This window comes from Ghiorsea bivora (genome assembly GCF_000744415.1).
Classification (GTDB): Bacteria; Pseudomonadota; Zetaproteobacteria; order Mariprofundales; family Mariprofundaceae; genus Ghiorsea; species Ghiorsea bivora.
This window is the reverse complement of record NZ_JQLW01000007.1, coordinates 172,047-270,777: the sequence shown is the minus strand read 5'-3', so window position 1 is coordinate 270,777 and position 98,731 is coordinate 172,047. Positions and strand designations below refer to the sequence as shown.

General features: G+C 42.9%; 91 protein-coding genes, 4 tRNA genes, 1 other RNA gene and 2 pseudogenes (1 of these 98 running past the window's edge). 46 read left to right on the top strand and 52 right to left on the bottom strand.

The genetic code is table 11. The features are described from left to right. Positions 1-213 (bottom strand): DUF4372 domain-containing protein (locus tag DM09_RS11365; protein WP_157753618.1); only part of this gene is annotated, 213 nt, incomplete at its 3' end. A 152-nt stretch (positions 214-365) separates the two neighbouring features. Here DM09_RS11365 and DM09_RS05785 point away from each other — a divergent pair. From DM09_RS05785 to DM09_RS05770, 4 genes are all read left to right on the top strand, one after another. Then, positions 366-851, top strand: a complete 486-nt coding sequence (locus DM09_RS05785; protein ID WP_038248421.1) for an asparaginase domain-containing protein — start codon at positions 366-368, stop codon at positions 849-851. A gap of 119 nt (positions 852-970) precedes the next feature. Continuing rightward, positions 971-3,592 carry an ATP-dependent helicase HrpB gene (hrpB, locus tag DM09_RS05780; RefSeq protein WP_038248420.1) on the top strand — a complete coding sequence of 874 codons (2,622 nt, stop codon included), beginning with the start codon at positions 971-973 and terminating at the stop codon, positions 3,590-3,592. A gap of 1,306 nt (positions 3,593-4,898) precedes the next feature. Then, positions 4,899-5,186, top strand: a complete 288-nt coding sequence (locus DM09_RS05775) for a hypothetical protein (RefSeq protein WP_157753616.1) — start codon at positions 4,899-4,901, stop codon at positions 5,184-5,186. 68 nt (positions 5,187-5,254) lie between these two features. Beyond that, positions 5,255-5,797, top strand: a complete 543-nt coding sequence (locus tag DM09_RS05770; RefSeq protein WP_157753614.1) for a transposase — start codon at positions 5,255-5,257, stop codon at positions 5,795-5,797. A 123-nt stretch (positions 5,798-5,920) separates the two neighbouring features. Here DM09_RS05770 and fic read toward each other — a convergent pair whose 3' ends face one another. From fic to DM09_RS05735, 9 genes are all read right to left on the bottom strand, one after another. Next, positions 5,921-6,526 (bottom strand): protein adenylyltransferase Fic, encoded by a 606-nt coding sequence (fic, locus tag DM09_RS05765; protein ID WP_038248414.1) that lies wholly within the window; start codon positions 6,524-6,526, stop codon positions 5,921-5,923. A gap of 7 nt (positions 6,527-6,533) precedes the next feature. Beyond that, complete coding sequence (locus tag DM09_RS11575; RefSeq protein WP_157753612.1) at positions 6,534-6,671, bottom strand: hypothetical protein; 138 nt, start codon at positions 6,669-6,671, stop codon at positions 6,534-6,536. Continuing rightward, on the bottom strand, positions 6,661-6,813 hold the full coding sequence (locus DM09_RS11570) for a hypothetical protein (protein ID WP_157753610.1): 153 nt from the start codon (positions 6,811-6,813) through the stop codon (positions 6,661-6,663). The genes DM09_RS11575 and DM09_RS11570 overlap by 11 nt, the downstream gene beginning before the upstream one ends. A gap of 19 nt (positions 6,814-6,832) precedes the next feature. Continuing rightward, on the bottom strand, positions 6,833-9,478 hold the full coding sequence (locus DM09_RS05760; protein ID WP_038248411.1) for a valine--tRNA ligase: 2,646 nt from the start codon (positions 9,476-9,478) through the stop codon (positions 6,833-6,835). A 35-nt stretch (positions 9,479-9,513) separates the two neighbouring features. Further along, positions 9,514-11,142, bottom strand: coding sequence for a hypothetical protein (locus DM09_RS05755; protein WP_038248409.1), 1,629 nt, complete (start codon positions 11,140-11,142; stop codon positions 9,514-9,516). 45 nt (positions 11,143-11,187) lie between these two features. Next, complete coding sequence (gene kdsB / locus DM09_RS05750; protein WP_038248407.1) at positions 11,188-11,940, bottom strand: 3-deoxy-manno-octulosonate cytidylyltransferase; 753 nt, start codon at positions 11,938-11,940, stop codon at positions 11,188-11,190. Continuing rightward, on the bottom strand, positions 11,933-12,868 hold the full coding sequence (gene rfaE1, locus DM09_RS05745) for a D-glycero-beta-D-manno-heptose-7-phosphate kinase (protein ID WP_038248401.1): 936 nt from the start codon (positions 12,866-12,868) through the stop codon (positions 11,933-11,935). The genes kdsB and rfaE1 overlap by 8 nt, the downstream gene beginning before the upstream one ends. Next, complete coding sequence (gene rlmN / locus DM09_RS05740) at positions 12,865-13,938, bottom strand: 23S rRNA (adenine(2503)-C(2))-methyltransferase RlmN (RefSeq protein WP_038248399.1); 1,074 nt, start codon at positions 13,936-13,938, stop codon at positions 12,865-12,867. The genes rfaE1 and rlmN overlap by 4 nt, the downstream gene beginning before the upstream one ends. 62 nt (positions 13,939-14,000) lie before the next feature. Further along, entirely contained in the window at positions 14,001-14,345 is a 345-nt protein-coding gene (locus tag DM09_RS05735; protein WP_038248396.1) for a 4Fe-4S dicluster domain-containing protein, read from the bottom strand. Positions 14,346-14,482: 137 nt separating this feature from the next. On the opposite strand from DM09_RS05735, the gene DM09_RS05730 reads away from it, so the two are divergent. Then, positions 14,483-15,082 (top strand): hypothetical protein, encoded by a 600-nt coding sequence (locus DM09_RS05730; protein WP_038248394.1) that lies wholly within the window; start codon positions 14,483-14,485, stop codon positions 15,080-15,082. Positions 15,083-15,171: 89 nt separating this feature from the next. Here DM09_RS05730 and DM09_RS05725 read toward each other — a convergent pair whose 3' ends face one another. The 11 genes from DM09_RS05725 to DM09_RS05700 form a co-directional block, all read right to left on the bottom strand. After that, on the bottom strand, positions 15,172-15,570 hold the full coding sequence (locus tag DM09_RS05725) for a hypothetical protein (protein WP_232507770.1): 399 nt from the start codon (positions 15,568-15,570) through the stop codon (positions 15,172-15,174). After that, entirely contained in the window at positions 15,515-15,814 is a 300-nt protein-coding gene (locus tag DM09_RS11725; RefSeq protein WP_232507769.1) for a hypothetical protein, read from the bottom strand. Before DM09_RS11725 ends, DM09_RS05725 begins: the two co-directional genes overlap by 56 nt. Before the next feature lie 136 nt (positions 15,815-15,950). Then, positions 15,951-16,124, bottom strand: coding sequence for a hypothetical protein (locus tag DM09_RS11565; RefSeq protein ID WP_157753609.1), 174 nt, complete (start codon positions 16,122-16,124; stop codon positions 15,951-15,953). Continuing rightward, positions 16,115-16,279 (bottom strand): hypothetical protein, encoded by a 165-nt coding sequence (locus DM09_RS11560; RefSeq protein WP_157753608.1) that lies wholly within the window; start codon positions 16,277-16,279, stop codon positions 16,115-16,117. Before DM09_RS11560 ends, DM09_RS11565 begins: the two co-directional genes overlap by 10 nt. Beyond that, the gene (locus DM09_RS11075) at positions 16,248-16,523 is read right to left on the bottom strand and encodes a hypothetical protein (RefSeq protein ID WP_051938210.1); all 276 of its coding nucleotides are present in this window, start codon (positions 16,521-16,523) and stop codon (positions 16,248-16,250) included. The genes DM09_RS11560 and DM09_RS11075 overlap by 32 nt, the downstream gene beginning before the upstream one ends. Beyond that, positions 16,516-16,974 (bottom strand): hypothetical protein, encoded by a 459-nt coding sequence (locus tag DM09_RS11070; RefSeq protein WP_157753607.1) that lies wholly within the window; start codon positions 16,972-16,974, stop codon positions 16,516-16,518. Before DM09_RS11070 ends, DM09_RS11075 begins: the two co-directional genes overlap by 8 nt. Before the next feature lie 26 nt (positions 16,975-17,000). After that, positions 17,001-17,171: a hypothetical protein gene (locus DM09_RS11555; protein ID WP_157753606.1), complete on the bottom strand. Its 171-nt coding sequence runs from the start codon at positions 17,169-17,171 to the stop codon at positions 17,001-17,003. A 640-nt stretch (positions 17,172-17,811) separates the two neighbouring features. Beyond that, positions 17,812-18,051 carry an Arm DNA-binding domain-containing protein gene (locus DM09_RS05715; RefSeq protein ID WP_051938206.1) on the bottom strand — a complete coding sequence of 80 codons (240 nt, stop codon included), beginning with the start codon at positions 18,049-18,051 and terminating at the stop codon, positions 17,812-17,814. A 186-nt stretch (positions 18,052-18,237) separates the two neighbouring features. Then, a tRNA-Leu gene (locus tag DM09_RS05710) sits at positions 18,238-18,324 on the bottom strand. Between the two features lie 38 nt (positions 18,325-18,362). Next, positions 18,363-18,437 (bottom strand) — tRNA-Cys (locus DM09_RS05705). Positions 18,438-18,542: 105 nt separating this feature from the next. After that, a tRNA-Gly gene (locus DM09_RS05700) sits at positions 18,543-18,618 on the bottom strand. 170 nt (positions 18,619-18,788) lie between these two features. Between DM09_RS05700 and DM09_RS05695 the strand changes: the two genes are divergently transcribed. The 8 genes from DM09_RS05695 (at position 18,789) to DM09_RS05660 (ending at position 28,520) form a co-directional block, all read left to right on the top strand. Next, positions 18,789-20,435, top strand: a complete 1,647-nt coding sequence (locus DM09_RS05695) for a CTP synthase (protein ID WP_038248390.1) — start codon at positions 18,789-18,791, stop codon at positions 20,433-20,435. Between the two features lie 11 nt (positions 20,436-20,446). Then, entirely contained in the window at positions 20,447-21,262 is an 816-nt protein-coding gene (gene kdsA / locus DM09_RS05690; protein WP_396230703.1) for a 3-deoxy-8-phosphooctulonate synthase, read from the top strand. A gap of 47 nt (positions 21,263-21,309) precedes the next feature. After that, positions 21,310-22,590, top strand: a complete 1,281-nt coding sequence (eno, locus tag DM09_RS05685) for a phosphopyruvate hydratase (RefSeq protein WP_038248388.1) — start codon at positions 21,310-21,312, stop codon at positions 22,588-22,590. A gap of 75 nt (positions 22,591-22,665) precedes the next feature. Continuing rightward, the gene (locus tag DM09_RS05680; protein WP_051938204.1) at positions 22,666-22,938 is read left to right on the top strand and encodes an FtsB family cell division protein; all 273 of its coding nucleotides are present in this window, start codon (positions 22,666-22,668) and stop codon (positions 22,936-22,938) included. Between the two features lie 2 nt (positions 22,939-22,940). Continuing rightward, positions 22,941-24,338 carry a glutamate--tRNA ligase gene (gene gltX / locus DM09_RS05675; RefSeq protein ID WP_038248386.1) on the top strand — a complete coding sequence of 466 codons (1,398 nt, stop codon included), beginning with the start codon at positions 22,941-22,943 and terminating at the stop codon, positions 24,336-24,338. Further along, on the top strand, positions 24,338-25,687 hold the full coding sequence (gene cysS, locus DM09_RS05670; RefSeq protein WP_038248385.1) for a cysteine--tRNA ligase: 1,350 nt from the start codon (positions 24,338-24,340) through the stop codon (positions 25,685-25,687). The genes gltX and cysS overlap by 1 nt, the downstream gene beginning before the upstream one ends. A 28-nt stretch (positions 25,688-25,715) precedes the next feature. Beyond that, positions 25,716-26,831 (top strand): LptF/LptG family permease, encoded by a 1,116-nt coding sequence (locus tag DM09_RS05665; RefSeq protein ID WP_038248383.1) that lies wholly within the window; start codon positions 25,716-25,718, stop codon positions 26,829-26,831. Positions 26,832-26,933: 102 nt separating this feature from the next. Next, positions 26,934-28,520 (top strand): peptide chain release factor 3, encoded by a 1,587-nt coding sequence (locus DM09_RS05660; RefSeq protein WP_038248379.1) that lies wholly within the window; start codon positions 26,934-26,936, stop codon positions 28,518-28,520. A 26-nt stretch (positions 28,521-28,546) separates the two neighbouring features. Here the strand turns inward: DM09_RS05660 and DM09_RS05655 are convergent. After that, a pseudogene (locus tag DM09_RS05655) lies at positions 28,547-29,497 on the bottom strand (ISNCY family transposase); the annotation flags it as partial. Between the two features lie 255 nt (positions 29,498-29,752). Between DM09_RS05655 and DM09_RS05645 the strand changes: the two are divergent. Further along, positions 29,753-30,923 (top strand): annotated as a pseudogene (locus DM09_RS05645) (IS3 family transposase). A gap of 21 nt (positions 30,924-30,944) precedes the next feature. On the opposite strand, the gene DM09_RS05640 reads toward DM09_RS05645, so the two are convergent. Further along, positions 30,945-31,133, bottom strand: coding sequence for a helix-turn-helix domain-containing protein (locus DM09_RS05640; protein WP_232507766.1), 189 nt, complete (start codon positions 31,131-31,133; stop codon positions 30,945-30,947). 235 nt (positions 31,134-31,368) lie between these two features. On the opposite strand from DM09_RS05640, the gene DM09_RS05635 reads away from it, so the two are divergent. Further along, on the top strand, positions 31,369-31,953 hold the full coding sequence (locus DM09_RS05635) for a 2-hydroxychromene-2-carboxylate isomerase (RefSeq protein WP_038248370.1): 585 nt from the start codon (positions 31,369-31,371) through the stop codon (positions 31,951-31,953). Between the two features lie 4 nt (positions 31,954-31,957). On the opposite strand, the gene DM09_RS05630 is transcribed toward DM09_RS05635, so the two are convergent. Continuing rightward, on the bottom strand, positions 31,958-32,431 hold the full coding sequence (locus DM09_RS05630; protein WP_038248368.1) for a DTW domain-containing protein: 474 nt from the start codon (positions 32,429-32,431) through the stop codon (positions 31,958-31,960). 27 nt (positions 32,432-32,458) lie between these two features. Next, a complete protein-coding gene (locus DM09_RS11360) occupies positions 32,459-32,944 on the bottom strand; it encodes a DUF4389 domain-containing protein (RefSeq protein ID WP_081881108.1) in 486 nt (161 codons plus the stop codon). 79 nt (positions 32,945-33,023) lie between these two features. Here DM09_RS11360 and mutL point away from each other — a divergent pair, with 79 nt between their 5' ends. Both mutL and DM09_RS05615 read left to right on the top strand, forming a co-directional pair. Next, the gene (gene mutL, locus DM09_RS05620) at positions 33,024-34,844 is read left to right on the top strand and encodes a DNA mismatch repair endonuclease MutL (protein WP_038248366.1); all 1,821 of its coding nucleotides are present in this window, start codon (positions 33,024-33,026) and stop codon (positions 34,842-34,844) included. 72 nt (positions 34,845-34,916) lie between these two features. Next, positions 34,917-35,816, top strand: coding sequence for a cupin domain-containing protein (locus tag DM09_RS05615; RefSeq protein WP_038248365.1), 900 nt, complete (start codon positions 34,917-34,919; stop codon positions 35,814-35,816). Here the strand turns inward: DM09_RS05615 and DM09_RS05610 are convergent. The 3 genes from DM09_RS05610 to DM09_RS05600 are packed head-to-tail and all read right to left on the bottom strand — an operon-like array spanning position 35,813 to position 39,501. Then, positions 35,813-36,433, bottom strand: coding sequence for a lysophospholipid acyltransferase family protein (locus DM09_RS05610; RefSeq protein ID WP_038248363.1), 621 nt, complete (start codon positions 36,431-36,433; stop codon positions 35,813-35,815). The genes DM09_RS05615 and DM09_RS05610 overlap by 4 nt on opposite strands. Before the next feature lie 2 nt (positions 36,434-36,435). Next, positions 36,436-38,157, bottom strand: coding sequence for a lipid A export permease/ATP-binding protein MsbA (gene msbA / locus DM09_RS05605; protein WP_038248361.1), 1,722 nt, complete (start codon positions 38,155-38,157; stop codon positions 36,436-36,438). Between the two features lie 6 nt (positions 38,158-38,163). Then, positions 38,164-39,501 (bottom strand): N-acetylmuramoyl-L-alanine amidase, encoded by a 1,338-nt coding sequence (locus DM09_RS05600; RefSeq protein ID WP_081881107.1) that lies wholly within the window; start codon positions 39,499-39,501, stop codon positions 38,164-38,166. Positions 39,502-39,622: 121 nt separating this feature from the next. On the opposite strand from DM09_RS05600, the gene DM09_RS05595 reads away from it, so the two are divergent. From DM09_RS05595 to csrA, 3 genes are read left to right on the top strand one after another with little or no spacing between them, the layout of a single operon-like run. Continuing rightward, positions 39,623-39,928: an ArsR/SmtB family transcription factor gene (locus tag DM09_RS05595; RefSeq protein WP_038248359.1), complete on the top strand. Its 306-nt coding sequence runs from the start codon at positions 39,623-39,625 to the stop codon at positions 39,926-39,928. A gap of 31 nt (positions 39,929-39,959) precedes the next feature. Further along, complete coding sequence (locus DM09_RS05590) at positions 39,960-40,820, top strand: arsenite methyltransferase (RefSeq protein ID WP_051938203.1); 861 nt, start codon at positions 39,960-39,962, stop codon at positions 40,818-40,820. Positions 40,821-40,862: 42 nt separating this feature from the next. Next, positions 40,863-41,042 (top strand): carbon storage regulator CsrA, encoded by a 180-nt coding sequence (gene csrA, locus DM09_RS05585; protein ID WP_038248356.1) that lies wholly within the window; start codon positions 40,863-40,865, stop codon positions 41,040-41,042. 13 nt (positions 41,043-41,055) lie between these two features. Here csrA and DM09_RS05580 read toward each other — a convergent pair whose 3' ends face one another. The 8 genes from DM09_RS05580 to DM09_RS05545 form a co-directional block, all read right to left on the bottom strand. Next, positions 41,056-42,006: a PLP-dependent cysteine synthase family protein gene (locus tag DM09_RS05580; protein WP_038248353.1), complete on the bottom strand. Its 951-nt coding sequence runs from the start codon at positions 42,004-42,006 to the stop codon at positions 41,056-41,058. A 78-nt stretch (positions 42,007-42,084) separates the two neighbouring features. Next, positions 42,085-42,161, bottom strand: a tRNA-Arg gene (locus tag DM09_RS05575). Positions 42,162-42,170: 9 nt separating this feature from the next. Next, positions 42,171-42,563, bottom strand: coding sequence for a hypothetical protein (locus DM09_RS05570; RefSeq protein WP_038248351.1), 393 nt, complete (start codon positions 42,561-42,563; stop codon positions 42,171-42,173). Then, complete coding sequence (locus DM09_RS05565; protein ID WP_038248349.1) at positions 42,563-43,285, bottom strand: outer membrane protein assembly factor BamD; 723 nt, start codon at positions 43,283-43,285, stop codon at positions 42,563-42,565. Before DM09_RS05565 ends, DM09_RS05570 begins: the two co-directional genes overlap by 1 nt. 14 nt (positions 43,286-43,299) lie before the next feature. Continuing rightward, positions 43,300-44,592, bottom strand: coding sequence for a serine--tRNA ligase (gene serS / locus DM09_RS05560; RefSeq protein WP_038248347.1), 1,293 nt, complete (start codon positions 44,590-44,592; stop codon positions 43,300-43,302). Beyond that, positions 44,589-47,126, bottom strand: coding sequence for a DNA gyrase subunit A (gene gyrA, locus DM09_RS05555; protein WP_038248345.1), 2,538 nt, complete (start codon positions 47,124-47,126; stop codon positions 44,589-44,591). The genes serS and gyrA overlap by 4 nt, the downstream gene beginning before the upstream one ends. A gap of 115 nt (positions 47,127-47,241) precedes the next feature. Further along, complete coding sequence (locus DM09_RS05550; RefSeq protein WP_038248343.1) at positions 47,242-47,928, bottom strand: Crp/Fnr family transcriptional regulator; 687 nt, start codon at positions 47,926-47,928, stop codon at positions 47,242-47,244. Between the two features lie 46 nt (positions 47,929-47,974). Further along, positions 47,975-50,254 (bottom strand): NADP-dependent malic enzyme, encoded by a 2,280-nt coding sequence (locus tag DM09_RS05545; RefSeq protein ID WP_038248341.1) that lies wholly within the window; start codon positions 50,252-50,254, stop codon positions 47,975-47,977. 168 nt (positions 50,255-50,422) lie between these two features. Here DM09_RS05545 and DM09_RS05540 point away from each other — a divergent pair, with 168 nt between their 5' ends. The 3 genes from DM09_RS05540 to DM09_RS05530 all read left to right on the top strand — a co-directional run bounded on the left by DM09_RS05540 (position 50,423) and on the right by DM09_RS05530 (position 59,446). Beyond that, a complete protein-coding gene (locus DM09_RS05540; RefSeq protein WP_038248339.1) occupies positions 50,423-54,229 on the top strand; it encodes a DUF3683 domain-containing protein in 3,807 nt (1,268 codons plus the stop codon). Positions 54,230-54,549: 320 nt separating this feature from the next. Beyond that, positions 54,550-58,227 carry a methionine synthase gene (metH, locus tag DM09_RS05535; RefSeq protein ID WP_038248336.1) on the top strand — a complete coding sequence of 1,226 codons (3,678 nt, stop codon included), beginning with the start codon at positions 54,550-54,552 and terminating at the stop codon, positions 58,225-58,227. A 13-nt stretch (positions 58,228-58,240) separates the two neighbouring features. Beyond that, the gene (locus DM09_RS05530) at positions 58,241-59,446 is read left to right on the top strand and encodes an ATP-binding protein (RefSeq protein ID WP_157753605.1); all 1,206 of its coding nucleotides are present in this window, start codon (positions 58,241-58,243) and stop codon (positions 59,444-59,446) included. A 56-nt stretch (positions 59,447-59,502) separates the two neighbouring features. On the opposite strand, the gene DM09_RS05525 is transcribed toward DM09_RS05530, so the two are convergent. The 7 genes from DM09_RS05525 to msrA form a co-directional block, all read right to left on the bottom strand. After that, positions 59,503-59,805 (bottom strand): type II toxin-antitoxin system RelE/ParE family toxin, encoded by a 303-nt coding sequence (locus DM09_RS05525; protein ID WP_038248330.1) that lies wholly within the window; start codon positions 59,803-59,805, stop codon positions 59,503-59,505. After that, positions 59,802-60,056, bottom strand: coding sequence for a type II toxin-antitoxin system ParD family antitoxin (locus tag DM09_RS05520; protein WP_038248328.1), 255 nt, complete (start codon positions 60,054-60,056; stop codon positions 59,802-59,804). Before DM09_RS05520 ends, DM09_RS05525 begins: the two co-directional genes overlap by 4 nt. Positions 60,057-60,206: 150 nt before the next feature. Then, the gene (locus DM09_RS05515) at positions 60,207-61,202 is read right to left on the bottom strand and encodes a hypothetical protein (RefSeq protein ID WP_157753604.1); all 996 of its coding nucleotides are present in this window, start codon (positions 61,200-61,202) and stop codon (positions 60,207-60,209) included. Further along, positions 61,192-61,749, bottom strand: a complete 558-nt coding sequence (locus DM09_RS05510; protein ID WP_038248325.1) for a chalcone isomerase family protein — start codon at positions 61,747-61,749, stop codon at positions 61,192-61,194. Before DM09_RS05510 ends, DM09_RS05515 begins: the two co-directional genes overlap by 11 nt. 97 nt (positions 61,750-61,846) lie before the next feature. Then, positions 61,847-65,200, bottom strand: a complete 3,354-nt coding sequence (mfd, locus tag DM09_RS05505) for a transcription-repair coupling factor (RefSeq protein ID WP_038248324.1) — start codon at positions 65,198-65,200, stop codon at positions 61,847-61,849. Positions 65,201-65,209: 9 nt separating this feature from the next. Then, entirely contained in the window at positions 65,210-65,554 is a 345-nt protein-coding gene (locus DM09_RS05500) for a DUF1456 family protein (protein ID WP_038248322.1), read from the bottom strand. Between the two features lie 150 nt (positions 65,555-65,704). Next, on the bottom strand, positions 65,705-66,250 hold the full coding sequence (msrA, locus tag DM09_RS05495) for a peptide-methionine (S)-S-oxide reductase MsrA (RefSeq protein ID WP_038248321.1): 546 nt from the start codon (positions 66,248-66,250) through the stop codon (positions 65,705-65,707). Between the two features lie 203 nt (positions 66,251-66,453). On the opposite strand from msrA, the gene clpA reads away from it, so the two are divergent. The 10 genes from clpA (at position 66,454) to DM09_RS05445 (ending at position 75,791) form a co-directional block, all read left to right on the top strand. Beyond that, the gene (clpA, locus tag DM09_RS05490; RefSeq protein WP_051938237.1) at positions 66,454-68,706 is read left to right on the top strand and encodes an ATP-dependent Clp protease ATP-binding subunit ClpA; all 2,253 of its coding nucleotides are present in this window, start codon (positions 66,454-66,456) and stop codon (positions 68,704-68,706) included. A gap of 33 nt (positions 68,707-68,739) precedes the next feature. Then, positions 68,740-69,273, top strand: a complete 534-nt coding sequence (tsaA, locus tag DM09_RS05485) for a tRNA (N6-threonylcarbamoyladenosine(37)-N6)-methyltransferase TrmO (RefSeq protein WP_038248320.1) — start codon at positions 68,740-68,742, stop codon at positions 69,271-69,273. 42 nt (positions 69,274-69,315) lie between these two features. Then, positions 69,316-71,415, top strand: coding sequence for a serine/threonine protein kinase (locus DM09_RS05480; protein ID WP_051938197.1), 2,100 nt, complete (start codon positions 69,316-69,318; stop codon positions 71,413-71,415). A gap of 72 nt (positions 71,416-71,487) precedes the next feature. Beyond that, positions 71,488-72,051, top strand: coding sequence for a Holliday junction branch migration protein RuvA (gene ruvA, locus DM09_RS05475; protein ID WP_038248316.1), 564 nt, complete (start codon positions 71,488-71,490; stop codon positions 72,049-72,051). Positions 72,052-72,077: 26 nt separating this feature from the next. Next, on the top strand, positions 72,078-73,097 hold the full coding sequence (gene ruvB / locus DM09_RS05470; RefSeq protein ID WP_051938236.1) for a Holliday junction branch migration DNA helicase RuvB: 1,020 nt from the start codon (positions 72,078-72,080) through the stop codon (positions 73,095-73,097). Then, positions 73,094-73,516 carry a hypothetical protein gene (locus DM09_RS05465; RefSeq protein WP_038248314.1) on the top strand — a complete coding sequence of 141 codons (423 nt, stop codon included), beginning with the start codon at positions 73,094-73,096 and terminating at the stop codon, positions 73,514-73,516. The genes ruvB and DM09_RS05465 overlap by 4 nt, the downstream gene beginning before the upstream one ends. Further along, positions 73,516-73,917 carry a tol-pal system-associated acyl-CoA thioesterase gene (gene ybgC / locus DM09_RS05460; protein ID WP_038248311.1) on the top strand — a complete coding sequence of 134 codons (402 nt, stop codon included), beginning with the start codon at positions 73,516-73,518 and terminating at the stop codon, positions 73,915-73,917. Before DM09_RS05465 ends, ybgC begins: the two co-directional genes overlap by 1 nt. Then, a complete protein-coding gene (gene tolQ / locus DM09_RS05455) occupies positions 73,914-74,612 on the top strand; it encodes a protein TolQ (protein ID WP_232507765.1) in 699 nt (232 codons plus the stop codon). The genes ybgC and tolQ overlap by 4 nt, the downstream gene beginning before the upstream one ends. A 49-nt stretch (positions 74,613-74,661) precedes the next feature. Continuing rightward, entirely contained in the window at positions 74,662-75,036 is a 375-nt protein-coding gene (tolR, locus tag DM09_RS05450; RefSeq protein WP_232507764.1) for a protein TolR, read from the top strand. Positions 75,037-75,047: 11 nt separating this feature from the next. Next, entirely contained in the window at positions 75,048-75,791 is a 744-nt protein-coding gene (locus DM09_RS05445; protein WP_051938195.1) for a TonB family protein, read from the top strand. A 14-nt stretch (positions 75,792-75,805) separates the two neighbouring features. Here the strand turns inward: DM09_RS05445 and DM09_RS05440 are convergent, their stop codons facing one another. Genes DM09_RS05440 through metG form a run of 5 tightly spaced genes read right to left on the bottom strand, consistent with a single transcriptional unit; the run spans position 75,806 to position 82,716 of the window. Then, positions 75,806-76,282 (bottom strand): CBS domain-containing protein, encoded by a 477-nt coding sequence (locus DM09_RS05440; protein WP_038248301.1) that lies wholly within the window; start codon positions 76,280-76,282, stop codon positions 75,806-75,808. Positions 76,283-76,324: 42 nt separating this feature from the next. Continuing rightward, complete coding sequence (locus DM09_RS05435) at positions 76,325-79,729, bottom strand: UvrD-helicase domain-containing protein (RefSeq protein ID WP_051938193.1); 3,405 nt, start codon at positions 79,727-79,729, stop codon at positions 76,325-76,327. Beyond that, on the bottom strand, positions 79,726-80,634 hold the full coding sequence (locus DM09_RS05430) for a fructosamine kinase family protein (RefSeq protein WP_038248299.1): 909 nt from the start codon (positions 80,632-80,634) through the stop codon (positions 79,726-79,728). Before DM09_RS05430 ends, DM09_RS05435 begins: the two co-directional genes overlap by 4 nt. Beyond that, on the bottom strand, positions 80,609-81,136 hold the full coding sequence (locus DM09_RS05425) for a DUF2062 domain-containing protein (protein WP_038248298.1): 528 nt from the start codon (positions 81,134-81,136) through the stop codon (positions 80,609-80,611). The genes DM09_RS05430 and DM09_RS05425 overlap by 26 nt, the downstream gene beginning before the upstream one ends. A 5-nt stretch (positions 81,137-81,141) precedes the next feature. Continuing rightward, entirely contained in the window at positions 81,142-82,716 is a 1,575-nt protein-coding gene (metG, locus tag DM09_RS05420; RefSeq protein ID WP_038248297.1) for a methionine--tRNA ligase, read from the bottom strand. 137 nt (positions 82,717-82,853) lie between these two features. Between metG and DM09_RS05415 the strand changes: the two genes are divergently transcribed. The 3 genes from DM09_RS05415 (at position 82,854) to DM09_RS05405 (ending at position 86,992) form a co-directional block, all read left to right on the top strand. Then, positions 82,854-83,363 (top strand): GNAT family N-acetyltransferase, encoded by a 510-nt coding sequence (locus DM09_RS05415; protein ID WP_051938191.1) that lies wholly within the window; start codon positions 82,854-82,856, stop codon positions 83,361-83,363. A 250-nt stretch (positions 83,364-83,613) separates the two neighbouring features. Beyond that, positions 83,614-84,705 carry a bifunctional diaminohydroxyphosphoribosylaminopyrimidine deaminase/5-amino-6-(5-phosphoribosylamino)uracil reductase RibD gene (gene ribD / locus DM09_RS05410; RefSeq protein ID WP_232507763.1) on the top strand — a complete coding sequence of 364 codons (1,092 nt, stop codon included), beginning with the start codon at positions 83,614-83,616 and terminating at the stop codon, positions 84,703-84,705. Continuing rightward, positions 84,680-86,992 carry a DNA internalization-related competence protein ComEC/Rec2 gene (locus DM09_RS05405; RefSeq protein WP_081881106.1) on the top strand — a complete coding sequence of 771 codons (2,313 nt, stop codon included), beginning with the start codon at positions 84,680-84,682 and terminating at the stop codon, positions 86,990-86,992. The genes ribD and DM09_RS05405 overlap by 26 nt, the downstream gene beginning before the upstream one ends. Before the next feature lie 58 nt (positions 86,993-87,050). On the opposite strand, the gene ssrS is transcribed toward DM09_RS05405, so the two are convergent. After that, positions 87,051-87,219: non-coding RNA, 6S RNA (gene ssrS / locus DM09_RS11355), on the bottom strand. 266 nt (positions 87,220-87,485) lie between these two features. On the opposite strand from ssrS, the gene DM09_RS05400 reads away from it, so the two are divergent. The 5 genes from DM09_RS05400 (at position 87,486) to rsgA (ending at position 90,645) form a co-directional block, all read left to right on the top strand. After that, positions 87,486-87,734 carry a type II toxin-antitoxin system Phd/YefM family antitoxin gene (locus DM09_RS05400; protein WP_038248295.1) on the top strand — a complete coding sequence of 83 codons (249 nt, stop codon included), beginning with the start codon at positions 87,486-87,488 and terminating at the stop codon, positions 87,732-87,734. Then, positions 87,731-88,144, top strand: a complete 414-nt coding sequence (locus tag DM09_RS05395; RefSeq protein ID WP_038248293.1) for a type II toxin-antitoxin system VapC family toxin — start codon at positions 87,731-87,733, stop codon at positions 88,142-88,144. Before DM09_RS05400 ends, DM09_RS05395 begins: the two co-directional genes overlap by 4 nt. Positions 88,145-88,146: 2 nt before the next feature. Next, a complete protein-coding gene (locus tag DM09_RS05390) occupies positions 88,147-88,353 on the top strand; it encodes a helix-turn-helix transcriptional regulator (protein ID WP_318024144.1) in 207 nt (68 codons plus the stop codon). Positions 88,354-88,652: 299 nt separating this feature from the next. Further along, a complete protein-coding gene (locus DM09_RS05385) occupies positions 88,653-89,330 on the top strand; it encodes a spermidine synthase (RefSeq protein ID WP_038248291.1) in 678 nt (225 codons plus the stop codon). A 199-nt stretch (positions 89,331-89,529) separates the two neighbouring features. Further along, on the top strand, positions 89,530-90,645 hold the full coding sequence (gene rsgA / locus DM09_RS05380; RefSeq protein ID WP_038248289.1) for a ribosome small subunit-dependent GTPase A: 1,116 nt from the start codon (positions 89,530-89,532) through the stop codon (positions 90,643-90,645). A 160-nt stretch (positions 90,646-90,805) separates the two neighbouring features. Here the strand turns inward: rsgA and DM09_RS05375 are convergent, their stop codons facing one another. Further along, positions 90,806-91,969: a glycosyltransferase gene (locus DM09_RS05375; protein ID WP_081881116.1), complete on the bottom strand. Its 1,164-nt coding sequence runs from the start codon at positions 91,967-91,969 to the stop codon at positions 90,806-90,808. Positions 91,970-92,153: 184 nt separating this feature from the next. On the opposite strand from DM09_RS05375, the gene rpoZ reads away from it, so the two are divergent. Genes rpoZ through gluQRS form a run of 5 tightly spaced genes read left to right on the top strand, consistent with a single transcriptional unit; the run spans position 92,154 to position 97,698 of the window. Further along, positions 92,154-92,402 (top strand): DNA-directed RNA polymerase subunit omega, encoded by a 249-nt coding sequence (gene rpoZ / locus DM09_RS05370; RefSeq protein ID WP_038248287.1) that lies wholly within the window; start codon positions 92,154-92,156, stop codon positions 92,400-92,402. Between the two features lie 48 nt (positions 92,403-92,450). Next, complete coding sequence (locus DM09_RS05365; protein WP_038248284.1) at positions 92,451-94,622, top strand: RelA/SpoT family protein; 2,172 nt, start codon at positions 92,451-92,453, stop codon at positions 94,620-94,622. After that, on the top strand, positions 94,619-95,005 hold the full coding sequence (locus DM09_RS05360) for a Rid family detoxifying hydrolase (protein WP_038248281.1): 387 nt from the start codon (positions 94,619-94,621) through the stop codon (positions 95,003-95,005). Before DM09_RS05365 ends, DM09_RS05360 begins: the two co-directional genes overlap by 4 nt. Positions 95,006-95,011: 6 nt before the next feature. Then, positions 95,012-96,850, top strand: coding sequence for a sodium:proton antiporter (locus DM09_RS05355; protein WP_038248278.1), 1,839 nt, complete (start codon positions 95,012-95,014; stop codon positions 96,848-96,850). A gap of 8 nt (positions 96,851-96,858) precedes the next feature. Continuing rightward, positions 96,859-97,698, top strand: coding sequence for a tRNA glutamyl-Q(34) synthetase GluQRS (gene gluQRS, locus DM09_RS05350; protein WP_051938186.1), 840 nt, complete (start codon positions 96,859-96,861; stop codon positions 97,696-97,698). 4 nt (positions 97,699-97,702) lie between these two features. On the opposite strand, the gene phoU (DM09_RS05345) is transcribed toward gluQRS, so the two are convergent. Then, entirely contained in the window at positions 97,703-98,401 is a 699-nt protein-coding gene (gene phoU, locus DM09_RS05345; RefSeq protein WP_038248274.1) for a phosphate signaling complex protein PhoU, read from the bottom strand. Positions 98,402-98,529: 128 nt separating this feature from the next. After that, positions 98,530-98,731, bottom strand: partial view of a phosphate signaling complex protein PhoU gene (gene phoU, locus DM09_RS05340; RefSeq protein WP_051938184.1) — the 3' end only. 497 nt of this gene lie beyond the right edge of the window; only the last 202 of its 699 coding nucleotides appear in the window; the start codon falls outside the window, past its right edge; the stop codon is at positions 98,530-98,532.

The following is a 98,731-nucleotide window of genomic DNA, read 5'->3' as shown; positions in this document are numbered from 1 at the left end:
ATAGTGTCTTGAAGATTGACTCTCCAATGCCATCGTAATATCACGCAGGCTTTTACGCTCTCCAAGATGACCTGTGAGCAATGCAACAAACTGCGACCATCTCGGCAAGGCATCCCTTCTGCGCTTGCCATCATGAGCTTTGCTCAATGAATCAAATTTATGTCTAGGTAGTAATTTTAGAACTTGAGACAAAACTGTGTTATGATGTGCCATGGTCTGATTTTCCTTTTATTACAATGGTTTGTGTGGTGCAACCATGATAACATATAAGAAAAGTCAGACCTACTTCTTTTTTATAAGTGGGACAGCAGTGGGATCTACCCCTTTTCTAGAAGAGTTACACACGGTGGGAGTAGGGAGTAAACATGAAGGTGAAATTTCTGATAGCAGGTGGCACAATCTGCAAGCAATACAATGAACTTACGGGCAAGCTTGAGTTTCAGAAATCGTTTGTGCCTGAGATGTTATTGCGAGGTAGGTGTCAGCTGGAGTATAACACTGAGGTGTTGATGCTTAAAGATAGCTTGGATATGACAGCAAGTGACCGCGAGGTGATTCTTGCAGCATGTCAGTTATCTGAAACCTCGCGTATGATTATTTCCCACGGCACTGATAGCATGGTGGAAACGGCATCTTTATTGGGGCGAAAGTTGACCGATAAAACAGTGGTTTTGGTCGGGGCAATGATCCCTTATTCCGTCAATCATTCGGATGCCTTCTTTAATCTCGGTTGTGCAGTTACGGCGGTTCAACTACTGGACAATGGTGTTTATGTGGCGATGAATGGTGAGGTCTTCGGCTGGGATAATGTACAGAAAGATTGTACGCAAGGCATATTTCAGAAAAACTAAACTCTTGCCTTCTACGTTTTAGCGTCACAAGTTCTACGCCTTTAATGCTAGCCTTTGTCCTAGATACAACCTGGGTCTTTATGATTTGCTAGCCTCTTAGCTTCAGTTATGCTCAGCTCATGCCAACTCGGATCAAGCCAAGCCTTCCCATTCATGATGTTTTGCCAGCCATCAAAGACAAATTAACCACGTGTAATCGTCTTGTGTTGCAAGCGCCACCGGGCGCAGGGAAAACCACCGTCGTACCCATCACCTTGCTTGACCAGAGCTGGTTGGGTGACAAACAGATGATTATGCTCGAACCTCGCCGACTTGCTGCGCGCAATGCAGCGGCGCGCATGGCATTTTTACTCGGTGAACAAGTCGGAGAAACCGTGGGTTACCAGATTCGTCAGGATCATTGTTTTGGTAAACACACAAAAATACTGGTGGTCACCGAAGGTATTTTAACGCGCAAATTACAGGCTGACCCAGAGCTTAAAAAAACGGCACTGGTTATTTTTGATGAATTTCATGAACGCAGTCTGCATGCAGATTTATCACTGGCACTGTGTTTGCAAAGTCAGCAGATTTTACGCGAAGATTTAAAAATTCTGGTGATGTCGGCAACGCTGAATACCCATGCTGTGGCGACACTGCTGGATCATGCACCTATCATTCAAAGCCAAGGTCGCAGCTTTCCTGTTGAGAATAGATATTTGGCTCAAGTGATGCGTCAGCACCACGTTAAACCACAGCAGCAATTGATGATTCATTTGAGCAATGCAGTCCATACATTTATCCATGAACATCAGGGCAACTGTTTGGTTTTTCTACCGGGTATCAAAGAAATTAACCAGCTGTCCAGACAGATTAAATCAGTCCTTGATAAGGCATCAATAAACAACATTTTAATCGCACCGTTACATGGTAGTTTAAACAAACAGCAGCAGGATTTGGCTATCATTTCTCCCAGTGATGGGCGGCGAAAAATTGTTTTAGCTACCAATATCGCAGAAACCAGCCTCACCATTGAAGGTATTAGCTGTGTGATTGATTCAGGGCTAGAGCGTATGCTGGATTATAGCCCTGCCTCGGGCATGAATCGGCTTAACACCCAGTCAATTTCACAAGACTCAGCCGTGCAACGCAGTGGGCGCGCGGGACGATTATCCGCAGGTGTTTGTTACCGTATGTGGACGGCAGAGCAGCAATCCCATCTCGCCAAACATGCACCGGCTGAAATTTTACACAGCGATTTGTCACCTTTGCTACTCGAACTTGCCAACTGGGGCGTGACTGACGTTCATGAATTGCAGTGGATGGACTTACCGCCAACTGCAGCTATAGAACAGGCAAAAACATTGCTGCAACAACTTGGCGCGATTGATGAGCAGGGTAACATGACAAGGCATGGCGGTGACATGCTGAAACTGGGCACACATCCACGCTTAGCGCATATGATGCTGTCTGCACTTCAACTTGATCAGGCTTATCATGCCTGCTTGATTGCCAGCCTGCTCACCGAGAAAGATATATTTAAAGCTGGCGTTGATAAAAGTGTCGATATTCATGATAGAATTCATATTTTGGTACAGGGCAGATCAAATCAAAGTGATGTTGGTAAGCAGAAGGGCATAGATAACCAGCAATGCAAACGTATTTTACAAACTGCCGATGATTTTTTTAGGCGTGTTAAACAATGCACGACAAGCCCTTTAAATAAAGACAGACCAGATGCGAATTATAGCGGCGTGCTTCTGGCTTATGCTTACCCCGACAGAATTGCCAAACAACGCAATGCCAATCAAGCACGTTATTTGCTCAGTAACGGCAAAGGTGCGGTTATTCCACCCTTTTTGCAGCAACATTTGCATGAATATTTGGTGGTCGCCAACCTTGATGCGAAACAGGGCGAAGCCTGTATTTATCTGGCGGCAGATATTAGCGCAGAACAATTGCAGGCATATTTTAGTGAGCATATTCAGCGCGAAGAACATGTTGAATGGAATGAAAGCGCACAACGCGCCGAAGTGAAACAGACCAGCCGCATGGATAAAATTATTCTTCAGGAATCCATCCAACATGATGTGAAAAACACGGCAACACAAGCTGCGGTACAACAGTGCCTGATGTTGGCGATCAAAAGTAGGGGGCTAGACTGCCTCAACTGGAGTGCGAAGGCAGTTAGCCTAAAACAACGTGTGTTATTTATGAATCACCATCTTCAAAATAACGCAGCATTAAAAAAACAGTTCACTGAGCCTCTTCCAGATTTTTCAGAGCAGGCGCTTATCGACACCCTAGATGAATGGTTGCAACCCCACTTAAACCATGAAAACAGCCTCAAGCAATGTTTCAAACTGGATATGTATAACTTGCTTCTCAATCAGCTCAGTTGGGAGCAACAGCAACAAATCAAGCAGCTAGCGCCAGAGCGAATCGACGTACCCAGCGGTTCCTCAGTGAATATTGATTACAGCGACCCTGTGCAACCCATCCTTGCCGTCAGGCTGCAGGAAGTGTTTGGTTTATACGATACGCCCACCTTGTTCAATGGTCAGTGCAAACTGATGATGCATTTATTATCACCCGCGCGTAAACCCATGCAGATTACACAAGATTTAAACAGCTTTTGGAGAACCACTTATCACGATGTGAAAAAAGAACTGCGTGGGAAATACAAACGCCACTACTGGCCGGATGACCCATTCACCGCACAGGCAACCAGCAAAACCAAAAAACAGATGAATCGTGGATAGGAAAACCGTAACACGCGGAGAAGGGGTAGATATTCCTTTTCAGAATGAAATATTCTGTCCCCAGAACTGTCTATAAGCTCTGACTGAAGGCTCAGTAATTTTAAGATAAAAAAAGGGAGCCAGTGGCTCCCTGCTGTGTGATAACCAGCCTATTATTGAGCTGCTTTTTTGGCTTTCTTAGCAGCCTTCTTCTCTTTTGGAGTCTTGGCCGCCTCTTTCTTGCCTTCGCGATTACTTTTCTGTTCTTTACCCATGTTGTTTGCTCCTGGTGGCCTTAAGCTATAGTCAACAGATCACGGCATAGCCACTAATCTGTTGATCATTGATGTGAGATTCTCTGCCAGCCAAACATATTGAATGACCATATCTTCCCATCCCCAATATAGTACGCCTTTTGTCCGGTATAGCTATTCATTGCCCGAAGTCGACGCAATGCTTAAAAGATTTCCCCTCCTTCCCCAGCAATAAATTCAAGCTTCTGGACCTTCCCCTGGGGACGGCAGCTCCTTAAACGCGCGATTCTGCTACTGAAATAGTACTTCTAAGCCTGAAATTAGACCTTTTTTAGAACCTAACACTTTGCTGTGTAATCACTTAGCTTGCTACGACCCCGAAGATTCAATGAATACAATGATAGACCTGCCCCCCTGTACCTCAACTTAAAATGTTGGTTTGCTAGAGAGGTATAGAATAAAACTGTGGTGATTAACAGTCAGCTTGGATGATGGATTTTAGGATGCGTTTTATAATATTGGGTAAAGCTTGGTCCATTGTCTGAGAGGCTGCTTCGGAGGTTCTATAATTTGAGTTTTGACCTTGCATGCAAGGGCAGTAGTGAGTCATCAAGGTAGGGCTGCACCAATGATTCTACATCATGCCAGCTATAGTCCTGACAGGTCATGTTCAAAGAGGTGGTGTTTTCAGATGCTAAGCACAGAGTTGAAAACAGCACCAGAACTACAATAGCGACAACCTTTTTCATAAGGCAACTCTGAACAACCAGCCTTTTCAGAATCTAAAGGCGGGAAAGTTTAGAAACGATGGGGTTTAGCCTACAAATTCCTGCGAACCCCCTTGTTTGATACAGAATACGGTGGTTTTCCCGTATTCTGCATAGTTTTATCCTGTAGAAAGCAGCTTTTGACTGCGCAAAAGATTGGTGAACCCTAAAAGCATATAAAGCCTGTTTTTGTTTTTATCCAACCCATGGTACCGCACCTTGCTGTATCCAAAGAAACATTTCACCCAAAACCATGACATGAAGCTTCTAACACGCCGTCGTAGGCAGTTGGTAAATGAGCGAGCGATGGTCACAGATCTCATGTATGGTAACATTCAAAGCATTGCGCCTGGCTTGATTGAGTTGACTGGAAGCATCAGCAATCAATGGTTTCTTAACTTTCTCACCAGCAAACCAAGCTTTGATCAATTGATGCGGATGCACAGTCGTAGTATCCAAAAAATTAAAGGTGTGGGCAAGGTCTATTTCGAGTTGATTCGGCGTTGGCAAAAGTCTGCAATACTTTCTACCGATGTGATGATGATGGGTGATATGGTCATTGAGGATGCGCAGCGCATATTAGGGAAGTTCTGAACAAGTCATGAACGTATATATTGTATCCAGTACACCCAAACTCTGCGTTGTGAGTTTGAGCAATAGCCTTGCTATTCCATGCAACTCACGCCTTGATTTTGTATGCCCTGAAATACAATCTACTGCATCCAGACTTATTCAGAACTTCCTTAGCATTAGGAGCCAATATCAAACGCCTTGAAAAACAATTGGATGATTTGTTGCCACAATCACAACTCGCAACCACCATCGCTTCGATTACAGGATTTGGCTTGGTCTGCTCCACAGAGTTAGCGGCTGAAATAGGCACCATGCAACGCTTCGCTACAGAAGCATCGTTGGCACGTTATATTGGCATTGCGCCGCTGGATAATAGCTCTGGTGTGTTCACGGGAACCAAAGGCTATAAACAGGTAAATAGGCGAGCCAAAGCAGCCATGATGGTTGCCGCCGCCCGCCACTATTATCACACACCTCAATCCAAAGCATATTACGACAAAAAACGTGCGGAAGGCAAAAAACACAACCAGGCCGTACGCTCACTGGCAAGGCATTTATCACGTGTGGTTTGGTCATTGGTGAAAAATAATAAATTGTATCAAAAGGATCTTAATTGGGTTAAAAGTGCTTGATAAAACTAGCGGGATGTTCGGGTCTTGTTTCGTGCATTTTTTGGTAACCTTTAACCAGCACGAATAAGCTTTATCTTGGTTTTGGGAGCTTTGGGAACATCATACATACCACTTTAGCTCTCCTTACAGCTCTTCGGTTTTGAATTCGCTATAACCTTCATAGTAATAGCTGACATCAATGCCTTTCATAAACAGGGCGCGGTCATCCACTTGATTGGTTAGCGCTTGTTTGAGCAGGACTTTGATTTCAACGTCTTTCACCACACTGCGCTGCATGGCAGAGAGATAATCATCTTTATCGACAAGAGTCCAATCCACCACTTGTTTCAGCTCTTGTTTCAAGATTAAATCCAGCCAAATTCGGGTTGCGCGACCATTACCTTCTCGAAAAGGATGGGCGATATTCATTTCAACGTATTTTTCAATAATTTCATCAAAGCTACCTTGTGGCATGGCATCAATATGCGCTAAGGGTTGCGTGAGATACATCAGTGGCGCAAAGCGAAAATTACCTTTGGCAATGTTGACCTCACGAATCTTGGCTGCAAAATCATAAATATCCGCAAATAGGTAAGCATGAATAGAGGCAAGCCCAGCAAAGGTGCCGATTTCAGTGTTGTTGATGTCATCAGAATCGAACAGTTGTTTTGCTTTTTGTTTGCTTATTTTTTCTTCAGCTATCGCCAGCTCAACCTGATTGCTGATGTTCAGTTTATTCTCTAGAATCATGATTGGGTTATAAACCTATCAAACCAGTGTCACCCGTAGCGCGCGTGTAGCCAAATACACTCATGGCATAAGCGCCAATAATCACGAACTCAACTTGATGCTGTTGAAGCTCGAAAATCATATCTTGGTAGTCGTCAGCTAACACGAATTAGCTTTACCTTGGTTCTATCCATTTTCTTAGGAATAGGCTCAGGCCAAGTCATTTGAGTGACTTCCCAGACCTTGTTAAACACCATATCAGGCTTTTCTTCACCCAATTTGACCATTTTCACTGCCTTTTTATTCATAAAGCTAAGTCTATACCCATCACACCAATGCTTCCAGCTTGGTTTTAGACGCTTCAAGCTCGCTTAATTTTGCTTCAAGCTCTGCCAAGTCGGCGCGGGCTTTGCTGACCACGGCTTCTGGGGCGCTAGCTACAAACTTATCATTGTTTAATCTACCTTTGAGACCACCCATTTCTTTTTGGATTTTTTCCATGTTTTTAGATACACGGGTTAGCTCCTCATCAATGTTGACCAAACCTGCAAGCGGCAAGAAGATTTTAAGCTCAGAGAGTGGGGCAATGGCTGCGTTTTCCACTTCTGCATTGGCTGCAACCCATGTGATAGATTCTAACTTCGCAAGGCTGCTTAATACTTTAGTCTGTGGCTCAAGCTCTGCTTTTAGTGCGTCAGACACTGCAAAGTGTGCATCTACTTTTTTGCCTGGAGATACATTCATTTCACCGCGCACAGAGCGAATCGCATTCACGATTTCCATGATGCGGTTCATGCGCGTTGTGGCTGCTTCATCATGGGCAAAGTCGGTGTTCCAAGCGTCGGTTACTAGGCGAGCATCTTCGCCGTGCAGTTCTTGGAATAAAGTTTCGGTGATAAATGGGCAAATGGGGTGCAACAAACGCAACCAACCATCCAATGCGGTGAGCATCACCACTTGGGTTTCGCGTTTGTCATCGGCATCACCTTTATACAGTGATGTTTTCGCTGCTTCCACATACCAGTCGCAGTATGTGCCCCAAATAAAGCTGTAAAGTGTGCCTGCGGCTTCATTAAAGCGGTATTCTTCCAAGGCTTTGTGTACCTCTTTGGCGCACGTGTCTAATTCAGATAAAATCCAACGGTTTACATCATTCTTGGGCTGAATGCTGCTTTCTGGCTTGGCATCTTCACGGTTCATAAACACAAAACGCGATGCATTCCAGATTTTATTCATGAAGTTGCGGTTGGATTCAATACGTTTGATGTCCAACTTCACATCACGACCAGGGGTTGCCATGTGAGTAAGCGTAAAGCGCAAAGCATCTGCACCATAAGCTTCAATCATTTCCAATGGATCAACCACATTACCCTTGGATTTGGACATTTTTTGCCCATCTTTATCACGAATCAAAGCGTGAATATAAATATCTTTAAATGGTTCTTTGCCTGTAAACTTCTTGCCCATCATAATCATGCGGGCAACCCAGAAGAAGATAATATCAAAACCTGTCACCAACACATTGGTGGGGTAGAATTTTGCCATATCGGGGCTATCGGATTTGCCATCCCAACCTAGGGTAGAGAAGGGCCATAAACCTGATGAGAACCATGTGTCTAAGACATCTTCATCTTGTTTGATATTTTTCGAGCCGCAACCACCACAACAATCGGGCGTGCCACGGTCAACGGTGATATGGTCGCAATCTTCGCAATACCACGCAGGGATTTGATGACCCCACCAAAGTTGACGCGAAATGCACCAATCTTGGATGTTACGCATCCATTCAAAATAAGTTTTCTGCCAATGTTCTGGCACAAATTGAATTTCGCCACTTTCCACCGCTTCAATCGCAGGGTCTGCCAAATCTTGAATGGCAACATACCATTGGTCGGTTAAGTAGGGTTCAATAATCGAGTGTGAACGGTCACCGCGCCCAACTTTATGCGTATGCGCCTCAACCTTGTACAACAAACCTTCTGCTTCCAAATCCGCAATAATGCGTTCTCTTGCTTCATATCTATCCAAGCCTACATATTGCTCAGGGATAAAATCTTCATCATTAATATGCGCCGTGTTGGTGAAGATGTTGCGCATAGGTAAATCATGGCGTTTGCCCACTTCGTAATCGTTAAAATCGTGGGCAGGGGTGATTTTCACGCAACCTGTACCAAATTCAGGGTCAACATATTCATCGGCCACCACAGGAATGGTACGACCACACAAGGGCAAGGTGAGCTCCTTACCAATTAAATCTTTATACCGCTCATCCGATGGATGAACAGCCACTGCGCCATCGCCCAATAATGTTTCAGGGCGAGTGGTGGCAACAATCACATGCTTGCTTGGGTTATCGGCATAGGGATATTGAATATGCCAGAAATGACCTTCTTCTTCCTCATGTACCACTTCCAAATCGGATACAGCCGTTTCCAACACAGGATCCCAGTTGACGAGGCGTTTGCCACGGTAAATCAAACCTTCTTCAAACAAACGCACAAACACTTCTTGCACCGCAGCCGATGAACCTTCATCCATAGTAAAACGCTCACGCGACCAATCAATGGAGAAACCCAAATGTTTCATTTGCCCAAGAATCGTGCCGCCTGATTCGGCTTTCCATTCCCAAACTTTTTCGATGAACTTCTCACGCCCCAAATCACGGCGATGTACACCTTGAGCATCAAGCTGACGTTCCACCACCATTTGCGTGGCAATGCCTGCATGGTCAAGCCCTAATTGCCAAAGTACTTCTTTACCCATCATGCGCTGCCAGCGAATCAAAATATCTTGAATCGTGCCTGAAAATGCATGACCCATATGTAAGCTGCCTGTCACATTTGGTGGGGGCAGGGTGATGCTGTATGTGCCCACACCTTTGGGGTTGGGTTTAAATGCATCCGAGTTCAACCACTGTTCGGTGATTGTTGGCTCCATACTTTGCGGGTTGTATGCTGTTGGTTTGTCACTCATGAGTTGTGTGTTCCTAATTATTTTTATGTTTGTATTTAATCTTTGTTGTTGAGGTCTTTGATGTGATTTTTAATGGCAATGCTAATCAAACCAGGCAACCAAGTTTGTAAGTGGTCGTTGATTTGTTGGGCAACATCGGCGCTGACGGCTTGCATCATATGTTGTAGTTCATCATCGTTTAAGAATACTTTTTTTTCTGTTACTTTTTCAGGCTTATTTTCACTGTTTTCAGCTTGTTCTTCATCATCTTGCAATACTTCTTCCATCATTACTTCAACCAATTCGGTATGGTTATCCAAGTCGTCTTCTGTATCAGATGTTAGGGTTTCAAGTTTATATACAGTATCCAAACCAATGCCTTCTTCGAGGTCGGAAATCAAGGCATCATCTTTGTGTAGATGGGTTGTTTCATCGGCTGATACTGGCGTAGCGCTTAGGCTTAAACTTTTGTCAGCGGGAACATCAGCATTGGCTGTGTTTGGTTGCATATCAACATCGTTTGCAGGTTGTTGCGGCGTTTGTTTTGTCTCGGTTCCTTGGGTTTTAGTATCAACTTCTGCTTCTTTTTCGTTGAAGTCTTCTGTTTCTAAGCTATTCGATTCTAAGGCATCCGTTTTTATGGAAACTGTTTGTGATGCGTTGCTGTGCAGCTCTTTTGTTGGTGTGGGTTCGGCAGCAGTAAAGGCTGATTCTGGTGTTTCTGATGCCGCAGTTTCATATTTATCTGCTGTATCATCGCTTTGTTCCAAGGTTTCTTCTTCATTTGAAGTTTGCTCTATCCACAAGGGTAAGGCTTCTTGGGCGCTGGGTTCTAAGAGTTCTTCGGTCAGTAAAATACGATGGCGTGGCATGTTATCTTCTGTTGTGAGTTCATCATCTTGATGTTCATCGTGAAGCAGTTCGGTTTCATCTAAAATGTTTTCATCCAGATTGATTTCATCCAAGCTGTTTTTACCCAAGTCGTTTTCACTTAGGTTTGGTTCATCCAATGCCTCTTCATCTAGATTATCTTCAATCATACCATCATGAAGCACATCATCAGTATTTGCACTGGCAACTTGTTGAGATTCTTCTGGCGATAATGCCATAGCATCCTTGTCGCTTATTTCAGGTGTTTGTGTGTTTTGTTCGTCTGTGTTTGCCCCTTGATTTATAGCTAGGGTTTCATCGAACTCAGGCAAGTCAATTTCATCCAGTGTGAAGTCGATGTTTTCATCAATGTTTTGCTCCATATCAGGTACTGCATCTTGGTCGATGTCATGGGCAATATCGGTATCGGCTTGAATATTTGTTTCGGGTGGTGTTTCTGTTTTAGCTTGTGCCTCTGTGTTGAAGCCTTTTGCTTGGCGCTCGTCTTCGTTATGTTCTTTTTTAACGGGCTCTTTTTCGTTGTTTTTGTCTGCTTTGCTTTGGGTTTCATGCTGATGTTCTGGCATACCCAGTGATAAAAACGCATCAATATCAACCTGATCAAACTCGGATAGCTCGGGCAAATCCACAGAGGAGGAAAGCCCTAAAGTGTCTTCAGAGGCTTTGACACCTTCTTTGACCGAATCCTTGCGACCATTATCTTGCAAAGTGTAAGGCTGTTTTTGGCTAAGCATTTCATCAATGCTTGCTAAAATTTCATCAATGTCGCGTTCATCGGGGCGCTTATCACTCATGGGGCGATGATAAGTTGCTTTATGAGTATGGGCAACAAGTCTTGCTTAAGCTGATAGCAACAAGGCTTCGGCGCGTTGCATATCTTGTGGTGTATCCACACCCAAACAATGGTAATCACCAATGGTCACAGCGATAGGGTAACCATGATGCAACACCCTAAGTTGTTCTAATTGTTCAGCTTGTTCGGCTTTGCATGGTGTTAAAGAACTGTATTGGAGTAAAAAATCGCGGCGATAGGCATACAAACCCACATGTTGTAGTTTATCTGCGTCTTGCAATGCTTTGCTGTTGCGTGGGTAAGGCAGTGGCGAGCGGCTAAAATACATGGCGTGTCCTGCGGCATTGCAGACCACTTTGACCACATTGGGGTCATTAAAATCATTGGCGTGGCGAATAGGGTGAGCAAGGGTTGCCATTTGTAGTTCAGCTTGATGTGCAAAGGGTACAACAACATCGCGAATGGCTTGTGGGTCTATCAACGGCTCATCACCTTGCACATTAATCACAATATCCACATCAATATCGACAAAAGCTTGGGCAAGGCGGGCTGTACCGCTTTCGTGGTCAGGGCTGGTCATTGCCACTTCTGCGCCCGCTTGTGTGGCGACACCTGCAATGCCTTGATGGTCAGTTGCGACAATCACACGTCCAAGTCCTGTTTGTAAGGCGCGTTTGATGACATGGGTTATCATGGGTTGGCCAGCAAGATTTGCCAAAGGTTTACCAGGAAAACGCGTGGAATCAAAACGAGCGGGAATACCAATGGCGTAAGTTAATTCAGCGGTTAGCTTAGACATGGCTGGTATTCGCCATGGTTTCGATTTCTTGCCAATCTGCAGTGGCAGTGCCCACTTTTCCTACCACCACACCTGCGGCAAAATTGGCTGTTTTGGCAGCTTCTAAAGGTGTTTTGCCTCGGGCTAGGCTGGCAGTGAACACAGCAATGACCGTATCACCTGCACCTGTCACATCAAAAACATCACGCGCAGCTGTGGGAATATGATGGCATTGTTTGCCATCAAATAAAGTCATGCCCTGTTCGGAGCGGGTGATTAGAATATAGGATAACCCTAGTTTTTGATGCAGGTGTTTTGCCATGGTTTCAACATGGGTATCGGTATTGATATTATCCATGTTTGCCATTTGTGATGCTTCAAGAAGATTGGGCGTGATAAAGGTAGCATCCTGATAATATTCAGTGTTTAGAGGTTTAGGGTCAACGCCAATAATCTTGCCTTGTAGTTCAGGGATAAGTTTACGTAATAACTCAGGTGTGAGCACACCTTTGGCATAATCAGAGATAATAATTGCCGATGCATTTTTTGCTTTGTCACGAATGGCATCAAGTAGCCATTGTTGTGTAGCGGGGTCGATATTTGAGTTCCACTCATGGTCATAACGCACGATTTGTTGATGTTGGGCAATCACCCGTGTTTTGATGGCAGTGGGGCGGTTATTGGTTTTGGTGAGTACACCAGAGTCATCCGAGCTGAGTTCACCCAATCTGTGGTGTACCCAAGCACCCGGTTCATCATCGCCAACCACGCCAAACATGGCAGATGGGGTATCAAGTGCGTGTAAATTGCGAATCACATTGGCAGAGCCACCCAAACGACGGTCAACTTTGCCAACATTTACCACAGGCACAGGCGCTTCGGGAGAAATACGCGTAACATCCCCCCAGATAAATTCATCTACAATAATGTCACCAATGACTAAAATCATGATGTTTGTCTCCTTTGCAGACGAATATCGGCTGCGCGTTGGTTGACTTCGGTTTTGAGTTGTCCACATGCTGCAGATATGTCTCTGCCCTTGGATATGCGAACCACTGCTACCACACCTGCATCATTGAGGTAATTGCGAAACATATCAACCACTTCGTCGCTGGGTCGGGTAAAACGACTGCCCATAAAAGGGTTGAATGGCAGGATGTTGACCGTGCTACCCAAGGATAAAGCAATATCACGCAAGCGTTTGGCATCATCGGGGCTATCATTGATGCCTGCAAGCAATACATATTCAATGAGAATACGTTTTTTATTGCGTGCGTTTACATATTTATCCATCACCGCAAGCAGGTCTTCAAGCGGATACTTTTGATTGATGGGCATGATTTGGTTGCGTGTTTCATTGGTGGTAGCATTGAGTGAAACAGCTAAGGAACATGGTAAATCATCGTCTAACAAACGATAAATCGCAGGCACCAAACCTGCTGTAGAAATGGTGACACGGCGCGGGCTTAATGCCATCCCAAGCTCGTGGGTCAGCATGCGCACAAACTGGGCAACATGTTCATAGTTGTGCAGGGGTTCACCCATGCCCATCATCACGATATTGCGTGGAAAATAACCCAGTGTTTGTTTGGCAACCAACACCTGTTGCATCATTTCGGCAGTGGTTAAATTGCGCGTTAAACCTGCAGTTGCGGTTAAACAAAACTCACAACCAATGGCGCAACCGACTTGCGAAGATATGCATTGGGTCATGCGCCCTTCAGCAGGGATAAGCACGGATTCGACATCTTTATGGTCAGCCATACGCATGAGTAGCTTTTGTGTGGTATCTTCGGCTTGTTGGTTGGCAATGATTTCAGGTAAAGCTAAAGATGTGTTCTCTTGCAACCAAAACAACAGCTTTTTAGGAAAGTCAGGGATGTTTTCCAAGTCAAATTCGCCATAGCGGAAGACCTTGCCCATGATTTTTTTTACATGTACAGGCGACACATCAAGCTGTTCACAAAGATGAATTAGTGCAGTGTAATCTAAACTAAGTAGGTGTGTTTTGGTTGTCATGATTTACCCATACAAACAAAAAAGGGAGCATAAAGCTCCCTTGATGATGATAAGCTTGAAACTTAAAGGCCGTATTTGGCTTTGTTTGCAGCAATTTCTTCGGCAGATGGTGGTGTATGGTCGGTCACTTCTGCAAGTTCGAAGGCATCGCGGTCTGTATCGCAAAGGTCATTAAGCGCGATGTCTGATTCAAATACATCTGGCACATCTTCTTCAGGATAAATAGCTTCCCAAGGGCATTCTGGCTCGCAAACTGCGCAGTCAATGCACTCTTCAGGTGAAATATAAAGCATATTCGGCGTTTCATCGGACGTATCTTTGGGTTGATAAAAACAATCCACAGGACATACCGCAACGCAAGCAGTATCAACACAATCTTTACAAAGCTGGGTAACAACAAAAGCCATGATTTTCACCTCTTTAGGAAATAGGAATAACGAGTAGGTGCGAACTATACGAGGAAACATCATTTAGCCAAGCAGAGAATGAAATATGTGTGATGGATGTTATGTGCAGTGATAAAAAAATGGTATAGCTTTGGTGTATGGATTTATCGTATTTTTATTTTTTAATGCCTATGCAGTGGTTTGGCTTGGCGATAGCTACGCTGCTTTTTATCGCGTTTTACCTTGTTTATAGGCATAGAAAATCGGATGCTTGGTTGTTAAAAACGGCATTGAAAGCGCATACATGTGAAAGCATGAAAGATGCGGTTCTGTTTGATGGCGTGGATAGTTATCTTTTTGCTGATGATGTGTTGCTGTTGCAGGGTAAAATATTGATTGTGAAACGTGATGAAAGCCAAGGTTATATTTTTGGTGCAAGCAATATTCATGAGTGGACATGTGTCAAAAATCATGTGACAGGCAAATTTAACAATCCTTTAGAGAAAGTAGGGCACTTTGTTACCCAAGTGAAACAAGAGTGTGGGTTTGGTGCTGTGGTGGGCAGTGTATTGTTTGGCAGCCAAGCAACTTTTCCCAAAGGTGTGCCCGATGGGGTATTGCAAATGCAAATGTTGGCAGATGACCTTGAAAAGCTTCAAGGCGACAAGCAACAGCATAATGCAGCCAAAGCAGCATGGGATAAACTAAGGCAAATGGTTGCACGGGATAAAAGTGAAGTGAGTGTCAAATCAACTTGATTTAATGAGTGTTTGGTGCAAAAAAAAGAGCCTGAATATTTTTCCATATCAGGCTCTTTTAGGGTCAGCGAATTGCTTAAGCTCTGGGTTTAATCAAGAATGATGGATTCCAAGCGTTCCATATCATTGACCACACGCCATGTGCCTTCACCAGCAGTCACTTGTTCTTCCCACATTTGCAATCTACCCATGTATTCACGCGGGTCGGTATTATCGCTGCGTAGCTTGGTCACATTTAATGCAACCATATTAAAACCATTCAATTGCAAAGGAATATCACGATTGTAACCTTTTTTAAGCTCTTCTTTTAAGTCGGAAAAAATCAAAATCGTTTTTTTGCCCACATTGGCTTCATTCAGATATTCAACGGCTTGTAAGATACCACCCGTAATATCGGTATAACCACTGGACTTCACGCCTTTGACAAAAGCATCAATTTTTTTCTCTAAACTGACGTTTTTGGCGATTGACAATGCTTGGTCTGTCATCAAAAGACTTTGGCGACAATGTCTTTTCACTAAAACTTGCGGTGTCTACGCGGGCTACGGTAAAGGTGTCGCCAGGGTTAAGTTTGGCGAGTGTGAAATTAATCACATGCTGTGCTTTCACCAATTCTTGGGTGTAGGTGCCTGAGGTGTCGAGCAGCATATACACCTTTGGTGGTGGGTAGTTGTTTGCCGCACAACCCATGAGCATGATAGTGACAATGCTTATAATGAATATATGTTTCATGATGATGCTCCTTTGATGGTTTGTGTGTCCAATGGGTTAAACCCATGTTTATCTTTTTATGTATTTTGGGTTCGATACCTTTGATTTTGGACTCCAACCAAAGTGGAATGAAGATAACAAGGTCATACACACTGGTTCACATCAGCCCAAAGTAATGGCTGCTATTGGCATGCAAGGTGAAGGTGAACACCAAAGTGCGAAGCACAGCAACGGCTGTAATGCCCAACACAGTACGCGCTGAATGGATGAAGGATTCCAAGGGGATGGCAACAAATATCAAAGCAAAGGGAAGAATGGAACCTATGCCCATTGATCAAGTCCCAATTGTGCCGTTGTGGTAATCCAACGGTCAGACATGCCCGTTGCGCCAGCCACCGCCTCAGCATTGTTTAACAAAGAAGCACGAAGGGCAGCATCATCTTGGGCGAGAATTTCACGGCATATAAGCCAAACCCGCTTCAACACTGGTAAACATGAACAAAATGGAGAAGGTAATCAGCACCATTTTAAAACGCATGCTATCTTTCATCGCACCAATCACAGGGAATAAACGTGTGATACGCAGACTCTCCATAAGGAATAAACCCATGGCAATTTCCACCAAGATAATCACCAAAGCCGCAATGTTTGTCACTTTATATCCCATCATCATGCTGCTACCACCCACCATTTCCTGCATGGGTCGTGAAATAAGATTGAAGTTAATCATTGCACCACCAGTAGCGACAGCCAATACTAAACCCGCAATAAAAAACTGGGTTAATGATGAAAAAGGCAATGCTTTTTTTCACTGTATCAGTTTCACGAATGATTTGCTCGTAGCTTTTCATGTGGCGGTCAAGCACTTTGTCGCGGTCAAGCAAAGCATTCACATCTTGGTCAACCTGTTTAAGGTCATGATTCATAGCCCGCCAAGAAGGACGCATTTTTTTAAGAAGCATATGACGCTCTCTGCTTTCTTTCCTATATTCTTCCAGCATTTTTTCATGATTTTTTTCCATAGAGCCATGAATACTATCTAAGATTTCACCGACCATGGGGTCGTTTTTGCTGGTAGCGATATTGGCGACTGCATCCACCGCTTTTGCCCAACCCGGTGCTTCAGGCGGCACATCTGCACTGCCTTTATAATCTTCGCCCAAGTTTGGTGACCACATCATTGATTTTATGATGAAGGGTAGGGTATTCAGCTCAAATCTTGCTCTACAATGTGGTGGATACGCTCAAATTCACGCTCAATCTCATGTTCAGCAGCCTCTCGCCCTTCAGTGCTAAGCACTTCCATATTACGTTGCGCAAGCCTTTGCTCAACGCTCGATAATGATTCGGATGCTTGTTGAAAAGCACTTTGAATCAACGAAGTGACCGACTTAATATACCTCGCATCGACTCTCTGGCTAAATAAGTGAGTGTAATGAGTATAACAAACCAAGTGGCCCCCCCGAAATTGCAGCCTTTTCAGACCATAATAAAATATTTCTGTTAGTGACATATAAGCCTCCTCTGCGTGAACAAGTCCACGCTATTTTGCTGATGTTTATGTTTATCAGGTTGAGTGCTTACCCTGTTATGAATATGTTATGCTATCACAAGTTTATTTTCACGCTGAGTGAGTCCTTATTTAAGTATTTGTTTAAGCGATGTTTTTTGTACAGTTCATGTGTTTTTAAAAGGGTGTGTCAAACTGACAACAAGGCGCTCTTATTTTAATAGGAAGAATATGTAAAAAAAGCTTACGAACCCAAGGGCAAGGCGGTAACTAAAGGTGTTGAAACCAAGTTAATATAAGTCACTATATCTAATGTTTTCAATATGTTACACTAAAAAGCCACCCAACAAAATATTTTGTTGGGTGGCTTTCCTTTTAAGCAGTTGATTTTATTGAATAAAATATAGGTCTATCGCAAAACATCAACACCTTTAGTGAACGGCTAGACCCAAGGGCTGACAAGCTTTTAAAGTCCTGCGGGGGCACAACCTGTAGTGTTATATAGGGTCTATGCCTTGTTCCAAAAATTTTTAGCTAACCCGGTTTTTGTGCGTGCACCTTTGAGTCCTACAGAAGGGTATACACCAAGTGCTAAGGTTTTCTGTTTGTCTGCATACCTATAACTTAACCGCCCATATTTACCAGTGTCATTGATATAGAGGTGTAATCCACCACCATCGCTCAATTTTAGTTGTTTCTTCCCTTGTGGTAGTTTGGCGGACTTAACTTTCGCATCATTTAACTTCATAAACGCTCCTCATTTGTTGGTATTTTTTTCGCAGTGAAGTTAACTGAAGAAAAGTACCAACAAAAGTACCAACAATTTGTTGGTCCTTTATGCTAATTTATGTGATTACATGCGACGATTAAAAACAAAAAAAGCTTGCCAACCCAAGGGCTGACAAGCTTTAAAGTCCTGCTGGACCACAATCTGTGGTACCGAGAGCCGGAGTCGAACCGGCACAGTGTTGCCACCGGGGGATTTTAAGTCCCCTGCGTCTACCAGTTCCGCCATCCCGGCATGCACGATCAACATTTAGCCTAAGCCAGTGTTGAAATTGGAGGCAGGGGCGAGAATCGAACTCGCGAATAAGGGATTTGCAATCCCCCGCCGTACCACTGAGCCACCCTGCCAAACAAACTTTGCAACCTGGTAGAATTACAAAGCATTATACAAACAAAAAAAGGAGCTTGAGCCCGAAGACAATCAAACTCCTTTTTACAATGTTCAAAACAAATTGGAGCGGGTAACCGGGCTCGAACCGGTCACCTCGACCTTGGCAAGGTCGCGCTCTACCAAATGAGCTATACCCGCGTTGAACGAGGCGAACTTTATCGCCGCGATGTGGTGCGTCAAGCATTTATTTTTATGCTAAAGATTCACTATTTAATAGATGGATGTATGGGTTCAAAAAGGGTGTGGTTAGGCTTAAATATTTCAGTGCTGGAAAGCGGGTAGGGCTTCTGTTAGTTTTCGCTCCCGACATGAATCAATCAAACCAACAAACACGTTTTATTTTTGTAACTGGCGGCGTTGTATCTTCTTTGGGAAAAGGGATTGCAGCAGCTAGTCTTGCAGCATTATTTGAAGCACGGGGCTTATCGGTCACCATGCAAAAGCTAGATCCGTATATCAATGTGGATCCAGGCACGATGAGTCCATACCAACATGGCGAAGTGTTTGTAACCGATGATGGGGCAGAAACTGACCTTGATTTGGGATATTACGAACGTTTTACCCATGCCGATATGACCAAGCGCTCCAACCTCACTACAGGTCGTGTTTATGAATCTGTGATTCGTAAAGAACGTCGCGGTGATTATTTGGGCGCAACGGTGCAAGTGATTCCCCATATTACCGATGAAATTAAAGCAGGCATTCTTTCTTTGCGTGCAGATAATGTGGATATTGCACTGGTTGAAATCGGTGGCACGGTGGGGGATATTGAATCCTTGCCTTTCTTGGAAGCGATTCGTCAGCTTCGGTTTGAGTTGGGGCGTGAAAACACCGCTTTTATTCACCTGACATTGTTGCCGTATATTGCAGCTTCAGGCGAGCTTAAAACCAAACCAACCCAACATTCTGTGCAAAAGTTGCGTGAGATTGGTATTCAACCTGATGCATTATTGTGTCGTAGTGAGCAGGATATTCCTAATGGCGAACGCGATAAAATTGCCCTGTTTTGTAATGTGGCAAAAGATGCGGTGATTGGCTTGCCCGATGTGGATACCATTTATGCAGTGCCTTTGGTTTTACGTGATGGCGGGTTAGGCACAGTTTTGTTGAATCAGTTTAACATGGAAAACAAAAAACCCGATTTAAGTGTGTGGATGGATGTATGCCAAAAAATCCGCACACCACAGCGTATGGTTCGCGTGGCGATTGTGGGTAAATATGTCAAACTTGCAGATGCATATAAATCCATCAATGAGTCTTTGATTCATGGTGGTATGGCGCATGATGTGCGTGTATTGATTGAATATGTGAATTCTGAGTCTTTGGAAGATGGTGATATGTCAGCTTTGGCTGATGTGGATGGTATTTTGGTGCCGGGTGGTTTTGGTGACAGAGGTACTTTGGGTAAAATCCTTGCCATTCAATACGCACGAGAAAACAATAAACCTTTCTTGGGTATTTGTTTGGGCATGCAAATGGCAGTGGTGGAATTTGCGCGTAATGTTGCAGGTCTTACAGGTGCCAACAGCAGTGAATTTGATGCCAATACAGAACATCCTGTGATTGCTTTGATGACAGAGTGGGAAGAAAACGGTGAAAAAATCACCCGTGATGAAAGCTCAGATATGGGTGGTACCATGCGTTTGGGTGGTTACCCATGTAAGGTGATTGAAGGTACGACCGCAGCACTAGCTTATGGGCAATCGGAAATTCGCGAGCGCCATAGGCATAGGTATGAGTTTAACAATACGTATCGTGAACAATTGGAAAAAGCAGGTTTGGTGGTTTCTGGGACATTGCCAGATGATTCATTGGTAGAAATGGTTGAGATTAAAAATCACCCGTGGTTTGTTGCCAGCCAATTTCACCCTGAATTTAAGTCGCGACCTTATGCGCCGCACCCCTTGTTTTCAGGTTTTGTGGATGCAGCCAAAAAACAGGCATCCGCATCATGAAACAACACCATATTCAAATTGCAGACTTTAACATTGGCAATGATTTGCCATTTGTATTGTTTGCAGGGCCTTGTGTGATTGAAGGTGAAGAATTTAGCATTGAAGTGGCAACGCAAATCCGTGATATATGTCAACGGGTTGGTGTGTCTTTGGTGTTTAAATCCAGCTTTGATAAAGCCAATCGAACCAGTGTGGATGGTTTTCGTGGACCTGGTTTAGAAGAAGGGTTACGTATTTTACAGCGAGTTAAAGATGAGGTGGGTGTACCCATCATTACCGATGTGCATACACCTGAACAAGCTGAGCCTGTGGCAAAAGTTGCGGATATTTTGCAAACCCCTGCTTTTTTGTGTCGACAAACGGATTTCATCACAGCTGTAGCCAAAGCTGGCAAACCTGTGAATGTAAAAAAAGGTCAGTTTTTAGCACCATGGGACATGCCGCATGTATTGGAAAAAGCCAAGTCTACGGGTAATGCAGATATCATGTTATGTGACAGGGGCACAAGTTTTGGCTACAATAACTTGGTTTCTGACTTTCGTTCCTTGATGGTAATGGGACAAACTGGTGCGCCAGTAGTTTTTGATGCAACGCATTCGGTGCAACAACCAGGTGGTTTAGGTGGTGCAACGGGTGGCAATCGGGAATATGTCCCAGGTTTGTCACGGGCTGCAGTTAGTATTGGTGTGGCTGCCGTATTTATGGAAGTTCACCCTGACCCAGACAATGCGAAGTCGGATGGTCCCAATTCTGTACCTTTGGCTGAATTGGAAGGTTTGTTAACAACTTTGAAACGTTTGGACGAAGTTGTAAAAGAAAGTTTGTAGGGAAAATATAGAAAAGTATCAGCAATGGGGCTGATTAGGAGTAAGAAGTGAGTAAGATAGTAAGTGTACATGGCCGTGAAATTTTTGATTCGCGTGGTAATCCAACAGTAGAAGTTGATGTGAGATTGGATTCAGGTGCGTTTGGTCGTGCGGCAGTGCCGAGTGGTGCATCAACAGGACAACGTGAAGCTGTAGAGATGCGTGATGGCGACAAACGTTTGGGTGGTAAAGGTGTACGTAAAGCCGTAGCACATGTGAACGGTGAGATTGCAAAATCAGTGATTGATTTGGATGCAGCAGACCAACGTGGTTTGGACCATGTATTGATTGAACTTGATGGCACAGCCAATAAAGGACGTTTGGGTGCCAACGCCATTTTGGGCGTATCTATGGCAGTTGCCAAGGCGCAAGCAGCTGAAGACAATGTATCATTGTTTCAACATATTGGTGGTGAAGATGCAGTATTGATGCCCGTACCGTGTATGAATGTGATTAACGGCGGCTCTCATGCTGATAACAGCATTGATTTTCAAGAGTATATGATTGCCCCAGCAGGTGCTTCTAGTTTTAGTGAAGCGATGGACATGGGTACTGAAGTATTTCATGCGTTGAAATCAGTATTACAAAAAGGTGGTCATATCACTGCAGTGGGTGATGAAGGTGGTTTTGCACCCAATCTTGGTTCCAATGAAGAAGGCATCACAGTTATCTTGGAAGCCATTGAAAAAGTTGGCTTAAAAGCAGGTTCAGACATCGTACTTTGTACAGATATGGCTGCATCAGAGTTTTATAAAGATGGTATGTATGTCTTAGATGGTGAAGGCGGACGTAAGCTAGACTCTGAAGGTATGGTAGACTTTATTGAGAAGCTTTGTGACCAATACCCAATTGTATCTGTTGAAGATGGTTTGGATGAAAATGATTGGGACGGTTGGAAAATTTTGACAGACCGTCTTGCCAATAAGGTGCAATTGGTTGGTGATGATTTGTTTGTGACCAATCCTGAAATTTTGAAAGAAGGTATTGATAAAGGTATTGCCAATGCATTGTTGGTGAAAGTGAACCAAATCGGTACGCTGACAGAAACCATTGCTGCAGTGAGCATGGCACATGATGCGGGTTATCGCTCAATGATGTCACATCGTTCGGGTGAAACAGAAGATACAACTATTGCGGATTTGGCAGTGGCATTATCTTGTGGACAAATTAAAACAGGTTCTGCATCTCGCTCTGATCGTATGGCAAAATACAATCAGCTTTTACGCATTGAAGAAGAGTTGGGAAGCCGCGCAAAATATGCTGGTTTGTCTACATTTTTACGAGCGTAACATCTGAAAAAGTATAACTTAAAGTGGCTTTCCACTTGGTTTTTGTATGCCTTTGGGCTGATCATTATAGTACTCATGATTTGGGATTTAATATTCTCAGACCATGGGTACTTTGTGTTTCAGCATGAGCGTGAACAGCAGCAAACCTTACAGCAAGAGATTAAACGTTTGCGTGCAGAAGAGGCGCGTTTAAAAGAAGAAATTATTCGTTTGCGCGAAGACCCTAAAACCTTAGAAGAGGTTATTCGTCGGGAATTGGGTTATGTTTATCCCGATGAGTATATGTTAATTATGCCTAAGGCTGATGAAAAAGTGGATGCAGCACCACAGGCTGAGAAAGAGGAATAATCATGAGTAAAGTAGTGACACGGTTTGCCCCATCACCCACAGGTTTGATGCATCTTGGTAATGTGCGTACAGCCATGCTGAACTGGATGTTTGCCAAGAAAATGGGCGGTAAATTTTTACTGCGTTTTGAAGATACCGACCAAAGTCGCTCTGAGCAGCAATACATTGATGCACTTAAAGAAGATATGTTGTGGTTGGGTTTGCAATGGGATGATGAACCTTTGTTTCAATCCAAACATGCTGAACAACACCAAGAAGCATTGGACAAGTTGGCAGCAGAGAATCATGCATACCCTTGTTTTTGTTCAGAAAGTCAATTGAATTTGGATAGGAAACTTTCCACGTCGCGTGGTTTGCCACCGCGCTACAATGGTCGTTGTCGAGCTTTGACAGCCGAAGAAAGACAAGCCAAATTGGATGCAGGTGAAACCCATACATGGCGTTTGGCAGTTCATGCGGATAGTGGTGAAGTGACTGTGCCTGATTTGTTGCGTGATAATGTGGTGTTTTTACGCAAAGATTTGGATGACCCTGTGGTGGTGCGTTCAGACGGCACATTTACTTTTTTATTGCCCAATGCCATTGATGATGCAGTGGATGGTATCAGCCATGTGTTGCGTGGTGATGACCATTTAACCAACTCTGCTTACCAAGTATGGATGTTGGAATCTTTGGGATATACTGCGCCTGTATGCCTGCATCATGGTTTGTTATTGGGTGAAGATGGTGCAAAACTATCCAAGCGTACGGGAAGCCATAGTGTGGCTGATTTAAGGGCTGCAGGTTTGTTCCCTGAAGCTTTGCAGCAAGCCATGATTCGTTTAGGGCACCCAAATATTCCCGATGATGCGTTATCACTTGATGCTTTGATGCAATACACGGATATTGAACATTTATCGACTTCATCCGTGCGTTGGTCCAATGATGAAATGTGGCGTTGGCATACCAAGATATTACATGCAAAACCCATTGCCGAATTAGCGCCGATGTTACAACAAACACTGGCAAACAACGGCATTGATTTGGATGAACAGCAAGCATTGGTATTGACTGAAATGATGGCAGGCAATCTCAATCGCATCGAAGATGTTTTGCAATTTAAACGTTTGTTAGATGTTAATACATCCTTTGATGAGAAGGATTTGGCTGTTCTTAAAGCTTCAGGTACAGCTTTCTTTGAAGCAGCTTTAAGCACAAGCCAAGCGGGCGATTGTACGGATTGGAAAACATGGACAACAGCGCTTAAAGAAGCCACGGGAGCCAAAGGCAAGGCTTTATTTATGCCTTTGCGTATCGCGCTTACAGGACAAGCACATGGCCCTGAAATGAGTAAAGTGGTGGTGTTTTTGGGTGAATCAGGCGTGCAAACACGTTTGAAGCAGGTTTTAGGGTTAATTTAATGTCAGCATTGCAAGTCTATAATTCACTTTCGCGCCAAAAAGAGACTTTTCAGCCTTTAGAGACTGGTAAAGTGGGCATGTATGTTTGTGGTGTAACCGTTTATGACCAATGCCATGTCGGTCATGCGCGGGTGATGGTGGTATTTGATACCATTTACCGTTGGTTGCAAACATCAGGTTATACGGTGAGTTATGTGCGCAATTTTACCGATGTGGATGATAAAATTATCCAACGTGCGCAACTGGCAAACATGGATATTAATGAACTTACTGGGTCCATGATTGATGCATTTCATCGGGATATGGATGCTTTGGGTTGTTTGCGCCCTACATTGGAGCCTAGAGCAACCACACATATGCCTGAAATGATAGCCATGATTGAGAGCTTGATTGAAAAAGGTTTTGCTTATGTGGCTGATTCGGGCGATGTGCTTTATGCCGTACGCCAGTTTGCAGAATATGGTCAGTTGTCGGGTAAAAATATTGATGATTTGGAATCAGGAAGCAGGGTGGAAGTAGACCATCATAAACGCGATCCGCTTGATTTTGTATTGTGGAAACAAGCCAAAGCGAATGAACCTTCTTGGGATTCACCATGGGGCAAAGGTCGCCCTGGTTGGCATATTGAATGTTCAGCGATGAGCTGCAAACATCTTGGAACCACTTTTGATATTCATGGTGGTGGTATGGATTTAAAATTTCCACACCATGAAAATGAGATTGCGCAAGCTCGGGCTGCCAATGGTGGTGACTTTGCCCAATACTGGTTGCATAATGGTTTTGTGAATATCAATGCAGAGAAAATGTCCAAATCTTTGGGCAACTTTTTTACCATTGCTGAAGTTTTAGAGCAATACAACCCAGAAGTATTACGCATGTTTATTTTAAGCACGCATTATCGCTCACCGCTGGATTATTCAGATGCAGCTTTGGATGTTGCTAAAGCAGGTTTGGATAGGCTTTATGAAAGCAAACGTAAGTTTGAAAGTGTACAAGCTGGTGAATTGCCACAAGCTTTTGTTGATGCTATGAATGATGATTTTAATACGGCAGAAGCAGTGGCAATATTATTTGATACATGCCGCACCTTGAACAAACAATATGATGATACACTTGCCGCATCTTTTGTGGCGATGAGTCAAATGTTGAATATTCTTAACCATGAACCTGATGTGTGGTTTCAAGGTGTTGATGCGGATACAGCAAATATCGAAGCTTTGGTTTTGGCGCGTGATGAAGCCAAAAAAGCCAAAGATTATGCCAAAGCAGATGCCATTCGTGCTGAGTTATTGGCGCAAGGCATTGTATTAGAAGATAGTGCAGAAGGCACACGATGGAAAAAAGTCTAACTGTATACAACTTGGGCGGGGAAACTTAATGTTTTCCACGCTCAACCTTTATATTTTGCGTTTGTGGGCTATGCCATTTGTTGTCATATTTGTGTTAATCAATGCCATTTTCTTAATTCGTAAAGTCTCCATTTGGTTGCCCATACTCGTAGAGCATGAAGCACCCATGCAGCTCACACTTTCGCTCTTTGTATCGATGATGCCGATGGATATGGTGATGACCATACCCATTGCTTTCTTTTTTGCCTTAATCAAGCTGGTTTTAGACTTACAAGGCAGCAGTGAATTGGATGTCATGTATGCTGGTGGTCAGTCTATTCTGAATATTTTAGCACCCGTATTTTGGGCAGGGGTATTGCTCACCTTTGTCATGTTTTTACTCACTTTACAATTGGTGCCTATGGGTAAAGTGTTTTCGCATAATATTTCAGCCAAACTGAATGCTCTGAATGCTGCACCATCCTTTGAACCACAACGTTTTATTAATGATATTGATGATATGGTCTTTTATTTTGATGGTAAAAACAGTGATGGTTCTTATGCACATTTTATGTTGACAGATTCACGCAGTAAAACAGGTGAAGTGGTGACATATTTTTCAGAAAAGGCTGTGTTATCAAGGGTTGATACAGGTTTAGTGGTTTCGTTGTTTTCTGGTAGCCAGTTGATTGGGGAAAAAGATCAGCTGCGGTCGGTGAAGTTTTCAAATTATGATATTGTTGTACCTTTAACGGAAAGCAAACGCTACTTAGAGCTAGGTCCCAATAAACCACCGGGTTATATGGATGCTTTTTCGTTATTTCATGCGCTAAGTTTGGATAATGTCACCCCTGCACATATCGCAAACTGGCATTTTCGTTGGGTATTGGCATTGTCGGTATTGGTGCTTTTTTGTTATGCTGTTCCGATTAGTTTAAGGGCGAAACGAAGCAAACAAGGGGCTGTCTTTTTGTTTGCCAGCCTTGTGATGTGGGCGATTAACCAAACTGAAATGATAGTGTTTAGAAAAACTGAGCTGGGTTTGCTTCCTTGGTGGTCACTGTGGTTGGTATTGGCTTTGTTTGTTGTTATTGGTCTTTGGTTGTTATGGATGGTGCAGCAACGGGGTGTGATTTTATTCAAAAGGATGAAACGCACATCGTAGGTTTGTTTGTAAGTTTTTCAGATGATGCCCAAGGTTTAAATAATTCACTGCTCAAAATAGATTTGTTGTTATACTTTGCCCTTAATTATTTTTGGGGTCACCATGTTTGAAGAAGAAATCGAAAAACGCCGTACATTTGGCATTATTTCCCATCCTGATGCGGGTAAAACCACGTTAACTGAGAAGTTGTTGCTCTTTGGGGGCGCAATTCAAATGGCGGGTGCTGTGAAGTCGCGTAAAACAGACCGACATGCGACATCGGACTGGATGAAAATTGAGCAAGACCGTGGTATTTCTGTGGCTTCATCGGTAATGAAGTTTAACTATGCTGTGGATGGCTCTGAATACGAAATCAATCTGCTTGATACACCGGGTCACCAAGATTTTTCTGAAGATACCTATCGCGTACTTACTGCGGTGGATTCTGCCATGATGGTGATTGATTCGGGTAAAGGTGTGGAAGGGCAAACACTTAAATTGATGGAAGTCTGTCGTATGCGCAATACGCCTATTATTACGTTCATCAATAAGCTGGATAGGGAAGGGCTGGAGCCATTGGATTTGTTGGCAGATATTGAAGAAAAGCTGCAAATTGAATGTGCGCCACTGTCTTGGCCGATTGGCATGGGTAAAGCTTTTAAAGGTGTGTACAATCTATACAAAAAACAGTTGCACCTGTTTGTCGCAGGTTCGGATGATATTGCTGATTCCATTGCTATTGATAGTTTGGATGACCCCAAATTGGATGAACTTTTGGGTAGCCAAGCGGATGAACTGCGTGAAGAAATTGAATTATTGGAGGGTGCTGCCAACCCATTTGATTTGGAAGAGTTTCTTAAAGGTTCACAAACACCTGTATTTTTTGGCTCTGCGATTAATAATTTTGGGGTGCGTGAGTTATTGAATGCTTTTGTTGAGTTTGCCCCGCACCCAGCAGGGCGTGAGGCGGTTGAACGTGTGGTTGAACCCACAGAAAAAGATTTTTCGGCATTTTGTTTTAAAATTCAAGCCAATATGGACCCACAACACAGGGATAGAATTGCATTTTTCCGCATGTGCTCAGGTAAGTTTACCAAGGGTATGACTGTGCGCCATCATCGCTTGGGTAAAGACATCAAAGTGCCTAATGCCACTATTTTTATGGCGCAAGATAGAGCGCATGTCGAAGAAGCTTATGCTGGCGATATTATTGGTATTCACAACCATGGCACGATTCGTATTGGTGATACGTTTACCACCAAAGAGCCTCTTAAATTTACAGGTGTGCCCAACTTTGCCCCTGAAATGTTTAGACGTATTCGCTTGAATGATCCTTTAAAACGTAAACAATTGCACAAAGGTTTGATTCAGTTATCAGAAGAAGGTGCAGTGCAAGTATTCCGCACCTTTTTGGGTGGCGATTATATTCTGGGTGCTGTGGGTGTGTTGCAGTTTGAAGTGACCGTCGAACGTTTGAAATCGGAATACAAAGTGGATGCAGACTATGTGGGTACTGACTTTCAGGTGGCGCGTTGGGTGACTTGTGAAGATGAAAAGAAACTTGCAGCCTTTAAAAAGATTTTTGATGCCAATCTTGCAGAAGATGGGGATGGTTTCTTAACGTATCTTGCACCATCTGCTTGGAAACTTAGCTACACTGAAGAGCAGCACCCTGAAATTACATTTCACAAAACTAGGGAACAGATTTAGCTGAACGACTTATATTTATATACCTGTCAACGCAAAGTAGAAATGTCCGCTTTTGCCCCAGATAGAATTGTCTGGTTTTGAGTTATTGATTTTCGCCACGGATGGTCGGGTTTTGGTTTGTAGTTCACTCTTTTAGTTTGCTTTATAATCGCTTGATTGACAGTTTGGTTGATGGACTTCTCACTGACTGGTTCAGGTATTTTATCACCCCGTTTGAATGTGATGTATTGTAAAGCCTTTCCCTTGTACAATAGTGTTATCGAGCCATCAAATGCTTCGCAAATGGTGATCATTGACCCGCGCATGGCATAGCCAATGCCTTTGATGTTTACTTGGTAAATGATGTTGTTGTATTGCAGGGTTAAGTTCTTGGATAGCTTGCGTTTATGATGCTTGGAAAAGATTAAATTCAACTCCTCCTCGCTATGCAACACAGGGCGATTGGCATCCTCTTTGGAGGCAGGTAATACAGCGAACTTTTGATTATGTTTTTTCATGTATGTTGCCAAAAAGGCGTTGGCTTCTTCAATGCTGGAAATACCTTCCAAACGCATCTCTTTGAGCAGCCTATCTTGCAAGGTTAAGTTGGCACGTTCAACACGCCCCTTGGCTTGTGGTGAATTGGCTTTGATATGTTCAATATCCAATGTTTTCAAGGCTCTACCAAATTGTGTGAGTTGTTCCCCTGATTGAGCATCAACCGTGTTGACGGTTAATGAGCTATGTCTATCCGAATAAAGTGCTGCTGGGCGACCGTAGGCTTTCATATTGCGTCTTAGCCCCTCCATATAGGCTTGCGTTCCTTCGGTTGGGTAGAACTGCAAATCAAGAAGTTTGCTGGTCGCATCATCAATGAATACCATCAATGTGCACTTGGCTGCTTTACCTTCAAACCAGTCATGAGGTGTTCCATCAATCTGAATCAATTCTCCCATACGTGGGCGACGCTCGCGTGTGGGGTGATTACGCTGCACTTTCTTATTCTTGGGTTTTCAAATGCCATCGCTAATCATACATTGGCGTAAGGTTTCTGAAGATACGTTAATCTCGTGTTTTTCTAACAGCTTCTCCGCTGCGAATGTTGGTCCAAAATCATGATAATGACTTCGAACTAACGCCAAGGAACGAAGCTTTATCTCATCCCATATCTTACGGTTGCTAACCTTACTATAGTGGTTCAGTGATTGTGTAGGATTAGAAAAGGGTAATAATCCAAGCTTAGGAGATTACCCATGAGTCAGAGGAAACGAACCACATATACGCAGGAATTTAAGCGAGAAGCAGTTGATTTAATACTTGAGCAAGGTTATTCGATAGCCGAAGCCTCCCGCAATCTTGGTATTAACTACAACATGCTGAGTCGCTGGAAGATTGAACGCGAAAAGAACGGGGAACATGCTTTTCCAAGTAAAGGTCATATGACACCCGAACACGCGGAACTTGCACGCTTGAAAGCTGAGAATAAACGTTTACGCATGGAGCGTGACATCCTAAAAAAAGCCACGGCCTTCTTTGCCAAGGAAATGAAGTGAAGTACCGCTTTGTTGAATGGTATAAGAAGGCATGGCCAATTGTTCTGATATGCAAAGTATTGAAGCTGTCAGTCAGTGCATATTATGCATGGTGCAAGCGCCCATATTCTTTACGCAAGCGTGAGAATGAAACTCTGATTCCCATCGTTCAAGCCATTCATGTAAAAATGCGCCAGAGTTTTGGCACACGGCGAATGGCAACGGAACTACGCAAACAAGGCATTGATTGTGGGCGTTGTAGAGCAAGAATCTTGATGCGTTTAGCCAATTGCGTGTACGCACTAAAAAGCGCTTTGTGAATACGACTGATAGCAAACATAACATGCCCGTAGCCGAGAACCTGTTAGATAGGAAGTTTGATGTCAGTCAACCCAACCGCTACTGGGTTTCTGATATTACATATATTTGGACTGCAACAGGCTGGCTTTATTTGGCAACGGTGATGGATTTGTATTCACGCCGAATTGTAGGCTGGAGCATGGACACATCCATGACACGCCAACTGGTGATGGATGCCTTGCTGATGGCTGTTTGGCGAAGAAAACCTGACAAGGGGCTTATCCATCATTCTGACCGTGGCAGCCAGTATTGCAGTGATGATTTCCAATCCTTACTCAAACAACATGACATTATTTGTAGCATGAGCCGTAAAGGTAATTGTTGGGATAATGCGGTTATGGAACGCTTTTACCGTAGCCTGAAATCTGAGCAGGTTTATTATGCAGATTACCAAACGCCAGATGAAGCAAGAAAGGACATCGTTGATTATATCGAAATGTTCTACAACAGTTGCAGAGCACATTCATATTTAGGCTATCTTAGTCCGAACGAATATGAAAGTGTTCAGCAAATGCTGTCACAAGCAGCATAACCCTTTTCGATGTCTATACTTTTACTGGACCACTACATTACCTCGATTGCCATGAATCAATGATTTAGCACCGTGCTGGCGATATTTCTTGGCTATCCGGCGAACTTGACGTGTGCTAACATCCATACGTTTTGCCGCTGTATTCTGTTTAATATGACCTTCAATATATAGGCGTATAACCTCGGATCGTGATTGTTCTTGCTTGCTCATATGTAGTATTTCCGCTTTCATTTAAAACCCCTAAACCAAACACTAAAGGGGACATTTCTATTTTGCTAAAAGCGGACACTTTCATTTTGCGCCTACATATATTTATATACCTTACTTGATTATCGCGGGCAAGGTATAAGCTTGATTTAACACTGTATAGGTTTAACCACATGGTGCTGCTTGTTTGCAGCTAAAAGTGAGTGGTACTTTTATACATACCCTGTAAGCTAGACCAATGAAACAAGTTGATTTTTATTTTGATTTTATCAGTCCGTATACTTATTTGGCAGTGATGAAAATGGATAAGTTTGTGACTGAACATGATGTGCAGGTTAATTGGATACCTGTTAACCTACCTAAACTTATCAAACTTTCAGGTAATACACCGCCTGCGAACATTAAAAATAAAGCTTTGTATTCTTTACGTGATTTAAAACGCTGGGCTGAATATTTAAATGTTCCCTTTAAAATGATTCGCCCAAGCACATTTGATAGTCGACCAGCCATGTATATTGCTTGGGCATTGGCAGGGGATGAAAGGGTTGAATTTTGTAAAGCTGTATTTGAAGCCGTGTGGTCGGGTGATGTGGATATGCGTACTGAACATTGGTTGGATGATATTTTTGTACAAAAGAAACTGCCTCAAGCTTGGCGGCATACGCCACACGACCAAGCCAAGCAGGAACTGGATGCAACAACGCAACAAGCCCTAAAAGCAGGTGCTTTTGGTGTGCCAACCTTTATTTTGCACGACACACCACGCCCGAAGATGTTTTTTGGTGTGGACCGTATGGATTTTTTAAGCAGGGCTTGTTTGTAGCTGATTAACGTAAACTTTTGATATGACTTGTTAATTTATTATCAAGTATGTTGGCTTGCGTTGTTTGACCATATAGGTTTAATAAAGCTGAAACACATTCTGAAGTACATAAACCAGATGTTTTTTGATTGCGTCTTAGTGTATATATTGAAGCTACGTCAGGTTTAAGTACCACCTTAGATAAATCATGCAAATAAGGGCTATGGTTATACATTTTTTGTGCTTCTTGCCATGTCGCATCAATCAGAATATAGCTGTCAAACTTGAGAACCTGTTGTTTATCTAGTCTAACACTATGGTCATGCGGGTAAAGCAAGGCAACCGATTCATTTTGTATGTGTTGCATAAGTGTAGGGTTGGGCTGTTTACGTTGCCACTCAAATATCGAACATTGTGTTGCTAAGGTTTGTTGCACCAAAACACCTGTATTGGTTTTGCGTTTGAGCTCTCTGCTGTGTGTTAAAAGGTAAATGTTCAACCGATAAAGGTTTAGAAAACAATTTTATTATGTTGATGTTGGTTTATCTTCGGTTTGTGTGCTTTCATCAACCGTTGTTTCATTGGTTTTAGTTTCATCTTTTGTTGTTGTACGTTTGCTGGTTGTTTTTTTAGCAGCTGCTTTTTTTGCAGGTGTTTTTCTTGTGGTTGTACGTTTGCGTGGCGCAGTTTTGGATTTGTCTTCTTCTGGGCTTAGTTTTTTAGCTGCTGGCCAGTCTGCCATTGGGAAAGGTTTATCTTCTGTGTTGAAGGTTTGGAATTGTAAAATTTGATAAACATAGACAGAAAGTTGTGAACCTAGGTTTTTTACCCTTTCATCTTTATCGCCGCCAGTAAGCAGTACATGTAAAAACTGGTACACAACCACTGCAAGAATTACAAACTCAGCAGCAGAGTATAAGAAGGCAAATAGAAGCATGTATAATAGACGTATCCAAATACTTTTATCTTTAACGATAGTATTCATATCATATGCTTTGTTTTCTTCACTCATGGCAGCCTCCAATTTCACGCAACAAGAACAAGTTTAAGTTATTTTTGGATTAAAGCAAAGAGTTGGCTAGGGTTGTTGCATGAGCCAGTCTTTTATTCATATTTTACCACCGCAAGTCGCCAACCAAATCGCCGCAGGTGAGGTGGTAGAGCGCCCTGCCTCAGCAGTGAAGGAGTTGATGGAAAACAGCGTGGATGCTGGCGCTAAACGTATCTCGGTGCGTATTGAACAAGCAGGGAAAAAGCGCATTGAAGTTGAAGATGATGGCATGGGTATGTCACCTGCAGATGCAGAGCTTGCTTTACAGCGCCATGCGACCAGTAAAATTGAATCATCAGAAGACTTACATCGCATTGCTTCGCACGGTTTTAGGGGCGAAGCCTTGCCTTCGATTGCTTCGGTATCACGTTTTCGCATGACAACAGCGGTAAAAGGTGACTCCGAAGCTATAGAGGTGCGCGTGGATGGTGGTTTGAACACACAAACGCGCCCTGCAGCCAAACGCAAAGGCACCAAAATTGAGATTCTGGACTTGTTTTTAAACACACCTGCACGTTTGCAATTTATGCGCACCGACAAAACTGAAGAGGCAGCCATTGTCGAAGTTTTTAAAGGTTTAGCATTGGCACACCCCAATGTTGCCATGTCTTTGCAGCTTGATGGACGCAAACGTTTTGATTTTATGGTGCAAAGTGAAGAAGCAAGAGTGCTTGCCATCATGCCCAATGATTTTGCTGACAACTTTTTAGCGCAAAGTTTGGAACATGAAGGTATGAAGGTGACGGGCTATTTGGGTTTGCCGACTTTTCACCATAGAGACAGTACACGGATGTTATTTTTGGTGAACGGGCGGGTGATTCGGGATAAACAACTCATTGCAGCTTTAAGGGCAGGCTACCGTGATGTGATGTTTCACGACCGTTATCCCGTGGCTGTGATTCGCTTAGAGATAGACCCAGCGGCTGTGGATGTGAATGTGCACCCTGCCAAGCGGGAAGTGCGCTTTAAATCGCCACAAGCTGTGTTTGCAGCCATTGTGGGCTGTGTTCGCACTGGTATTGAACGCATGGGGCAAACGGTGGCTTCTACGACCACAGGCAAGGCTTTGGATGCCATGCAATCTTCATATCGCCAGACACAGCCAGTTGCGCATAGCAGTATGCCACGGTTTGTTTCGGAATCTTCTGCAAACTACCGCCCAAGACCTTCAAATATTGTGCCTGAGGATGTGCAAAGGCTTTTGTTTTCAACGCCTTCACCTTTGCAACAAGTGGGAGATTCGCAATATGCTGCGGAAGAAGCATTGGATTTGGGGCAACCTTTGGCACAAATTCATCAATGTTATGTTTTGTCGCAAACGGCTGATGGTATTATTTTAGTGGATCAACATGCAGCACATGAACGTATGACGTTTGAAAAGCTTAAAAGCCAGCTATCTGGTGGCAAGGTTGCCGCACAAATGCTGCTTACACCCGAAGCTTTAGATTTGGGTAGTGAAAGCATGGCATGGGTGTTGGATAATCCTGATGCATTGCAGCCTTTTGCTGTATCTTTAAAGGTAAAGGATGAGCAAAGTGTTTGGATTCAAAGTGTGCCTGCGATGTTAAGCCAAGAATCACCAGCAGAGCTTGTGGCAGAGCTGATTGAATCATGTATGCTCTTAGGCATAGAAGCTGAAGGTGATAAAACAGGGCTAGGGCGCATATTAGAGCGTTGGTTGGGTAATCGCGCTTGCAAAGGTTCGATTAAAGCAGGGCACACCCTTAGACATGAAGAGCAGGTGAACTTATTGCGGGAAATGGAACAGACACCCAATATCGCACAATGTAACCATGGTCGCCCCACCTATGTTGGTTTGTCGCTGTATGACTTGGATAAGCTTTTTGGACGAAAAGAATAAGAAAAACTGAATTGCCTTAGCCAACTAAATCATGAGTATGCGCCTCGAATTGATAGATAAGCGAGGCAAAGTATGAATGAAACATGGGCGCAGGAAGTTGTAAGTTGGGAATATTCCTCGGCTGCTACCCCTGATTTAAATGAAGTGCCGATTCAACCCTTTCCTGCATCGTTGCATAAGCATGGGGAAACACGTGTGATTGCCTTGGATTTATCCAAAGAGTTGGAAACACCATATTTGGCAACCTCTCCGAACTTGCTTGCCAATTACATTCGCATCAATCCGGGTGAAAATATTCACACACATGTTGAAGCGACATCTGAAATATTTTTTGTGATGCGTGGTTCAGGTTATACAGAAACAGAAACAGGTACGATTCAGTGGAAAGAAGGGGACTCGTTTACCTTGCCGTGTAACAAAGGTGTGACTCACCATGCCCATGAAGATAGTGCGTTGTACTGGACGCATGATGGACCATTGCTTGAACATATGGGTGTGGTGCCGAATAAAGCGATGTTTAAACCTGCTTTTTACAGCAAAAAATATATGCTGGATGAAGTGGAACGCATTCGTGAAGTTGCAATGACTGAAAATCGAAACCGTGTAGGTATTATTTTGGGTAACCATGCTTCTGCGAAGTCAAAAACAGTAACCCATACAATGTGGACATTGTTTAACCTTTTGCCTAAACAACAGATGCAAAAACCTCACCGTCATCAATCCGTTGCTTTGGATTTGGCAGTATCAGCGGGCGAAAATACCTATACTTTGATTGGTAAAAAAGTAGATGCTGATGGTCATATTATCAATCCCGTCAAAGCGATGTGGGAAAAGAATACAGTCTTTGTAACGCCTCCAGGCTGGTGGCATTCGCATCACAATGAATCAGATACCGATGCTTATGTGTTTCCTGTGCAAGATGCAGGTTTGCATACCTATATGCGGACTTTAGATATTCAGTTTGTGCATTAACTAAAATATGTATCAGCTTCTTCTTGCGTTTTATCCATCGCTTGCTGAATGCGCACGGTAAATGCTTGGGCTGATTCATCACTGTTGGGGTATAATGCTTCACCAACCACCACAATGCCTTTGCTAAAAGGTTTGGGTACATAAAACTTATCCCATGAAGATAAACGCCAATAACGGTTGGTGGCATAACAGACGGGTACAATGGGTAAGCCTGATTTGATGGCAATTTGGGCAACACCATCTTTGACCACTTGCGCAGGGCCTCTTGGTCCATCTGGGGTGATACCGGGTGAATAACCTTCTTTTGCCATGCGAATGACTTTAAGCAAAGCTTTTGCACCACCAGTGCTGGATGAACCACGGGATGCTTCAAGACCGAAATTGTCGAAAACAGCAGCGATAAGCTCACCATCTCTATGGTCGGAAATAATCAAAGGTCCTTGCCACTTGCCAAGGAGTAGGGGTGTGAGCAAAAGGCGAGCATGCCATGAGCTGATAATGCAGGGTGTGTTTTCAGGGCGAATAGCAGAACCTATATATGTCCAGCGAACAGAGGCACGCAAAAAACGAATAACAGCTGTGACAGACCAAACAATCAGCTTGTCTTTAAGGCGCATGTTTAGTCGTCGCCAAATTGAAGTTGGTACAATTCAGCATAGATACCACCTTGTTCAATCAAGGTATCATGTGACCCAACTTGTACAATTTTCCCAGCGTCCAAGACTACAATTTTATCCGCATTACGAATGGTGGATAAACGATGGGCAATCACCAACACCGTGCGGTCTTGCATGAGTTTATCAATGGCTTGTTGTACCAAACGTTCAGACTCGGTATCCAAGCTGCTTGTGGCTTCGTCCAAGACCAAAATGGGCGCATTTTTCAACAAGGCACGAGCAAGGCTTAAACGTTGTCTTTGCCCACCCGAGAGAATCACACCACGCTCACCAACCAAGGTATCGTAACCATTTTCTAATTTTTCAATAAACTCATGGGCATTGGCTATTTTGGCAATCGCTATGACTTTTTCGCGGTCTATGTTTTCATGACCATAAGCAATATTATGCAAAACAGAATCGTTAAAAAGTACGATTTCTTGGGTGACCAAGGACATTTGTGAACGTAAGTCAGTTTGTTTAAAGCTTCTGATATCATGCCCATCAAGGCATATGCTGCCAGAGCTTGGATCCATAAACCGCAGCAACATATTGGCGAGTGTTGTTTTACCCGCACCACTGCGTCCAACAAGGGCGACCACTTCGCCTGTTTGGATGTTTAAGTTGATATTTTGCAACACAGGTTTGGAGGCGTTGGGGTAGGTCAAACATACATCGTTAAATGTAATATTGTTTGAAAAAGGTTGGATGGGTTGTGGTTCTTTGGGGTCTTGTACATCAACGGGTGAATCTAAGATTTCAAAGATACGCTCAGCAGCTGATAAACCTTGTTGTACCTCGTTATTTGCACGAGATAAACGGCGTACGGGGTCATAAAGGAGCAGTAAAGAGACAATAAAAGACATCAAACCACCTGCAGTGGCTTCACCTTCTGCAACACGAATACCGCCATACAAAAGAATGCCTGCAATGCCCAAACCTGCAACAAACTCCATGATTGGGAAGGATAATGCTTGTATTTTAAGGGCTTTGATTTGGTGGGTCATAAAGTCTTTGGTGATGGCTTTGAATCGGTTTCGTTCATATTCCTCCATACAAAAGGCTTTGACCACACGAATACCACCCACGGTTTCTTCAATCAGGCTAGACATTTTTCCCATAGATACTTGACCATCATAACTGGCTTTACGCATTTTTTGTCCAAAATGAACAATAGGATAAACCATGATAGGAAACACAATGAGTGAAAGTAGTGCCAACAACCAATCTGAGTTGAAAATCACTGCGAGTAAGAAAACAATCGACATGACATCACGCATGAGTGAAGTCACCGTGGTGCTTACAGCGCCTTGTAATAAGGTAATATCGTAAGTGATGCGCCCGAGCAGTTCGCCTGTTTTACGGTGGGTAAAAAAGCTTAATGATTGCCCTGTAAGTTTGCTGTAAATCATGTTTCGTATATCATAAATGATACGTTGACCAATATAGCCCATTAGCGTTGCTTGACCATAAAACGCAATGCCTTTGATAAGGTATAATATAATAATACCTATGGGCATGAGATAAATATAGGTCATATTTTTACCTGATAATACTTCATCAAGCATGGGTTTAAATGCCCATGCTAGTGCAGCTGTGCAAGCGGCAAGAATAATCATGCAGATAATGGCAACGATAAGTTTGCCTTTGTATGGAACTAAGAATTGTAATAAACGACGGTACATAAAATCCTATGATTGGGGAAGACGAATACGCTGCCCAACTTTTAATGTGGAATGTTTAAACTGGTTTAATTTTTTTAAGCTAGAAACACTAACACCATATTGCTTGGCAATGCTCCATAGGCTTTCACCTTGGTGAACGGTATGTATATGTGCAGTTGCATTTTGTGGCGATAAGCGCCCCATACGCGTGAAAAAGTCTATACTTGCTTTATACATAGCTTGAGCTAATTTTTTCTGGTGTGATTTTGATTTAAGTAACTTTTCTCGTTTGGGGTTAGAAATATAATCCATTTCTACCAAAATACATGGTATTTCTAATGTGGTTAACACCGCAAAACGTGCATGTTTTGGGTGGTTATACTTGATAGGAAAGGTGCCTGTTAATTTTTTAATCATCAGGTTAGCCAACATTTCTGAGCTATCTAAACCATCACGTTTTGCCATATCACCCAAAATACCACGCACCAGCGGGTCAGTGACTTCTTGTTCAGGGCGAGCGCCGCCAATTTCATCCACAGCATTTTCTTTAGCAGCAAGGGCTGCTGCAACCCTATCAGGTGTTGCGCCACTTTCTGAAAGCGTATAAACACTTGCACCTTTCACGCTACGTGTTTTGATTGCATCGGCATGAATACTAATCATCATATCTGCATTGATAGCACGAACTTTTCGTACGCGGTTTTTTAAAGAGACATAATAATCACCACTGCGTATCAGCACGGCTTTCATTCCTGGGCGTGCATTGATAAGTCGGGCAAGTTGTTTGGCAACAGCAAGTGTTACGGTTTTTTCTTTGAGTTTGTTTTTTCCTGTTGCGCCAGGGTCTTCACCGCCGTGACCTGCATCTACAGCTATGATAATATCACGATGTTTACCTTTGTTGCTAATGTCCTTTGTTTTTATGACTTTCTTTTGCTTGGGGATTAAGTCGACAACAAGGCGATGAGATTTCTTGGAAGATTTTTTGAGTAAAAATGAGCGGGGTGACACTCCTTTTTTAACATCTAAAACAATACGGGTAACACCATTCTTTTGTTTGCCATGTCGAATGGATAATAAAACAGGGTCAGGCAAGGCTAAAGATGAAGGTTTTGCCTGCATTTTAGAATTTGCGATATCGATGACAATGCGTTCAGGGTTGTGCAGGCGAAAAATTTCATATTTTGTGCTTCTTGATAGGTCAAATACTAGGCGGGTATGATCAGGAGCTGTCCACATGCGTATATCGTTGATATTGGTATAAGCCAAAGCAGGGGAAGCGGCAAGCAATGTAAGGGCATAGAAAACAAAGGCAAACAAGGAAACTCTGCGATGAGAAACACGTTTTTTTGCCAAATTTTTCATGGGTCAGGTGCACTCCTATCATGCTAAGTTAGCCTAATCATGCATATTATCAGCTAAAATTAAAGGAATTCGATATACATGATGTGTTGACTTGCCGCAATTCTGCACTACGTTTCGATATATGTCGAATTGTTCTAGTTTAGATATTGATGTTATGGCGGTGAAGTTTAAAGCACTGTCTACGCCTGTGCGTTTAAAAATATTCATGGAACTAACCCAATGCTGCTTACCAGGCGCCAATTGTGATGTGCAACGTTGCATTGGTGATTTGGCAGCATTGGTAGATGTTGCACCATCCACACTGTCGCATCATATGAAGGCATTGAATGAGGCGGGGTTGGTTGATATGCAACGCGATGGCAAGAGAATTATTTGTAGGGTAGATGCGGATGTTTTAACGCAGTTATCCGATTATTTTAATATATGATTATTTTAATGAATAAAAGGGGTGTATTGGTATGAGTGACCATCATAATATGGATAATATTCGTCAAAATGTAAGAGAAGAATATGCGAAAGTAGCAGAAGCGAGCAATGAAGGTAGTTGCTGTGGTGAGGTTGCCAGTTGTTGTGGTGTATCTGATGATGCTGCGATTAATACATTGATTTCCACGCGTTTGGGTTATTCAGAAGGCGATTTGGATGCTGTACCTGATGGTGCCGATATGGGTTTAGGCTGTGGCAATCCTAGAGCGATTGCCTCACTTAAAGAAGGGGAAATAGTGGTGGATTTAGGCAGTGGTGGTGGTTTTGATGCGTTTTTGTCCGCCCGTGAAGTTGGTGTTTCTGGTAAGGTTATTGGCGTAGATATGACACCTACAATGATTTCAAAAGCACGTAAAAATGCACTTAAAGGCAAGTTCTCTCAGGTTGAATTTCGTTTGGGCGAAATCGAACATTTACCTATCGCGGATAATACGGCAGATATTATTATCTCTAACTGTGTGATTAATTTATCACCCAACAAACAGCAAGTATTTAATGATGCATTCCGTGTGTTAAAGCCGGGGGGTCGTTTGGCAGTTTCTGATGTGGTGGCAACAGCTGAAATGCCTGAAGAAATGAAAAGTGACCCTTTATTACATGCGGGCTGTATGGCGGGCGCTGAATTAATTGAGGATATTGAAACCATGTTGCAAAAAGCAGGTTTTGAGAATATTTGTATCACACCAAAAGATGAGTCACGTGCGTTTATCAAAGATTGGGCGCCTGGGCGTGGTGTGGAAGATTATGTGCTTTCAGCTTATATTGAAGCAGTTAAACCGGGTGGTGTAGATTGTGAGTCGGGCGTGTGTGCGACTTGGCATACATGTGACTAAGTAAACTTGTGTATTGGCTTCATAGTTGCTATAACTACTATTATGTTAATTCTTACACGAAAATCAGGCGAAACGATCACCATAGGTGAAAATATTGAAGTCAAAGTCTTATCGATTAAAGGTGGGCAAGTGCGCATCGGCATTGATGCGCCACAGTCCGTAAGCATTACGCGGGAAGAGGTGTTACTGAAGCGTCAGGAAAATGCCGAAAATAAGGCATAACCCGTTTGTTGTGTTAAATACCTTCACCTGCAAAGACTGTTCCACTTGCAAATACAGGTGTACTTAAATATTTCTCACCACCATCAGGGAAAATACAAACGATAGTTCCTGATTGACCTTGCGCTGCAAGTTGGTGCGCAATTTGTAAACTGGCCGCCAAGGCACAGCCACAAGACTGACCACATAACATGCCTTCTTCACTTGCTAGGCGTTGTGTAAGTTCATAGGCGTCTTCAGTTGTGATGCCCAGTTTGGTGTCGTACACTGTTTCATCATAAATGCCAGGCACAATACTTGATTCCATATGTTTTAAACCTTCAATACCGTGAAAAGGTGAGTCCGGTTCTGCTGCGATAATTTGTACTGCGCTATTTTGTTGTTTGAGGTAACGACCAGTGCCAACCAAGGTGCCAGATGTGCCCATAGAGGCTACAAAGTGTGTCACTTCTTGATGGGTATCACGCCAAATTTCAGGACCCGTTGATTCTTCATGAGCCTTGGGATTGGCAGGATTATTGTATTGGTCTGGTTTAAAATAAAGTTCAGGTGACTGCTTATAAAGCTCTCTAGCCAATAGGATTGCTCCATCAGAACCTTCTAGAGGGTCGGAAAAGACAAGTTCTGCACCAAAAGCCTGACAAATACGCTTGCGTTCATCCGACACATTTGCAGGCATTACAAGTTTTACCTTATAACCCATTGCAGCACCAATCATAGCGAGCGCAATGCCCGTGTTTCCAGACGTAGAGTCAAAAATAATCTTGTCTTTGGTTAGCGCTCCAGATGTGATCCCTTCTTTAACCATCCATAGAGCAGGGCGGTCTTTAACAGAGCCACCTGGATTATGGCGTTCTAGTTTGGCAAGAATTTGAATGTTATCAGGTAAATCTTTAGTAATATTGGTGATGCGAACCAAAGGTGTATTGCCAATGAGCTCAAGAATAGTGTGTTGATAATGAGGCACGTGCTGACTCCCTTGGATAAGATGCGCGTATTTTCAGTGTTTATCGGTGATGTGCAAGTTTATTCTGTAAATAAGGAATGGTGCCCTCGACAGGAGTCGAACCTGTGGCCTACCGCTTAGGAGGCGGTCGCTCTATCCATCTGAGCTACGAGGGCATTTTTTCTTTAAAGTCCGCCGCTAATCTTCCAATGGCCATCGGTATTGGTAAAGGTCAGCTGTTCACGTTGTACAATTTCACGCCAGTCCCCATCCGCAAAAACCTTTAATATATAGGTTTGTTCACAAATAGCGTGGTTATCATCAATGATACGTATTTCTTGATCTCTAGTATCCATGTGAACCTTTTCGAATCGGGTAAACACTTCTGCCATTTGTGCTACCTTATGTTGACCTTCATGTTTTAAATAGTTGGCATCTAAAAGTGAAGTGTACTTCTCTATATTTTGTTGGCTTATACTATGGTTTCTAGCCTCTAGTAAGGTTTGAATACTTTGAGCTTGATTATCTGTACATGCTGTAATCATAAAAACTGTAGTAATGAAAATAAAACGAAACATCACATCAGTGCTTCAGCTTGTTTACGCCATTGGTTTTGTACAGGTTTTTTTTGGAGTATACTTAATACTTCTTTTGCATAGTCCTTTTGTTTTAATGCGACGTATGATGCAACAAGGTAATATAAAATCTCATCAGTTTGATGACTATTGGGGTAGGTGTTTTTGGCCTGAATAAAACGGTTGGTTGCTGCAACATAAAGCTTTTTGTCAAAATAAAATTTCCCAACAATGAGTTCATGTTTAGCCAAGCGGTCGGTTAGTTCTTGAATGTATTGTTTGGCTTGGTTGAAGTTTGGATTATGGGGAAACTTTTGGTTAAGGGCAACAAAAGTATCCCTAGCTTTATTTGAGAATTGCTGGTCATGGTAGGCATTGGATGATTCTTGGTAATAACTCATACCAAGCAAATATTGTACCTGCGCGAGTTGTGGGTGCGTAGGGTGGGTATCCATAAAACGCAAAGCCAATGTTTCACTAAGTACATATTGTTCGTCCAAATAAGCTGCTTCAAGGCGTAATATTTTGGCTTTTGTTGCATATTCACTGTATGGATATTTGGCTGCAAATTTCTCAAGAAATTGTACTGCTCGTGCATATTTATTCGAAGAAATTAAGCTTTTTCCTTTGAGGTAGTCACCTTTAGCAGATTTTGAAAAATTTAATGGTTCGCTTGCGCAAGAACTGAGTAAAAAGGCTGCAATGATGAGGGTATATTTAAACATAATTAAGGCTCTCTTTATGCAGTTGCTTTGGTTTGAATATTTTGTAAACCTGCCATATAAGGTTGTAGTGCAAGGGGAATATTGACGCTACCATCAGTTTGCCAATAGTTTTCAAGAATAGCAACCATGGTTCGTCCAATAGCCAAACCAGAGCCGTTAATGGTGGCAACAGCTTGCGGTTTGCAACCTTCTTCACGGAAACGAATACCAGCGCGACGCCCTTGAAATTGCCCAAAAGATGAGCATGATGAAATCTCACGATAAGTATTTTGGCTTGGTAGCCAGACTTCTAAATCAAATGTTTTTTCAGCAGAGAAACCAAGGTCTCCAGCACATAGATTGACCAATCGATAGGGTAATTCTAATGCTTCTAAAATAGCAGCAGCATGTGATAATAGTTCATCTAGGGCGGTTAAAGCATTTGCAGGGTGTACGAGTTGTACAAGTTCAACTTTATCAAATTGGTGTTGGCGAATGATGCCCCGTGTATCGCGCCCAGCAGAGCCAGCTTCACGGCGAAAGCATGGGGTGTAGGCACAGTGTTTAATGGGCAATTGTGACGCTTCAAGAATCATATCTTGGTAAAGATTGGTGACGGGGACTTCTGCTGTGGGGATAAGAAATAAGTCTTCCCCAGAAAGTCTGTAGGCATCATCTTCAAATTTGGGCAATTGCCCTGTGCCCGTCATGGTTTTTCGATTGGCAATGGCAGGAACCCATACTTCTTCATAACCATGTCTGTCAGCATGTTTATCCAGCATGAATTGAATCAGTGCACGTTCCATGCGTGCGCCAGCACCTTTGAGTACAGAAAAGCGGCTGCCAGCTAGTTTGGCACCTGCGTCAAAGTCAATGATGCCTAAATCTTCACCAATATCCCAATGTGCAGGTACAGTATCTGTACGCGGATTTCCCCAACGGCGAATTTCCACATTGTCTGCTTCATCCCGCCCCGCAGGTACACTTTCATGAGGTATATTGGGAATTTCAAGCAACGCTAAGTTAAAGGCTGCTTCAGCTTCCTTTGCTTGGGTATCTAACAGCTTGGTTTGTTTGCCTACTTCAGCCATGCTTTGAAGTTCTGCAGTCGCATCTTCGCCATTTTTCTTTTTTAAACCAATCAGCTTGGACACTTTATTACGCTCAGCTTGAAGCTGTTCAGATTCACTTTTTAATTGGCGTTGTTGCGCATCAAGTGTTAAAGACTTCTTCCAAGTAGAGGTTGCGTTTACAACATCTTCACCACGTTTTTTTAATGCTTCTTCCATGTTTGGCGCATCAGTACGTAGCGCTTTGCGGTCTATCATTCATTGTCACCTGTATCTGATGTGTTTGTTGTGTCATTGGTTGCATTTTCATCAAAATCACTGTCAAAGTCAGATTCAACAATATTTTCATTATCACTGTCATCTTGTTTTTCAACCACACGCACTGCACCAATCACACGTTCTTTAGCAGAGCAGTCAATTAATGTTACACCTTGTGTATTACGACCAATCACATTGATGCCATTCATACGAATGCGCACCAAACGACCTGAGTCTGTCATCATCATAACTTGGTCGTCATCCAATACTTGAAGTGCACCAATCATATCACCGTTGCGTCCACCTGTTTTGAGCGTAAATACGCCTTGTCCACCACGTTTTTGTGTATTGTATTCACTGACTGCCGTACGTTTACCATAGCCATTTTCAGAAATAGCCAAGAATGTAGCTTTTTCAGCAACCACAGACATGGAAATCACACGGTTACCTTCGCTCATGCGGATGCCTGTAACACCACGCGTACTACGACTAAGTGGGCGAACATCTGTTTCACTAAAGCGAATGGCTTTGCCATTGCTTGAAGCAAGCATGATATCTTGGTCACCGTTGGAGATAGCTACAGCAATTAACTCATCATTGTCATCCAAACGAATAGCAATAATACCATTGGAGCGAATATTTTTGTATTCGGTGAGACTTGTTTTCTTCACCACACCATTTTTGGTTGCCATGATGATGTACCGACCATCTTCAAATTCACGCACAGCCAGTGTCGCAGAAATTTTCTCACCTTTTTCTACAGGTAAGATATTGACCAATGCTTTACCACGCGCAGCACGACCTGCTTGTGGGATTTCATATACTTTTTTGCGGAACACACGCCCTTTATCCGAGAAGAACAATAAGAAGTCATGTGTAGATGCAACCATGAGTTGTTGCACAAAATCTTCATCTTTGGTGGTCATGGCAGTTTTGCCTTTGCCACCACGACGTTGTGCTCTATAAAGCGTTGTTGGGTTACGTTTAATATAACCTTCATTGGAAATGGTAACCACCATATCTTCTTCGGTAATCAAGTCTTCAATCGATAATTCTGCGGTTTCATCAATGATGATAGAACGGCGTGGGTCTGCATATTTGTCGCGGACTTGTTCAAGTTCTTCGACAATCACTTTCATCAATAATTTTTCATCAGCCAAAATTTCTTTAAGATATTTAATTAAAGCAGCTATTTCATCAAACTCGGCTTTAATTTTATCATATTCTAGACCTGTTAGGCGCTGTAAACGCATATCTAAAATGGCTTGAGCCTGTTTTTCAGATAGTTCAAACTTGGCGCATAAACCTTCTTTGGCTTCTGCTCCTGTTTTACTAGCGCGAATAAGTTTGATGACTGCATCAATATTGTCCAAGGCAATCAATAAACCTTCCAAAATATGAATGCGCGCTTCGGCTTTGGCTAAATCAAACAAACTACGGCGTGTTACAACTTGGCGTCTATGATCAAGGAAGTGTAATAATAATTCGCGTACACCACAAAGTTTGGGTTGACCATCAATAAGTGATAAATAGTTGCAGCTAAAGTTGCACTGCATGGCTGTTTGTTTGTAGAGGTTGTTTAATACAATTTCAGGAACTTCACTTTTTTTCAGGTCAATGACCAAGCGCATACCATCACGATCCGATTCATCACGAACCTCTGAAATACCCTCAATTTTTTTATCTCTCGCTAATTCAGCAATATATTTGTGTAATTTTGCTTTGTTCACTTGGTAAGGAAGCTCAGCGATAACCAATGACTCGCGTTTGGTGCGTTTGTTGCGCTCAATCACCACTTTGGCTCGCATGGTGACCGAACCGCGGCCTGTGGCAAATGCATCACGCATGCCTTTGCGACCATAAATGAAACCTGCGGTTGGAAAATCAGGACCAGGCATGATTTGCATCAATTCTTCATCATCAATATCAATATTTTTGGTTAAAGCAATAATAGCATTGATGGCTTCACCCAAGTTGTGTGGAGGGATGTTGGTTGCCATACCGACAGCAATACCTTGCGAACCATTAACCAAAAGATTGGGGTATTTTGCGGGTAAAACTTTAGGTTCAGACAAGGATTCATCATAGTTGGGACCAAAATCGACAGTGTCTTTATCAAGGTCTGCAAGCAATTCAGCAGACAGTTTACTCATGCGGGATTCGGTATAACGCATGGCGGCAGGGGAGTCGCCATCCACAGAGCCAAAGTTACCTTGACCATCGACAAGCACATGACGCATGCTCCAAGGCTGTGCCATACGCACCATAGCATCATAAACAGCGGTATCACCATGAGGGTGATACTTACCAATCACATCACCCACGATACGCGCGGATTTTTTATAAGGCTTTTCAAATGTAGAGCCTAAATCTTGCATGGCATATAGAATACGGCGGTGAACAGGTTTTAAACCATCTCTAGCATCAGGTAATGCCCTGCCAATGATAACACTCATCGCATAATCGAGATAAGAACGTTTCATCTCATCTTCGATAAGAACAGGTAACGCAGGGTTTAGATTACTATCATCCATGTTTCAAACTCCGTAATGGTGCTATCATTGATGCTATTTTCACTTCGAGCAGAAGCATAAATAGCCATTGAACTAATGTCTATTATAGGTTGATGTTTTGCTTATAGCCAACTTGTTAACCCATGGCTTGAAGAAGTGTTTCTAATGATTCCATATCAAGTTGGGATTCACCAGGTTTATCTGATTTGATAATAATACCTTCTTTTTTTAAGGCGCTGGCGGCACGAGAAATCGTTTCTCGGCTGGTTGAAAGCTGATCAGCAATCATCTGGTGGGTAGGTAGTTGAACTGTGACAATACCATTGGTCTTGTTTTTGCCAAAACGATCCCCAAAATCTTTAAGGTAATGATAAAGGCGGTGGGGGACATCCAAAGTACTAATACGCTCAAGCACTTTGCTGGTGCGGCGTAACCGAGATACAGTTTCAGATAGTAGTTTTAAGGCAACCTTGGGCTGTTGGAGCAATAAACGTTCAAAGTCAGCCCGTCGAATCTGTGCCAAGCGTGAGTCGTTGAGTGTGACCACAGTGGCTGAGCGAGGTTGTTTGTCGAGTAGAGACATTTCTCCAAAATAAGCGCCTTCTTCAAGTAGCGATAACACCACTTCACGCCCATCGGGTGCATAGTATGATATTTTGACTGAGCCCGAAATGATGATAAATAAGGAGCAGCCGTCTTCACCTTCTTGTAATACAATGGTTTTTTTGGGTACATCATGAAAGGTAATTAACTTTTGAATAGACTCAATCTCATTGTCATTAAGCTCTGAAAACAATGGGATATTTCGCAATAGATTATTCATACGTTTAATTCTTCCTTTTCTCTAATACACGTTTGTTTTGCATGTCTTAATCAATAGCCCTTGCTGAAGCAATAGCAGCTAAGTTTACAATATCATCAACACTAGCACCTGTTTGCAAAACATGAACCTGTTGCGGAAGCCCCATAAGAATTGGGCCGATAGCTGTAGCTCCAGCAAGTTCTTTAAGTAGTTTATAGGCTATGTTCCCTGCTTGCATAGTGGGGAATATCAATACGTTTGCTGATTCAGTCAATTTAGAAAAAGGATAGTTGGATAAAATATCACTATTTACTGCCGTGTCAGCTTGCATTTCACCATCAACAACCAGTTTAGGGTGTGTTCGGTGAAGGATGCGTACTGCATCGGCAACTTTTTGAGACTCAGCATGGGTGGAACTACCAAAGTTTGAAAAAGATAACATGCCAACTTTAGGTTCAATACCGAGTGATTCTGCTGTTTTAGCCGTTAGTACAGCAACTTCTGCAAGTTGTTCGGCATTCATCTCAACATTAACAGTACAATCGGCAAATAATAAGGCACGTTCTTCTAAGATTAACAAATACATGCCATATACATGATGGTGTTTACTTGTTTTTTCATCATGCCCCAATACTTTAAGTATAGGGCTAAGTGCTGTTGGGTAGTGTTGTGTGCGACCTGTGAGCATGCCATCTGCAAATCCCTGCCTTACCAATAAAGAACCCAAAGTATTTTTATCATGTTTAAGTGTTTCCACGGCAACATTTCGTAATACACCATGGCGTTTACGGTCAAAGTAAAGGGCATCAGCTAGGCTATCAAAACGGGAGTTTTCTTCGTTAGGGTCAATGATTTCTACACCTTTTAAGTCTAGGCGCATCATTTCAGCTTGGTTTTGGATGCTTTCTGGGCAACCAATTAACATGGGTTTTGCGATGTTTTCATCACGCATCACTGTGGCTGCACGAATAATGGTAGGGTCATCACCTTCAGGGAAAGCCAAACGTAAAGGTTGGTGCCTAGCTTTGTCCATAACAAGGCGCATAAAGGTGCGGGACTGGTCAATGCGCCCTGCAAGTTCTTGTGCATAATTGTCAAAATCAGTAATCGGTTGACGAGCAACACCTGTTTCAACTGCTGCTTTAGCGACAGCGGTGGGCACAACCTCAATCAACCGCGGATCAAAGGGTTTAGGTAAAATATACTGTGGGCCAAAACGCAATTCTTTTTCACCATACACTTTAAGCACAGATGCGGGCACTTCTTCACGGGCTAATTCAGCAAGTGCATGCACTGCAGCAATTTTCATTTCTTCGTTAAAAGTGGTAGCACGCACATCCAAAGCACCACGGAATAAAAATGGGAAACCAAGTACATTATTCACTTGGTTGGGATGGTCAGAGCGACCTGTTGCCATAATTAAATCAGGGCGTGTACTCATGGCTACGTCATAATTGATTTCTGGGGTTGGGTTTGCCATGGCAAAAACAATGGGTTTGTTTGCCATGCTTTTAAGCATTTCAGGGGTAACCATATTACCTTGCGAAAGCCCAAGGAAAACATCGGCATCTACCATGATTTCTTCAAGGCTGGTATCTTTATCGCCATTGGCAAAGTGTGCTTTGTGAAAAGGAAGTTCATCGCCACGGTTGTTATGAATCACACCTTTTCTGTCTAAGAAGTACATGTTTTTACGTTGCGCACCAAGCTCTTCAATCAAACGCATGCAAGCAAAACCCGCAGCGCCAGCACCAAGGCATACAATTTTAACATCTTCAATATTTTTGTTTTGCAGGATAAGTGCATTGATTAAAGCTGCGGTTGTAATAACAGCCGTACCATGTTGGTCATCATGCAATACAGGAATATTAACACGTTTCTTTAATTCTTCTTCAATAATAAAACATTCAGGTGCTTTGATGTCTTCTAAGTTAATACCGCCAAAGGTTGGCTCTAGGCGAGCAACTGTTTCCACAAATGCCATGGGGTCGAGTTCATCGATTTCGATATCAAATACATCAATATCAGCAAAACGTTTAAATAAAATGCCTTTACCTTCCATCACTGGTTTACTGGCAAGTGCACCGATATTGCCTAGCCCCAATACAGCAGTACCATTACTTATCACACCTACCAAATTGGCACGAGATGTGTAATCATAAGCCTTGTTGGGGTCTTTTTCAATTTCCAAGCAAGGAATGGCAACACCAGGTGAATAAGCAAGTGCTAAATCGCGCTGGGTGACACAAGGTTTGCTAGGACGCACACTTATTTTGCCTGGAGTAGGTTGGCTATGGTAGTCCAGTGCATCTTGGTCAAAGGCTGAAAAGGTTTCTTGCTTGGGCATGTGCTGTCTCCTTGGTAAAGTACTGCCGAACCCTAGCAATTTAGTGGCTATGATAACAGTTACAAATTCATTTAGTTTATTTTCATGTAACGCTGTTACGCTATCGGCGCTTTTAGAGAAAGTATGTTTGATTTTTTTTGTAGAACTGATGCGCTATGGAGTGGCTTAGTGAGTGAACATATTCGTGAAATACCATATAATTACACGTCATATTCAGACCGTGAGATTGTTAAACGCTTCTTAGGTGAAGAGGTATGGGACGACCTAAGTGTACTCCGTTCACAGCGTAAAACAGGTCGTTCAGCGCGTCTTTTGTTTGATGTTTTGGGCGATGTATGGGTCATTGAGCGCAATATTTTCCTAAAAAACGACTTGCTTAAGCATCCTAAACGCTTAAAGAAATTAAGGTTTCAGCAGCAGAAGCGTATTGATCGCATTAAAGCCAGCGCACAAGATAATCCAAGAGCTACACGGGTAGCTTGCTCCACAGAGCGTATGCTCGAAGACTTTTATGCATGGTTTGATAATGAACCCAAACGCAGACGCAAAGTCAAACGCGCTTTTGCCAAGTTTACCCATAAGAATAATATTCATTTCGATGCTTTTACATTAAGCCATCACGCAACCGATGCGACAGATTGGCGTTCACACTTGCCGTTTTGTGTGCTGACACCCGATACAGCTGAAGAAATACCTGGTTTGATTCGTACGATTCAGCAACAGGGGTTGGTTGTGATTCCGCGTGGTGGTGGTACAGGTTTATGTGGTGGTTCCGTACCATTATCCAATGACTCTGTGATTATCAATGTAGAAAAATTTGATAAGATAGGGAAAGTGGAAACCAGAAACATTGGCGATAAAGGTGAAGTTGCTACCATTTCAGCACAAGCTGGTGCTGTAACAGGTAAAGTGATGGATGCATCCAAACCCCATGTGTTTGCTACTGACCCAACCAGCCTTTGGGCATGTACGATTGGTGGTAATGTTGCATCCAATGCAGGCGGTAAACATGCTGTAATTTGGGGTACATGTGTTGATAACCTATTAAGTTGGAAAATGGTTACACCAGATGGACATTGGTTATTGGTGGAACGTATCAACCATAATATGGGCAAACTGCATGATGAAGCCTTGATACATTTTAAAATCACGAAAACTTCCTCTATTGATGGAACAGTGATATCTGAAGAAAACCTAGATTTGCCAGGGCATATTTTCCGCAAAGAGGGTTTGGGTAAAGACGTGACACGCAAAGCCATGGGCGGTTTGCCCGGTGTGCAAAAAGAGGGTACAGATGGTTTTATTGTTGAAGCCACCTTTATTTTGCACCGTGCTTATGATGTAACCCGAACGGTATGTTGTGAGTTTTTTGGACAAAAACTAGATGATGCAACCCAAGCTTTGGTAAATATTAAAAACCATGTGGACGCGCAAGAAACGGTATTTCTTGAAGGTTTTGAGCATTTTGATGAGAAATACGTTAAAGCCATCAATTATGTGAGCAAATCCACACGTCGCGAACGCCCTAAAGTGGTGTTATTGATTGATGTGTCAGGTGATGATGAAAAAGCTGTGGCACAGACATGTTCGGATATTTGTCGTTTGGCATCTGAGGGTAATGGCGAAGGTTTTGTGGCGATTTCTAAAGAAGATAGAGGACGTTTCTGGGGTGATAGAGGGCGTATGGCTGCGATTGCCAAACACACGCGAGCCTTTAAAATGAATGAAGATGTGGTGATTCCATTGCCACGTTTATCCGAATACAATGATTATGTAGAGTTTCTTAATATTGAAAACTCGATTGGTAATAAAGTTGATATCATTGATGCTTTGTCGGAATACTTTGAAACTACCAAAGATTCGTTAGATTCTGAAGACCAGTTGGTTCGCCAAGAATTAAACCTTGAAGATGATATGTATTTGGCTGAGAAGCTAGATAGTTGTGTGGCGATTATTAAACAAGCACGGCAAAAATGGTGTGATTTATGTAAAGGTTTAAAAGAGCCTGCAACCAATTACGCACAATATTTTACAGATATAGATTTGTTGGAAGACGATACGGTTTTTGGTGTGATTCAGCGTGGTGACTTGTGCATTTCATACCGTGAAGAAGTTGAAAAACCGTTGCTTGAGCACTTACGTGGTAATGAAACATTAGAAAATAAAATCAAAACGATTCACCAGCAAGTATTATCTGGTCGTGTCGTGGTTGCTACCCATATGCATGCGGGTGATGGTAATGTTCATACCAATATTCCAGTGAACTCGAATGACTATATGATGATGCGTAGAGCGCATCATGTGGTTGAAAAGGTCATGCGTAAAGCAGAAGAGCTTGGCGGTGTGATTTCAGGGGAACATGGTATTGGTATTACCAAGTTGGCGTATTTAAATGATGAAGTTTTGTCAGAAACTGCGGCTTATTTGAAGGGCGCAGACCCTGAAGACCTGTTTAACCGTGGAAAACTACAACCTGGTTTGGATTTAAGCTTAACTTACACACCAAGCTTTAATCTTTTAGAACATGAGTCTGTTATCATGGAAGCTGCAGATTTAACAGAGCTTTCGGAAGAAATTTCTCCATGTTTACGTTGTGGTAAATGTAAACCAGTGTGTAATACGCACTTTCCACGCGCCAATATGTTGTATTCACCGCGCAATAAGATTCAAGCATCAGGTGCGATTATTGAAGCCTTTTTGTATGAGTCGCAAACAGGAGCGGGTATATCTTTTGAGCAGTTTGAAGGTTTACAAGATGTGGCTAGCCATTGCACAATTTGTCATAAATGTGAAGCACCATGCCCTGTGGATATTGATTTTGGTGTGGTCACTGAAAAAATGCGCGCCTTGCTTAAAGACAAAGGACAGGCGCGGTTTAACATTGTTTCTAAGTTATCTTTGATGTTTTTGGTCATTCAAAATCCCGATTTGGTCAAGATTGTACGCGAAGTAGGTATTCGTTGGAGTTATAAAGGTCATCAATGGTTGCACAAAGCAGCGAAACTGATGGGCGTTATTAAAGATAAACCTGCGGCAACACGTAACTTGGATGGTATCCAAGCTCAAGTGATTAACTTCGTGGAGCGCCCATTGCCTACCTTGCCACTGAAAACATCAAGGCAAATTTTGGGCATTGAATCGCGTGATAAAAATATGATACCTATTTTACGTGATGCCAATAAAGCTAATGGTAGAGCTGTGTTTTATTTCCCAGGCTGTGGTTCGGAACGTTTGTTTTCACAAGTGGGCATGGCAACCCAAGCCGCACTCTTTGATTTGGGTGTGAATGTGGTGCTTCCACCATCGTATTTGTGTTGCGGTTACCCAAGCACAGCAAGTGGTGATCATGAACAAGGGGATAAGATTACTTATGATAATCGCGTATTATTCCATCGCTTAAAAAATGCATTGTCTTACCTTGATTTTGAAGCCGTGGTGATTTCATGTGGCACATGTTATGATCAGTTAACCAAGTATTATTTGGAAGAAATTTTTCCCGATGCACCTTTGATTGATATTCATGAATATTTAATGACGCAAGGGGTGAGCGTGGATAATGTGCAAGGTGTACAGTATATGTACCATGAACCTTGCCATAACCCACTCAAACGCCATGGCTCTGAAATGGTGATTTCATCTTTGCTGAACAAAAAATCTGTGGAAAGTGAAGAATGTTGTGCTGAAGCAGGTACATTGGCTGCTGCATATCCTGCGATTTCAGGAAAGATTCGCGCCCGTAAAGAAGAAAAAATGGCAGAAGCCAGTGAGAAGCTAGCTTTATTGGGTGATGAACAACAAAAAATCCTAACTTCTTGCCCCGCTTGTTTACAAGGTTTATCACGTTTGGAAGAAAGCTCTGGTGTGGATGCTGATTATATCGTGGTGGAACTGATGAAACAGTTGCATGGTGATGATTGGCAGAAAATATTTGTACAGCGTATTAAAGATGGCGGTATTGAACGCGTACTGATGTAGTTATAGGTTAGAACATAAAAAAAGACGCCCTAGGGCGTCTTTTTTTATGTCTTATCTATTGTGTACTTAGTGATTAACCAAAGCCTCAGCCCACGCTACCTAAGCCTTATGTGCGGCACGGCATCGATATAACTTATTTTCTTCTCCCTTTCTGTACTCTCAAGCTTGTTTTATGCTTAACAAGGCTGTAGATTTTTAATGTTAGTATATAAATAAAAGTAAAAATGTTGTATGTGTAAGAAAATATGATTTTCTTTTGAGAAAAGCTTAATGTGTAATCTAGTTTTGTAATAGCCTAAAGAACTGATAACCTTGCCCTTATGAAACAACTTACCCCTTCACATATAGAAATTATTAAACAGTTACAACAACGCATCCTTCTCCTTGATGGCGCGATGGGAACCATGATTCAAGCTTATAAACTTGAAGAAGCAGACTATAGAGGCGAACGGTTTGCCGACTGGCCATCTGAGCTTAAAGGTAATAACGACTTACTTTCATTAACCCAGCCGCAAATTATTAAAGACATTCACACGGCTTATTTAGAAGCAGGTGCGGATATTCTTGAAACCAACACCTTTAACTCCAACAAACCTTCCATGGCAGATTACGGCATGGAAGAACTGGTGTATGAAATGAATGTAGCGGGTGCAAAATTAGCGCGTGAAGCATGTGATGCGGCAAGTACGCCTGAAAAACCGCGCTTTGTAGCGGGTGTGATTGGTCCCACATCACGTACAGCATCTATTTCACCTGATGTGAATGATCCAGGTTTTAGAAATGTGACATTTATGGAGCTTGTGGAAACTTATAAAGTTGCCACCAAAGGACTTGTTGAGGGTGGCTCGGATATTATCCTTATTGAAACAGTCTTTGATGTGCTTAATGCCAAAGCCGCGATTTATGCCGTTAAAGAAGCTTTTGAAGAGCTTGGTATTGAACTGCCAATTATGATTTCAGGCACCATTACTGATGCTTCAGGGCGTACATTATCTGGGCAAACAGCGACAGCTTTTTATAACTCTATGGCACATGCAGAACCGATTTCTATTGGTTTGAATTGTGCGCTTGGTGCAGGCGAATTGCGTCAATATATTGAGGAGTTATCTAATACTTCTCCATGTTATATCAATGCACACCCGAACGCTGGTTTACCCAATGCTATGGGTGGTTATGATGAAACACCTGAAGAAATGGCTGCCGAAATTGGTGAGTGGGCGCGTTCTGGCTTTTTAAATATTATTGGTGGTTGTTGTGGTACTAGCCCTGAGCATATCCGCGCGATGGCAAAAGCTGTGGAAGGTGTTGCTCCGCGCGTGATTCCCGATGTACCTGTGCAATGCCGTTTATCAGGTTTAGAGCCGTTACATATTGATGAGAACTCATTGTTTGTAAACGTGGGTGAACGTGCCAACGTGACGGGTTCGGCCAAGTTTAAACGACTTGTGATGGAAGGCGACTATGATACCGCCTTGGATATTTGCCGTGAACAAGTGGAAAATGGCGCACAAATCATTGATGTAAACATGGATGAAGCCATGCTTGATGGTAAAGCAGCCATGCGGACTTTCCTCAACCTGATTGCATCCGAACCTGATATTTCTAAAGTGCCTGTGATGATTGATAGCTCGAAATGGGAAATCATCGAAGAAGGTTTGCAGTGCGTACAAGGCAAAGGTGTGGTCAACTCGATTTCACTTAAAGAGGGCGAAGAAAACTTTATCCGCCAAGCTAAGCTGATTCGTAAATATGGTGCGGCAGCTGTGGTGATGGCGTTTGATGAAGATGGGCAAGCCGATACTTTTAAGCGCAAAACCGAAATTTGTGAACGCTCGTACAAAGTGCTCACTGAAAAATGTAATTTCCCTCCCGAAGATATTATTTTTGACCCCAATATCTTCGCCATTGCCACAGGCATTGAAGAGCATAATAACTATGCTGTAGATTTCATTGAAGCCACGGGCTGGATTAAGGAGAATCTATCACATGCCATGGTTTCAGGTGGTGTGTCCAATGTGTCCTTCTCATTTAGGGGCAACAACCCTGTGCGTGAAGCGATTCACTCAGTGTTTTTATATTATGCCATCAAACAAGGCATGGACATGGGCATTGTAAATGCAGGCATGTTGGAAGTGTATGAAGATATTCCAACAGAATTGCGGGATGCTGTTGAAGATGTGGTCTTAAATAAACATCCTGATGCCACGGATAAATTACTGGATATTGCTGAAAAATACCGGGGTGACGGTGTTGTCGCGAAAAAAGCCGATGATGAATGGCGCAAGCTGCCTGTTGCCAAGCGCTTGGAACATGCGTTAGTCAAAGGCATTGATGCTTTTGTTACTGAAGACACCGAAGAGGCTAGACAAGCATTTGATGCGCCGATTGAAGTGATTGAAGGCCCACTCATGGATGGTATGAATGTAGTGGGAGACTTGTTTGGTGAGGGTAAAATGTTCTTGCCGCAAGTGGTGAAATCTGCGCGGGTAATGAAAAAAGCGGTAGCCTATTTGATGCCGTATATCGAGGCAGGTAAGGCTGAAGGTGTGAACTCATCCAACGGCACAGTGTTGATGGCAACAGTGAAAGGCGATGTACATGATATTGGTAAAAATATCGTGGGTGTTGTGTTGCAGTGTAACAATTTCGAGGTCATTGATTTGGGTGTGATGGTGCCAACGGCGACGATTTTGGAAGAAGCCAAGAAACACAACGTAGATATTATCGGTCTTTCGGGTCTGATTACCCCATCCTTGGATGAAATGGTGCATATCGCCAAAGAAATGAAGCGTTTGGACTTTAAATTACCAATTATGTTGGGTGGTGCGACCACATCCAAAGCGCATACAGCCGTGAAAATCTTCCCAGAATACGATGAGCCGATTGTGTGGGTGAAAGATGCATCTCGTGCGGTTGGCGTGGCGCAAAACTTAATTTCTGAGTTAAACCGCGCTGACTTTGTGAAAAATATCCGTGAAGAATATATTGGCGTGCGTGAGCGTTATTTGGGCAGACAAAAACAAACCGATTGGTTGTCTTTGGCAGATGCCCGAGCCAATTCAACACCACTGAATGAGGCTACGATTGCCGCAGCACCCAATAAACTTGGTGTAACGGTGTTGGATGATTTATCCATTGCCGAAATCCGTGAATATATCGATTGGTCGCCATTTTTTGGTGCATGGGAGCTTAATGGTGCGTATCCACGCATCTTAAATGACCCACACAAAGGCAAAGAAGCACAGAAGTTGTTTGATGAAGCCAATGTTTGGCTGGATAAAATCATTGATGAAGACTGGTTTACAGCCAAAGCGATTTTTGGACTGTTTCCAGCCCAAGCCACCGATGATGACACTGTGATTGTGTATGAAGATGAAGCAAAAACCAAAGAAAAAACACGTTTCCATTTCTTACGCCAACAAACGGATAAAAAAGATAAACGCGCCAACCTTTGTTTGAGCGATTTCATCTCCAAATCAGAGCAAGCCCATGACCATATCGGTGCATTTGCCGTGTCTATCTTTGGCGCAGAAGAAAAAGCCAAAGCATATGAAGCCGAGCATGATGATTATGCAGCGATTATGATTAAAGTTTTGGCAGATCGATTGGCAGAAGCATTGGCTGAAATGCTGCACAAACAAGTGCGTACAGACTACTGGGGTTATGCTGCTGATGAGTCATTAAGCAATGACGAAATCATCAAAGAAAAATACCAAGGCATTCGCCCTGCAGCGGGTTATCCTGCATGTCCAGACCACACCGAAAAAGGCACGCTTTGGCAGCTTTTGGATGTTGAGACTAACATAGGCATGGAAATCACTGAATCCTTTGCCATGCTACCAACTGCAGCCGTATCAGGTTTATACTTTGCCAACTCTGAATCGCATTATTTCATGGTGGGTAAAATTAACAAAGACCAAGTCAAAGAATATGCCAAACGTAAAGGTATGAGTATGGATGAAGCCGAGCGTTGGTTAGCACCTAATTTGGGGTATTAAAATGGGGGAAGTAATGTCAATTTTTACTGAAGAGGAAAGTACTTCTTTTGATTGTAAAAAGTCATTTTATAAGCTTCCCGAAACAAAAGTTGAAATGGCAAAAGATATAGCAGCTATGGCTAATTCAACTTTAAAAAAAAATAAAAACAGCACTATTTTAATTGGTAGAAAAGAAGGTGATTTTTATAACGTCTCTTATGATAAAGTTCCAGATGAAGCTGAAATTCAACAAACTATCAACTCGATGCTTGATCCACCAGTTCAGTTTAATGTAAAGAGAGTATCTCACGTTACCGAACAAGGAACATTTTCTCTGTTACAATTTGTAATCCCTTATAGCTCTCGGAAGCCACACTTATTTAAGAAGTTTAGTGATGGTCGTTTAAAGAAAAACTTTGAAGGCCAATGCTATGTTAGGCGAGGGTCTAGTACAGCGATTGCGAACAGAGTAGAATTGGCTGAAATTATTCATGATGCAGATGGTAGTCTTAACCCATATAGGAAGTTAATTGCTTATGTAGAAGCTCAGCAAAAGGCTGGTGTTCATATATCTACAAAGGAACTTGAAAGTCTTTTATTTAAAGGTCACCATATTCCATCTTTAAGCATACCAATGCGTTCATCTGGCTACTCTCAAACAAATAGCTTTGGGGTGAGTGTGTATAGAGAGATGCTTTCTCATAATATTTCCGAAGAACACAAAAATCTTTTTATTGAAATGACAGAGCTAATGGATGCAGATGATAATGATTTAGCTGAAATTACGTTTAATAAAATTGTAAAAGTTGAGGAGTCCCTAAGTTGTTGCATAGCAGGTGGAGTACTTTTCTCAAGGCTTAAAAATTCTGAGAAGTCAGAAGAATTGTTTAAACGCGCATTTGATTTAGCTCCTGATTATGCATATTTAAACTTTAGGTATGCTGAGAAGCTATATTTAAACAATAATGAAGATAAATCTATTCTGTTTTTTGAACGTTGCATTCAGTTTTGTGATGATTCTTCTTTAGATATTCTTAGTGGGGCACTTTATTGTTTAGCTATTATATATGTTAGGAATCATGTAGTCGGTCGGGCAGAAGAACTTTTGAAAAAATTTTTAAGTATTCATTTGGAAGAAGATAATGAAAGATTAACTGCGCAGGACATATTAGCAGCTATAAACTCGGGTGAATGGAGAGAAATTTGGTCAGTGAGTGAGTCCCTTGCTTCATGGAAATGAGAGAAATTCGGGAACATATATAAAATCGGGGACATATATGCGAATTCGGTGACAGTTTACTTAATTCTTGAAAGTTGAGTCTCAAAATCCATACGTTGATGCAAGATGTTTACAATGATGACCATGTTTGGTTTTACGCTATAAAACACCACATGTTTACCAACCGCAAAGCTACGAAGTGAAGGGTTAATTTCTGGGCGTTCTTTACCTTGTGTAGGATGTTTGGCAAGTAAATGAAAGCAATCATCCAACTGTTTAAGGTAAACATTGCGCTGCTTCTTTCCCCATGCTTGTTCGGTGTAGCGGGCAATGTTGGTTAAGCTGGTTTTGGCATTAGGCGTGAGCTTGAAGCTGCTCATACCTTGGCTTTGTTATCCAACTCATCAATAAAAGAATCGAGAGAGTAATCAGCAAAGTTGCCGTTTTCCATATCATCAATGCCCGATTGCAAAGCTTCTTTAAGCCTTGCTAGCTTCATTTGCCGATATTCTTCGCGTTGCTTATGCAAACGAATAGCTTCACGCACCACTTCGCTGGCGTTGTTGTAGTCATCGGTTGATGCGCAATCGCGCACATATTGTTCTAGGCTAGGGGTTAAGCTTACATTCATGGCATTGCCTCCTTAATCAAGGTTGATGAGCTTATCATTATGAATCTGTAGGTTTATGTCAAACTTTGTTATCAATGATTGTTATCTTTTGTGGGTTGTACGTTTAGAGCGTGACGAGAAGTTAGTGAGTTGCATTGCGGTTATCGATGATTAATAATCAAAATCGATGCCTAAACCGAGTGAATAGTAGGGTGTTGAATAATCGGATAACCTTTCCATAGGGCCGTTGTGTATTTTGAGATACCAAGGGATGCTCCACGAATCACTTTTAGAGCCTGATAATACAGTGATTTTCAAATCAACGGATGCGTCGCTTAAACCTTTGTCGCCGACTGTGACATCTAAGCCCATGCCAATCGAATCCAACACGCTTCTAAAAATAGGCTCATCAAAGCGTTCTGTGAAGGAAAGGGTAATGCGGTCAAAATCACTGAATTTTGTCGGCGTTCCTGCGAGAGGCCCCCATGTGATGGATGCTTCTTCGTCTTGTTGAAGGACGTAGATTTTATAACTGACAGAAAATTTACCTTGTTCGGTAAATCCTTTGCCGCCTAAGGCTAGGGTGATGTAGTTGCCAGATCTACTTAGGGCATCAAAGTATTCATGTTTACTTTGGTTGTATTCAATTTGTGTTAGGTATTGCCCCGCTGCATTTTTTAAATCCGCACTAATCACTTGCCCATTGGACCTATGCTCAAGGCTGATGCCCCACCAGCCTATGGCTTGTGAAAGGTCTGTGTTTTCCCAAACAAAATGAATTGCAGGGTTGTTTAACCTATTAATAATTGGTTTGGATGCGCGCACAGTATCATTGCCTGTTTCATACATATAAAAATCAAATGCAGTTGTATAACTGACAAAGATATTCATGCCACCGACATCTTGAGCGGGGCATAACGTTTGTTTTAGAAACTTCCCTGGTTTATTGCTGCAATTAAAGAAGTCATACCTAAAGGAGAAATTGCCTGCCAAGGCTTTTTCATCACCAGATGTTTGTTGAACAATCAATACTTCATTGTCCTTATAAGAATGAAAACGCCCATTTTCGGCTGCATAAACATGGCTAAAGGGCATAAAAAGTATTAAAAGTATGATGTTAAACAACAGCATGGGCGGAAGAGGGGACTTTATAGGTTTAATCTTCACCTAACATAGCTTCTTTGAGGTCGCCATCGGCAGGTTTTTTGCCCAACCAAACGGCGAGCAAAGCCTGTTGAAAATCTTCTCCTGCAATGCTGCCCACTTGTTTATCATTGATCATGACCGTGGTTGTACCATCCGTATTAAAATCATAGGTCACAGAATCACCTTTTTGCATGTCGTGGAAGAAGCTATTAAATTGATTCAGCCTCGCTTGTAGTTGCGCAAAGTTGGTTTTGCTGTTTTTTTCAAAACCTTTTGTCCAGCCATGGGTCAACTTATCTTTGCTGACTTCATCATATAAAAAATACATCCAAACACGTTTGTTGGTTTTGCTGTTGATAGCTGTTTCTGCAGACTGTGTTTTGCTTGGTAAATACAAGGCACCAATGTAAATATCGAAGAAAAACTTGGTGCGAACGCCTGCACCATTAAGCACCAATGTTTGCTCGCCTACATTTGCTGTATCGGCAACTTGTACGTCTTCAACTTCAACAGCGTGTGCATTGGTGACCAAACCCAAAATTAACCCAACCATCCATAATATTTTCATTATCAAGACTCCCACATCCATTATTCAACATGCTAACCAAATAACATTAGTTCAAATGAAATGGTTTTACAATGGAAGTTCGCTTTAAGATGTGTTTTTAGCTGATGATTTCATCCAAAAAGTCAGCAGTTTGTTGTAAACGGGCGCGTTTTTCTGCTTGGGTTAATAATGTGAGCTGACCATCTGGTGTGAGGCGGAAACGATTGGGTTCTTTTTGTACACGCTGCATCAAGGCCATGGGTTCAATGGGTGATTTCTCGGTGAATGTGAAACGTACACCTGTAGGTAGTGCATCCACGGCTTTTAAGTGCAGTCGTTGTGCGCGCCAGCGGATTCGCGCATTCTCTAAGCAATACAACGCTTCATCGGGCAGTTTTCCAAAGCGGTCGGTAAGTTCTTCAAACAACATGGATACTTGTTCATCGCTTTCAACCCGTGCAATGCGGCGATACAATGCCAAGCGTTCCCCTACTTGGGGTACATAGTCAGGCGGCAATATGGCATTAACACCCATTTCAACTTCTACAGCATCATGGGGCACAATCGATTTCCCTTTGGCTTCTGCCACGGCTTTGGACAACATATCCATGTATAAATCCAAACCTACGGCATCCATGCGACCGCTTTGTTCTGAGCCTAGCAGATTACCTGCGCCGCGTATTTCCATGTCTTGTCGGGCAATCATAAAACCTGCGCCTAATTCCGAATGCTCGGCAATGGCTTGTAGCCTATCTCTGGCATCGGGCGTCATGGCTCTAGGGTCTGGGGTGAACAAATAGGCATAAGCTTGCCTATGTGAGCGACCTACACGCCCGCGAATTTGATGCAATTGTGATAAACCCAACATATCAGCGCGCTCAACCAACAAAGTATTGGCATTGGCAACATCCAAACCTGACTCGACAATGGTGGTACATACCAATACATGCAATCGACCTTCATAAAAATCCATCATTTGTTTATCCAGCTCGGCTGGCGACATTTGACCATGGGCAATGCCAACTTGTGCTTCGGGAATATCCTCACGTAACCTATCGGCAATGCGGGTGATACTTTTGACGTGATTATGCAAATAATAGACTTGACCACCACGATACAATTCACGGCGAATTGCCTCATTCACCAAATGCACATCATACTGGCAAACCATGGTGCGAATCGGTTCACGTTCGGCTGGTGGTGTGCTGATAATGGAGACTGAGCGCAAGCCTGAAAGGGTTTGATGTAAGGTGCGAGGAATAGGGGTGGCGGTAAGGGTTAACAATGCCACGGTGGCATGCAGTTTTTTCAATTGTTCTTTGTGTTTTACGCCAAAACGTTGTTCTTCATCAACAATCACCATACCCAAATCAGCAAAGTCTGATTGGCAGGATAACAAACGATGTGTGCCAACAACGACACGGACTTCACCGCTTTTTAAGCCGTTAATCAGGGCATCACTTTCCTTTTTGGTTTGTAAACGTGATAACAATGCCACTTTCAAACCCAAACCAGAAAACCTATCACTAAATGCTGCGGCATGTTGGGTGGCCAGCACGGTGGTGGGGGCTAAAATAGCGACTTGTTTGCCTGACCGTGCGACAACAAATGCAGCCCGCATCGCAACTTCTGTTTTACCAAAACCCACATCACCACAAATGACCCTGTCCATGGGTGCAGCCTTGCTTAAATCATCAAGCGTGGCTTCAATAGCTTGTAGCTGTTCATCCGTTTCTTCAAAGGGGAAACGGGCACAAAAAGCATCGTAATCTTCTTGGAAATCAGAGATATGAATTGGCGTACGCTTGGCTTGCTGTCGCGCTGCATCAATGGCAATCAATTCATGTGCCATTGCCAATAAGTCTTTTTTGACGCGCTCACGTGTTTTTTTCCACTTGTCTGAGCCAAGTTTGTTTAACGGTGGATTATCATCACCCGTATAGCGGTGCAATCTATCTAACTCTTCTACAGGTAGATAAATACTGGTGCCACCTGCGTATTCGATGTGCAAAAAGTCGGCATGCACATCATCATCTTCCATCGCCACCAAACCTTTGTAGCGCCCCACGCCATGGTCTTCATGCACCACGGGATCACCCGTTTTTAGCTCCTGCAATGAGCTAAACAAATCGGCACGAATGGTGACCGAGCTTTTGCGGCGGCGTGGCAAACGTTGCCCGAGCAACTCTTGCCCAGTTAAAACAATTTTCTTCTCATCTTCAAGGATAAAACCAGCTTCTAAAAAGCCTAGCGAGGTGACGACTTTTTTATTCAGCCAGTCGTATAAACCTTTGACTTCATAAATGTTTTTAGACAGTGAGCTGCATACATCCAACATGCGGGCTTGTTGCCCCATGCTGTGGGCAACCAACATCAACTTCCAATCATCATCCAGTTTTTCTTGCAGCCAACTCAGCATGGCTTGCACAGGTTTGGCTGATGACTGCCAACGGATAATACTTGGCGCAGCTTGGATATGTGCTTCGGTTTCTAAATGTAAGACTTGGGTGTTAGTTTCAAGTGCATAAAGCTCTTGTGGTGCAATGGATGGTTCACCATTCATGCGTACCATTTCATATTGTCCGCGCACTTGTTCGGCAAAACTTTCGCGTTTCTCTTCTAAGCTATCCACGCTGTATATTTGTGCAGACTTGGGCAGATAATCAGGCAATCGGGCTGTTTCAGGGTAGGTCAGTGGCAATAATGCTTCAATACCAGGGTGCAAACGTCCTTTTTGCACAGCGGAAAGCATGGGGTGGGTACGATGCTGTGGAAAACGTGCGCGAAATGCAGCGGTAAAGGTTTCTACGCCTTGCCCATCCAAAATTACTTCGCGTACAGGTACAGAGGTAAAACTGGTTAAATGCTCAGCAGAACGCTGGGTTTCAGGGTCGAAATAACGTATGGATTCGATTTCATCATCAAATAAATCAAGACGAAGTGGTTTGTCTTCGGTGGCTGGCCAAATATCCAACAGACCACCACGCATGGCAAATTCACCTTGTACCAATACCCGTTCGGCAGCTTGCATACCCGCCTCGGCTAACTGGTGGGTTAACTTTGCGATGTCTAAGGTTTGCCCGACTTCCAATTGCCAAACATGGGCTGCGACCACTGGTTTGGGTGCAATACGATGCAACCATGCAGGTAGAGATGTGATGAGAATACCTTGGGCTTTGGGCGTGTGTAGTAGTCGCCCCAATGTTGCAAATCGTTCGCCGACAATGCCGTGGTGCGGGCTTACCCTATCATAGGGCAATACTTCCCAAGCAGGGAAACGCCATAATAATTCGGGTTTATCTTGAAGAAAAAAAGATAATTCTTCAGCTAAAATGCGATATGAGCGTACATCAGGGCAAATCCAGACATGTAGGCGGCTGCTTTTTTTAGCGCGTTTGGCTAAGTCATAGGCTAAACCGACTTGAGAAAGGTTGGCAGATATGGGTTCAGGGGTAGTGCTGTTGTTTGGCATGTTCAGGCTTTAATCGTTTTCAGTGTCTCTAAGGGCAAGTTGTGCTTCGGCAACCAAACTCTCCAACTCAACCAATACATCAGCACTGCTATTGATAATTAGGTTTTCAATACCTTGGGGTACGAGGCTGGGTTCATCAACTTCACCGCGCCAATAAATAATTAAACCATTCATGAATGCTTCAAGCTGTTCATCGCTCATTTTTTCATAGTTCTTGTTTTTTGCGCCTGCAGATAGGGCTTTAATGGCGCTGCTGCTTAGCTCTAAACCGCCCAAAGCAAAGATATCTTTGATTTCAAACTGCTTTAAGCCATTGGCAATACAAACTTTTTTATATACAACATTATTTTTCATGGCGCGAGGCTAACAGAGTGAGTAAGTCTCGTCCTCTATTGAAGGAGAGAAGTTTAAAAACCTTTTTAACCGTCACTCTCGCGTAGGCAGGAATCCACACAAAGCCTTGCAGACACTGGATTCTCGCCTACGCGGGAAAGACGGGGGGCTTTAAGAAAGGCTAGAGCTTTTCCATACTTTTAAAATAAAAGCATCACGCCCTGAACCAATGCGGTAGCGTTGGTAATGTTCGGGGTTCTTTTGATGGTAGTTTTGGTGATGCTCTTCAGCGGGATAAAAGGAAGTGTAGGGTTTGATGGCGGTGACAATGGGTTGTGAAAAGCGTTGGCTGGCTTCTAAGTCTTGTTTGCTTTGTTCAGCTAAGGCTTGTTGTTCATGGTCATGGTAAAAAATAGCTGAAGTGTAGTGATGACCTCTATCGTAAAACGAGCCGCCTGCATCTGTGGGGTCTATTTGTTGCCAAAAGGTGTGTAATAAAGTGTCATAATCGACCTTGTTGGTATCGTAAGTGATTTGTATGGCTTCAACATGACCTGTATTGCCTGCGCAAACTTGTTCATAAGTTGGATGATCAACATACCCACCCGAAAAACCAGAAACCACCGATAAAACACCGTCTATATTGGTAAAAGGTGAAACCATACACCAAAAACAACCACCTGCAAATGTTGCTTGTTTTTTAGTATGTTGTGTCATGTATGCTCCTTATTGTGTTGAAAGTCACTTCATATATAAGCCAGTATCATATAGTCATAGACTATACTTGATATTTGTATAAATGTAAGCAATATATAGATATAGAAGATATCCATTGCTTTCAGGGATTAGGTTTTGTTAGTTTTGGCATTGGTTGTGCGTAAGTAGTGTAAAAGAGATGCATGAAACATGGAGTTGATGATATGGGAATTTTGAGTGAACAGTTAGAGCAATCATTGAACAATATCTTTCGTGCTGCGCATTTAAAGCGCAATGAGTTTGTCACGATTGAACATTTGTTATTGGGTCTTTTGGATAACACAGAGGCTTATGCGGTATTAGAAGGTTTGGGTGCTGATATACCTTTTTTACGCCAAGAATTGGAAGAATTTATTCAGACACATGTCACGGTATTACCCGAAGATAGTGGTGATACTATTGCCAGCGTGGGTTTACAGCGTGTGATTCAGCGGGCTGTGATGCATGTGCAATCTGCAGGTAAAGATGAAGTGACGGGTGCCCATGCTTTGGTGGCAATTTTTTCCGAAAAAGATTCGCATGCGTGTTATTTCATGAATAAGCAGGGTATTACACGGTTGGATGTTACTACATTTATTGCCCAAGGTTTGGATAATGTACAATCATCGATTTCGCATAATATTGAGTTAGGGCATGTAGGCAGTGAACAAAAAGATGCATCACCGCTGGGTAAATATTGCGAAAACTTAACAGATAAAGCCTTGTTGGGTGAGTTAGACCCTTTGATTGGGCGTGACGAAGAGTTAAACCGCTGTATGCATATTCTTTGCCGACGTAAAAAGAATAATCCGTTGTTGGTTGGTGAAGCGGGTGTTGGTAAAACAGCCATTGCTGAAGGTCTTGCCAAACGTATTATTGATGAAGAAGTGCCTGATATGCTGCAAGATGCGCAAGTGTATTCATTGGACATGGGCGCACTACTTGCAGGCACCAAATACCGTGGCGATTTTGAAGAGCGCCTTAAAGCTGTGCTTGCAGCACTCAAAGCTGAAAAGAATGTGATTTTATTTATTGATGAGATTCATACCATTATTGGTGCAGGTTCGGTCAATGGTGGTGCTATGGATGTGTCCAATTTATTGAAACCAGCGCTGGCAAATGGTGAGTTGCGCTGCATGGGGGCAACCACATACCAAGAGTTTAGACAAACCTTTGAAAAAGAAAATGCATTGTCGCGCCGCTTCCGTAAGGTGGATGTATTGGAACCAAGCATTTCAGATACGGTAAATATTTTAAATGGTTTGAAATCACGTTTGGAAGCACATCATCAGATTAAATACAGCCGCCCTGCGATTGCTGAAGCAGCCAAACTTGCAGCGCGTTATATTACCGATAGGCATTTGCCCGACTCAGCAATTGATGTGTTGGATGAAGCAGGTGCTTCGGTACACTTAAAAGATGCGGGTAAACGCAAAAAACAATTGGGTGTACAAGATATTGAAGCAACCGTGGCATCCATGGCGCGTATTCCTGCACGTCAGGTATCCACTTCGGATAAAAAATCGTTGGTGAATTTGGAGCGTAACCTTAAATTGTCTGTGTTTGGACAAGATGAGGCCATTGGTCAACTTTCGGCAAGTATCAAATTATCAAGGGCAGGGCTTGGATCACCTGAAAAACCCATTGGTAGCTTCTTGTTTACAGGGCCAACAGGTGTGGGTAAAACAGAAGTTGCCAATCAGTTGGCGCGTATTATGGGCGTGGAATTGATTCGTTTTGATATGTCCGAATACATGGAATCGCATGCGGTTTCGCGTTTGATTGGTTCGCCTCCAGGTTATGTGGGTTATGAACAAGGTGGTTTGCTCACCGATGCGATTAATAAACACCCGTATTGCGTGTTGTTGCTTGATGAAATTGAGAAGGCGCATCAAGATATTTTTAATGTGTTATTGCAAGTTATGGATCATGGTACCTTAACCGATAATAATGGTAAATCGGCAGACTTTAGGCATGTGATTTTGATTATGACCAGCAATGCAGGTGCATTTGAAATGCAAAAAGAAAGCATTGGTTTTAGTTCGGTAAGTAATATTGGCAAAGATGAAGAAGCCATCAAACGTTTGTTTACACCAGAGTTTCGCAACCGTTTGGATGCAATCATTCCTTTTGCCCCATTATCCGAAGATGTGATTATGCATGTGGTGGATAAATTTATCATGGCATTGGAAATGCAACTTCAAGACAAAAAAGTGGAGTTGGATATTACACCTGCGGCAAGGAAATGGTTGGCGAAAGAAGGTTATGACCCATTGATGGGTGCGCGACCTATGGAGCGTTTGATTCGTGAACAAATCAAAAAAGCTTTGGCAGACCAAATTTTGTTTGGTGACTTACAAAAAGGTGGTGTGGCTACGGTGGATGTGGATGGTGAAGCTTTGGTGGTGCAACGGGCTGAAGAGGCTTGTGAAGAATAAGCTGAAAACCTTTGCCAATAAACATTTGTACGTATGAGTTGGCGTAACCCCAGCTATAAAAAAGATGTCAAAACCTATGCTGCAGATGCCACAAATGAAGACGTGGCTCAGCAAAGCATTTGTCTAGAGCCTATTGGTGTGGTGGATAGCCCTTACCAAGAGCGTTTTGCTACACCCAGACAACCTGCGTATGCCGTTGAAGATAAGTCAGGTAAAATTGTGCTCCATGCAGGGCATAATTACGAACAAGCTTTGCAAGATTTACAGACTTTTTCGCATATTTGGGTGATCTATTGGATGCACTTGAATCAAGGTTGGAATCCATTGGTGAAACCACCACGGGACAAACAACATAAACATGGTGTGTTTTCTACACGGGCGCCACATCGCCCCAATTCGATTGGTTTATCGCTTGTGTCGTTAACATCTATACAAGGAAGAACATTGTTTATTGGCAACCATGATATGCTAAATGGAACACCCGTGTTGGACATTAAACCTTATATCAAAGAAGCGGATATGCAGGAAAATGCTAACAACGGGTGGATAGATTTACTCAAAGCTTAATCAACCTTTGACTTTCAACCATTCAATTCAATAATCAAAGCCATGAAATGTCCTGCTTGTGGTACTTGGTATCCTGATCAAAAACTTTTTTGTTTGTCATGTGGTGATTTATTATCAAATAAAGATGGCAAAGTACGCTTGGGTGAATACCTCTTGCTTGAGAAAATTGGCCAAGGTGGCGTGGGCGTGGTGTATCGCGCCCGTCATGAGGGCATCAATCAAGAAGTTGCTATCAAACTGCTGAATCACAGTAGTTTTGGTGATACGCAGCACATGCAACGCTTTAAACGTGAAATGCGATTGCATGAAAAATTAGAACATCCGAATATTATTCATCTGATTGATGTACTCGAAGAGGGTGAAGTGATGGCGCTGGTGATGGAGCTGTTGCGTGGCTGTAGCTTAAAAGAATATGTTATTCATAAAGGTGAATTACCTTTGGGCGAAATTATTTATGTGGCTCAAGCTGTGCTTTCAGCCTTAGAAGTTGCCCATCAACAAAATATCATTCACCGTGACTTAAAACCCTCCAATATTTTCTTAACCGATCAAGGTGAAGTGCAGCTGATGGATTTTGGGTTAGCCAAATCAACCACCAGCAATGAAGATATTACAGCAAGTGGTATCACGGTTGGCACCTATTTATACATGGCTCCAGAACAGATTTTGGGCAAAGAGATTGGTGCATTCACAGATTTGTATGCTTTTGGTATTGTGTTGTATCGCATGGCAACGGGGATTTTACCCTTTATGTCCACGGGTGGTGGTGAGTTTGAAATTATGGAAAAACAAGTTCGGCATCAAGCTGAACACCCGAAAAAACTCAACCCTAATATCCCTGATGCGCTTGATGATTTGATTATGCATTTATTGCAGAAAGACCCGCAGCAGCGCCCTAAAGATTGTGCTGAAGTGATGTCGCGCATTGAAGAACTTGGTGAACCTGAGCGATTAAGCATTGATTTAACTGATATGCAAAATGGTGAAAATAGTGTTTCAACATTGTCGGATTTAAACCAAACCGTGATGGAGCAAGAGGAGAGTACGGCAGCGCTTATTGAAGCAGAAGAAACAGAAGAAGAGAGTATGACTGATACAGTTTCATACAATACATTGCTGGGTGCTTTTCTTATTGAGTCGCCTGCTGCTCCAGAATCACCACCCTTTGATATGCGGCACCCGCCAGCTTTAAGTCGTGATACATTAACACATTTGCGGAAAGCCATTGCTAAAATACCACCTTTACCTGAAGTTTGGTATCAAGTGCAGGCGATTTTTGATGATATTGAGTCTTCACCTGCTGATTTAGCCAAGGTCATTGCGCAAGATGCTGTTTTAACGGCTAGTATTTTGGAAATATGTAATTCTGCAGCTTATTTGCCAGCTGGGGCAAACCCTGTGACTGATGTTGCGCTGGCGTTAGCTCGGGTAGGTATGGGTGGTGCTGAAGCCTTGATTCTTGGTGAAATTATTCCCGAGTTTGGGGGCATTAAAAAATCATCTAAATATGTGCGTAGGTTGTGGTTCCATGGGCAAGCTATTGCCATGATTGCCAGTACACTTTCTGATTATAGTCAGGTGGTGGACAGTCAATCAGCAACCATGTTTGGTCTTTTACATGATATTGGTAAGTTGGTGATATTACATGCCGAACCAAAGGACAAGCTTGATGCACTGAAAGCTGCGATTGATGCTGGTGAAGATGTATTGTCAGCGGAGTTGCATGTATTGGGTTATAGTCATATCGATGCAGGTATGATGCTGGCATTGCATTGGAAATTACCGAGAAAAGTACATCGGTTTATTTATTATCATCATTTTCCTTGCTGGCAAAACCCACAAAGTTGGCCGCCAGATATACAAGCGTCCACCATGTTAATTCATATCTCACATTTGTGTTTAAGCTCACTTTTGGCAGAGGAACATCAAGATGTGCGTGGTATGCAAAATTTAGGTACACCCTTAGACCATGTACACGATGGTATATGGCAAGATAGTTTCCGTTCGCATGTGCCTGGTTCAGAATCTATTATGCGTAAACCATTGCATTTACCAATTACCGATGCCTCGTTATACAGTCAATTACGGGTGCAGGTCGAGCGTTTACAACAAGCGTTTCCTGATTTGTATTCAGGGGCTTAGTCATCACTTGTATGCTTGCTCAATGCTTGAAGACTACGCATTATACGCTGCGTGTATTTTGGGAGAGATTGAATGATTAGTTGGCTTTCTGGCGCTGTGCTTGAACTGGACCCATCAGGTAGTGTGGTATTGAATGTAAATGGTGTGGGTTATGAAGTTTTTGTGAGTATGCAAACACTGGTGGGCCTAAAAGTAGGGGCGCAGGTTAGCTTGCAAATTCATAGTTATGTGCGTGAAGACCAATTTACATTGTTTGGTTTTAGCGACCATAAAGAGCGCACCCTGTTTCGTAGTTTGAACAAAGTATCGGGTATTGGTGCAAAAACGGCATTAAATCTCATGTCTGGTATGAATGCGGCGGACTTGATGCAAGCCATTGAAAACAGTGATGATGTGGCGATTGCACGAACACCTGGTATTGGCAAAAAGACAGCACAACGTTTGATTTTGGAGCTTAGGGGTAAACTTATTGCTGCTGATACAGCAGTAAGCACAGGTGGTGGTTTGCATCATGATGTGAAGTCGGCATTGGTCAACTTGGGTTATAAACCTGCACAAATCGATAAAGTACTTAAAAGTGTGGATAGTTCGCTGGATTTTGAAGCCATGTTTAGGGCTGCACTGAAAGCCTTATGAACTTTGAACCTTTTGATGATGACGATATGGAAGAGCGCGTGGTTGCAGCTGCTTCCCAAGGTGAAGAGGTCTGGGACTCTGCACTTCGTCCCAAAACATTGGCAGAATATGTTGGGCAACCTAAGATTTGTGAAAACTTGTCCATTTTTATTCAAGCTGCAAACAAACGCCAAGAATCTTTAGACCATGTATTGCTTTATGGCCCTCCTGGTTTGGGTAAAACCACATTGGCGAACATTATTGCCAATGAAATGGGGGCGCAAATCCGTTCAACTTCAGGACCAGTGATTGAAAAACCTGGTGATTTGGCTGCCATGCTCACCAATCTGGAAGAAGGTGATGTATTATTCATTGATGAGATTCACCGTTTGAATCCACAAGTTGAAGAAATTCTCTATCCCGCCATGGAAGACTTTCAGCTCGACATCATGATTGGGCAAGGGCCTGCTGCGCGTTCTATTAAAATGGATTTGCCACGTTTTACCTTGCTTGGTGCAACCACACGCGCTGGTTTGCTGACCAATCCATTGCGTGATCGTTTTGGTATGATGATGCGTTTGGAATTTTATAATCATGCAGACTTGAGTCATATTGTGAAACGCTCTGCATCATTGTTGGAAATTAAAACCAATGAAAATGGTGCCGAAGAAGTTGCACGTCGCTCTCGTGGTACACCACGGATTGCGAATCGTTTGTTGCGCCGAGTTCGTGATTTTGCTGAGGTTGAGCATGATAGTGAAATCACTTTGGATGTTGCCAAATCAGCATTGGATAGGTTGGATGTGGATGAGTATGGTTTGGACTACCTCGATAGGAAGCTATTGGCTGCATTAATTGATAAATATGGTGGGGGCCCCACTGGCCTTGATACTTTGGCAGCATCCATTGCTGAAGAGCGGGATACTATTGAAGATGTGCTTGAACCCTATTTGATGCAAGAAGGGTTTCTCACACGCACACCACGTGGTCGTATGGCTACACCATTGGCATATACACATTTAAAACGGGATTTACCCGAATCTGATAAACAAGGATCATTGATATGAAAATTACATTATTTAGTTTAAGCATTTGCGCTGCATTTTTTCTTGCAGGCTGTGATGATAAACCTGCAAACTCTTTAGTGGGTAGCTGGAAGTCGGATAAAAGTAAAACTTTGGCATCTATGCATAGCATGAAAGATATACCTGATGAAACCAAAGCTTATTTGGAGAAAAACTTTTTTGGGCGTTTGACCATCACTTATACTGAAAACACGTATAGTGCAGTGCTTGATGGTGAAAAGGATATTCGTCCAGATAGTTACCCTTATCGTATTGTTGAAGAAACAGATGATTATTATATTGTGGAAAATGAATTGTTGGGTACAAAATTTAATAAGAAACTATTCAAAGATAGAGCTTGTTATTATGAGCTCACTTCAGAATGGAATTTCCGTGAATACTTTTGTCGGGTGGATGATTAATGATGCACCAGTTGGATGTTCGTATATATTATGAAGATACGGATGCAGGTGGTGTTGTTTATCATGCCAACTACTTAAAGTTTATGGAAAGGGCGAGAACTGAAGCCTTACGCAGTTGTGGTTTTGAACAAAGTGAAATTGCAACGCAAGATGATGTTATCTTTGCCCTTTCACAATCGGATGTTCGTTATTTACGACCTGCGGTTTACGATGATTTGATTCGTGTAGAAACGCAATTACTTGCAGTAAAAGGTGCGCGTATCTTGTTTAAGCAAGCCATATACAGGAAACAAGATGTATTGGTGACTGCGGATATTACCATTGCCACCATTAGCAAAGAAGGTAAAGCAAAACGAATACCTGAGTATATTCGAACACGTTTACTTAAGGAGATCTCATGAGTGAAACCGTGAATCATAATTTGTCCATTTGGACGCTGATTTTGGATGCTGGTATTGTTGTACAACTTGTACTGATTTTGTTATTAATACTTTCTTTTGTTTCTTGGGCTATTATTTTTAATAAGTGGCGGACATTTAAAGGGGCGAAACAAGAAGACACAAAGTTTGCCGATTTGTTTTGGGGCGGCTCGGATATGCAAAAAGTGCTCGCTGCAAGCAAAACCATGAAGGCAAGCCCTCAGGCTATGGTATTTCAGCAAGCATTTCGTGAATACTTAAAAGCCAGGCAAGCAGCCCAACAACAGCAAGAAGGTGAAGTGACAGCGGCAACGGGTATGTTAAGTGTGCGTCATGCTATGGATACGGCATGGTCTAAACAAATGGATCAATATGGTCATCATTTATCATTTTTAGCCACAGTTGGTGCAACAGCACCATTTATTGGTCTTTTTGGTACGGTTTGGGGTATTATTGATGCTTTTCAGAATATTGGTATCAGTCAAAATACATCTTTGGCAACGGTTGCACCTGGTATTGCCGAAGCATTGGTTGCGACAGCCTTTGGTTTGTTGGCAGCCATACCTGCAGTGATTGCATACAATACATTTAGTGCGAAAATGAAGGTATTAAATGGTCGTTTGGATGACTTCACCCATGAATTCATGAATATTCTTGCGCGGCATGTAAGAAAATAAGATGGAGCCACGCAAACGACATACACAATGGGATGATGAGCTAAAACCCATGTCTCAAATTAATATTACACCTATGGTGGATGTGATGTTGGTGTTGTTAATTATTTTTATGGTGGCAGCGCCCATGTTAACCCAAGGTGTGAATGTAGACTTGCCTGATGCCAATGCCCCACAAATCCGCCAACAAATCGAACCTTTGGTGATTTCAATTAAGAAAAATGGTGATGTGTTTATGCAAAATCATCAAGTTGATATTATGCAGGTTGCACCAAGAGTTGCGGCTATGCGCAAAGCGAAACCCAACCTTCCAGTATTTATTCGGGGTGATGCCAAAACAGCCTATGGAAACGTGGCGCGTATCATGGGCGATTTGGAAGCTGCGGGTATTAAACAAATATCTTTGGTCACTGAGCCACAGCATTAATACACTTATGTATGCTTGAAAAACGTGACTTGATTCTTGCTTTTGCCTTGCATGTGCTGGTTGTTGCCGTGATTGCAACGCTTCAAGCATGGCAGACAGAGCGAAAACCTATACCTGAGCGTTTGATTCGGGTGAATATGGTGAGTTTAAAAACTTTACAAGCCATGATGCAAAAACCTGAAGTAAAAACAAAAAATAAGCCCAAAATCAAACCAAAAGCTAAGCTGAAAACAAAACCAAAAGCCAAACAAAAAACTAAACCGAGGCCCACGCCAAAACCAAGAAAGAAACCCAAGGTTGCACTGGTTGCCAAACCCTCGCCTAAACCAAAAAAGAAAAAGGTGATTGAAGAACCCGATTATGATCCTTTTACACCCTTGGAATCCGCACCCGAGCCGCAAGAAAAATCAGCGCCTAAGCCGAAAACAAATAGCAAACAAGTATTACAAGACCTGTTGCAAGGGCAATTGTCAGAGCAAGAGCTCAACCGTTATATTCTTGGTATGCAAAAAGCAGTAGAGCGACAATGGAAAGTGCCCATGGAAATGATGGACAAGGTTAAACCCGCATTGGTATCTTTAACGCTAGCACCAACAGGAGATGTACTAAAGGTAACAATCTTAGAATCATCTGGTTCAGCCATGTTGGATGACTCCTTACGCAAGGCTATTTATGCTGCAGCACCATTTGAATTGCCCGCAAAACAGTTTGAATTATTTAAAAACAATACGATTCGTTTTTACCCTATTGAGTAATGAAGAAAGCAGGTTTATTCAGCGTTTTCTTGCGCTTTGGCCGCGCGTTTAGCCAATGCTTTAATCACATCATGTTTGCTGACTAACCCTTCAATACTGTTGCCATCAATCACAGGTAAGTGGTGCACGGCGGTGTCACTCATCAAGGTTGCCAAATCATTAAGCGAAGTATCAGGGGTGACTGTTTTTAGCTCCGTTGCCATGAGTTCTGCAGCTGTGAGCGCTTCTAAACGTTTGATTTCTTGTGCAAACCTATCTTCACCTAGTGGCAACACCATATCAAATACGGCAATCGCCGTTGGTACATGCAAGTTGGCTTGTTGGTCAATCAGGTCAGATTCAGTGATAATACCTTGCAAACGTTCTTCATCATCAAGAACCAATAAATAGTCGGTATTTTTATCCGAGAATTGTTGGATTATGTCTTGGATAGGGGTATCTAATAGACAATGTTCAGGATTGGGGTTCATCATATCTTTGGCTTTGAGCATAACACTCTCCTTGTGATGCTTTTTAGGTTAGTAGTATAACACTTATTGCCACTCTCGCCAACCATCAACCATAGGAAAGTATAATGCTGCTTTGACCTGCCGTTCTGGTTCTAAAGCTTGTACAGCTTTGACATAGTTGGGCAATTGCGTGGTTTCAACAGTGTAGCGGTGGAGCTCTTGATCCAACCATGCATCCAAGTCATCATCTTGATGCCAACCTGTTTTATAATCAATAATCCAACGTGTGCCATCTTGGTCAATAAAACTTTGATCGAGGATGAAATGTTTGCAAATTTTATCGTCAACAAAGGTTAATGCCCACTCTTGCTGTCTGCTTTGGTGCTGATTGGATAAAATCCAACGCGCTTTATCCGAGTTTAAAATATTATCCAAGCCTTGTTCGCAACGTTGCATGGCTTGTGCCAGATAGGTTTGGTTATTAATACCTTCACGCTGTAATATATGACGCATGAATGTAAGCAAAGCAGGGCGGTTTGTCTCTTGCCATTGTTCTATACCCAGCTGCGCAATGCGCTGAAGTGCAGCATGAAAAGCAATGCCTATACCACGCGCTGTAGCACTTGCCCACGTAAACTCTGGTTTGATGTGTTGCTTGGGTGATAAAGTACCCATGCTGGTGCTCGCGATAGATGGTTGCGGTTTAATCGCTGCAAGAGGCATAGCTATGCGTTGGTGTGGTGCTGTTTGTAGGTTTTGGTATGTTGGGTTTTGTGCAATATGATGTTGGATGATTTCGGCAGAATAACAGCTTTCATCTTCTTGCCATAATAAAGCCAGCAGTGATGATGATACGGGTTGGGCAGTTTTTTCAGAAACATGCCCAAACAAATGCAATTCAGCTTTAGCACGGGTACATGCAACATACAAAAGGCGGGCGGTTTCTAAATTGTCTCGCTCTGCTTCAAAGCTTTGAATAAGTTGGTAAATACCATTGTCAGCAGCACTTTTGTTGGGTAATGGGGCTAACAATAGTTGGGTTTTGCCTGCAGCGTAGGTTTCTGTTCGCACCAAAACATCTTTGTCACTTGCGCGAGGTGTTTTGCCTAAACCTGGCAATAAAACAGTATCCCATTGTAACCCTTTTGCACCATGCATGGTTAAAAGCTCAATGTCGCCAGCTTGGGGCAGTGATTCAGGTTTGGCATACAACTGATGCAAACGTTGATCAAGCAGGTCTAAATTAAAGTCTTGCTCTTGTTCCAGTGCACTTAACAAGTCGAAAAAGGAAGATGTATTGCTGAGTTGATTTGCTGATAATATGGTGGGTGCTTGTAAACGTAACCATGCGCTCTCTATGCAACGGCGCAGTGAAAAACGACCGATACTTTGCATAGCAGGTTCAAGCGCTTGAACGGCATGTTGGATGCGTATGCGTTCATCTGTTGCAATCGTATAGGATGTTGGCTGCTCTGTTGTTAAATCTTTTAAACTCGACCAGACAGATAGGGGCCTGCTTTGAAAAATATGTAATAATGTTTGTAGCGATAAACCAATACATGGTGAGCGTAATACTGCAGCCCATGCCACATGGTCTGAAGGGTGGGTTAAAGCTGCCGTTAAAGCACGTAAATCAATTATTTCAGGCTGTTGGTGTAAAGGCAGCATGTCTAAGGCACGAAATGCGATATTTTCACTTTGTAATAGGTGCATTAAAGCATGCAGGTGACCACGGTTTCGCGCCAAGACACCAACACGTTTTCCCTCAGCCTTGGCTTGGCGGATAATATTCAACATGGCTTCACTTTCGGCAGCATCATCACGTTGGCTGAAAATATTTAAGCAGACTTTACCTTGTGTTTTTTTGAAAGCATGAGATTGATGGTATTGGATAGCACCCGATACCATATCATTTTTTGCAGGAAAAATAGAGGCAAAGGCGAGGTTGACCCACTCAACAATAGCAGGTGCAGAACGAAAGTTTTGCGATAATGATAAAAAGGAAACATAGGGTAATTGAAGTTGATTTTGTGCAGCTTGAATAAATAAACGAACTTCTGCTTTGCGGAACCGGTAAATGGACTGCATAGGGTCGCCAACCATAAATAAACTGCGCCCATCATCGTGCCAACCTGCGGTTAAACGTCGCAATACATCGATTTGTAAGGTGGATGTATCTTGAAACTCATCAACCAATATATGTTTGATTTGATGGTCAAGGCGAAGCAGGGCTTCACTGGGTATCACATTGCCCTGTTCATCTTCATGCCCCAATGCTTGTTTAGCTCTTAGCATCACTTCAATAAAATCCACTTGTTTGTGTTGTGAAAAGACTTGCCAAAGTTGTGCGGCAAGTTGTTTGAGGCTGATAAACAATGCCTGTAATACATGCCAATCGTCATTGGAAAAATGCGGGGAGCGAGGCAATAAACGGATTTGGTTTAGTTTTTTTAGGGTTTGTGGGTCGTCGGCGATACAAGCCAATATTTGTTGCATGGCTTCCTTGTGGGCAGCATGTTCTTTGCCTGCTGGAAACCCTTCATTTTTGGTCAGGCGTTTACGCGGTTGTATCTTTTTTAGGTCATTGGTTAATAATAAAAATACCAATGCTTTCCACTGTGCCAAGTCTTCTGTTTGGGTGTTTGGCATCTGTTGTATATCTAGCAAGGTTTGTAATCCATGTTCATCTGCTTTTTCTACATCGAGATGTTTGGCTGCTTGGGCTGCAATGGCTGGTAAGTCTGCACGTAAAGAGGCAGGCAGGGCGCTCAAAGCTTCTGTGAGATGATGTTCGATAACATCTTTTAAGCATTGTTCAAGATGCAAACGAAATTGGGGCATATGGGCTGTGGGTAATAATACATCGGCTAACCACTGCTCACGCCTGCCCAGCAACATGCATAAGACACTCGTGAGTTTTTCGATGTTGCAGTCCATGTGCAAAATTAAACGCTGAACGGCTTGTTTGAGTTCATCTGGTGCATGTTTTTGGTTGGCATCTACCAGCAAGTCTTGCACGGCTTGTTGGTACAATGGTTCGCTAAAGTCTGCCGTGGTTGGTGTTTGCCCAAAGCCAGAGAGAATAGGGAGTTGCCTTGCCAAGCCTGAGGCAAAAGCGTCTAAGGTCATGATACGAAGTTGGGCTGGGTGTTGGGTGAGCTGCCAGTTTTTTGCTTGGGACTGTTGCAATGCTGCTTGGGCGAGTTGCCAAGTGGTTTGTGCATGAGCCTCTTGTGGTTTGCTTGTGGTTTCTGCTGTTTGTAATGCTTTAATTACCCGTTCACGCATTTCTGCGGCGGCTTTGCGGGTGAATGTTAAGGCTAAAATTTCTTCAGGTGCTTGGACGATTGCCAATAGGGCTAAAATACGTTGTACCAATAGCTCGGTTTTCCCTGAACCAGCAGGTGCTTGCACCAAATAGGAATGCTGTGGGTCAATGGCTTGGCTGCGTGTTTGTGCATCAATGACTGGTGTGTTGGGTTGGCTCATGAGACCTGACTGATGAGTTGCTGCATCATAGACTGACTTTGCCCAATATAACCACCACCAAAGAGGTTAGCATGATTGAGGATATGATACAGGTTGTATAAATCTTTACGTTGTTCGTAGCCGTTATCCAATGGGTAAACATGGTTGTAAGCTGCATAAAAGTCAGCGGAAAATCCACCAAAAAGCGTGGTCATCGCCAAATCACATTCTCTATCACCATAATACACGGCAGGGTCAAAGATGAAGGGTTTAGCTTTTGTATCTGCTGCGGCATTACCCGCCCATAAATCACCATGCAATAACGATGGTATGGGTTGATGACCTTGCAGTAATTGGGGAAGCAGACTTAGAAGTTGTTCTGCTTCATCTTGAAGACTGTTGTAAAAGCCATGTTGTGCCGCCAGTTTGAATTGTGTGCCCAATCGCTGCTCTGCCCAAAAACTTAACCAATCTTTTGTCCAACCATTGGTTTGCAGATTTTCTCCAATCACATTATCTGCCTCAAAACCAAATTGGGGTGCAGTTTGTTGGTGTAGTAGTGCTAAACCTTGACCAAGAGCCGTTTGAGAAGCAGGTGTTTGCTGCCCAAACTCGATATATTCAAGAATCAGCCAGCTGTATTGTTCATTGCTAGCCAGTGTATAAAGCTTGGGGATGTGTAAGGGGTTTTCTGGGCTGATATGGTCGTGGAGTGTTTGTAAGCCTAAATATTCTGCTTCTAAGGTATGGTATTTATTGGCTAGATTGGTTTTGACAAAAAACTGTTGCCCACACTGGCTGTGAACATGCCAAGCTTGATGAATCGAGCCACCTGATACTGATTGCCAAGTATCAAGTTGTATATCTTGCCCTAAAACCTCAGCAAGACTTTGACTGATATCAGTGCTTGCGGGAAACCTTGGCATGTTTACGATTTCTCCAACTTTTCATCACACGCCACCGCCAAAAAAGCTGAATACCAAAGTAGCCCAACATTGAGCTTACCACACCAACAATAAAACAGCCCAATAAAAAAGGTTGCCAAATCAGCAATGTACCATGGATTAACCAATCCAGTGTTAGCTCCATTTCAAAGGGGACTTCACCAACACCCATCACTACAGCACCAATTTTATAAGCGGCATAAAACATGGGTGGCATGGTAAAGGGATTGGTAATCCAGACCAAAGCAATGGACATGGGAAGGTTTGCACGAAACAAAATTGCACCACCTGCTGCCAATACCATTTGAAAAGGTACGGGCACCCAAGCACAAAATAAACCTACTGCAAAAGCCTTGGCAATAGAGTGTCGGCTAAAGTGCCACAATTCACTGGCATGCAGCAATGAACCAAAAATTTTCAAGTATTTATTATCTTTGATTGTTTTTGGGTCGGGCATGTATTTTTTGAGAAGTTTGCGTGGCATGGGTATTAGCTGTCCATGCGTGGGAAAACAGGGCTAGGTTTTTGGCATTGATGTCCAGCTTCCAATAATCCCCAACCTGCAACATCTTGCATGCGCAAGGCATCAATATTGATGTCGGTATTCATGATTTGCGAAAGCATTTGTTCCATTTTGACAGGCATCACGGGCGATAGCTGTACGGCAATCAAACGCAGTGCTTCCACCAAATGATAAAGCACAGTATCTAAGCGCGCATCATTGCCTTCTTTGGCAAGTGTCCAAGGTGCATTCTCAGCCACATAACGGTTGCCATGGCGCACTACTTGGCTGATGCGTTCAATCGCCAAATGGAATGCTTGGTTGTTCAAATGTTCGTTTACTTCGCGTTGCATGCCTTCAATATCAGCAATCAATGCACGGTCTTCGCTTTGTTCTTCTACCACAGCAGGCAATACACCATCTCTATACTTTTGCAGCATAGACAAAGAGCGATTGAGTAAGTTGCCCACATCATTGGCAAGCTCGGTGTTGTAGCGCGTTTTGAGTGCATCATGTGAGAAATCACCATCCAAACCAAAAGGCACTTCACGCAACAAGAAATACCTAAGCGTATCACTTTCATATTGATCTAATAAATCGGCAGGGCGCAAGGCATTGCCTTTGGATTTACTCATTTTTTCGCCTTCCACTGTCCACCAGCCATGGGCAAACACACGCTTAGGCAATGGAAGTTCAGCCGCCATCAACATCGCAGGCCAATACACTGCATGAAAACGCAAAATATCTTTACCAATCAAATGCACATCGGCAGGCCAGTATTTCATGTTTTCTGTGTCTTCTGGGAAACCAAGGGCTGATAAATAATTGCTTAGCGCATCAATCCACACATAAATCACATGCCCTTCATCATCAGGCACAGGCACCCCCCAAGAAAATGTGGTGCGAGAAATGGATAAATCTCTTAAGCCGCCTTCAACAAATCGAAGCACTTCATTTTGACGCGAAGCTGGGGCAATAAAATCAGGGTTTTCTTTGATATGTTCAATGATTTTGTCTTGGTATTCACTGAGTTTGAAGAAGTAGGATTCTTCCTGAATTTTTTCAACGCTGCGTTTACAATCTGGGCAAATTTCAGCCGTAAGACAGTTTTCTTTTTCAGGGTGGGTTGCATCTTTAAGCTGGGTTTCTGTCCAATAGGTTTCGCATGGCACACAATACCAATCTTCATAAAATCCTTTGTAAATTGCACCGTTATCCAAAAGGCGCTTCCACATAGCATGCACGCCAGCTTTATGGCGGTCAGAGCTTGTGCGGGTAAAATCATCATTACTAATCGATAATTCTGGCCACAATGTTTCGTAGCGTTGCACAACCTTGTCTGCCAGCGCAATTGGCGCAATATCGCGGGCTTCGGCAGCTTGTTGTACTTTTTGACCATGCTCATCCACGCCCGTTAAGAAAAACACATCATCGCCCGAAAGCCTGTGATGACGCGCCAATACATCGGCTGCAATGGTGGTGTACATATGCCCCAAATGTGGCTCATCATTCACATAATAAATCGGTGTGGTCACATAATAAGGCTGCGTACTTTCGGGCATGGGTGGTTTATCCTTAGTCTTAAAAATAATTGTGCCGCATCTTAACAAAAAAGCTGAGGAAAAACACGGTATATTCATGTTCACAATCATGTCATAAATGTATATTAGCTTCGCGTCGAATTTTGCACTATTGGAGCATGGCTGTGTTGGTAAGCGTGATACAAAAGAAAAACAGCAAACTTGCCAAGCATGGTATGCGTATCCGCGAGGCGACTACAGAAGATTTGCGTAAGTTGACAGTGTTGGTCAGTGAACTTTTTGCCATTGAATCTGATTTTAAACCCAATGTCCGTAAACAACGGCAAGGTTTGGCTTATTTGATGGAATGTGAGCAGGCGACCGTGCTGGTTATGGATTTGAATCATGAAATCATTGGGATGTGTACCTTGCAACCCCTTATTTCTACCGCAGAAGGTGGGACTGTAGGTATGGTGGAAGATTTGATTGTTGCCGAAGCTTGGCGTGGTCAAGGTTTGGGTACGCAGCTTTTAAATGCAGTGGAAGCCGTCGCTTTAGCACAAGGTATGAGTAGGTTACAACTGCTTGCAGGACGTGGCAATGCAGAAGCCCAATTGTTTTTTGATAAACAACAGTGGCAAAAAACCAATATGCGCGTGCGGCGAAAAAAGCTTTCGTTGCCTACTTAGGGAAGGTCTAAACAAGTCATCAACTCGCATCTTGTACAGCACACCCAAAGTCTGCGTTGTGCGTTTAAGGAATAGCTGAGCTATTACTTGCAACACGCGCCTCGCCTAAGAGCGCCTACTTTTGGAGATTTTGACTGCCCTGAACCAGAACTTGTTTTGTCCAGATCTGTTTAGACCTTCCTTAGGTTTTCTTAAGGAACTTTCTTAAATAAACTTCAAAAATCAATGCTTTGCTGTAAGCTTGGCTATGATGAACGAAGAAACTTTAACAAATATACATCAACAATGGATGCAAATGGCGTTGTCTGAAGCCATGAAAGCTGTGGGTAACACTCATCCTAACCCTGCTGTGGGGGCAGTGATTGTGCGCGATGGTCATGTGTTGGGTAAAGGTTTTACCCAAGCTTGTGGTGGCAATCACGCTGAAGTTGAAGCGTTGAAAAATGCAGGTGATGTGTCGGGGGCAGCGTTGTATGTCACCTTAGAGCCATGTGCATCCCAAGGGCGAACACCTGCTTGCACATCAGCGATTATTCCATCAGGTATTCAAACCGTAGTGTATGCATCATCAGACCCCAATCCTAGTATGGCAGGCGGGGCACAAGTTTTGGCAGATGCAGGTATAGAAGTGGTGGCAAATGTCTGCCAAGCCGAAGCTGATAGCCTAAATCGCCCGTTTTTTCATTATATTCAACATAACATGCCATGGGTGATTGCCAAAGCTGCCATTTCATTGGATGGAAAAATGGCAACACGCACCAAACATTCGCAATGGATTAGTGGCGCAGCCTCTCGCAAACATGCGCATGGTGTTCGCGCTTTGTGTGATGCGATTGTGGTGGGCGTAGGCACATTGGTTCATGATAATCCATCGTTAACCGTGCGTGATGCAGCCATTATGGGCAAACCACCATTAAGGGTGATGCTGGGTAAACATGCACCCAAACCTTGGAAAGATTGCAAGCTGCTCTCAGGTGAGGCTCCCAGCCGTTTTTATGTGATTCATGATAGCGATGATGCTTTGGCTTGGTCTGAGCTGGGTATGGATGTGGTGTTGGTGGAGAATTATGAAGCTGCATTTCAACATTTGGCAGCTGATGGTTGTTTGCAAGTCTTGCTTGAAGGTGGTGGAAAGCTTCATGCTGCATGTTTGGAGCATGGCATAAGCAATGAATTATTACTTTACCAAGCACCGCTTTTGATTGGCGGGGTGGATGCCATGAGTTTTTGGCATGGTGAGGGTGTAGAAACCATGCAGAATGCGCTGCATATCGCCAACATCGAGCGGCAAATATTGGGTGATGATATGTTGATTCGTGGGGATATTGTTTACCCTGCTTAAAAATATTCCGCTGTTATTGCCCAGCCTTGCTTGGGTATTGGGTTTGCTGTTTGCACGTTTAGAATGGGTTGTTTTTCCTTATTTTCTTATCTTTTTGTTGTTGTTGCCATGGTGGCGAAAGCTGTGGTTTTGGTTTTTACTTGCAGGTTTATTGTTTGGTGGTTTCAGTCTTGTTTGGCAGCAACAGCAAACCCGTGTACATGACAGTTGGTTGGGGCAAAAGATACATATCCAAGCTCAAATCCATGATATTCGACATACAGCGCAATACACACGTTTGCGGCTCGAAAATGTTCAGCGTGATGATGGTAACAAGTTAGATGCGCTGATTGATGTGTATGTCTATCATCAGCAACTTAAATTATTGCCCGACATGCAAATTGCTGCCACGGTAAAACTACACAGACCACACAATAAAAAGAACCCTGCTTATTTTGATTATGTGCAATACATGTTTACGCAAGGTGTTGCAGCTTCGGGCAGTGTGTCTGGGTCGATTGAAGTGTTGCATCAGCAAGTTTCGTGGTTGACGCTGGCAAGGCAGCATATACGCCAAGCGTTATCGGGTTTAGACAAAAACCAGCAAGGTATATTACTGGCTCTATTGCTTGCCGACAGAAGCCAGATTCCTTTATCTATTGATGATACCTTTGCCGCCAGTGGGGTAACGCATTTGCTGGCGATTTCAGGTTTGCACATGGGGTTGGTCGCAGGTTGGTTTTTTTTGTTGGCATGGTGGCTGATGACACGGCGAGAAGCTTGGATTGTGCGTTTTCCCGTGCGCTTGGTGGCATTAAGCGCGGGCGTATTGTTGGCTTTTACTTATGCCTTGCTGGCAGGGTTTCCTATCCCTGCACAACGCGCTTTTTTGATGTTGCTAGCGGGTGTGATTGCATGGTTGACGCGAGCAAGCCAAGTACCTTTAAACACCATGTTTGTTGCTTTATTACTGATTACTATGTTCGACCCTGCATCCGTATTATCAATTTCATTATGGCTTTCGTTTGTGGCGACTTCAGCATTGATTATTTGGGCAGGTCAACAAGCTGCGACCAAATCTATGCTTGCCCAAGCGTGGTTGTGGTTTAAGGGGATGTTTTGGGTATCGGTGATTGCATCGTTGGCAACGCTGCCCTTGATTGGTTATGTGTTTGAACGTTTACCCACATGGAGTTTGCTTGCCAATGTTGTGCTTGTGCCTCTCTATGCGCTTTGGGTGCTGCCTTTGGCATTGCTTGGTGAATTGTTGGCATTATTAGGGTTATCAGCATGGGCGAGCACGGTTTTTTCGTGGTCTGCGGTGGGTATTGAGCAAGGAAACCAGTATTTATTATGGATACAAGATTTGCCATTGGCAGATGTTTGGCTGCGGGCTGATATGCCGTGGTTGTTTGTTGTATTGGGTTTATTATTGCTTGTGGTGGGCGTTTTATGGCTGCAAGCAAGACGTATTGCAGCAGCTTCGTTATTATTGGTTGGTTTATCGGCTTATGTTTGGCTGGGTTTATCCGAAGCGGAAGTGGTACGACCAAAATTGCATGTTTGGGATGTAGGGCAGGGTGCATCGGCATTATTATCCTTGCCTGATTTTCAATTGTTGGTGGATGCACCTGGTAAACGCGGTAGCAAATACAATGGTGGCTCTATTGCAGCCCAAAATATGCGACACCTTGGCTTGCTGCATGTGGATGCCATGGTGATTTCACATGCACAATCGGATCATGCAGGTGGTTTAAGTCGGTTATTGGCAAATTTGAATGGTGTGGGTGCATTGTGGTTGGCAGATGTACCCAAAAATCGTATGTATTTCAAAGATATACTGGATAAATATCCTGTTCAATGGTTAAAAAAGGGTGATGTGCTAACGCTGGGGCAAGGTGTACACATGCAAGTTTTATGGCCACCGCAAGGTTATGCGCCGAAAAACAATAATAATGCTTCCTTGGTTTTACGGGTTAGTTTTTCGGATGGGCAAACGCTACTATTGATGGGAGATGCCGAAGCACCTGTTGAGCGTGCCTTGTTGGCATCTCAAGATGCGGAAAACCTGAAAGCTATTGATGTGATGCTCATGCCACATCATGGTAGCAAAACATCGAGTACAACCCACTTCGTCAATCAAGTGCGCCCCAAGCTGGTGATAGCACAAACAGGTTACCAAAATCACTACGGTTTCCCCAAAGATGAGGTGGTCAAACGTTATCAAGATGTGGGTAGTCAGGTGTTGGATACTGCCGATGGTGCGGTGCGGGTGATATTTGAAGATGGTCATCTAAATATAGAATAAAAAAAGAAAAAGGCCTGCTCGGGGAGGGGGGAGGAAGGGAGAGCAGGCCTTTTCTTTGCATCGAAGCACTGACGTTGTAACCTACAAAAACAGAACCCTAAAATGTTAGGGGGATGTCGCTCTTTGGTTTTAGGTTTCCCAACAAAGGGAACGCACACCACCATCGATTGACTTCCATATAAAACGTATCGGTTCAGTTTTATAAGTTACAACGTTAGTACTACGACACGCTGTTGATATAAGTATAGCAGAAGCTGTGCCAAAGTTGGTTGAGAAAAAAAATCCTTTATATACAAATATTTACATATTTATAAGGATTTATGTTGTAGTGCTTTTATTTTAGGGCTTTGAGGTTATATGTTCAAGATTTTGACAAGCAGTTAACCTTTTGACACATATCTTTTTGAAATCACAATTTGTGATTTCAAGTTGAGGAGATCTTGCATAAACAATCTGGTCGGTCTAGTCTGTTCGTGGTAGTTTGGAGGTGTTTATGACAAGCTGGCAATTACAAGATGCAAAAGCGCGTTTGAGTGAAGTGATTAAATCTGCGGTTCAAGAAGGTCCACAAGAAGTGACGGTGCGCGGTAAACCTTCTGCCGTTATTCTCTCTGTAGAAGCATATCAAGCGATGAAAAAACAACGCCCCGATTTTGTTTCGTTTATGCAGCAGTCTCCATTGCAAGGTGAAGATATGGATCTGCAACGCTCTGAATCATTAACACGAGATATTTCACTGTGAGTTATTTGCTGGATACCAATGTGTTATCCGAATTGGTTCGTCCCAAGCCAAGTGAGTCTGTGCTGGCATGGTTTGCGGATGTACCCGATGAAAGCCTATTTATCAGCGCATTGACCATTGGTGAAATTCGTAAGGGCGTAGAAGGCGTGCCTGATGCAAGGCGCAAGGAAAAGCTACGTGTTTGGTTGGAGCATGAGTTACCTGAATGGTTTGGTAAGCGGGTATTAAGTATTGATGTGCATGTAGCAGAGCGATGGGGAAGGCTACAAGCGCAAGCCAAGCGACCTGTACCAGCCATTGATAGCCTACTTGCAGCCACAGCACTGCATCATGAATTACGAATGGTGACACGAAATGAAAATGACTTTGACTATCAAGGACTTGAAGTGATTAATCCTTGGGAAAGTTAAATATGAAACGAATGGTATGCCCCACACATCCCGGTGAAATCTTAAAAGAAGATGTATTGCCTGAATTGGGAATCACAGTCACCAAATCAGCGAATCAACTTGGCGTGACGCGCGTTGCCTTATCTTGTTCAATGGTAAAGCAGGTATTAGCCCTGATATGGCATTGCGATTGGCAACATGGTTGGGAAGCAGCCTTGAGTCATGGGTAAATGTGCAATCCACTTATGACCTTTATCAAGCACCACAAAAGAAAAGGCCAAATATTAAGCCTGTGCAAAGTACTACGCATAAGTGTGAAGCTGCATGATTGCAAGACCTGACCCAGTGTGAGTGGAGGTTTAATCTGGGTTCTTCAAAAGAGCAGCTTGATGACCTCAAAAAACTGCTTAAAGAACTTTATTAGGTGTCAGCCCCTTATTTTATTTAACTCAATGGAGAATCAATTCAATACTGTACTAATGTTGGTTTAACTTGCTACATCCAGTTTAACTGTTTTAAATGCTCGCCCATGAGCGAATATACTTTACTTGATACTTCTACCGAACATGGTTTAACCATGCGTATATTTCAGAGTGGGGATGAGTTTTCCATTCGGGTGGACAGCGAAGATAGCGAGCTGATGAACAATGAATTTCACTATTCAGAGGATGCGTTGGCGGAACTTGCTTGTGAGCCGATTCGGCATAGAAAGAATGCACATGTGTTGGTCGGTGGTTTGGGTATGGGGTTTACGCTTGCTTCGACATTAAAACATACAAACGCTGATGCCACGGTGTCTGTGAGCGAACTGATGGCTGCAGTGGTGCGTTGGAACCAGCTTTATCTTGGCAAAGGTGCTGGTTATCCCATGAAAGATAAACGAGCGCGCATTATCAATCAGGATGTAGGCAAGGTGATGCGAGAGCATAAAGACACCTTTGATGCGATTATGCTTGATGTGGATAATGGCCCTAATGGTTATACACGCGATAGCAATGATTCCTTGTATGGGCTTGCTGGGCTGACCAATGCCCATGAAGCGTTGAAAAGCGGAGGTGTGCTCACGGTGTGGTCTGCTGCACCTGATATAGAGTTTACGCAACGTATGATGAAGGTTGGCTTTGAAGTGGAGCAGAAGCTTGTGAAAAGTCATCCCGAACAAACGCATGGGGCAAGGCATACGATTTGGATTGGTACACGCTACTAAAACCTCCGCATCATGCGCCTTTAGTACCCTCCAGGGTGTTCCCTCTGTATTAGCATTCACCTAAGGGCGGAAATCCAGTGGTCGCAAGTTTCATGTGGACTCTCTTGCTTCGCAATTTACCCTATCGCGAGAGTGACAGAAATTTTGAGTGATGCGTGTAAACCTTTCCCAAAGATAAATACTGATTAGTGTGTGCCCCGTGAGTTTAAGCGATATTGGATTAGATAGTTGGTTTGAAGAACATGCGAAGGCATTTTGTGTTGAATCGCAAAGTGTGGCGCGTGTCGTGGCTGTGGATAGAGATAGGCTTGTGGTGCACAATGGTTATGAAGAGTTATCTGCGGAATTATTAGGCAAGTTCTTTTATGGTGCAGAGCGGGCAACGGCGTTTCCGTGCGTGGGCGATTGGGTTTGTTTGGAGCATCATGATGCCAAAACAGCGTCCGCCAAACCATTTGCCAGTATTCATACCGTATTACCGCGCAAAACCCTGCTCAAACGCAAAGCATCGGGTTATGATGATGAGTTCCAACTGCTTGCTGCGAATGTCGATACGGCATTGATTGTGATGGCATGTGATTATGATTTTCATGTGCGTAAACTTGAGCGGTTTCTGGTGTTGGTAAACGAGGGCAAAGTTGAGCCTGTGCTGATTCTGACCAAAACCGATTTGATGCACCCTGAAGACATTGAAGATTTATTGTTTGATATTGAAGATGCTGGGATTCATATCAAAACCATTCAGTTGAGTAATAAAACGGGTGAAGGTGTGGATAAGGTTAAAGCACTGATTCAGCCCAAGAAAACATATTGTATGATTGGCTCATCAGGTGTGGGCAAAAGCTCGTTGATGAATCAACTGCTTGGCTCTGAACAATTTGAAACCCAAGAAGTCAGTGCCAACGGGGAAGGGCGGCATACCACAGTGCGTAGGCATTTGATATTGCTTGAACAGGGTGGGATGTTGGTGGATATGCCAGGTGTGCGCGAGCTTGCGATTGCTGAAGTCAGCGAAGGTATTGAAGAAAGCTTTGAGGATATTCTTGAGCTGGCGTTGTCGTGTCGATTTTCCAACTGTGGGCATAGCAATGAGCCAGGGTGCGCTATTGTGGCGGCGATTGAAAATGATAAGCTTGATATCGACCATTACGATAACTATTTGAAAATACAGAAGGAATCAGCGCATCATAAAACGACTTACCCCAAAGAGCGGCGCAAAGGTAAAAATGCCAGCCGCCTTGCTGAATCGAAAACACGCAACAAAAAACAACGCCTCACCGAAGCCCAACTCAAAGAAGCCAAACTCAAACATTAAGTGTTTTTAGAAACCATTAGACAACAATAAGCTATCTTACATTTATACAGCATTGGACATGAATTGATTAACTTTACTGATCGTCATTCCCGCGAAGGCGGGAATTCAGTGGTTGCAATGTTTATATGGACTCCTGTCTTCGCGGGAGTGACAGGGGATTTTAAGTTGGGCGTGAGTGGTTTTTTGCTTCAATCCAACGTGACATAAACTCTGTGCTGCGGTGGTGATGATGGTTAAGCATTAAACCTGTAAAATTCTTCTGGCGATGGCTCTCCAAATGCTCTTGAGCATTTAGAATACGTTGTAAGAGGTTTTGTTGGTTGATTTCCTTGTTAAACCATGTGTTCACAATGTTGAAGCCATGGGTTTGGGCTTGTTGCCATTGGGTTTTGTTTTCATGCAAAGCTACGGCGGCATGGGCAAAGGTTTGTGCGTCATCAGCGATGCTTCCAGCCCAATCCAAACCACCCGTCATACCCTCAGAACCAATATTTGTAGCCACAGTAGGTGTGCCAAACATCATGGCATCGGCAAGTTTGGTTTTGATGCCAGCGCCAAAACGGAGCGGGGCAAGGCAAACACGGGCTGCTTGCATGACATCCTGCACATTTTCGGCTCTGTCTTTAATAAAAAAACCTTGTTTAGTATTGTTTAAGGCTGTGGCTTTGGGTGGGGTGTATGCACCATAAATATGTAGCTCGGCTTGGGGAAGTTGCTTGCGAATCAAAGGCCAAATTTCTTCTTTGAGCCAAAGCACAGCATCCCAATTGGGCGCATGTCTAAAATTACCAATGGTCATAAAATGTTGCCGTTGTTCAAAGTTTGGTGATGTGTCGGGGTTTGGAGCACCCAACATAAAGGGGCAGAGGTGCAGCAAAGCTTTATCTATGCCAAAGTGAGATTGTAATAAGTCATACTCATAATCGGATATAATAATAGATAAATCAGAGCGATATATGGCGGCAATTTCACGCAATGCAATATGGTTGTGTAACATGCTAGAAGTGAATGGCTGATTGGCTTTTAAGGCTTGGTGTCGGGCTTCTCTTAGGCAATGTAAATCAATGGTTTCAATGATGCGCAAGGCATTGGGGCAGGTGTTGGCAAGGCGCCAGCCAAACTGCTCTTCCATCATAAAGCGGTCAAAAATCACGATGTCAGGTTTTAAGTCAGCGATAAAATGGTCAAAGGAACTACAATTTAATGCCACTTCTTGGGTATGGATGCCTAACCTTTCTAGTCTGTTTGAAGCTTGGTTTTTTGTGGCTGCACAAGCAAAGGTGATCTCCCAATGTCGCGCCTGAAATAGCTTGATATGCTCCATGATACGCACGCTTGCGCCTGTGGATTGTGGCTCAGGCCAAACCAGACCTAATATGAGTACATGTTGTCTTTTGTTTATCAATGTTTACACCTTTAAAATCGACAAAAGACTAGCGGAAAAATAAAAGGCATGACAATCAAATTTGATTTGATACCTTTGCCTCATTCCCTTTGGAGGTCTTATCATGGCTCGCGTTACTATTGAAGATTGTGTACGTTATTATCCTAACCGCTTTGAAATGGTTGTATTAGCGGCGCGTCGTGCCCGCCAGTTGCAAAATGGTATGCCAAGTGTGCTTGAAGATGAAGGACACAAACCTGCGGTTCAAGCCCTTAAAGAGCTTGGTGAAGGTTATGTATCTTGGGAGAATGTATTTGAGCTTGAAGAGCAAGAGCGTTTGCAAGCACAAGCCCAAGAAGATATTGCTGAGTAACCTGCGCTTTTCCTGACTCATTTTCTCTCACTTGATGATTGACCATTTATGAGTCGCATTTTTGAAATAACCGAACAAATCAAAACTTATATGCCCAAAGCTGACGTGGAGTTGGTGAATCGGGCATATGTTTTTGCTGCTCACGCCCATGCACGGCAACGCCGTAGTTCGGGTGAATTGTATATTATTCATCCTTTGGGTGTGGCAAAAAATCTTGTTGATTTAAAGCTTGATGTAAGCTCTGTGGTCACGGGTTTATTGCATGATACGGTGGAAGACACCCATGTTACCCTAGAAGATATTGAAAATCGTTTTGGTGAAGAAGTCGCCCGTTTGGTGGATGGTGTTACCAAAGTGGGTAAAATTCATTTTATCTCATCCGAACATAAAAAAGCAGAAAACTTCCGCAAAATGATTATGGCAACCGCCAAAGACTTGCGTGTATTGTTGGTTAAACTGGCAGACCGATTGCATAACATGGAAACACTTGGTTTTATGCGACCAGATAAACGCAAGCGTATTGCCATTGAAACCATGGAAATTTATGCACCGCTGGCACACCGCCTTGGCATCCATTGGGTGGCACAGCGCATGGAAGATTTATCTTTTCAACATGCAGAGCCTGAAGCTTATCAAGCATTGCATCAAAAACTGGAAGGCAAGCTGGACTTCTTGGTGGAAACCAAAAGGCGGTTAGCTGGTATTATCCAAGAAGCATTACACAGACAAGGTATTGATGCGCAAGTACAAGGGCGCATGAAAAACATGTATAGCTTGCATCAGAAAATGCAGCGTAAACGTCTTGATTTTGATGAGATTTATGATTTCATGGCATTTCGGGTGATTGTTGACGATACACCTGCTTGTTACCATGTTTTAGGTATTATCCACAGCTTATACAGACCAGTACCGGGTCGATTTAAAGATTATATTGCTTTGCCTAAACCCAATGGTTACCAGTCGTTGCATACAGCGGTGATTGGTCCTGATAATTTTCGTATTGAAGTGCAAGTGCGTACAGAAACCATGCACCATTATGCTGAAGATGGTGTGGCTTCACATTGGATTTATAAAGCCAATGAATCAAAGAATGGTGGCGATACCGAATTAGAAGGTTTCCAATGGTTAAAACAACTTGCAGAAACCTTACACACGGCTGAAAATCCTGGTGAGTTTCTTGAAAATGTACGTTTGGACTTGTTTGTTAAAGAAGTTTATGTGTTTTCACGTGATGGTGATTTGTTTGCCTTGCCGCGGGGTAGCACAGCTTTAGACTTTGCTTATGCCATTCATACTGATGTGGGTAACCATTGTATGGGTGTGCGCATCAATGGCGAACCTGCTGAATTTAGCCAAACATTATACAATGGTGATGAAATTGAGGTGTTAACCAGCCCTGAGCAAACACCATCGGGTAAATGGTTGAAAATTGTAAAAACATCACGCGCCAAACAGCAAATACGGTATTGGTTGCGTGGTCAAGAAAAGGAAGAAGCGATTCGTTTGGGTAGCCATATGTTACACAATGCTTTGGGTGACTTTACCATACGTCATGATGTGTTGCAGTTTGCAGGTTGCAAGGATGATGTGGAGCTTAAAGAAAAAGTTGGCCGTGGTGAGTTAGAGGTCAGTACACTATTTAAGTATTTAAACAAGGATATTTCACATTCTTTTATCCGTAAACCTTTTGCCGAAGCCAAAATGCATGCTGCCAGCTGTTGTTATCCAATTCCTGGCGATAGTGTGGCTGGTGTATTTGAGTCTGGTCATGGTTTTATTGTGCATGACATCCATTGTAAGGTCTTACAAAAATTAGAAGATAAATCAGTAGATGTAGACTGGCAGCCAACAGAATCTTGTTTATATAACACGGGTATTGAAGTTTTTTGTCAAAATGAAAGGGGCTCGCTCAGTTTGGTTACAGCTTGTCTTGCCGAGCAGAATGCAAATATTGAAGACTTGAAAATTGAACAACGACCGGGTTCTTTATCATCGTTGTACATCTTGCTTGAAGTTGAAGATAGACTGCATTTGTCTCGTATTTTTAAAGCTTTACGTGCCTTGCCTCATGTGTCACGCGTGCATAGACATCACAATGAATCTTTACAAGGTCAGCGAGTGAAAGGGCGATTCGGTTCGGTATTCCGCAGTGTTGCCTCTTTAGGTCAGTCCATTCGCCGAACATTTGTAGAAAAAACGATAAGAAGGAAAAAGAAATGACGCAATTGCAAACTGTACACACCAAAGATGCACCCAAAGCAGTGGGTGCTTATAGTCAAGCCGTTAAACATCAAGGTATGCTCTATACATCAGGACAAATTGGGCTTGACCCAACATCAGGGCATATGGTTGCCGATGATGTGGTAAACCAAACCAAGCAGGTTGTAGCGAATTTAACGGCTGTGATTGAAGCTGCGGGTGGTCAGTTAAATCAAATTGTTAAAGTCACCATTTTCCTTGAAAACATGGATGATTTTCCCAAAGTGAATCAAATTTATGCAGACTGGCTCGGTGAACATAGACCTGCGCGCTCTACAGTTGCTGTAGCTGCATTGCCATTGGCTGCCAAAGTTGAGATGGACTGTGTTGTGGCTATTGGATAATTTTTCATGTTGATTGAAAGTACGCCAACCACAGCTTTTGTGATTGCAGTATTAATTGCTGTGGCAGCACAGTTGCTCGCCGCACGTTTGAAGTTCCCACCCATTATTATTTGGTTGATTGCGGGCATGGCATTGGGTACCTATGGTTTGGACTGGATTCGTGCGGATTTGCTTGCCGGTGCGATGCATACGCTGATTGAACTTGGTTTGGCGGTGATTCTTTTTGAAGGTGGGCTTAATCTTAACCTAAAAACATTAAAAGAGCATGGTTGGACAGTGGGTAAACTGGTCATTGTAGGCCCTGTTTTAACCATGTTGTTGGGTGGTTCGTTGGTGCACTTCCTTATTGGTATGGATTGGCCCATATCTTTGTTATTTGGTGCTTTGGTTGCTGTTGGTGGTCCCACCGTGATTACACCCATTGTAAGGCAGGTACGCTTGGATAGGGAAGTGAGTCATATTCTAACCAGCGAAGCCATGTTGGTGGATGGTGTGGGTGCAATTTTGGCGATTGTGATGCTGCAAATTGTGCTTCTTCCTGACCCCGATATGTTGCATAGCTTTCAAGAAATCATGGCAAAATTTGTTGTGGGTGCTTTTGTCGGTGTGATTGGTGGCTGGTTGCTTGGTAAAGGACTCAAACATAACTTTGCTGAAGGTGTAGAATTACGCGTGGTGGTCAGTTTAGCCAGCTCTTGGGGTATCTTTCTCTTGGCAGATCAAATCAGTTCGCAAGCGGGTTTGTTGGCGGTGTTGATTTCAGGCGTGGTTTTGCAGCGTATGGACATACCCGACTTGCAAAACTTAAAACATTTTAAAGGTAGCTTATCTATGCTGCTTATCTCTGTGTTGTTTGTATTGCTGGCTGCAAATTTGAACCTTTATGTGATGGAAACTTGGTTATGGCAAGGTTTACTTATCTTTGTGGCATTGGCATTGGTTGTTCGTCCTTTGGTGGTGTGGTTATCATCCGTTGGTGGACATTTAAACCATAGGCAAATGATATTTCTTGCCTTTATGGCACCGCGTGGTGTTGTTGCAGCAGGTGTAACCTCTTTGTTTTCTCTGATTTTGTGGGAGGCAGGTAATCCACATGCGGAAACTTTATTAGCCCTTGTATACATCATCATTATTATCTCTGTGTTTATATATAGTTTTTTGGCCAGACCCATGAGTCACTGGTTGGATGTGAAAGGTGGTTCAGATCGTTCTGTACTCATTGTTGGTGGTGGGCAAGTTGGTGCAGAGCTTGGGCGTTTATTAAGCGAGGATAGAGAGGTTCGCTTTTTAGATTTAAATAGCGAAGTGGTGAGAAACCTCAAACATGCAGGTTTTATTGCAGTGCAAGGTAATGCTTTGGATCCATTGTATATGGAAGTGATTCATGCCGAAGAAATTGATACCGTCATAGCAATGACAGGTTCTTCTGATCATAACTTACATATTGCGCGTTTGGTACAAGAAAAGTTTCATGTTTCAGAAGTGTATGTAACTTTACAAGAAGGTGATGAGAAAAAACATAGTAGTTTAATTCATCAGTTGCAGGTTAGGCGTTTGTTTGCCAAGCCTTACACGTTTAGTTACTGGCATGATCAAGCTGTGCGTAAACGTTTGGTATTTGATACCCAAGTGGTTGAACCAGGCTCTAAACTGATTGGTTTAAAGATGAGTGAAGTGCGGATTCCACATGGGGTACAACCTTTGGCGGTGGTGCGTAATGGGCAGTCGCATATTATTCATGACGATTTGGTTTTGGAAGAAGGTGATGATATTTATGCCTTGCTTCGCCCTGAGCGGGTGAAAGAAGGACAAACGATTTTTACTGTGCCTACATCGGCAAGTTAAGGTCAGATTTGAAACGAACGCGTTTTGCGCCATCACCAACGGGTTTATTGCACCTTGGTAATGTATATTCAGCTTTAACATGCGAACAATGGGCAAAAGAACATGATACACAGCTTTTATTGCGTGTAGAGGATATTGATTTCACACGTTGTAAACCAACACATACAGAACAACTGCAGCATGATTTGGCATGGTTAGGTATCCATTTTCATGCGGTGTCATTTCAACAACAGCGCTTAGCTTTGTACGAAAAGGTTTTGCAGCAATTGATAGATATGGAAGTGTTGTACCCATGTTTTTGTACACGAAAACAAGTGGATGCAGCTTTACATGCGCAAAGTGAAAGTAAGCTGAATACATTGCATCAGCGTTTAGATGTTTACCCTGGCACATGCAAACTCTTGGCTATGCAACAACGGCAGCAGAAGATGTTGGAGCAAACGTATGCTTGGCGCTTGAATGCCGCTGTGGTGTCGGAAATGATAGGGCAATATTGTGTCTGGTATGATACACAAGGTGTTGCCCAAAATTTTAAGGTGCTCGATATTGGTGATGTGATTATTGGGCGAAAAGATATTCGCTTTAGTTATCATTTGTGTGTGGTGGTTGATGATGCAATACAAGGTATAAGCCATGTCATACGCGGCGAAGACTTACGCAGTAGCACCCCAGTTCACCGTGTATTACAGCTTTTACTGGGTTATGATTCTCCTGCATATTTGCATCATAAGCTGATTACCAATCAAGAAGGTACACGTTTAGCCAAAAGTAAGGCATCCCCAACTTTAAAAAGTTTGCGTGATAGTGGAGTGACAGCCAAACAAATACGTCAATCGTTAGGTTTTTAAAGTTTTATTCTTCGCCTGAAAGCAAACGAGCTGCAGCTTCATGATCCACATGACGAATATCATGACCACGTTCCATGTAAATGACCATTTCTGCAATATTTGTCGCATGATCGGCAATACGCTCAAGATTTTTTGCTACGTTTGATAAAATGATCGATGAACCAATCACTCTGGGGTCTTCCATCATATAGGTTAACATTTCTCGATACATACGTTTATATAAAATATCAATACCTGCATCTTTTTCGATGACAAGCATGGCAAGTTCGGTGTCACCCCGAGAAAAAGCATCCAAAGCGCGTTTAACTTGGCGCACCACTTTTTCACCCATAATATCAAGGTTGGAGAAGTTTCTTGGTGGGTTTTCTTCCGCACGTAACATGCCTTGTGCGATGCCTGAAGCTAAATCACCCATACGTTCTAAGTCTGTGACCAACTTGATAATACCCATGATAAAACGTAAATCACCCGCTGCAGGCTGCCTACGCACCAATATTTCGCGGGTCATTTCATCACACTGAACTTCCAAGGCATTGATTGCTTTGTCGCGCTCTAAGGTTTTAAGTGCAAGTTCTTCATTTTGTTCAAGCATGGATTTCACAGCATTTTCGATCGCACGCTCCACCAAGCCACCCATAGCAAGAATATGTGTCTTTAATTCATCAAGCTCTTCATCAAAGCGTTTCATGGTATGTAATGGCATGTTTGTTCCTTTATTGAAAGTAGTAGCACGACTTTTTAATTCATAGCAAATATAAAAGCAAGTATAATCAATAGCTTGTGATATAACTTACAAATCATTTGTGGTGAAAAAGTATGCGTCAAATTTGTTTATTCATCTTCATCATCAAGCACATCATTGAGTTCTTCTATGCTTAAATGGCGAACTTCATGTGAACTTGATGCATAAATGACCATTTCGGCAATATTGACAGTATGGTCACCAATACGCTCAATGACTTTAGCAATATTGGTTAAAGCAATAGAGTGGCTGATGCTTGCAGGGTCTTCAGCCATACGTGTGAGTAGCACG

Bases quoted from the DNA above. Each gene is read 5' to 3' on its own strand.
- mfd (WP_038248324.1), bottom strand. From the start codon at position 65,200: ATGCCAAACAACAGCACTACCCCTGAACCCATATCTGCCAACCTTTCT.
- DM09_RS05465 (WP_038248314.1), top strand. From the start codon at position 73,094: ATGAAAATTACATTATTTAGTTTAAGCATTTGCGCTGCATTTTTTCTT.
- DM09_RS05760 (WP_038248411.1), bottom strand. From the start codon at position 9,478: ATGAGTGACAAACCAACAGCATACAACCCGCAAAGTATGGAGCCAACA.
- DM09_RS05390 (WP_318024144.1), top strand. From the start codon at position 88,147: ATGAAACGAATGGTATGCCCCACACATCCCGGTGAAATCTTAAAAGAA.
- DM09_RS05520 (WP_038248328.1), bottom strand. From the start codon at position 60,056: ATGAATGTAAGCTTAACCCCTAGCCTAGAACAATATGTGCGCGATTGC.
- ribD (WP_232507763.1), top strand. From the start codon at position 83,614: ATGAACGAAGAAACTTTAACAAATATACATCAACAATGGATGCAAATG.
- DM09_RS05385 (WP_038248291.1), top strand. From the start codon at position 88,653: ATGAGCGAATATACTTTACTTGATACTTCTACCGAACATGGTTTAACC.
- rpoZ (WP_038248287.1), top strand. From the start codon at position 92,154: ATGGCTCGCGTTACTATTGAAGATTGTGTACGTTATTATCCTAACCGC.
- DM09_RS05545 (WP_038248341.1), bottom strand. From the start codon at position 50,254: ATGCCCAAGCAAGAAACCTTTTCAGCCTTTGACCAAGATGCACTGGAC.
- mutL (WP_038248366.1), top strand. From the start codon at position 33,024: ATGAGCCAGTCTTTTATTCATATTTTACCACCGCAAGTCGCCAACCAA.
- DM09_RS11570 (WP_157753610.1), bottom strand. From the start codon at position 6,813: ATGAATAAAAAGGCAGTGAAAATGGTCAAATTGGGTGAAGAAAAGCCT.
- ruvA (WP_038248316.1), top strand. From the start codon at position 71,488: ATGATTAGTTGGCTTTCTGGCGCTGTGCTTGAACTGGACCCATCAGGT.
- DM09_RS05695 (WP_038248390.1), top strand. From the start codon at position 18,789: ATGAATCAATCAAACCAACAAACACGTTTTATTTTTGTAACTGGCGGC.
- DM09_RS05430 (WP_038248299.1), bottom strand. From the start codon at position 80,634: ATGCCAAGGTTTCCCGCAAGCACTGATATCAGTCAAAGTCTTGCTGAG.
- phoU (WP_038248274.1), bottom strand. From the start codon at position 98,401: ATGCCATTACATACCATGAAACGCTTTGATGAAGAGCTTGATGAATTA.
- rlmN (WP_038248399.1), bottom strand. From the start codon at position 13,938: ATGACAACCAAAACACACCTACTTAGTTTAGATTACACTGCACTAATT.
- DM09_RS05660 (WP_038248379.1), top strand. From the start codon at position 26,934: ATGTTTGAAGAAGAAATCGAAAAACGCCGTACATTTGGCATTATTTCC.
- gltX (WP_038248386.1), top strand. From the start codon at position 22,941: ATGAGTAAAGTAGTGACACGGTTTGCCCCATCACCCACAGGTTTGATG.
- DM09_RS05615 (WP_038248365.1), top strand. From the start codon at position 34,917: ATGAATGAAACATGGGCGCAGGAAGTTGTAAGTTGGGAATATTCCTCG.
- cysS (WP_038248385.1), top strand. From the start codon at position 24,338: ATGTCAGCATTGCAAGTCTATAATTCACTTTCGCGCCAAAAAGAGACT.
- DM09_RS11725 (WP_232507769.1), bottom strand. From the start codon at position 15,814: ATGAAACATATATTCATTATAAGCATTGTCACTATCATGCTCATGGGT.
- ybgC (WP_038248311.1), top strand. From the start codon at position 73,516: ATGATGCACCAGTTGGATGTTCGTATATATTATGAAGATACGGATGCA.
- DM09_RS11075 (WP_051938210.1), bottom strand. From the start codon at position 16,523: ATGATTAACTTCAATCTTATTTCACGACCCATGCAGGAAATGGTGGGT.
- DM09_RS05375 (WP_081881116.1), bottom strand. From the start codon at position 91,969: ATGGAGCATATCAAGCTATTTCAGGCGCGACATTGGGAGATCACCTTT.
- DM09_RS05510 (WP_038248325.1), bottom strand. From the start codon at position 61,749: ATGAAAATATTATGGATGGTTGGGTTAATTTTGGGTTTGGTCACCAAT.
- DM09_RS05365 (WP_038248284.1), top strand. From the start codon at position 92,451: ATGAGTCGCATTTTTGAAATAACCGAACAAATCAAAACTTATATGCCC.
- clpA (WP_051938237.1), top strand. From the start codon at position 66,454: ATGGGAATTTTGAGTGAACAGTTAGAGCAATCATTGAACAATATCTTT.
- metH (WP_038248336.1), top strand. From the start codon at position 54,550: ATGAAACAACTTACCCCTTCACATATAGAAATTATTAAACAGTTACAA.
- DM09_RS05435 (WP_051938193.1), bottom strand. From the start codon at position 79,729: ATGAGCCAACCCAACACACCAGTCATTGATGCACAAACACGCAGCCAA.
- DM09_RS05590 (WP_051938203.1), top strand. From the start codon at position 39,960: ATGAGTGACCATCATAATATGGATAATATTCGTCAAAATGTAAGAGAA.
- ruvB (WP_051938236.1), top strand. From the start codon at position 72,078: ATGGAAGAGCGCGTGGTTGCAGCTGCTTCCCAAGGTGAAGAGGTCTGG.
- DM09_RS05665 (WP_038248383.1), top strand. From the start codon at position 25,716: ATGTTTTCCACGCTCAACCTTTATATTTTGCGTTTGTGGGCTATGCCA.
- DM09_RS05355 (WP_038248278.1), top strand. From the start codon at position 95,012: ATGTTGATTGAAAGTACGCCAACCACAGCTTTTGTGATTGCAGTATTA.
- msrA (WP_038248321.1), bottom strand. From the start codon at position 66,250: ATGACACAACATACTAAAAAACAAGCAACATTTGCAGGTGGTTGTTTT.
- DM09_RS05525 (WP_038248330.1), bottom strand. From the start codon at position 59,805: ATGAGCAGCTTCAAGCTCACGCCTAATGCCAAAACCAGCTTAACCAAC.
- DM09_RS05550 (WP_038248343.1), bottom strand. From the start codon at position 47,928: ATGAATAATCTATTGCGAAATATCCCATTGTTTTCAGAGCTTAATGAC.
- DM09_RS05530 (WP_157753605.1), top strand. From the start codon at position 58,241: ATGTCAATTTTTACTGAAGAGGAAAGTACTTCTTTTGATTGTAAAAAG.
- DM09_RS05445 (WP_051938195.1), top strand. From the start codon at position 75,048: ATGCTTGAAAAACGTGACTTGATTCTTGCTTTTGCCTTGCATGTGCTG.
- metG (WP_038248297.1), bottom strand. From the start codon at position 82,716: ATGCCCGAAAGTACGCAGCCTTATTATGTGACCACACCGATTTATTAT.
- DM09_RS05565 (WP_038248349.1), bottom strand. From the start codon at position 43,285: ATGTTTAAATATACCCTCATCATTGCAGCCTTTTTACTCAGTTCTTGC.
- tolR (WP_232507764.1), top strand. From the start codon at position 74,662: ATGTCTCAAATTAATATTACACCTATGGTGGATGTGATGTTGGTGTTG.
- DM09_RS05360 (WP_038248281.1), top strand. From the start codon at position 94,619: ATGACGCAATTGCAAACTGTACACACCAAAGATGCACCCAAAGCAGTG.
- DM09_RS05755 (WP_038248409.1), bottom strand. From the start codon at position 11,142: ATGAGTGATAAGCGCCCCGATGAACGCGACATTGATGAAATTTTAGCA.
- DM09_RS05640 (WP_232507766.1), bottom strand. From the start codon at position 31,133: ATGAGCAAGCAAGAACAATCACGATCCGAGGTTATACGCCTATATATT.
- csrA (WP_038248356.1), top strand. From the start codon at position 40,863: ATGTTAATTCTTACACGAAAATCAGGCGAAACGATCACCATAGGTGAA.
- DM09_RS11360 (WP_081881108.1), bottom strand. From the start codon at position 32,944: ATGAGTGAAGAAAACAAAGCATATGATATGAATACTATCGTTAAAGAT.
- kdsB (WP_038248407.1), bottom strand. From the start codon at position 11,940: ATGTCTAAGCTAACCGCTGAATTAACTTACGCCATTGGTATTCCCGCT.
- rfaE1 (WP_038248401.1), bottom strand. From the start codon at position 12,868: ATGATTTTAGTCATTGGTGACATTATTGTAGATGAATTTATCTGGGGG.
- tolQ (WP_232507765.1), top strand. From the start codon at position 73,914: ATGAGTGAAACCGTGAATCATAATTTGTCCATTTGGACGCTGATTTTG.
- gyrA (WP_038248345.1), bottom strand. From the start codon at position 47,126: ATGGATGATAGTAATCTAAACCCTGCGTTACCTGTTCTTATCGAAGAT.
- hrpB (WP_038248420.1), top strand. From the start codon at position 971: ATGCCAACTCGGATCAAGCCAAGCCTTCCCATTCATGATGTTTTGCCA.
- DM09_RS05680 (WP_051938204.1), top strand. From the start codon at position 22,666: ATGATTTGGGATTTAATATTCTCAGACCATGGGTACTTTGTGTTTCAG.
- DM09_RS05725 (WP_232507770.1), bottom strand. From the start codon at position 15,570: ATGACAGACCAAGCATTGTCAATCGCCAAAAACGTCAGTTTAGAGAAA.
- DM09_RS05610 (WP_038248363.1), bottom strand. From the start codon at position 36,433: ATGCGCCTTAAAGACAAGCTGATTGTTTGGTCTGTCACAGCTGTTATT.
- DM09_RS05425 (WP_038248298.1), bottom strand. From the start codon at position 81,136: ATGCCACGCAAACTTCTCAAAAAATACATGCCCGACCCAAAAACAATC.
- serS (WP_038248347.1), bottom strand. From the start codon at position 44,592: ATGATAGACCGCAAAGCGCTACGTACTGATGCGCCAAACATGGAAGAA.
- tsaA (WP_038248320.1), top strand. From the start codon at position 68,740: ATGAGTTGGCGTAACCCCAGCTATAAAAAAGATGTCAAAACCTATGCT.
- DM09_RS05415 (WP_051938191.1), top strand. From the start codon at position 82,854: ATGGCTGTGTTGGTAAGCGTGATACAAAAGAAAAACAGCAAACTTGCC.
- DM09_RS05480 (WP_051938197.1), top strand. From the start codon at position 69,316: ATGAAATGTCCTGCTTGTGGTACTTGGTATCCTGATCAAAAACTTTTT.
- DM09_RS05500 (WP_038248322.1), bottom strand. From the start codon at position 65,554: ATGAAAAATAATGTTGTATATAAAAAAGTTTGTATTGCCAATGGCTTA.
- DM09_RS05440 (WP_038248301.1), bottom strand. From the start codon at position 76,282: ATGCTCAAAGCCAAAGATATGATGAACCCCAATCCTGAACATTGTCTA.
- DM09_RS05735 (WP_038248396.1), bottom strand. From the start codon at position 14,345: ATGGCTTTTGTTGTTACCCAGCTTTGTAAAGATTGTGTTGATACTGCT.
- msbA (WP_038248361.1), bottom strand. From the start codon at position 38,157: ATGTACCGTCGTTTATTACAATTCTTAGTTCCATACAAAGGCAAACTT.
- DM09_RS11565 (WP_157753609.1), bottom strand. From the start codon at position 16,124: ATGGGCATAGGTTCCATTCTTCCCTTTGCTTTGATATTTGTTGCCATC.
- DM09_RS05775 (WP_157753616.1), top strand. From the start codon at position 4,899: ATGGTCACAGATCTCATGTATGGTAACATTCAAAGCATTGCGCCTGGC.
- DM09_RS05595 (WP_038248359.1), top strand. From the start codon at position 39,623: ATGTCGAATTGTTCTAGTTTAGATATTGATGTTATGGCGGTGAAGTTT.
- DM09_RS11070 (WP_157753607.1), bottom strand. From the start codon at position 16,974: ATGATGTGGTCACCAAACTTGGGCGAAGATTATAAAGGCAGTGCAGAT.
- fic (WP_038248414.1), bottom strand. From the start codon at position 6,526: ATGATTCTAGAGAATAAACTGAACATCAGCAATCAGGTTGAGCTGGCG.
- DM09_RS05400 (WP_038248295.1), top strand. From the start codon at position 87,486: ATGACAAGCTGGCAATTACAAGATGCAAAAGCGCGTTTGAGTGAAGTG.
- DM09_RS05785 (WP_038248421.1), top strand. From the start codon at position 366: ATGAAGGTGAAATTTCTGATAGCAGGTGGCACAATCTGCAAGCAATAC.
- DM09_RS05730 (WP_038248394.1), top strand. From the start codon at position 14,483: ATGGATTTATCGTATTTTTATTTTTTAATGCCTATGCAGTGGTTTGGC.
- DM09_RS05570 (WP_038248351.1), bottom strand. From the start codon at position 42,563: ATGTTTCGTTTTATTTTCATTACTACAGTTTTTATGATTACAGCATGT.
- DM09_RS05715 (WP_051938206.1), bottom strand. From the start codon at position 18,051: ATGAAGTTAAATGATGCGAAAGTTAAGTCCGCCAAACTACCACAAGGG.
- DM09_RS05635 (WP_038248370.1), top strand. From the start codon at position 31,369: ATGAAACAAGTTGATTTTTATTTTGATTTTATCAGTCCGTATACTTAT.
- DM09_RS05600 (WP_081881107.1), bottom strand. From the start codon at position 39,501: ATGAAAAATTTGGCAAAAAAACGTGTTTCTCATCGCAGAGTTTCCTTG.